74 protein-coding genes, 1 pseudogene and 2 riboswitches (1 of these 77 cut by a window edge) are annotated in these 82,424 nt (G+C 71.4%); of the genes and pseudogenes, 30 read left to right on the forward strand and 45 right to left on the reverse strand.

From position 1 onward, the window contains the following. A protein-coding gene (locus tag FDO69_RS21710) for a DUF427 domain-containing protein (protein ID WP_104781517.1) crosses the window boundary here: on the forward strand, window positions 1-56 show its end. 268 nt of this gene lie to the left of the window's left edge; 56 of the gene's 324 nt are visible here — the last part of the coding sequence; its start codon lies beyond the left edge, outside the window; the stop codon is at window positions 54-56. A gap of 61 nt (window positions 57-117) precedes the next feature. Then, on the forward strand, window positions 118-900 hold the full coding sequence (locus tag FDO69_RS21715) for an alpha/beta fold hydrolase (protein ID WP_104781518.1): 783 nt from the start codon (window positions 118-120) through the stop codon (window positions 898-900). 162 nt (window positions 901-1,062) lie between these two features. Here the strand turns inward: FDO69_RS21715 and mnmA are convergent, their stop codons facing one another. Then, window positions 1,063-2,193, reverse strand: coding sequence for a tRNA 2-thiouridine(34) synthase MnmA (gene mnmA, locus FDO69_RS21720; RefSeq protein ID WP_104781519.1), 1,131 nt, complete (start codon window positions 2,191-2,193; stop codon window positions 1,063-1,065). A 60-nt stretch (window positions 2,194-2,253) separates the two neighbouring features. Between mnmA and FDO69_RS21725 the strand changes: the two genes are divergently transcribed. After that, complete coding sequence (locus FDO69_RS21725; protein WP_104781520.1) at window positions 2,254-2,919, forward strand: N-acetylmuramoyl-L-alanine amidase; 666 nt, start codon at window positions 2,254-2,256, stop codon at window positions 2,917-2,919. Window positions 2,920-3,002: 83 nt separating this feature from the next. Here the strand turns inward: FDO69_RS21725 and FDO69_RS21730 are convergent, their stop codons facing one another. The 3 genes from FDO69_RS21730 to FDO69_RS21740 form a co-directional block, all read right to left on the reverse strand. Further along, window positions 3,003-4,172 (reverse strand): cysteine desulfurase family protein, encoded by a 1,170-nt coding sequence (locus tag FDO69_RS21730; RefSeq protein WP_104781521.1) that lies wholly within the window; start codon window positions 4,170-4,172, stop codon window positions 3,003-3,005. Window positions 4,173-4,312: 140 nt separating this feature from the next. Continuing rightward, window positions 4,313-4,579 (reverse strand): DUF4190 domain-containing protein, encoded by a 267-nt coding sequence (locus tag FDO69_RS21735; RefSeq protein ID WP_104781522.1) that lies wholly within the window; start codon window positions 4,577-4,579, stop codon window positions 4,313-4,315. A gap of 44 nt (window positions 4,580-4,623) precedes the next feature. After that, window positions 4,624-4,788: a hypothetical protein gene (locus FDO69_RS21740; protein WP_031103608.1), complete on the reverse strand. Its 165-nt coding sequence runs from the start codon at window positions 4,786-4,788 to the stop codon at window positions 4,624-4,626. A gap of 116 nt (window positions 4,789-4,904) precedes the next feature. Here FDO69_RS21740 and FDO69_RS21745 point away from each other — a divergent pair, with 116 nt between their 5' ends. Next, on the forward strand, window positions 4,905-5,543 hold the full coding sequence (locus tag FDO69_RS21745; protein WP_104781523.1) for a TetR family transcriptional regulator: 639 nt from the start codon (window positions 4,905-4,907) through the stop codon (window positions 5,541-5,543). Window positions 5,544-5,712: 169 nt separating this feature from the next. Here FDO69_RS21745 and FDO69_RS21750 read toward each other — a convergent pair whose 3' ends face one another. After that, a complete protein-coding gene (locus FDO69_RS21750) occupies window positions 5,713-6,126 on the reverse strand; it encodes a hypothetical protein (protein ID WP_104781524.1) in 414 nt (137 codons plus the stop codon). A 110-nt stretch (window positions 6,127-6,236) separates the two neighbouring features. Continuing rightward, window positions 6,237-7,097, reverse strand: a complete 861-nt coding sequence (locus tag FDO69_RS21755; protein ID WP_104781525.1) for a thioesterase family protein — start codon at window positions 7,095-7,097, stop codon at window positions 6,237-6,239. 169 nt (window positions 7,098-7,266) lie between these two features. Here FDO69_RS21755 and FDO69_RS21760 point away from each other — a divergent pair, with 169 nt between their 5' ends. After that, complete coding sequence (locus FDO69_RS21760) at window positions 7,267-8,502, forward strand: alpha/beta hydrolase (RefSeq protein WP_104781526.1); 1,236 nt, start codon at window positions 7,267-7,269, stop codon at window positions 8,500-8,502. Here the strand turns inward: FDO69_RS21760 and FDO69_RS21765 are convergent. The 9 genes from FDO69_RS21765 to FDO69_RS21805 form a co-directional block, all read right to left on the reverse strand. Beyond that, window positions 8,393-9,067, reverse strand: a complete 675-nt coding sequence (locus FDO69_RS21765) for a trimeric intracellular cation channel family protein (protein WP_104781527.1) — start codon at window positions 9,065-9,067, stop codon at window positions 8,393-8,395. The genes FDO69_RS21760 and FDO69_RS21765 overlap by 110 nt on opposite strands. Before the next feature lie 180 nt (window positions 9,068-9,247). Next, entirely contained in the window at window positions 9,248-10,480 is a 1,233-nt protein-coding gene (locus FDO69_RS21770; protein ID WP_234388025.1) for an ABC transporter ATP-binding protein, read from the reverse strand. Between the two features lie 23 nt (window positions 10,481-10,503). Beyond that, window positions 10,504-11,601 (reverse strand): ABC transporter ATP-binding protein, encoded by a 1,098-nt coding sequence (locus tag FDO69_RS21775; protein WP_104781528.1) that lies wholly within the window; start codon window positions 11,599-11,601, stop codon window positions 10,504-10,506. Then, on the reverse strand, window positions 11,598-12,596 hold the full coding sequence (locus FDO69_RS21780) for an ABC transporter permease (RefSeq protein WP_104781529.1): 999 nt from the start codon (window positions 12,594-12,596) through the stop codon (window positions 11,598-11,600). Before FDO69_RS21780 ends, FDO69_RS21775 begins: the two co-directional genes overlap by 4 nt. Window positions 12,597-12,704: 108 nt before the next feature. After that, window positions 12,705-14,495 (reverse strand): ABC transporter substrate-binding protein, encoded by a 1,791-nt coding sequence (locus tag FDO69_RS21785; RefSeq protein WP_104781530.1) that lies wholly within the window; start codon window positions 14,493-14,495, stop codon window positions 12,705-12,707. 70 nt (window positions 14,496-14,565) lie between these two features. Continuing rightward, complete coding sequence (locus FDO69_RS21790; protein ID WP_104781531.1) at window positions 14,566-15,573, reverse strand: ABC transporter permease; 1,008 nt, start codon at window positions 15,571-15,573, stop codon at window positions 14,566-14,568. A 318-nt stretch (window positions 15,574-15,891) separates the two neighbouring features. After that, a complete protein-coding gene (locus FDO69_RS21795; RefSeq protein ID WP_104781532.1) occupies window positions 15,892-16,692 on the reverse strand; it encodes an enhanced serine sensitivity protein SseB C-terminal domain-containing protein in 801 nt (266 codons plus the stop codon). A 138-nt stretch (window positions 16,693-16,830) separates the two neighbouring features. Continuing rightward, the gene (locus tag FDO69_RS21800) at window positions 16,831-17,619 is read right to left on the reverse strand and encodes an enhanced serine sensitivity protein SseB (RefSeq protein WP_104781533.1); all 789 of its coding nucleotides are present in this window, start codon (window positions 17,617-17,619) and stop codon (window positions 16,831-16,833) included. Between the two features lie 336 nt (window positions 17,620-17,955). Beyond that, complete coding sequence (locus tag FDO69_RS21805) at window positions 17,956-18,621, reverse strand: AAA family ATPase (protein ID WP_104781534.1); 666 nt, start codon at window positions 18,619-18,621, stop codon at window positions 17,956-17,958. 222 nt (window positions 18,622-18,843) lie between these two features. Then, window positions 18,844-18,944, forward strand: a riboswitch (glycine riboswitch). Continuing rightward, window positions 18,945-19,061: riboswitch (glycine riboswitch) on the forward strand. 75 nt (window positions 19,062-19,136) lie between these two features. On the opposite strand from FDO69_RS21805, the gene gcvT reads away from it, so the two are divergent. The 4 genes from gcvT to FDO69_RS21825 all read left to right on the forward strand — a co-directional run bounded on the left by gcvT (window position 19,137) and on the right by FDO69_RS21825 (window position 23,466). Further along, window positions 19,137-20,258, forward strand: a complete 1,122-nt coding sequence (gene gcvT / locus FDO69_RS21810; RefSeq protein WP_104781535.1) for a glycine cleavage system aminomethyltransferase GcvT — start codon at window positions 19,137-19,139, stop codon at window positions 20,256-20,258. Window positions 20,259-20,360: 102 nt separating this feature from the next. After that, window positions 20,361-20,738, forward strand: a complete 378-nt coding sequence (gcvH, locus tag FDO69_RS21815) for a glycine cleavage system protein GcvH (RefSeq protein WP_104781536.1) — start codon at window positions 20,361-20,363, stop codon at window positions 20,736-20,738. A gap of 9 nt (window positions 20,739-20,747) precedes the next feature. Then, window positions 20,748-22,010, forward strand: coding sequence for a serine hydroxymethyltransferase (gene glyA / locus FDO69_RS21820; protein ID WP_104781537.1), 1,263 nt, complete (start codon window positions 20,748-20,750; stop codon window positions 22,008-22,010). Between the two features lie 88 nt (window positions 22,011-22,098). After that, window positions 22,099-23,466 carry an L-serine ammonia-lyase gene (locus FDO69_RS21825; protein ID WP_104781538.1) on the forward strand — a complete coding sequence of 456 codons (1,368 nt, stop codon included), beginning with the start codon at window positions 22,099-22,101 and terminating at the stop codon, window positions 23,464-23,466. A gap of 421 nt (window positions 23,467-23,887) precedes the next feature. Here FDO69_RS21825 and FDO69_RS21830 read toward each other — a convergent pair whose 3' ends face one another. The 5 genes and pseudogenes from FDO69_RS21830 to FDO69_RS21850 all read right to left on the reverse strand — a co-directional run bounded on the left by FDO69_RS21830 (window position 23,888) and on the right by FDO69_RS21850 (window position 26,438). Further along, window positions 23,888-24,661, reverse strand: a complete 774-nt coding sequence (locus tag FDO69_RS21830) for a hypothetical protein (RefSeq protein WP_138430138.1) — start codon at window positions 24,659-24,661, stop codon at window positions 23,888-23,890. After that, a complete protein-coding gene (locus tag FDO69_RS21835) occupies window positions 24,661-24,918 on the reverse strand; it encodes a hypothetical protein (protein ID WP_104781540.1) in 258 nt (85 codons plus the stop codon). Before FDO69_RS21835 ends, FDO69_RS21830 begins: the two co-directional genes overlap by 1 nt. A 75-nt stretch (window positions 24,919-24,993) precedes the next feature. Then, window positions 24,994-25,827: a CU044_5270 family protein gene (locus FDO69_RS21840; protein ID WP_267896248.1), complete on the reverse strand. Its 834-nt coding sequence runs from the start codon at window positions 25,825-25,827 to the stop codon at window positions 24,994-24,996. A gap of 174 nt (window positions 25,828-26,001) precedes the next feature. Beyond that, window positions 26,002-26,094, reverse strand: a pseudogene (locus FDO69_RS42120) (divalent-cation tolerance protein CutA); the annotation flags it as partial. Between the two features lie 47 nt (window positions 26,095-26,141). Further along, complete coding sequence (locus FDO69_RS21850) at window positions 26,142-26,438, reverse strand: GIY-YIG nuclease family protein (RefSeq protein WP_104781541.1); 297 nt, start codon at window positions 26,436-26,438, stop codon at window positions 26,142-26,144. A 117-nt stretch (window positions 26,439-26,555) separates the two neighbouring features. Between FDO69_RS21850 and FDO69_RS21855 the strand changes: the two genes are divergently transcribed. Beyond that, window positions 26,556-26,915: a hypothetical protein gene (locus tag FDO69_RS21855; RefSeq protein WP_104781542.1), complete on the forward strand. Its 360-nt coding sequence runs from the start codon at window positions 26,556-26,558 to the stop codon at window positions 26,913-26,915. A gap of 32 nt (window positions 26,916-26,947) precedes the next feature. After that, a complete protein-coding gene (locus FDO69_RS21860; protein WP_234388026.1) occupies window positions 26,948-27,355 on the forward strand; it encodes a thiamine pyrophosphate-dependent enzyme in 408 nt (135 codons plus the stop codon). 86 nt (window positions 27,356-27,441) lie between these two features. On the opposite strand, the gene FDO69_RS21865 is transcribed toward FDO69_RS21860, so the two are convergent. Next, window positions 27,442-28,203 carry a DeoR/GlpR family DNA-binding transcription regulator gene (locus FDO69_RS21865; protein ID WP_104781590.1) on the reverse strand — a complete coding sequence of 254 codons (762 nt, stop codon included), beginning with the start codon at window positions 28,201-28,203 and terminating at the stop codon, window positions 27,442-27,444. A gap of 90 nt (window positions 28,204-28,293) precedes the next feature. On the opposite strand from FDO69_RS21865, the gene FDO69_RS21870 reads away from it, so the two are divergent. The 5 genes from FDO69_RS21870 to FDO69_RS21890 all read left to right on the forward strand — a co-directional run bounded on the left by FDO69_RS21870 (window position 28,294) and on the right by FDO69_RS21890 (window position 33,528). Beyond that, window positions 28,294-29,502: an MFS transporter gene (locus FDO69_RS21870; RefSeq protein WP_234388027.1), complete on the forward strand. Its 1,209-nt coding sequence runs from the start codon at window positions 28,294-28,296 to the stop codon at window positions 29,500-29,502. 104 nt (window positions 29,503-29,606) lie between these two features. After that, the gene (locus tag FDO69_RS21875; RefSeq protein WP_104781544.1) at window positions 29,607-30,596 is read left to right on the forward strand and encodes an LLM class flavin-dependent oxidoreductase; all 990 of its coding nucleotides are present in this window, start codon (window positions 29,607-29,609) and stop codon (window positions 30,594-30,596) included. A 37-nt stretch (window positions 30,597-30,633) separates the two neighbouring features. Next, window positions 30,634-31,272 carry an HAD family hydrolase gene (locus FDO69_RS21880; protein WP_104781545.1) on the forward strand — a complete coding sequence of 213 codons (639 nt, stop codon included), beginning with the start codon at window positions 30,634-30,636 and terminating at the stop codon, window positions 31,270-31,272. A 109-nt stretch (window positions 31,273-31,381) separates the two neighbouring features. Beyond that, a complete protein-coding gene (locus FDO69_RS21885) occupies window positions 31,382-32,794 on the forward strand; it encodes an MFS transporter (protein WP_104781546.1) in 1,413 nt (470 codons plus the stop codon). 176 nt (window positions 32,795-32,970) lie between these two features. Continuing rightward, window positions 32,971-33,528 (forward strand): glycoside hydrolase family 25 protein, encoded by a 558-nt coding sequence (locus FDO69_RS21890; RefSeq protein WP_104781547.1) that lies wholly within the window; start codon window positions 32,971-32,973, stop codon window positions 33,526-33,528. A gap of 57 nt (window positions 33,529-33,585) precedes the next feature. Here the strand turns inward: FDO69_RS21890 and FDO69_RS21895 are convergent, their stop codons facing one another. The 5 genes from FDO69_RS21895 to FDO69_RS21915 all read right to left on the reverse strand — a co-directional run bounded on the left by FDO69_RS21895 (window position 33,586) and on the right by FDO69_RS21915 (window position 37,658). Next, on the reverse strand, window positions 33,586-34,248 hold the full coding sequence (locus FDO69_RS21895) for an NADPH-dependent F420 reductase (protein WP_104781548.1): 663 nt from the start codon (window positions 34,246-34,248) through the stop codon (window positions 33,586-33,588). 295 nt (window positions 34,249-34,543) lie between these two features. Beyond that, entirely contained in the window at window positions 34,544-34,756 is a 213-nt protein-coding gene (locus FDO69_RS21900; RefSeq protein WP_010041731.1) for an EF-hand domain-containing protein, read from the reverse strand. 111 nt (window positions 34,757-34,867) lie between these two features. Further along, window positions 34,868-35,341, reverse strand: a complete 474-nt coding sequence (locus FDO69_RS21905; protein WP_104781549.1) for a MerR family transcriptional regulator — start codon at window positions 35,339-35,341, stop codon at window positions 34,868-34,870. Window positions 35,342-35,362: 21 nt separating this feature from the next. After that, complete coding sequence (locus FDO69_RS21910; RefSeq protein WP_104781591.1) at window positions 35,363-36,670, reverse strand: MFS transporter; 1,308 nt, start codon at window positions 36,668-36,670, stop codon at window positions 35,363-35,365. A 64-nt stretch (window positions 36,671-36,734) separates the two neighbouring features. Next, on the reverse strand, window positions 36,735-37,658 hold the full coding sequence (locus FDO69_RS21915; protein ID WP_159030636.1) for a ScbA/BarX family gamma-butyrolactone biosynthesis protein: 924 nt from the start codon (window positions 37,656-37,658) through the stop codon (window positions 36,735-36,737). Between the two features lie 188 nt (window positions 37,659-37,846). Between FDO69_RS21915 and FDO69_RS21920 the strand changes: the two genes are divergently transcribed. The 3 genes from FDO69_RS21920 to FDO69_RS21935 all read left to right on the forward strand — a co-directional run bounded on the left by FDO69_RS21920 (window position 37,847) and on the right by FDO69_RS21935 (window position 40,530). Further along, on the forward strand, window positions 37,847-38,473 hold the full coding sequence (locus FDO69_RS21920) for a ScbR family autoregulator-binding transcription factor (RefSeq protein ID WP_104781550.1): 627 nt from the start codon (window positions 37,847-37,849) through the stop codon (window positions 38,471-38,473). After that, entirely contained in the window at window positions 38,470-39,429 is a 960-nt protein-coding gene (locus FDO69_RS21925) for an NAD-dependent epimerase/dehydratase family protein (RefSeq protein WP_104781551.1), read from the forward strand. Before FDO69_RS21920 ends, FDO69_RS21925 begins: the two co-directional genes overlap by 4 nt. 210 nt (window positions 39,430-39,639) lie before the next feature. Continuing rightward, window positions 39,640-40,530, forward strand: coding sequence for a LysR family transcriptional regulator (locus FDO69_RS21935; RefSeq protein WP_104781552.1), 891 nt, complete (start codon window positions 39,640-39,642; stop codon window positions 40,528-40,530). 87 nt (window positions 40,531-40,617) lie between these two features. On the opposite strand, the gene FDO69_RS21940 is transcribed toward FDO69_RS21935, so the two are convergent. From FDO69_RS21940 to FDO69_RS22010, 14 genes are all read right to left on the reverse strand, one after another. Continuing rightward, window positions 40,618-41,457, reverse strand: coding sequence for a TIGR03619 family F420-dependent LLM class oxidoreductase (locus tag FDO69_RS21940; RefSeq protein WP_104781553.1), 840 nt, complete (start codon window positions 41,455-41,457; stop codon window positions 40,618-40,620). 130 nt (window positions 41,458-41,587) lie between these two features. Continuing rightward, window positions 41,588-42,823 carry a serine hydrolase domain-containing protein gene (locus FDO69_RS21945; RefSeq protein ID WP_104781554.1) on the reverse strand — a complete coding sequence of 412 codons (1,236 nt, stop codon included), beginning with the start codon at window positions 42,821-42,823 and terminating at the stop codon, window positions 41,588-41,590. A gap of 52 nt (window positions 42,824-42,875) precedes the next feature. Next, on the reverse strand, window positions 42,876-43,553 hold the full coding sequence (locus tag FDO69_RS21950) for an HAD-IA family hydrolase (RefSeq protein ID WP_104781555.1): 678 nt from the start codon (window positions 43,551-43,553) through the stop codon (window positions 42,876-42,878). Continuing rightward, window positions 43,550-44,533, reverse strand: coding sequence for a sugar phosphate isomerase/epimerase family protein (locus FDO69_RS21955; RefSeq protein WP_159030637.1), 984 nt, complete (start codon window positions 44,531-44,533; stop codon window positions 43,550-43,552). The genes FDO69_RS21950 and FDO69_RS21955 overlap by 4 nt, the downstream gene beginning before the upstream one ends. Continuing rightward, window positions 44,530-45,294 (reverse strand): SDR family NAD(P)-dependent oxidoreductase, encoded by a 765-nt coding sequence (locus FDO69_RS21960; RefSeq protein ID WP_104781557.1) that lies wholly within the window; start codon window positions 45,292-45,294, stop codon window positions 44,530-44,532. The genes FDO69_RS21955 and FDO69_RS21960 overlap by 4 nt, the downstream gene beginning before the upstream one ends. 31 nt (window positions 45,295-45,325) lie before the next feature. Then, window positions 45,326-46,474: an alcohol dehydrogenase catalytic domain-containing protein gene (locus tag FDO69_RS21965; RefSeq protein ID WP_104781558.1), complete on the reverse strand. Its 1,149-nt coding sequence runs from the start codon at window positions 46,472-46,474 to the stop codon at window positions 45,326-45,328. Further along, the gene (locus tag FDO69_RS21970; RefSeq protein ID WP_104781559.1) at window positions 46,471-47,622 is read right to left on the reverse strand and encodes an ROK family protein; all 1,152 of its coding nucleotides are present in this window, start codon (window positions 47,620-47,622) and stop codon (window positions 46,471-46,473) included. The genes FDO69_RS21965 and FDO69_RS21970 overlap by 4 nt, the downstream gene beginning before the upstream one ends. Continuing rightward, complete coding sequence (locus FDO69_RS21975; protein ID WP_234388028.1) at window positions 47,619-48,857, reverse strand: sedoheptulose 7-phosphate cyclase; 1,239 nt, start codon at window positions 48,855-48,857, stop codon at window positions 47,619-47,621. The genes FDO69_RS21970 and FDO69_RS21975 overlap by 4 nt, the downstream gene beginning before the upstream one ends. Window positions 48,858-49,017: 160 nt before the next feature. Continuing rightward, window positions 49,018-50,667, reverse strand: coding sequence for an FAD-binding oxidoreductase (locus FDO69_RS21985; RefSeq protein WP_104781560.1), 1,650 nt, complete (start codon window positions 50,665-50,667; stop codon window positions 49,018-49,020). Window positions 50,668-50,949: 282 nt separating this feature from the next. After that, entirely contained in the window at window positions 50,950-52,128 is a 1,179-nt protein-coding gene (locus tag FDO69_RS21990) for a YncE family protein (RefSeq protein ID WP_104781561.1), read from the reverse strand. Window positions 52,129-52,204: 76 nt separating this feature from the next. Then, window positions 52,205-52,708 carry an ATP-binding protein gene (locus tag FDO69_RS21995; protein WP_104781562.1) on the reverse strand — a complete coding sequence of 168 codons (504 nt, stop codon included), beginning with the start codon at window positions 52,706-52,708 and terminating at the stop codon, window positions 52,205-52,207. Between the two features lie 274 nt (window positions 52,709-52,982). Then, window positions 52,983-53,750: an enoyl-CoA hydratase/isomerase family protein gene (locus tag FDO69_RS22000; RefSeq protein ID WP_104781563.1), complete on the reverse strand. Its 768-nt coding sequence runs from the start codon at window positions 53,748-53,750 to the stop codon at window positions 52,983-52,985. Window positions 53,751-53,893: 143 nt separating this feature from the next. Then, the gene (locus FDO69_RS22005; protein ID WP_170320920.1) at window positions 53,894-55,126 is read right to left on the reverse strand and encodes a L,D-transpeptidase; all 1,233 of its coding nucleotides are present in this window, start codon (window positions 55,124-55,126) and stop codon (window positions 53,894-53,896) included. A 153-nt stretch (window positions 55,127-55,279) separates the two neighbouring features. Beyond that, on the reverse strand, window positions 55,280-56,524 hold the full coding sequence (locus tag FDO69_RS22010) for a L,D-transpeptidase (RefSeq protein WP_104781565.1): 1,245 nt from the start codon (window positions 56,522-56,524) through the stop codon (window positions 55,280-55,282). A gap of 189 nt (window positions 56,525-56,713) precedes the next feature. On the opposite strand from FDO69_RS22010, the gene glgX reads away from it, so the two are divergent. Together glgX and FDO69_RS22020 are read left to right on the forward strand one after the other, a co-directional pair. Next, complete coding sequence (gene glgX / locus FDO69_RS22015; RefSeq protein WP_104781566.1) at window positions 56,714-58,966, forward strand: glycogen debranching protein GlgX; 2,253 nt, start codon at window positions 56,714-56,716, stop codon at window positions 58,964-58,966. A 209-nt stretch (window positions 58,967-59,175) separates the two neighbouring features. Further along, window positions 59,176-60,582 carry a sulfatase family protein gene (locus FDO69_RS22020; RefSeq protein ID WP_104781567.1) on the forward strand — a complete coding sequence of 469 codons (1,407 nt, stop codon included), beginning with the start codon at window positions 59,176-59,178 and terminating at the stop codon, window positions 60,580-60,582. Here the strand turns inward: FDO69_RS22020 and FDO69_RS22025 are convergent. The 4 genes from FDO69_RS22025 to FDO69_RS22040 are packed head-to-tail and all read right to left on the reverse strand — an operon-like array spanning window position 60,579 to window position 64,158. Beyond that, a complete protein-coding gene (locus FDO69_RS22025; RefSeq protein ID WP_104781568.1) occupies window positions 60,579-61,229 on the reverse strand; it encodes a response regulator in 651 nt (216 codons plus the stop codon). The genes FDO69_RS22020 and FDO69_RS22025 overlap by 4 nt on opposite strands. Next, entirely contained in the window at window positions 61,222-62,472 is a 1,251-nt protein-coding gene (locus FDO69_RS22030; protein WP_104781569.1) for a sensor histidine kinase, read from the reverse strand. The genes FDO69_RS22025 and FDO69_RS22030 overlap by 8 nt, the downstream gene beginning before the upstream one ends. A gap of 25 nt (window positions 62,473-62,497) precedes the next feature. Continuing rightward, window positions 62,498-63,247 carry an ABC transporter permease gene (locus FDO69_RS22035; RefSeq protein ID WP_104781570.1) on the reverse strand — a complete coding sequence of 250 codons (750 nt, stop codon included), beginning with the start codon at window positions 63,245-63,247 and terminating at the stop codon, window positions 62,498-62,500. Continuing rightward, window positions 63,244-64,158, reverse strand: coding sequence for an ABC transporter ATP-binding protein (locus FDO69_RS22040; RefSeq protein WP_104781571.1), 915 nt, complete (start codon window positions 64,156-64,158; stop codon window positions 63,244-63,246). Before FDO69_RS22040 ends, FDO69_RS22035 begins: the two co-directional genes overlap by 4 nt. Before the next feature lie 355 nt (window positions 64,159-64,513). Here FDO69_RS22040 and FDO69_RS22045 point away from each other — a divergent pair, with 355 nt between their 5' ends. From FDO69_RS22045 to FDO69_RS22080, 7 genes are all read left to right on the forward strand, one after another. Then, window positions 64,514-66,394 (forward strand): ABC transporter ATP-binding protein, encoded by a 1,881-nt coding sequence (locus FDO69_RS22045; RefSeq protein WP_104781572.1) that lies wholly within the window; start codon window positions 64,514-64,516, stop codon window positions 66,392-66,394. Further along, window positions 66,391-68,265 (forward strand): ABC transporter ATP-binding protein, encoded by a 1,875-nt coding sequence (locus FDO69_RS22050; protein WP_104781573.1) that lies wholly within the window; start codon window positions 66,391-66,393, stop codon window positions 68,263-68,265. Before FDO69_RS22045 ends, FDO69_RS22050 begins: the two co-directional genes overlap by 4 nt. 219 nt (window positions 68,266-68,484) lie before the next feature. Next, window positions 68,485-70,329, forward strand: coding sequence for an ABC transporter transmembrane domain-containing protein (locus tag FDO69_RS22060; RefSeq protein WP_104781574.1), 1,845 nt, complete (start codon window positions 68,485-68,487; stop codon window positions 70,327-70,329). Next, the gene (locus FDO69_RS22065; protein ID WP_104781575.1) at window positions 70,326-72,098 is read left to right on the forward strand and encodes an ABC transporter ATP-binding protein; all 1,773 of its coding nucleotides are present in this window, start codon (window positions 70,326-70,328) and stop codon (window positions 72,096-72,098) included. The genes FDO69_RS22060 and FDO69_RS22065 overlap by 4 nt, the downstream gene beginning before the upstream one ends. 186 nt (window positions 72,099-72,284) lie before the next feature. Beyond that, complete coding sequence (locus FDO69_RS22070) at window positions 72,285-74,345, forward strand: M4 family metallopeptidase (RefSeq protein ID WP_104781576.1); 2,061 nt, start codon at window positions 72,285-72,287, stop codon at window positions 74,343-74,345. A 250-nt stretch (window positions 74,346-74,595) separates the two neighbouring features. Then, window positions 74,596-76,242: a M4 family metallopeptidase gene (locus FDO69_RS22075; RefSeq protein ID WP_104781577.1), complete on the forward strand. Its 1,647-nt coding sequence runs from the start codon at window positions 74,596-74,598 to the stop codon at window positions 76,240-76,242. A 68-nt stretch (window positions 76,243-76,310) separates the two neighbouring features. Next, entirely contained in the window at window positions 76,311-76,841 is a 531-nt protein-coding gene (locus FDO69_RS22080; protein ID WP_389831717.1) for a DUF1990 family protein, read from the forward strand. Between the two features lie 72 nt (window positions 76,842-76,913). Here FDO69_RS22080 and FDO69_RS22085 read toward each other — a convergent pair whose 3' ends face one another. Beyond that, entirely contained in the window at window positions 76,914-79,532 is a 2,619-nt protein-coding gene (locus FDO69_RS22085) for a glycosyltransferase family 1 protein (RefSeq protein ID WP_104781593.1), read from the reverse strand. A gap of 277 nt (window positions 79,533-79,809) precedes the next feature. Here FDO69_RS22085 and FDO69_RS22090 point away from each other — a divergent pair, with 277 nt between their 5' ends. Together FDO69_RS22090 and FDO69_RS22095 are read left to right on the forward strand one after the other, a co-directional pair. After that, window positions 79,810-81,012, forward strand: coding sequence for a S8 family peptidase (locus FDO69_RS22090; protein ID WP_104781579.1), 1,203 nt, complete (start codon window positions 79,810-79,812; stop codon window positions 81,010-81,012). A gap of 214 nt (window positions 81,013-81,226) precedes the next feature. After that, window positions 81,227-82,424: maltotransferase domain-containing protein (locus tag FDO69_RS22095; protein ID WP_138430143.1), on the forward strand; the 1,198-nt coding region annotated here is incomplete at its 3' end.

Below are 82,424 nucleotides of genomic sequence, written 5' to 3' on the forward strand. Positions count from 1 at the left end.
CGGACGTCGCCGAGATCAGGGACCACCTGTGCTTCTACGAAGTGGAAGTGTTCTGATCGGCTGACGCGCCGCTCGCCTCACCGATGAACACCGCGCCGTGCGGCAGTCTGCATGAGCATGGACAAGAAGATCCTTTCGCGTGACGGCACCCGCATCGCCTACGAGAGCACCGGACGCGGCCCCGCGGTCGTCCTGGTGAGTGGCGCGATGTCGACGGGCGGCACTCTGGCGCCGCTGGCCGTGTCGCTCTCGGAGCGTTTCCGGGCCGTGGTGTACGACCGCCGGGGCCGCGGCGCAAGCGGTGACATCACGCCGTACGCCGTGGAGCGTGAGGTCGAGGACCTGGCCGCGGTGATCGAGGCGGTGGGCGGCGAGGCGCTGCTGTACGGCATCTCCTCGGGCGGGGCCCTGGCGCTTCAGGCGGCGGCCGGCGGCCTGCCGGTGCGGCGCGTGGCCGTCTACGAGACGCCGTTCGCGATGTCGGAGGAGGGCGCCAGGGAGCGTGCCGAGTACACCGGGCGGCTGAGGGAGGCGCTCGGCGAGGGGCGGCGCGGGGACGCGGTCGAACTGTTCCTGCGGCTGACGGGGCTGGCCGAGGGCATGATCCAGGGCGCCCGCCAGTCCCCCATGTGGGCCGGGATGGAGGCGATGGCCGCGAGCCTCGCCTACGACGACGCGGTGATGGGCGACGGCACCGTCCCCCGCTCCCGGCTGGGTTCGGTCGGCGTCCCCGTCCTGGCGGTGGCCGGCGACGCGAGCCCCGGGTGGCTGCGCGAGGCGGCCCGGGCGATCGCGGAATCGGTTCCCGAGGGCACGTACCGCGCGCTCCAGGGGCAGACCCACATGGTCGAGCCGAACGTCCTGGCGCCGGTGCTCACGGAGTTCTTCAGCCGGGACTGAGAGGGCGGCAGTACGGGGGCACGCGCGCGTGGAGCACGCCCCGGTTCCCACGGCGGGCTCGCTCCAAGGACGCTCCCGGTTCCCACGGCGGGCTCGCTCCAAGGACGCTCCCGGTTCCCGCGGCGGGATGCCCGGAGCACGCCCCGGGCCCCGCGAGCCGGATCAGGCCACGCCCGCCCTCGCCCGGACCGTCGACGCGATGGTCGCCGAGCCCACCACGCGCGTGCCGTCGTACAGCACGATCGCCTGGCCGGGCGCGACACCGCGGACGGGCTCGGTGAAGGTGACCGTCAGGGAGCCGTCCACGACTTCGGCGCTCACCTCGGTCTCGCCGCCGTGGGCGCGCAGCTGGGCCGTGTAGGTGCCGGGGCCGACGGGGGCGGCGCCGCACCAGCGGGGCTTGACGGCGGTGAGGGCGCCGACGTCCAGGGCGGACGCCGGGCCGACGGTCACGGTGTTGTCGACCGGCGAGATGTCCAGGACGTAGCGCGGCTTGCCGTCGGCGGCGGGGGTGCCGATGCGCAGGCCCTTGCGCTGGCCGATGGTGAAGCCGTACGCGCCCTCGTGGGTGCCGATCTTGGTGCCGGACTCGTCGACGATGTCACCCTCGGAGCGGCCGAGCCGGTTCGCGAGGAAGCCCTGGGTGTCGCCGTCGGCGATGAAGCAGATGTCGTGCGAGTCGGGCTTCTTGGCCACGGCCAAGCCCCTGCGCTCGGCCTCCGCGCGGATCTCGTCCTTGGTGGTGAGGGTGTCGCCGAGCGGGAACATCGCGTGGGCGAGCTGCCGGTCGTCCAGCACGCCGAGGACGTAGGACTGGTCCTTGGCCATGTCGGAGGCGCGGTGCAGCTCGCGGGTGCCGTCCTCGCGGACGATCACCTGGGCGTAGTGGCCCGTGCAGACCGCGTCGAAGCCCAGGGCGAGCGCCTTGTCGAGCAGGGCGGCGAACTTGATCTTCTCGTTGCAGCGCAGGCACGGGTTGGGGGTGCGGCCGGCCTCGTACTCGGCGACGAAGTCCTCGACGACGTCCTCGCGGAAGCGGTCGGCGAGGTCCCACACGTAGAACGGGATGCCGATGACGTCCGCGGCACGGCGGGCGTCGCGGGAGTCTTCGATGGTGCAGCAGCCGCGCGCGCCCGTACGGAAGGATTGGGGGTTGGCGGAGAGCGCGAGGTGGACGCCGGTCACGTCGTGGCCCGCTTCGGCCGCGCGGGCGGCGGCGACGGCGGAGTCGACTCCGCCGGACATGGCGGCCAGGACGCGGAGGGGGCGGGGGCGCTGCGGGGTCTCAGTCATAACCCTTCCAGGGTACGGGGGCGCGGGAACCAGGACCGCCGGGTATCCGTTGACGATCACATGGGACAGCGGAAGGCTTCGAGCGACGGCGACCGGAAGGTCGGCCGCCGCGCGCTGCTGATCGGCGGCACGGTGGCCGCGGCGGGCTCCGCCGTGCTCGCCCGGGACGAGCTGGCGCGTCTGTGGTGGCGGACTCCGGGCGTCGAGAAGCCGCGCAAGGAGGGCGAGGTCGACTACGCGGGCGCGCGCTGGGTCGCGGCGTCGGAGGCGAACTGGCGCCGTGCGGACCGGCCCGACGACTACGGCATAGACATGGTGGTCGTCCATGTCACGCAGGGCAGCTTCGACAGCGCGGTGAAGGCCTTCCAGGATCCGGGCCACAGGGCGGCCGCGCACTACATCGTCCGGCAGGACGGGCATGTGGCGCAGATGATCCGCGAGCTGGACGTGGCCTACCACGCGGGCAACCGCGACTACAACGAACGCAGTGTCGGCATCGAGCACGAGGGTTTCGTGGACCGCCCGCAGGACTTCACGGACGAGATGTACGAGGCCTCGGCCCGGCTCACGGCCCGGATCTGTGCCCGCTACGACATACCCGTCGACCGGGAGCACATCATCGGCCACGTGGAGGTCCCGGGCACGGACCACACGGACCCGGGGCGGCACTGGGACTGGGAGAGGTACATGCGCCTGGTACGCCGGGCGCGGACGAGCCCGGCCTGACGCCAGGGCCGTTCGCAGCCGGCGCTGTGCCAGGGCCCGGGTCGGCAGGCGCCGCCCGCGCGATCGGCCCCGGGCCGAAGGCCCTACGTCAGCCCCGCCGCCCTGGCCCGTTCCACCGCCGGGCCGATGGCCTTCGCCAGGGCCTCGACATCGGCCTCGGTGGAGGTGTGGCCGAGGGAGAAACGCAGGGTGCCGCGGGCCAGGTCGGGGTCGGTGCCGGTGGCGAGGAGGACGTGGCTGGGCTGGGCGACCCCGGCGGTGCAGGCGGAGCCGGTGGAGCACTCGATGCCCTGGGCGTCGAGCAGGAGCAGCAGGGAGTCGCCCTCGCAGCCGGGGAAGGTGAAGTGCGCGTTGGCGGGGAGGCGGCCCTGCGGATCCGGGTCGCCGCCGAGGATCGCGTCCGGCACGGCCGAGCGGACCGCGGCGACGAGGCTGTCGCGCAGGGCGCCGATCTCATGGGCGAACCACTCGCGCTGCTCGGCGGCGAGCCGTGCGGCGACGGCGAAGGAGGCGACGGCGGGCACGTCGAGGGTGCCGGAGCGCACATGCCGCTCCTGACCGCCGCCGTGCAGGACGGGCACGGGGGTGTGTTCGCGGCCGAGGATCAGCGCGCCGATGCCGTAGGGGCCGCCGATCTTGTGGCCCGAGACCGTCATCGCGGCGAGGCCCGAGGCGGCGAAGTCGACGGGGATCTGACCGAAGGCCTGGACGGCGTCCGAGTGCAGCGGGACCCCGAACTCGGCTGCTGCGTCGGCCAGTTCACGGACGGGCAGGATCGTCCCGATCTCGTTGTTCGCCCACATGACGGTGGCGAGGGCCACGTCGTCGGGATTGCGGGCGATCGCCTCGCGCAGGGCGTCGGGGTGGACGCGGCCGTGGCGGTCGACCGGCAGGTACTCGACGGTGGCGCCTTCGTGTTCGCCGAGCCAGTGCACGGCGTCGAGGACCGCGTGGTGCTCGACGGGGCTGGCGAGGACGCGGGTGCGGGCCGGGTCGGCGTCGCGGCGTGACCAGTAAAGGCCCTTGACGGCGAGGTTGTCGGCCTCCGTGCCGCCCGAGGTGAAGACGACCTCGCTGGGGCGGGCGCCGAGGGCTTCGGCGAGGGTCTCGCGGGCCTCCTCGACGGTGCGGCGGGCCTGCCTGCCGGATGCGTGGAGGGAGGACGCGTTGCCGGTGGCACCCAGCTGGGCGGTGAGCGCCTCTGCCGCCTCCGGGAGCATCGGGGTGGTCGCGGCGTGGTCGAGGTAAGCCATGGTGAGCCCGATTCTACGGCTCCCCTTCGTCCGGCCTCAGAGCAAGGCTGGCCGATCGTGAACCGCTTTCCGGCGCGGCGACGGCCCGTCGTCCCCGGGCCCGGCCGCGGCGTACCGGCGGACGGTTGTCCGACGGCGGCTCAGAAGCTCCACGAGATGGTGCTGTCGAACTCCATGAAGGACGCGAGGACGAGCAGGTCGGCGACGCCCAGGCCCAGACCCAGCAACGCGCGGCCGCGGCGCTCGGTGCCGCGCCACAGGGCGACACTCGCCAGCACGATGGCGATCGGGCCGAGGAAGAGGTTGAGCACGAGCAGGCCGAGCAGGCCGAGGATGAAGGACGCGACGGCCATGCCGTCGGTGTCACGGATACCGGTGCGGCGCGAGGCCGGGGCGGTGAGCTGCATGATGATCGACTCCCGAAGTCGGATGGAAGGGCTGGTGGGCGGTGTCAGTGGGCCTGCGTGTGGCGCCGGCGGCCGCGCTCGCGGAGCGCGAAGATGCCGAGCCAGACGGCGATGACGGCGCCGACGGCGACGGAGAAGGTGAGCGGCGCGTGGGCCACGGTGCCCAGGACGACGCCCAGCAGCAGGAGTGCGGCGACGATGAACAGCACGGGAAACAACCCCCAGGGTTTCGGTGAACGGTTGTGGTTACAGTTGTTCACTGACTTCCCAGCCTAACGCCTCCCATGACTTTCCAATTCCAGAGAACAGTTGTTAACTGCATGGTATGAGTCACACCCTCGGCATCCGGCAGGCCCAGAAGCAGAAGACCCGGCAGGCACTCCTCGACGCGGCCCTCGGGCTGCTCGAGGAGCAGAGCCTGAGCAGCCTGGGACTGCGCGAGGTCACCCGCGCCGTCGGTGTCGCCCCGACCGCCTTCTACCGGCACTTCCGCTCCACGGCGGATCTGGGCGTGGCCCTGGTCGAGGAGGCGCTGGGGAGCCTGCACCCGATGATCCGGACGACGGTGTCCACGACGGGCGACCGCGAGGAACGCGTGGTGCGCACCATCGACTTGATCGCCCGTCACGTCGACGGGTACCCCGCCCATGTCCGTTTCATCGCTCGTGAACGACATGGCGGAGTTCAACCGGTTCGGGAGGCGATAAGGGGCCAACTGACCCGGTTCGCCCAGGAGGTCAAGGACGAACTGGCCAAGGACCCGGTCTCGGAGGGCTGGAGCGAGGACGACCTGCTGATGCTCGCGCACCTCTACGTCGACCAGATGCTGAGCACGGCGTCACTGTTCCTGGAGGCCCTGGAAGGGCCGGAGGAGGAACGCCCGGCCCGGACCCGGGAGGTCGCGCAGCTGGCGACCCGCCAGATGCGGCTGATCGGCCTCGGCCGCCACCACTGGCTGGACTGACACCCTCGGCCGCCGTCACCGGCTCGATCGACGCCCTCGGCCGCCGCCACTGGCTGGATCGACACCTCGTTCGCCGGATCGACGCCCTCGTGACAGCACACAGGGGCGGCGCTCCCGTTCGCCGGACGCGCCGCCCCTGTCGCACCCCCGGGCGGACCCGGGCCTACGCCTACTGCTCCTTCTGCGACTGCTGGGGCTGCTGCCCCTGCCCCTGACCGCCCGCGGCCTGACCGTAGCCGCCCGGGCCGCCGCAGCCGCCGCCCTGGCCCCCACCGGGACCGCCCTGGCCGCCCCGGCCGCCATCCGGCGCACCACTGGGCATCCCCGAAGGAGCCCCGGACGGCACGCCCGTGGGCTTGGCACCGGCGGAGGCGGCACCCGAGGGAGCTCCGGAGGGTGCGCCGGACGGAGCACCGGAAGGGGCGCCCGAGGCCGCCCCCGACGGCGCCTGGCAGGCCTGCTGCTGCCCGGCCCCGCCGCCGCTGTTCGAGGACGACGCGGAGTCACCCGACCCGCAGGCCGCCAGGGCCAGGGGCGAGAGCGCCAGCAGGGCCACGGCAGGGAGGAGACGCGCACGCTTCATGAAAGACAGCTCCAGGGAGGGTGAGGAAATCCTTGAGCCGTGAACTCAACCAACCCTGCCTGGGCCCCCCTTTGGGCCGCCCTGTGACCTGCCTGTCAACGAGGCGAAGTTCAGCCCAGCCGGACCCGCGCCAGCTGCCGGGACTGCGCGACCAGCCGGTCCGCGCTGTCCCACACCTCGGCGTCCTCCTCCAGGAAGCCGCCGGCGAGGTTGCGTGTGGTGATCGACACCCGCAGCGGGCCCGGCGCCGGGCGGCACCGGACGTGCACGGTCAGCTCGACGGTCGGCACCCAGCCCTTCAGTCCGAGCTCGAACGCGGTGGGCGGCAAGGCGTCGACCGCGAGCAGCAGGGAGAGCGGGTCGTGATCGCGCCCGTCCTTGAGTCCGAACCAGGCCCGCATCTCACCCTTGCCGGAGGGCTGCCCGAGCGCCCAGCCGAGGGTGGACGGGTCGAGCTTGAGCATCAGGCGCTCGGTGATCGCCGAGCTGCCGTCGACGGGGGCGGGCCCGTCCTCCGGGCCGAAGCAGTGCTCCAGCGGCGGGATCGCGGGCGGCCGGGCCGTGGTGCGGACGTCGTCGGGCAGGGTGTCCAGGTCGCCGTAGGAGGCGAGGACCCGGATGCGTTCGACCTCGCGGCCCTCGTCGTCGTACTGGAAGAGGGAGGCCTGGCCGGTCGACAGGGTACGGCCGGTGCGGACGACGTCCGTGCGGACGACCGCGGGGCCGGGCTGGGACGCCGTCAGGTAGTGCGCCGAGATCGTGAAGGGATCGGCGTGCGGCAGGGTGTCGGCGAGGGCGCGGCCCAGGACGGCCAGCAGGTAGCCGCCGTTGACGGCGCTGATGATCGTCCAGCCGGCGGAGAGGTCGATGTCGTAGACGCCCGGCGCGCGGCGGGTGAGCGCGGTGTCGCGGTCGAACTCGCTGTCGCCGATCGTGGCCCGGGCGGCCGGGGCGGTGGCTGCTTCTGGCATGGCTGAACAGTACAAGAACTAGCTACTAAGCGGTAGCTTTCTGTCGGCGATCCGGGTCGTACGCCTCCCGTGTCGACCGGGGTCACGCCTTGGTGAGACACGGGCAATTCTTCGGTAAGTGTCGGACTCGTCCGTAAACCCGCGTTCGCCTTCCCTCCTCTGTAGGGGCATGAGCCTCACCGGAACACCGTTCCTCTGCACGCTGGTCGTCCTGTCCGTCGCCGCCCTGGTGCTGCCGCTGGTCCTCTGGTCACGCATCCGCGGGCACCGGACCCTGCGTCTCGCGGCCCGGGCGCTGATGCTGCTGTTCGCGCAGGGGACGGCCGTGGCGCTGGTCTTCACCCTGGTCAACAACGCCGACAACCTGTACGACAACTGGGCCGACCTGCTCGGCACCGGCGACCACGTGGAGCAGGCGGCCGATCTGGGCGCCGACGGCACCGGCGGCATCGCCCTCACGCGGCTGCCCAAGGTGCGCCAGACCTTCGAGCCCGCCACCGGACCCGGGATGGGCGCGGCCGGCGGCGTGCGGGTGACCCAGCTCGCGGGCCGGGTGTCGGGGGTGAACGCCGAGGTCTACGTCTGGCTGCCGCCGCAGTACGGCGAACCGGCCTACCGGCACCACCGGTTCCCGGTCGTGGAACTGCTGCCCGGCTACCCCGGCTCGGCGAAGGCGTGGTTCGGCTCGCTCTACGCGCACGAGCAGCTGGAGCCGCTGATGCGCGACGGCCGGGTGGCCCCGTTCATCCTGGTCGCGCCCCGCACCAACCTGCTGGCCGCCGTGGACACCGGCTGCGCCAACGTCCCGGGCACGGTCAACGCCGACACCTGGCTGAGCGTCGACGTACCCAGGATGGTCATGGACAACTTCCGCGCCCGGCCCGCGCCGCAGGGCTGGGCCGTCGCCGGCTACTCGGCCGGGGCGCACTGCGCGACCAGGCTCGCCGTCGCCCATCCCGACCGCTACCGGGCCGCCGTCAGCATGTCCGGCTACAACGACCCGAGCGGCGAACGCGACTCGCTCACCGCGCAGAGCCCAGCCCTGCGCTCCGAGAACAACCCGCTCCTGATGCTGCGCAGGTCGACCGTCCCGCCGCGGATCGCGCTGTACCTCTCCGGCCAGCCGCACGACGGCTACGAGGACGCCGTGGCCATGCAGCGGGCCGCGAAGGCCCCGACGACCGTGCACGTCGTGTACATCCCGAAGAGCGCGGGCGGCCACAACATGGCGCTGTGGCGGCCGCAGGTGGTCCCGGCGTTCCGCTGGCTGACCCAGCAGATGGGCATCGGCCGGGTCACGGCAGGACGGGCTGCTCCTCCTCGCTCACCGTCGACCGCCGGTGCCACGCCCGCGGAGCTCGCCAGTGGTACCGCATCGCGAGCAGGCGCAGTACGAAGGCGGTGATCACCGCGACACCGCTGGTCACCGGGTTCAGGGCGTCGTAGCGGATGCACAGGGCGGCCAGGGCGGAACCGACGATCGCCGGTACCGCGTACAGGTCGCGGTCCCAGCGCAGCAGGGAGGGAACCTCGTTGGCGAGGACGTCGCGCAGCACACCGCCGCCCACGGCGGTGGTCAGCCCCAGACCGGCGGAGGCGGTCAGGCCGAGCCCGTACTCGTACGCCTTGATCGTGCCGGCGACGCAGAACAGGCCGAGGCCGGCCGCGTCGAAGACGTTCACCGCGATCTGGATGCGCTCCACCTGGGGGTGCAGGAAGAAGACGAGGAGAGTGGCGAGCAGCGGGGTGAGGAAGTACCCCAGGTCCGTGAAGGCGGCCGGCGGTACGGCCCCGATGACCAGGTCGCGGAAGAGCCCTCCGCCCAGCGCGGTGACCTCGGCGAGGACGGCCATGCCGAACACGTCGAAGTTCTTGCGCACGGCCAGCAGGGCGCCGGAGATCGCGAAGACGAAGATGCCGATCAGGTCGAGCGTGTGCTGGACGGACGGGCTGAAGAGTTGCTGGAGCACGCGGACATCTTGCCCTGCGGCCGGGCGACGCCTCCTACCGGAGGCAGGTCCTCCGTTCCGACCGGGGAGCTACTGCTGATCCGGTTGAAGCCCGGGGAACGCCGCAGGGCCGGCAGGAGTGTCTGCCGGCCCTGCGGTCGTCGTGGTCGCGGCGCCGCGACAGGCTGGAGAGCCGAGAGCTCAGGCCTTGTCGCCGGTGGCGTCGCCCTTCTCGGCAGAGGAGGTGCCGCCCTCGGAAGGAGCCTCGGCCACGGCCGCGGACGTCTGCGCGGACTCCTCCAGCACCTCGTCCGGAACGAGCTCCGCGGCCTCCTTCGCCGCCGTGAGCAGCACGGTGTCCTGCGGGGCCTGGTCCTCGAAGTTCTCCGGGTGATGACAGGCGACCCGCTGGCCGGGCGTGAGCTCGACGAGCACCGGTTCGGTCGTCTTGCAGATCTCCGTGGCCTTCCAGCACCGGGTGTGGAAGCGGCAGCCGCTCGGCGGCGAGATCGGCGACGGCACGTCGCCCTTGAGCAGGATCCGCTCGCTCTTGGCGTTCTTCCGCCTCGGGTCCGGGATCGGCACCGCCGACATCAGCGCCTTGGTGTACGGGTGCATCGGCGTCTTGTAGAGCAGGTCCCGGTCGGCCAACTCGACGATCTTGCCGAGGTACATCACCGCGATACGGTCCGAGACGTGCCGGACGACCGACAGGTCGTGCGCGATGATCACATACGTCAGACCGAGCTCCTGCTGGAGGTCGTCGAGCAGGTTGACGACCTGGGCCTGGATCGACACGTCGAGCGCGGAGACCGGTTCGTCGGCCACGACCAGCTTCGGATTGAGCGCGAGCGCGCGGGCGATGCCGATGCGCTGGCGCTGACCGCCGGAGAACTCGTGCGGGTAGCGGTTGTAGTGCTCGGGGTTGAGGCCCACGACCTCGAGCAGCCGCTGCACCTCCTTCTTGATGCCGCCCTCGGGCGTGACTCCCTGGAGCTTGAAGGGGGCTCCGACGATCGTGCCGATGGTGTGGCGCGGGTTCAGCGAGGAGTACGGGTCCTGGAAGATCATCTGCACGTCCCGGCGGAGCGGACGCATGCCGCCGACACCGAGGTGCGTGATGTCCTGACCCTCGAACTCGACCTTTCCCGCGGTGGGTTCGAGCAACCGCGTGATCAACCGGCCCATCGTCGACTTGCCGCAGCCCGACTCGCCCACGACGCCGAGGGTTTCACCGGCCCTGACCTCGAAATCTATGCCGTCGACCGCGCGCACCGCACCGGCCTGCCGCTGAAGCAGCCCCTTGCGGATCGGGAAGTGCTTCTGCAGCCCGGTCACCTTCAGCAGGACGTCGCCCGGGGCCGCGTCCTTGGTGAGGGTGGCCGCGCCGGACGCGTTCGCCTCGGTGCCGTCGCTCTCGGCGGGAGTGGTCACAACGGTGTCCTTGGAGTTCTCGCTCACAGCTTCGGCGCAATCTCTTCGATCCAGATCCGCTCCCGCTGCTCCCTGCTCATGTGGCAGGCGGCCCAGTGCCGGCTGCCGGCTTCGGTCAGCTCGGGGCGGACCGTGCGGGTGAGGTTGTCCTTGGGAACGTCGGCGTACGGGCAGCGCGGGTTGAAGGCGCAGCCGGACGGGACGTTGATCAGGGAGGGCGGGGAGCCCTTGACCGGGATGAGGCGCTCCTGCTGCTCACGGTCCAGGCGCGGCATCGAGCCGAGCAGACCCCAGGTGTAGGGGTGGCGGGGCTCGTAGAACACCTGCTCGGCCGGGCCCCGTTCGACGCAGCGGCCGCCGTACATCACGAGGAGATCGTCGGCGAGCTCGGCGACGACCCCCAGGTCGTGGGTGATGATGATGACCGCGGAGCCGAACTCCTTCTGCAGGTCCCGGATCAGGTCGAGGATCTGCGCCTGGACGGTCACGTCGAGGGCGGTCGTCGGCTCGTCCGCGATGAGCAGCTCGGGGTTGTTGACGAGCGACATCGCGATCATCGCCCGCTGGCGCATCCCGCCGGAGAACTCGTGCGGGTAGCTGTCGACGCGCTTGTCCGGCTGCGGGATCCCCACACGGTCGAGCATCTCGACCGCCCGGCGGCGCGCGACCTTCTTGCTGACGTCGTTGTGGATCCGGTACGCCTCCACGATCTGCTGGCCGATCGTGTAGTACGGGTGCAGCGCGGACAGCGGGTCCTGGAAGATCATCGCCATCTGACGACCGCGCAGCTTGCGCACGTGGTCGGGGTCGGCGGACAGCAGCTCGGTGCCGTCCAGCCAGATCTCGCCCGAGAGCCGCGCCTTGCGCTTGCCGTACTGGCCGGCGGTGTGCAGACCCATGATGCCCAGCGAGGTCACCGACTTGCCGGAGCCCGACTCGCCCACGATGCCGAGGGTCTTGCCCTTCTCCAGCTGGAAGCTGAGCCCGTCGACGGACTTGACCAGGCCGTCATCGGTCGGGAAGTGCACCTTCAGGTCGCGCACTTCCAGGAAGGCGGTCGGTGCCTTGGCGTCACTCGTGGGCTCGCCCACGGCTGCTCCGGTCTTGTTGAGTTCGGTCATGCGAGCCTCACTCGGGGGTCGATCACGGCGTACAGGACGTCCACCACGAGGTTGGCGATGAGCACCGCGACGGAGGTGATCAGGGTGACGCCCAGGATGATGGGCAGGTCCTGGTTCTTGATCGCGTTGAGCACGGCCTGGCCCAGGCCGGGCAGGCTGAACGTGGTCTCGGTCAGGATGGCGCCGCCGATCAGGGCGCCGAGGTCCATGCCGAGCATGGTCAGGATGGGTGTCATCGTCGAGCGCATGGCGTGCTTGCGGATGACGACCTGTTCGCGCATGCCCTTGGCACGGGCGGTACGGATGTAGTCCTCGCCGAGGATCTCCAGCATGGTGGCGCGGGTGATGCGGGCGTACATCGCGGCGTACAGGAACGCCAGGGTGACCCACGGGAGGATCATGCCGCCGAGCCAGCCGGTGAAGCTCTCCTCGATGGGCACGTACTCGGCGTTGATCCAGCCCAGCCCGTAGGAGAAGATCGCCAGGCTGAGCAGGCCGGTGAAGTAGATGGGGAGGGAGACACCCGCGAGGGCGATCACCATCGCACCGCGGTCCCACATGCTGCCCCGCTTGAGCGCGGAGAGGACACCCGCCGCAACACCGAACAGCAGCCACAGCACGGCCGCGCCGAGCGCGAGTCCCAGGGTCACCGGGAATCGGTCGGTCAGTACCGGCCAGATGGCCTGTTCACTGCGGAATGAGTAGCCGAAGCACGGTGCGGCGCAGTGGGTGACGTCGCCGCCGGCCGCGTAGGTGCGGCCCGCGAAGATGCCTTTGAAGAACTCCCAGACCTGGACGAAGATCGGGTCGCCCAGACCCAGCTTCTGGCGCACGGCCTCGACGGCCGCCGGGTCGGCCTGCTTGCCCACGAAGCTGGCGGCGATGTCGACACCCGCCCACTTGGGGACGAGGAAGAAGATGCCGAAGACCACCATGATGATGACCGCGAGCATCACTACGGCGGCGAACAGCCGCCTGATCAGGTAAGCGAGCACAGATCTCGGCCCGCTGCGGACCTCGGGCCACCGGAGGTCTTCCGGTGGCCCTGGGTCACGCCGCGCCGGCCTTCACCTGCCTTTCGTGCCGTACGGCGGGTGTGCCGGTTACTTCGCGGACTTCAGGCCGAGGTTGACGAAGTCGTACATGCCGCTGTACGCGTCCGTCGTGTAGACGTTGGCCAGACGGCTGGAACGCCAGTTGATGAACTTCTCGAAGACGAAGGGCAGATAGTAGCCGCCCTCCATGACCTTGTGGTTGATCTCCGTGGCGATCTTGGTCTTGCCCGCGTCGTCCAGCGTGGTGACGTACTTGTCGAACAGACCGTCGATGGCCTTGTCCTTGATCATGGCGAAGTTGTTGTTGCCGCTCTCAAGGATGTAGCTGCTGTCCCACAGCGGCAGACCGTAGCCCTGCACGGACGGGAAGTCCGGGCCCCAGCCCATGATGATGATGCCGTAGCCCTTCTTCTTCACGTTCGAGGGGCTGCCGATGATGCCGGTGCTCTGCGAGCCGTCGTACTGGTCGATGTCGGCGGTGATGCCGACCTTCTTCAGCGAGGCCTGGAGGGACTCGGCCGTGGCCACCTCGGACGGCTTGTTGTTGCGCACCGCGATGGTGGTCTTGAAGCCGTTCGGCTTGCCGCAGGCCTTCAGGGCTTCCTTGGCCTTGGCCGCGTTGCCCTTCTTGTTGGCACCCGCGAGCTCGTACGGGTCGTACTTCTGGCCCTCGGCGCCCGGGACGGCCGGCGGCAGCATGTTGGTGCCGATGTCACCACCGGCGACGGGGCCACCGCGGGCGGTCTGCAGCGACACGTGGTCGGCGCCGTAGATCACGGCCTTGCGGCACTCGATGTTGTCGAACGGCTTCACGGTCTGCGGGAAGACCGCGTAGCGGATGTAGCCGGAGACCGGGTTGTCCAGGTTGCCCTTGTGCTGCTTCAGGGCGGTGGTGCGGCCCTGCGGGGACATACCGGTCTGGTTGATGTCCAGGTCGTAGTCGCCCGCGATCAGGCGCGCGTCCATGTCGTTGGCGTTGGAGAAGAACTTGATGGTGATCTTGTCCGGGTACGCCTTGCGGATCGGGTCCGAGGCCTGCTTCCACTGGGTGTTGCGGACCAGCGTCAGGTCCTTGCCCGGGTTGTACGACTGGAACTTGTACGGGCCCGAGGAGAACGGGTGCAGGCCGTACTTGGACTTGGTGTCCTGGTCCTGGCGGACCGGGGACGCCGAGGTCAGGGCCAGCATCTCCTCGAAGTCGGAGTTGGCCTTCGGCAGCTTGAAGACGATGGTCCGGTCATCGGGCGTCTCGATGGCCTTCAGGCCCAGCTTGTCCGCGGACTTGTCCTTGTAGGGGCCCTGGTACTCGCCCTTGGGGTCGAGCACGTCCTTGAGGTAGACCGGGCCGCCGGACAGCACGTCCTGCGCCCAGACGCGCTCGATGCCGTACTTGATGTCCTTGGAGGTGATCGGCTTGCCGTCCTCCCAGGTCACCCCGTCACGCAGGGTGTACTGGTAGGTCTTGCCGTCGTCCGAGATCTTGGCGAGCCCGGTGGCGAGGTCCGGCGTCAGCTCGGTGCCGGCCTTGCCGGGCTCCGTCTTGCTCGTGACGAGCTGGCGGCTGTAGTAGCGGGAGAAGTTCCACATGAAGCCGTAGTAGCCGCGCGTGGTGTCCCACGAGTCGGCGTCCTGGGCACCCGCGAACTTCAGCGTGCCGCCCTTCTTGGCGAGTGAGGCCTGGGCGACCTTGTTGTTCGCGGCGTCGAAGCCCGCCGCCCCGTCCTTGGAGCCCTCGTCGCCGTTGCCGCCGCCGCACGCCGCCGTGGTCAGCAGTGCGGCGACCACGGCCGCAGCGGCCATGGCCTGCTTGCGCCGCCCTGAGGTGCGTTGGGTAGTCACGATCTCGGATCCTCCGGATTAGATGAGAGACCCCGTGCCAGGTGTCACGGGTCGCTGTTTGTACGGCAGTTCAGCGGGAACCCTTCGGGTCGAGCGCGTCACGCACGCCGTCACCGAAGAGATTGAAGGCAAGGACGGTGATGAAGATCGCCATGCCGGGGACCACCATGTACATGGGGTCCGAGTCGTAGTAGTCGATCGCGCTCGACAGCATCTGCCCCCAGGAGGCCGTGGGGGGCTTGACACCCACACCCAGGAAGCTGAGTGCCGCCTCGGTGAGGATGTTGGTGGGGATCATCATCGTCGTGTACACGATGATGGGCGCGACGAGGTTGGGCAGCAGTTCCTTGAAGAGGATGTAGAACCGCCCGGCGCCGAGCGATCGGGCCGCCTCGACGTACTCCCGCTCGCGCAGCGAGAGCGTCTGGCCGCGTACCACGCGTCCGATGTAGGGCCAGCCGAAGAAGCCGATGACGAGGATCATCACGAACAGGCGCACGCCGGTGCCGGTCAGCCCCAGCATCTCGTTCGGCATGACGGAGACCAGGGCGATGATGAACAGCAGCTGCGGGAAGGCCAGCAGGCCGTCCATCACACGGCTGACGACGGCGTCGACCCAGCCGCCGAAGAAGCCCGCCAGGACACCCAGGACGGTGCCGATCACGACGGCGACGATCGCGGACAGGAAGCCCACGAGGAGTGAGATCCGGGCGCCGTAGATGATGCGGGCGAAGATGTCACGGCCGCTCACCGGCTCGACACCCAGCAGGTGATCACCACTGATGCCGCCCAGCGCTCCCGTGGGGGTGCCGAACAGCGGGTCGATCAGGTCCTCGTGGTGCGACTCGGGGTCCTGGCCCACCAGGCTCGTGATGACCGGTGCGAGGAGGGCGATCGCGATGAGCACGAGCACCATGACGCCACCCGCCAGTGCGAGTTTGTCGCGTTTCAGGCGCTCCCAGGCGATCCGGCCCAGAGAACGGCCCTGTACGGCTTTCACACCGGCGCCGACAACTGCCGCTTCCTCGGCCGCACTCGGAGCCGCTTCCGCGGTCGGCTCGTGCAATGGTGCCGTCATCAGGCAGGGACCCCTCTTCTCAACCGGCGGTGGCCGGCCCGCGCATTCCGCTGTAGCGGCGTGATCAGTCCGTCGTACGCAGGGGCGAAACTCCCCTGGTGCCGGGAGTCTTCAACGCTTCAGCGTTTCGCTGCCAGACTTGACGATGAATGGATGCGCAAACGTGATGCTGTCTGCGGGATTCCGTTATCCGGACAGGGGGCGACGGGGATCGGTCGCAGGCAAACCTGGACATTTGACGCAGGCTAGATGATTTCTCCGCTATCTACGCGCGAAGACGCGCCTCCGTCACACCCGCGGGATGAGGGTGGGCGAAGCTCAGTACCGGCCCTGGGCCGGAGGGTAGCCGTAGCCGGAGGCCGGGGCCTGGACGGGGGCGGTGGCGTGGGCCTCACGGTCGTAGAACGGGCGTGCCTTCTCGCGCAGCCACATCGCGACCGGGTCGTGCTCGTCGGACATGGCGACGGTCGACACGGGCAGCCCGTCCGGCACGGCGCCGAGGGACTGCTGCATCATCGCGCGCACCGAGCCCACGGCCGGCGGCGAGGTGTCGTACACATCCAGTCCGATGGCGAGGTACGGCGCCCCGAGCGCGGGCTGCACCCAGGCGCGGCGCAGCGAGCGGACGGCCGGGGTGCGGTGGGCGTTCTGCGCGAGCAGGGCGTAGAACTGCGGGATCTCGATGGCGGGTTCGGACAGGCGCAGGGGGCCGGCGGGCTGGCGGTCCAGGCCCGTGGCGATCCGGCGCAGGTCGAGCCACGGGATGCCGACACCGCCGCCGGGGGCGTGCGGGTTGAGCCAGAGACCGTAGTGGTCGGGGTAGAGGGCGCGGGCGACGTCGAGTCCGTCGACCACCTCGTACGAGCGGTTCCAGCCGCTGGCGGAGAGCTCCTGGGCGGAGGTCACGCAGGGGGCGTAACCGTGGCCGTCGACGTCCATGTTCCCGTACTGGGCGTCGGGGGAACCGGCCTGGCCGTGCCACAGGAGCATCCAGATCTGGCCGGTGTGCGGGGTCGCGAGTGCGCGCAGGAGTGCCTCGTAGGCGTCGTAACGCCCGGGCGTGACCTGGCGCAGCATGTGCTCGACCTGTCCGGCCGCGGCCGTGCCGCTCGCGCTCACCTTTACCGCCCCTTCGTACAACGCCTCGACGGTGCCCTAGCTTAAGCCCGCCCGGGAGCTCGGTACCTGGTGCCGGTTCGCGGGCGCGGGTCGTGCGTGGCTCGTCGCGCAGTTCCCCGCGCCCCTGAGGTACCTGGCCTACCGTTGGTAGAAGGGCCGGACCCTGCCCCTCATCCACTCCCCCACCGGGTCCTCCGTCACGTCCAGGAGCACCAGGTTGACCGGCCAGGGGGCCGGGACGGCGGTGACGGCACGGGTGAGGGCGTCCAGGGGCAGGGCGCGCAGGTCGCCCTCCCACTGGGAGAGTTCGACGCCGACGAACATCACGGGGTCGGCGGTCTCGATCGCGGCGAGGCAGCGGCGGGCGGTGACGACGACGCCGGTCGCCTCGAACTCGGCGGCCGCGGCGGCGAGGAAGTCCACCGGGTCGTCCTGCCAGTCGGGCTCGAAGAGGCGGACCCGGCCGCCGCTCGCGGGACCGTCCAGCGGGGTCCGGCCGGCCCGGCACAGCTCGGCCACGGCGGGCGGCGGCAGCGGGATGCCCACCACCCCGCCCGGGTTGACGGCTATGCCCGCGTGCGGGGGCAGGCCGCGGGCGAACTCCACGGCGGGCGCGATGGTGTACGACATGTGGGCGCCGACGACCTGGCGGAACTGCTCCTCGGAGCTGAACACCGGCACGAACGCCTGGCCGTCGATCTCGATCCCGGGCAGGTCGAGGGGGCCGCTGTGCGGGCCGCCGCCGTTGGGCAGCGGGATCCACACGAAGCTCCGGCCGAGCACCTCGACGATCCGCCCGCCGGCCGCCGGTCCGGCGCCGAGGGAGGCCGAGAGCACCTCCTCCAGCTCGTTGCCGGGCCAACCGCCGTGCGGGTGGGTCTGCGTCTGCGCCGGGAAGTCCGCGGAGAAGTCCGCCGGGATGTCCATCTGCCTACCGCCTGCCTGGAACCACTGCTGTGGCTCAAAAGGCTAACGGCTGAGGGACGCCGCGCGGCAGGAGGAAGGCCGGCTTGTGGACGACCTCGTCGGATGACGGCTGACGCACGCCGGGCGGCAGCGCGCCGGCCGGCTTGTGGACTCGGCTGACGGCTGACGCACGCCGGGCGGCAGCGCGCCGGCCGGCTTGTGGACGACCTCCTCGGCTGACCGCTGACGCACGCCGGGCAGCAGCGCGCCGGCCGGCTTGTGGACGACCTCCTCGGCTGACGGCTGACGCACGCCGGGCGGCAGCGCGCCGGCCGGCTTGTGGACGACCTCGCGGGCTCAGCCCGTGAAGCCGATTCTGCCCAGGCCGTTCGCCGCGTCCCGGTCGGCCAGGACGGCCGAGGCGCAGCCGGCGGGGAGGTCGCCGCGCTCCACCGCGCGCAGGAGGCGGGTGCTCGCCGCGCGGTGGCGCAGGAACGCGTAGCGCGAGACGCCGCGGCCGCGGTCGCGCTGGCCGGCCAGGGCCTGTTCGGGACTGACGTCGAGCAGGAGGAGGTGCAGGGCGCCGCCGCGGCGGCCGGCCTCGCGGGCGAGCCAGCGGCGGACCCAGGCCTGGGTGCCGCAGTCGTGCACGACGACGCCCTCGCCGGTGCGCAGGGCGCGCCGCAACCCGGCGTAGTGGGAGAGGCGGACGAGCGGGCGGTAGAGCGCGTACGGCAGGGCGCGCGGCATACGGCCGGCCCAGCGGTCGCGGGTGTCCTGGGAGTCGATGCGCCGGCCCGGCACGGTGCGCCGCATCAGCGTGGACTTGCCACTGCCCGGCAGGCCTGTGACCACGACGAGGTCGCGGGGGCCGAACAGCAGTGCGTGCGGGCTCCGGCCGGCACGGTCGCGCAGATCGCGGACGACCGGCGCCGGTGCCGGAGCGCGGACCGCCCGGGCCGATGCGGCCGGCTGCTCGGGCAGCGCGATGCCCGTCGTCGCGTACGCGGTGGTCCTGTTCACCGTGATCGTCCTCCCCTGGGGCCAGGTACGGAGTCCCATCCCCGCCGAGTGTAAAGAGAAGGTAATACCGCAGGCCTCTCATTTACGTGCCCGTCCTGCAACAGGGCTGCTACAGGTCGCTGCGTCCGGCGAGACGGACTCGTGCACTCCCTGTGAAAGGTCCCCCTGCCGCGCCGGAAGGATGCGTGCAATGATGTGCGCGCCAACTGCATACCGGCCGTTTGAATCCGCGCGGGAGAGTCCCCGGCAACAGCAGTCACCGGGGCGCCGAAGGAGCAAGTCCCTCCCTTGAATCTCTCAGGCCCCGTTACCGCGCGGGCGAGGCACATCTGAAAAGCGGGCCGCCCCTCCGTACGGCAGGGGTGGTCCCACCCAAGGTGCAAGTCACGACCCGTGCGGTCATGGCGAACCTCTCAGGTTCCGATGACAGATGGGGAGGAACGACCTCGCCCTCCCCCACGCTCGGCTTCGCTCGCGCGGGAGGGACCCCCATTTGCCCTGGGAGACGACCGACCGTGAGCAGTACAGGAGAACTCCGTCACACCGCGCTCGATGCCCTGCATCGTTCGCTCGGCGCGACGATGACCGACTTCGCCGGCTGGGACATGCCCCTGCGCTACGGCTCCGAGCGCGACGAGCACACCGCCGTGCGCACGAAGGCCGGGCTCTTCGACCTCTCCCACATGGGCGAGATCACCGTCACGGGGCCGCAGGCCGCCGCCCTGCTGGACTTCGCCCTGGTGGGCAACATCGGCGGCGTGAAGCCGGGCCGGGCCCGCTACACCATGATCTGTCGGGCCGACGGCGGCATCCTGGACGACCTGATCGTCTACCGCCTCGGCGAGACCGAATACATGGTCGTCGCCAACGCCTCGAACGCCCAGGTGGTGCTGGACGCGCTGACCGAGCGCGCCGCCGGCTTCGACGCCGAGGTGCGCGACGACCGGGACGCCTACGCGCTGATCGCCGTACAGGGACCGGAGTCGCCCGGGATCCTGAAGTCCCTGACTGACGCCGACCTCGACGGCCTGAAGTACTACGCCGGGCTGCCCGGCACGGTCGCGGGTGTCCCGGCCCTGATCGCCCGGACCGGCTACACCGGCGAGGACGGCTTCGAGCTGTTCGTGAAGCCGGAGCACGCCGTCGAGCTGTGGCAGGCGCTGACCAAGGCCGGCGAGGGCGTGGGCCTGGTCCCGTGCGGGCTGTCCTGCCGCGACACGCTGCGCCTGGAGGCCGGCATGCCGCTGTACGGGCACGAGCTGACCACCTCCCTGACGCCCTTCGACGCCGGGCTCGGCCGGGTGGTGAAGTTCGAGAAGGAGGGCGACTTCGTCGGGCGCGAGGCCCTGCGCGAGGCCGCCGCCCGGGCCGAGTCCCAGCCGCCGCGCGTGCTGGTCGGCCTGGTCGCCGAGGGACGCCGGGTCCCGCGCGCCGGGTACGCGGTCGTCGCCGGCGGCGAGGTGATCGGCGAGGTCACCTCCGGTGCCCCCTCCCCCACCCTCGGCAAGCCGATCGCGATGGCGTACGTCGACGCCGCGCACGCCGCATCCGGCACGACCGGCGTGGGCGTGGACATCCGGGGCAGTCACGAGCCGTACGAGGTCGTGGCGCTGCCGTTCTACAAGCGCCAGAAGTAGACACTGGCCGAGGGGCCGCGGCAGCGACCCCGTGCCCGTCGTCCCAGCTCACCAGCAGTCCCCCTTCCACAGCACTCCCGCGCGTACAGGAGAATCCAGGCCATGAGCAACCCCAACGAGCTGCGCTACAGCAAGGAGCACGAGTGGCTGTCGGCCGCCGAGGACGGCGTGTCGACGGTCGGCATCACGGAGCACGCGGCCAACGCGCTCGGCGATGTCGTGTTCGTCCAGCTTCCCGAGGTGGGTGACACCGTGTCCGCCGGCGAGACCTGCGGCGAGCTGGAGTCGACCAAGTCGGTGTCCGACCTGTACTCCCCCGTCTCCGGTGAGATCACCGAGGTCAACGAGGACGTCGTGAACGACCCGGCGCTGGTGAACTCGGCCCCCTTCGAGGGCGGCTGGCTGTTCAAGGTGCGGGTCACGGACGAGCCGGGCGACCTGCTCTCCGCCGACGAGTACACCGCGTTCTCCGCGGGCTGAGGGAGTCGTATGTCCGTCCTGAACACACCCCTGCACGAGCTCGACCCGGCCGTCGCCGCGGCGGTCGACGCCGAGCTGCACCGCCAGCAGTCCACGCTCGAGATGATCGCCTCGGAGAACTTCGCTCCGGTCGCGGTCATGGAGGCGCAGGGCTCGGTCCTCACCAACAAGTACGCCGAGGGCTACCCGGGCCGCCGCTACTACGGCGGCTGCGAGCACGTCGACGTGGTCGAGCGGATCGCGATCGACCGCGTCAAGGAGCTGTTCGGCGCCGAGCACGCCAACGTTCAGCCGCACTCGGGTGCCCAGGCCAACGCCGCCGCGATGTTCGCGCTGCTCAAGCCGGGCGACACCATCATGGGTCTGAACCTCGCGCACGGCGGGCACCTGACCCACGGCATGAAGATCAACTTCTCCGGCAAGCTCTACGACGTCGTCGCCTACCACGTGGGCGAGGACGGCCGGGTCGACATGACCGAGGTGGAGCGGCTGGCCAAGGAGGCCAGGCCGAAGCTGATCGTCGCCGGCTGGTCGGCGTACCCGCGGCAGTTGGACTTCGCGGAGTTCCGCCGGATCGCGGACGAGGTCGGCGCGTACCTGATGGTCGACATGGCCCACTTCGCCGGGCTGGTCGCGGCCGGGCTGCACCCCAACCCGGTGCCGCACGCGCACGTGGTCACCACCACGACCCACAAGACCCTCGGCGGCCCGCGCGGCGGTGTGATCCTCTCCACGGCCGAACTGGCCAAGAAGATCAACTCCGCCGTCTTCCCCGGTCAGCAGGGCGGCCCGCTGGAGCATGTGATCGCCGCCAAGGCGGTCTCCTTCAAGGTCGCCGCCTCGGAGGACTTCAAGGAGCGTCAGCGCCGTACGCTGGAGGGTGCCCGCATCCTGGCCGAGCGTCTGGTGAAGGACGACGTCCGGGCCGTGGGCGTGGACGTCCTGTCCGGCGGCACGGACGTGCACCTCGTCCTGGTCGACCTGCGCCACTCGGAGCTGGACGGCCGGCAGGCCGAGGACCGCCTCCACGAGGTGGGCATCACCGTCAACCGGAACGCCATCCCGAACGACCCGCGTCCGCCGATGGTGACGTCCGGTCTGCGGATCGGCACACCGGCCCTGGCCACCCGCGGGTTCGGGGCCGAGGACTTCGCGGAGGTCGCGGACGTCATCGCCGAGGCGCTCAAGCCGTCGTACGACACGCAGGCCCTCAAGGCCCGGGTGAAGGCCCTGGCCGACAAGCACCCGCTGTACCCGGGTCTGGACAAGTAAAGAAGAAACCTTTCGGATGCCGTGCCCGCCACAAGCGGGCACGGCACCCAGCCCCTTGGCACCACCCCCGTAGTCAGGAGTTCCCCCCGTGGCCATCTCGGTCTTCGACCTGTTCTCGATCGGCATCGGCCCGTCCAGCTCCCACACCGTCGGCCCGATGCGGGCGGCCCGGATGTTCGCCCGGCGGCTGCGCAACGAGGAGCTGCTGGCCCCGACCGCGAAGGTCCACGCGGAGCTGTACGGCTCGCTCGGCGCGACCGGGCACGGCCACGGCACTCCCAAGGCGGTGCTGCTCGGCCTGGAGGGCGACTCGCCGCGCACGGTCGACGTGTCGAGCGCGGACGAGCGGGTGGAAGCGATCAGGACCGGCGGTCGGCTGAACCTGCTCGGCGAGCACGAGGTCGCGTTCTCCTACGACGACGACATGGTGCTGCACCGCCGCAAGACATTGCCCTACCACGCGAACGGCATGACCCTGTGGGCGTACGACGCCTCGGGCACGGAGCTGCTGACGAAGACGTACTACTCGGTCGGCGGCGGCTTCGTCGTCGACGAGGACGCGGTCGGAGCGGACCGCATCAAACTCGACGACACCGTGCTGAAGTACCCCTTCCGCACAGGTGACGAGCTGCTGCGCCTGACCGAGGAGACCGGCCTGTCCATCTCCGCGCTGATGCTGGAGAACGAGCGGGCCTGGCGCTCCGAGGAGGAGATCCGCGAGGGTCTGCTGGAGATCTGGCAGGTGATGCGGGACTGCGTGGCGCGCGGACTGTCCCAGGAGGGCATCCTGCCGGGCGGTCTCAAGGTGCGCCGCCGGGCCGCGAACACCGCGCGCAAGCTGCGCTCCGAGGGCGAGCCGCTGGCCCTGGCGATGGAGTGGATCACCCTCTACGCCATGGCCGTCAACGAGGAGAACGCCGCCGGCGGCCGGGTCGTGACCGCGCCCACCAACGGCGCCGCCGGCATCATCCCGGCCGTCCTGCACTACTACGTCAACTTCGTGCCCGGGGCCGACGAGGAAGGGGTGGTCCGCTTCCTGCTCGCCGCCGGCGCGATCGGCATGCTCTTCAAGGAGAACGCCTCGATCTCCGGCGCCGAGGTCGGCTGCCAGGGCGAGGTCGGCTCCGCCTGCTCGATGGCCGCGGGCGCCCTCGCCGAGGTCCTCGGCGGCTCGCCCGAGCAGGTCGAGAACGCCGCCGAGATCGGTATGGAGCACAACCTCGGCCTCACCTGCGACCCGGTCGGCGGCCTGGTGCAGATCCCCTGCATCGAACGCAACGGCATGGCGGCGGTCAAGGCCGTCACTGCCGCCCGCATGGCCATGCGCGGCGACGGCTCCCACAAGGTGTCCCTGGACAAGGTCATCAAGACCATGAAGGACACCGGCGCCGACATGTCGGTCAAGTACAAGGAGACGGCCCGGGGCGGGCTGGCGGTGAACATCATCGAGTGCTAGGGACGGGAGACCCACCTGTCAATAACGTCCGTCAGTTTTAGACCTAGGCACTTGCGAGCCCGTCAGCGTTCGCGTCGGACTGCGCTGCGCGATCAGCAGGTCAACTGATCAGAGCTGAGCATGGGCAGGTATCAACCAGCTTGGAGGCGTCGCGCCAGGCCGCGTCACTCCACACCCAACTCATCACCCTCAGCGGGAGCCTGCTTGGCCTAGGGGCGTGCGCGACCACGACTCACGGTCGACCGCTCTGGCGTCCGGGGACGCGTACGGACCCAGGGCGGGGCGGTTGGGGCGGCTGTCCCAGATGGAGGGGTCCCCCGCGGCGCCTCCGGGGGCCTCGCCTGTGCGGCGATGGGACCGTGCTCAGGTTCCTGCCCGGGGTGCAGTCCGGTCTCGTTGTTCAGGTGTCAGGGCCGCAGGGTCAGCACGAGGACGTGGGAACCGCGGTGGCGGGACCCCGGCCGTCGCCGCCGGGGGCGGGCCGGGTGAAGCGGTAGCACTGGTCGACCGCTGGCCCCGAGCTCGATACGACGGCGGAGACGGTCGTCGTATCCCCCTCACGCACCACGCTCTTGACGTCGAAGGAACGCCGGCCGGTGGGGTCGAGGGCCTTATGTACCCCGGCGCGTGTCAAGTCCTCGGCGTACATGTTCGAGATGCGCTGCAGCGCCAGACGGACCATGTAGCCGATCTCAGTGCCCGGACGGCACACGTCGTCGTCCCGCTCGGAGATCCTCGACGTCCAGGCCTGGCCGGGGCGGTAGGTGTAGGTGAAGACGAAGCACCGGGTCACCTCGACGGGCCCGCCACCGGGGAGCAAGAGCCTTTTGTCGTACTGGGCAGTTCTTGCGTCCGTGGCGGTGAACTCGCGACGGGACGCGTCGTAGGCGATCACGGGAGCCTCTGTGTGCCGCCATACCACCTCGGTGAGGGCGTCGGCGTCGGTGGTGCCGCTCGTGCCGAGTGCGCGGGCCGTGTCGTGAGCCGTGGCGCGGGCCTGCTTCCCGATGGAGGCGAAGGCCTTCTCCTCGCGCTCCCTGTTGACGTTCCCGTCGTGCCAGGCCCGGTACCACAGCCAGGAGACGACGATGCCGAGAACGACGATCAAGGCCATCAGGATGGTCAGGCAGCCGGTGGTCACGAGGCCGTTCGCCCGCCTCGTGACCACCGCACCGCCGGTTCTGTCAGGTCCCACTAGCTGCCTTTGTATCCGATATCGGCCAGTGCCTGTTCCATGACCCGGGCGTAGCCCGCGGTGCCGGCATTCTTCGGATGGAAAGACTCGAGACTGGCACAGACGTTCTCCCCAGGCCAGAGCAGGCAGGGGGCCTTGTCGGCCGGGTCGCCGTCGTGGAAGTCGCCGTCACCGTTCGGGCCGGCGACGGCACGGTTGATCCACAGGCTCTGGAGTTGGAGTGCGGTTGTGATCGAGAATGTCGAATTCCCGATCACAACCGTCCGAATGTTCGACCTTGCATGCTCACTGTCATCGATGTACTGCGTTGTGTCGCGGAACCCTTCGGTCCGCTAGAGGCTTTGTCCGGCCTTGTCGACGATGCCGCTGCTGATGACGGCGACGGAGGTGACGACGGTGCCGACCTTGCCCCAGGCGTTGTCCTCCACGAGGACTGTGCGCTCCCCCAGCAGTCGGGCCGTAGTCTTGTCGAAGATCCACTCCGTGCGTTCGCCGTCGTGTGTTCGGGCGACGGCGACCCCCTTTCGGCCTGCCGCGTCGACGGCATCGGGGACGACGTCGACTCCGGGAATGAGGGCAGCGGCGCGATAGAGGGCCGCAGTGGTCTCGGGGGGACTCATCCCGTCACGCAGCAAGTCGCCGATCGTGACGAAGGCTTCCTGGTCCGGTCCCGTCGTGGAGTCGGAACCGGCTCCGTGATTCTTCTCAGCGTCGTCGCGGATCCGCTCCAGCAGAGCGCCGGGGTCGGCCGGCAGGGCAGCCAGGAAGTCGTAGGTCGGTGAGTTCAGATTGCCTCGGCCCGGAGTGCCCGGCAGCAGCTTGTCGTTGCCTTCCTTGCGCTGCAGAGTCTGTCCACTGCCGTCCACCGAGGTCCACTGCTCCATGGCCTCGTTTTCGCGCAGGAGTTCCATCTCGCCAGACTTGGTCTCGGACAGCACCGACGTGTGGCCGACCGTCTTCACGTACGAGTACTGCCCGGCGCGCACCTTAGTCTGAGGCGTCGTAGCTGCGGCCAGAGCCGCTCTCTCCAGCAGTTCGACCGACGCCGCCGAAGCCGGTGGCACGTTGGGCCGAGCGCCAGGGGAGGCGAAGTCGACAGTGAGAACGACGACGGTCGCTCCAGCGGCCACTGCCGCGCCCAGTGCCAGCCCCCACTCGCACCTCACGAGGTAACCCCCTGCTGCAGGCCCGGGACGGGGGTCGTGTGGTGCGGCCGGAATCCCGGTCTACTGTCTCACCGTGTCACCGGGAAGGAGCCCCGCTCCACCCCAGGTGCCCGGTCTCCCGCCGGCTACCACCCGCCGGCCTGCGTCGGACACGTGGATAGGGTCGCGGTACCCGAGCTGGAGACCCGCTGTCAGCTTGCTCTCAACAGCGCCTCTGGCGAGGGCCTTCGCCTGCTCCTCGTCGTCACTGGTCGTCTGCCCGATCACGATCTCTTGGTTATGTGGTTACCGGCCACGACACCACGAGCTCAACCTCAGTAGGTGGCGTTGCACTGCTGGAGGAAGGTCTGCGCCGCCTTGTCGATGGCCTTCACTGGGTCTGCGGTGCGCTGGAAGTTGAACCACTCCCCCGCGATCCGCAGCCGGGTGAACTTCTCGTGGAGGTGGCTCTCCAACGGGAATCCGCCCGGCGACTGCCAGCGCAGCACTATGGGAGACGCTGACCCAATCTGGAGCTGCTTAAGGCGCTTCTGGATGTTCGCGGCAACACCGATCTTTATGGACTTCGGGTCGGCTTCTGTGGACACGGCATAGACCCACCGGGAGTCCATCTCGTTGGTGCTCTCCGCCTCGGGGACACGTGACGCCCGGACCTCTGAGCAGGCCTGACAAACCCCTCTCTGGCCACCGCACGAGCACTGGCCGCAGTCGCCGCAGGGCACGCATGGTTGCTGGTTGACTGGAGGTATCGCCTCGAGGTTCACCGAGAGGACGAGACCCAGGCCGTGGTGCTCACGCTTGTCGATTGCACCGACCGCGGTGAGTTCAGCAAGGACTGGTGGCAGGGCGTTCGAATCGGCCAGGCCCACAACGTGGGCAATGTGGTCCAGATCGAAGGTGTCGCTGTCCTCGTCGACCTGTTGGTCTGCGGCGAGGACGGCGTACGTAAGGCGGGCGGTAGGGCTCAGCTCCTGGTTGAGAAGGGTGACGGCGTCGACCAGGACGGCGTAGGGGTGACGGCGGTAGACGCGGATGATGAGTCTCCTTCGGCGGAGACGGCCCGCAGTGTTTGGGCCGCCATGTTGTGAAGACGCCGGGCACGCGGATCCGTTCCAGACCTGTGGGATCAGCGCCCCGGCCGAGCGTCATCGCCGGCGCACCGGTGATCTTCGTGGTCCAGAACAACGCGGGCTACATGTCGATCCGCGGCGGCCAGCGCAAGCAGACCTCGCGGCACATCGGCACGGAGTTCTCGCACCCCGACGGCTCGCCGTACAGCCCCGACTTCGCGGCCATGGGCCGGTCCTTCGGGGTCGAGTCGTGGAAGGTCGACGACGCCGCTTCCCTGGAGCCGACCCTGCGCAAGGCCGTCCAGTCGGGAGCACCCGCCCTGATCGAGGTACCCACGGACCGCGACGCCGCGGGCCCCTGGGTGCCCGGCTGGTGGGACTTCCCGATCCCGGCGTACATCACCGACGAGCGGCAGGACGAGTACCACCGCACCCGGGCCACCGAGCAGCACCTCTGAGCCGGCCCCGCGCCCTGTGACGCCTACCGCCCGTGCAGCCGAGACAGGCCGCACGGGCGGTAGGGCTTGCGGGAGCAGACGGTCTGTCAGACGGTCCGGACGACGGTGCCGCCGTCCTCGAGTGCGGTGACTTCCTCGGCGGCTGCGGTGGTGTCCGTGACGAGGATGTGCAGCAGGGCGGCGGCACCGACGTGGGCGTAGGCGGTGTGACCGAGTTTGCTGCCGTCGGCGGCGCCGATGACGCGGCGGGCGGAGGCGATGCCCGCCTTCTTCACCGCGGCGTCGTCGAGGTCGTAGGCGGTCAGGCCGTCGGCGGCGGTCAGCCCGCAGCAGCCGATGACGGCGGTGTCGAAGCGCAGGGCGGCCAGGGAGGCGAGGGTGAGGGGGCCGGTGAGGGCTCCTTCACCGGCGCGCGGCTGCCCGCCGGGCACGACCAGTGTGGCCGGGCCGGGTGTCTCGCCGACCAGGTGGATGGCCTGCAGGGACAGGGGCATCACGGTGACGGGCCGCTCGCGCAGGAGGCGGGCGACCTCCAGGCAGGTGGTGCCGCTGTCCAGCAGGACGCTCTCGCCGTCGGCGATGCGTGCGGAGATCTCGGCGGCGATCCGGCGTTTGGCGTCGATCGCCTCGTGGGCGCGCAGCGCGAAGGGGGGTTCCTCGCCCCGGAGCAGCAGGGTGCGTGCCCCTCCGCGGACGCGTTCGAGGACGCCCTGGGCGGCGAGGGTGTCGAGGTCGCGCCTGATGGTCATCTCCGAGGCGCCGGTCAGCTCCGCGAGTTCCTGGACCGTCGCGCCTCCGGCGTCCCTGACGACCTTCGCGATCAGCCCGTGCCGGTCTGCGTTGCTCATACCGCGATTGAACACCACTGTGAAATGAACAACAAATCTGTTCGTTACGCCACTCTTCGAACACCATGAATGTTCGTTACGCTGGGCGGTATGGAACGTTCCCTGCGAGCCGCCCGCGTGGCGACCTATGTCTACTTCGTCCTGTACGGCACCTTGCTGGGCACCTGGGTGGTCAACATCCCCGCGATCGAGGAGCGCGTGGGCATCAGCCACGCCGCGCTCGGCGGCCTGCTGGTAGTGCTCGGGCTCGGAGCCTTCCTGGGCATGCAGGTGGCGGGTCCCCTGACCGACCGGCTCGGCACCCGCGTCGTGGTTCCCGCCGGCGGCGTGCTCTGCGGCGCGACCCTGTTCCTGCCCGGACTCGCCCACGATCCGTGGACGCTGGCCGGCGCGCTGCTGGTCTTCGGGCTCTGCAACGGCTGCCTGGACGTGAGCATGAACGCCCACGCCGTGCACGTGGAGAAGGCCTACGGCCGCCCCGTCATGTCCGGCTTCCACGCCACGTTCTCCGTCGGCGGTGTCCTCGCCGCACTCGCCGGAGCGGGCGCGGCGAGCGCCGGCTGGCACCCGGCCGCGGGCATGGCCGCCATGGGAGCCGTGGGCGTCGTGACCGCCCTGGCCTCGGCACGCGCCCTGCTGCCCGCCGCTCCCGCCGTCGAAGGCCCCGGCCCCGCGGAGGAGACCGGGACATCACCGGCCGCCGAGCGCGGCGGCACCACGGGCCGGGTCTGGCTGCTGGCCCTCCTGGCGCTGATGGTGATGCTGTGCGAGGGCGCCGCCAACGACTGGAGCGCCCTGCACATGAGGGACGTCCTCGGTGCGTCCGCCGGCACGGCTGCCTTCGCGTACGGCACCTTCGCCGCGGCCATGACCGTCGGCCGGCTCCTCGCCGACCGCCTCGCCGCCCGGTTCGGCTCGCCGGCGATCCTGCGCCACGGCGCGGTCATGGCCGCCGTCGGCATCACCCTCGTGGTCCTCGGCCCGTGGCTGTGGGCCGTGTTCACCGGCTGGGCGCTGTTCGGACTGGGCCTGTCCGGCACCGTCCCGCAGCTGTTCAGCGCGGCCGGGCACGCCGATCCCGCCGCCGCCGGGGCCAACGTCTCCCGTGTCGCCGGACTCGGCTACGTCGGCATGCTCGCCGGCCCCGCCGTGATCGGCTGGCTCACGCACGTCGTCGCCCTCAACCACACCTTCGTCCTGTTGGCCCTGCTGTGCGTGACCACCGCCGTGGGCGCCGGCGTCCTGCGCACCGGACCCGACCGCACCCGCGAACGCGAGATGGCGGCCAACACCCCCTGACCGCTTGTGCGGCACGGTCCCTGACAGCCGTGCCGCACAAGCTCTCCTTTCCCCGGTCACCCGAGGCCAGGGAGAACGCCCTCAGCCGACCGAAGGAGCCCCCGATGCCCGAGTCCCCCGCACACCCCGCCCGCGGCCCTGTCGGTGTCATGCTGCCGCTCGATCTCCCCGTCGGCGAGGTGCTGCCCTATGCCCGGCGCGCCGAGGAGCTGGGGTTCGACCAGGTCTGGGTGGTGGAGGACCTCGGCTGGCGCGGCGGTGTCGCCCAGGCCGCCACCGTCCTGGCCGCCACCACGAACCTCACCGTCGGGATCGGCATCATGCCCGCCGGCGCCCGCAACGTGGCCTTCGCCGCGATGGAACTGGCCACCCTCGCCCAGCTCCACCCCGGCCGGCTCATCGCGGGGATCGGCCACGGCATGCCCGGCTGGATGCGCCAGGTCGGGTCCTGGCCCGAGAGCCCCCTGACGCTGATCAAGGAGTACACGAGGGCGCTGCGCCTGCTCATCGCCGGTGAGCCCGGCCCCGGGAACGGCCGGTACGTACGCTGCGAAGGCGTGGTCCTCACCGAGATCCCGGACCTCGTCCCCCCGGTGATCCTGGGTGTCCGCGGCCCCAAGTCGCAGGCGGTCGCGGGCGAGGTCGCCGACGGACTCCTCCTGGCCGAACCCGCCGCACCCGGCTACATCACCGCCTCCCTGCGCAACCTGGGCCCCGCCGCCACGCACTCTCCGCAGATCGTCGTCTACGACGCCGCCGCCGTGGACGACGACGAGGAAGCCGCCCTGACCCGCGTCCGCGCCGCCCTGGAGCCGGTCGGTGAGCCGCAGTGGGCCGCGCACATCGACCCCCTGCCCTTCGCCGAGGAACTGCGCGCACACCGCGCCGCCAGCCCCGACGCCCGGCACTTCGCCCGGACGATGCCCGCGGACTGGGTCCGTGCGCTGAGCATCGCCGGCACCCCCGCCCAGGCCCGCGCGGCGATCGACGCCCGCCACGCCGCCGGCGCGACCAGCGTCGTCCTCGCCCCGGCGGGCCCCGACCGCCTGGCCGCACTGGACTCGCTCGCCCGCGCCCTGCCCCACCGGCACTGACCCGAACGCCCCCGACACCCCAAGGGAACGGATCCCCATGTCCACCGACCGCCGCCGCATCGTGCTCTTCGACCTCTTCGGGGTCATAGCCCGCCACCAACGCCCGGGCGTTCTGGAGAAGATGGCCGCCCGCTGCCACACCTCCACCGAGGACTTCACCACGGCCTACTGGACCCACCGCCCGCCCTACGACGCCGGCCGGCAGACCGCGTCCGCGTACTGGACCGACGTCCTGCACGCGCTGTCCCGCCCCGCGGACGCCGACACGATCGAAGAGCTGCGGCTCACCGACATCGACAGCTGGTCCCGGGTCGACGAGCGCATGGTCACCTACGTACGGGACCTGCGGGAGCGGGCCCGGGTCGCCCTGCTGTCCAACATCCCCGCGGACCACGCGGACGCCTTCCTCGCCGCCCAGCCCTGGCTGCACGACCTCGACCACCTCACCTTCTCCGGAAGGATCGGTGTGGCCAAGCCCGACCCGGCCGCCTTCCAGCACTGCGTCATCGCCCTGCGGGCCGCACCCGCCGACTTCCTCTTCGTCGACGACCGCGAGGAGAACGTCCGCGCGGCACAGGCCGTCGGCATGGACGGGCGCGTCTTCACCGGCCAGGACGAACTGGCGGCCGTCATCGACGCGTGGCTGCCCGGGTTCACGGGCCGGCGCATCGGCTGAGTACCGGAGGACGACCACCGGGTATCTCACCATGCGAGACGCCCATACCGAAAAACAAGACAGCTGACATCGTTGCATTACCCATGTTTCAAACGTGAAAGACCGAGCGATGCCCGCACCAGCCACCGGTTCAGCCCCCACGCCCGCCAACCCGCGGTCCCGCGTGCTCGTCGCCAGCCTCATGGGCACGACGATCGAGTTCTACGACTTCTACATCTACGCGACCGCCGCGGTGCTCGTCTTCCCCCAGCTCTTCTTCCCGAGCAGCGACCCGACCACCGCGCTGCTGTCGTCCTTCGCGGTCTTCGGCGCCGCGATGGTGGCCCGTCCGATCGGTGCCGTCGTCTTCGGGCACCTCGGTGACCGGCTCGGCCGCAAGAAGACACTCGTCGTCTCGCTGCTGACCATGGGCATCGCCACGTTCCTCATCGGGGTGCTGCCCACCTACGCGCAGGCCGGCTGGCTGGCCACCGCGCTGCTCGTACTCATGCGGCTCGCGCAGGGCTTCGCACTCGGCGGCGAGTGGAGCGGCGCCGCCCTGGTCGCGACCGAGAACGCCCCCAGCGGCAAGCGCGCCCTGTACGGCACCTTCCCGCAACTGGGCGCCCCGCTCGGCTTCATCATCGGCAACGGCCTGTTCCTGATCATGGGCGCGCTGCTGCCGTCCGCGGCCGGCGCCGACCCCTCGCAGCCCTCGGACGCCTTCGTCAGCTGGGGCTGGCGCGTCCCGTTCCTGTTCTCCGCGGTGATGGTCGCGATCGGCCTGTGGGTGCGCTCCCGGCTCGTCGAGTCGGCGGTCTTCGCCAGGACCCGCGAGTCCGGCGGGGTGCAGCGGCTGCCGCTCGTCACCGTGGTGCGCAGCCACGGGAAGCAGTTGGTACTGGGCACCTTCATCATGCTGGCGACCTACGTGCTCTTCTACCTGATGACCACGTTCTCGCTGAGCTACGGACGCACCGCCAAGGACGCCGCCGTGCCCGGACTCGGCTACGACTACACCACGTTCGTCCTCATGATGATCTTCGGCGGGCTGTTCTTCGCCGCGTTCACCCTGGCCTCGGGTCCGCTCGCGGACCGGTACGGGCGGCGCACCACCCTGATCTGGATCACCGCCGCGATCGTGGTCTTCGGACTGGTCTGGGTGCCGCTGATCGATCTCGGCACCCTCGGCGTGGTGCTGTGGCTCGTCCTCGGCTTCACCCTGATGGGCATGACGTTCGGACCGATGGGCGCGCTCCTGCCCGAACTGTTCCCGACCAGCGTCCGTTACACCGGCTCCGGCATCTCGTACAACGTCAGCTCGATCCTCGGAGCGGCGGTCGCCCCGTTCATCGCCGTGGCGCTGTGGGAGGCGGGAGACGGCTCGCCGTGGCTGGTCGGCGTCTACCTCTCGGCGATGGCGGTGCTGACGCTGATCGCGCTCCTGCTCGGCAAGGAGACCAAGCACGCCTCTCTGGACGACCGCGAGGCCGCCTCCGCCGACGACGCGACCCGGACCCGGGCGGGCTCCCCCACCTCCTGAAGCCGCCCCCCCCGGACCGGCCCTCGAACCGACCGACCCTCAAACCGACCGGCGCTCACCACCGCCGGGTCGCGAGCCTCCTCGCGCCCGGCGTACGGCCATCGTCGCGGGGCATAACAACAACCCCCCGACCCAAGGGGACTTCAGCCCACCCCACCCGCACCAAGGGAGCCCCCATGCTGCGCGGCATCGACGTGAGCGCCTACCAGTCCTCCTCCTACAGCACCGACGGCCTCTCCTTCGTCTTCGTCAAGGCGACGGAGGGGCGCTCCTACGTCAATCCGAAGCTCGCCGCCCAGACCAAGCGGGCCCGGGACGCCGGGCTGGTCGTCGGCTTCTATCACTTCCTGTGGCCCGGCAACCTCACCGCCCAGGCCGAGTACTTCGTCGGCAAGGCCCCGGACCGGGCGGGCGACATCCTCGCCGTCGACTGGGAGACGACCGGTGAGGGGACGCACGCGAGCAACGCCGAGAAGGACCGGTTCCTGCGGAAGCTGAAGGAACTGCGCCCGCACAACCGGGTCATCCTCTACGCCAACCGCGACTTCTGGCTGAACGTCGACACGACGTCCTACGCGGGCGACGGCCTGTGGATCGCCGACTACGTCTCGGCGGGCAAGCCCCGCATCAAGGCCAGGTGGCGCTTCCACCAGTACACCGACGACCCGCTGGACAAGAACGTGGCCCGCTTCGACAGCAGAGCGGCGCTGCGGGAGTGGGCCGAGGACGCCTGACCCGGTGCCGCGGCGGGCGACGTCAGCACGACGGGGCTGACGTCGCGCGGCGTGGCACTAGCCGCTGAACTCCGGCGTGCGCTTCGGGGACGCCTCCGCCAGGGCCCTCGTGACCGCCTCCACGCCGTCGCGCAGGCCGTAGACCGGGGTGCCGGGCTGCTGGCGCCAGGAGTCGTCGATGCCGCCGGCGTCGACGGTGTCGAAGCCGAGCGCGTCGATCAGCTCCCGTACCTTGCGCTTGGCCGCCTCGTCGTCGCCCGCCACCGGCAGGGCCATGCGGCCGGGGTCGCCGACGGGGAGCGGGCGGTCCAGGATGTCCTGGGCGTAGGTGCCGTTGAAGGCCTTGACGACCGGGTGGCCGATGTGGCGTTCCGTCCAGCGGCTCTCGGTGAGGCCGTCGTCCTCGATCGCGGCGATCCTGCCGTCGCGCTGCTGAGGGTAGTAGTTGCCGGTGTCGATGACCGCGACGCCGTCCGCCGCGCCGTCGAGCAGACCGGAGGGAAGGTCCGGGACGGCCTTCAGCGGAACGGTGACGACGACGATCTCGGCGCCCCGGGCCGCCTCCCCGACCGTCACGGGCGTCGCGCCGGTCTCCTCCGCCAGGGCCGTGAGCGTCTCGGGGCCGCGGGAGTTGGCGACGGACACCTCGTGCCCGAGGGCGGTGAGCCGCCGGGTCAGGTTGCCGCCGATGTTGCCCGCGCCGATGATGCCGATCTTCATGTCCTCGCCTCGCCCTTCCGGGGATGAACAGCGCCTTGGTGGAGTCTCGTGACCGGTCAACCTCCGGGGCACATGGGCTATTCCGGGCCGAGGAAGGGGTCTCCAGCTCCGTGCGCGGGACCTCTGCCGCCCCCTCGGCGCCCCCGTCCGCCGCCACCGGAACGGCACGAGGGCCGCTGGAGCGTGCGCTCGGCATGCCGGGACGTCCGGCCAGGCCCCTGTCCCGGGTACGGCGAGGGGCCCGGTCCGTGATCGTGGACCGGGCCCCTTCACTCGCGGCCGGCGAGCGGTGCGCCTACTTGTTCAGGTAGGCCCAGAACTCGTCGAAGCTCAGCCGCTTGTCGCCGTCGAGGTCGCGGGTCTTGATGACGACCTCGGCGACCGACTCGGTGACGTTCCAGTCACCCGACCGGGCCAGGGCGGTCTTGAACTCGGCAGCGGTGATGAATCCGTCACCGTCCGTATCGATCCGCTCGAACTGCTTGCGTGCTTCCTCGATGTCCGCCACCGATCCGCCCCTCATCTCGTGCTGTGCGTCCTAGTGACGCAGGTCTGACGGAGGTCAGGTTAACCGGCCGTGCCCGCCTCCGGCGCGGCGGCACCGGGCACCCCGGTGGGGTCAGGCGGCCTGCCCACGGTGTGGCAGCCGGGAGGGGGTGTCGCCCGTCGGCCATGTGCTGTCCTTCTTCTCGCCGAGCCGCTGCGGGCAGATCCGGACTCCGGGCTTGCGGGTCCGGTCGTGCAGGTCGCCGAGCCGGTCGAGCAGTTGGGCTCGGACCCGGGTGAGGTCGTCGATGCGCTGCTGGATCACGGCGAGCCGCTGCTCGAACACGGCGATCTTGGCGCCGGGGTCCACACAGCTGTGGTCGCTCAGCAGCTCGTCGCGCAGGCAGCCGTCGATGAGCAGCAGATCGTCCGTGGTCAGCCCGGCGGCCAGAAGCAGCCGGATGTTCTCCACGACCCGCACCGCTTCCGTCCCGTAGGTGCGGTACCCGTTGGAGGAGCGCTCGGGGTGCAGCAGTCCGTGCTCCTCGTAGTACCGCAGTGCCCGGGTGGTGGTGCCGGTCGCGTGCGCGAGTTCCCCGATGCGCATGGTGCTCCTTTCGGTTTCCGGTCAGACGGTGCTCTCGGCCGCCTTCGGCGTCTCCACCGCGGGGCGGGCCGGTTCCTGGTCGGCCGGCTTCTGGTCGGCCGGTTCCTCGCCGGCCGGGTGCTGGTCGGCAACGGGGGTGCGGCGCCGCTCCCCGGCCATCTCGACGAGGGCGAACACCAGGGCGAGCACGGCGACCCCGCCGCCGACCGCGGGCAGCCAGCCCAGTGGGGCACCCGCCGCGATGACCCGGCCGCCGAGCCAGCCGCCCAGCGCCGTACCGAGGTTGAACGCCGAGCTCTGCACGGTCAGGGCCAGCGTGCGGGCCTGCTGCGAGGCGACGTTGAGCAGCCGCGTGTTCACCGCCGGCATGACCGCGTAGTAGGCGGCGCCGAAGAGGAAGAGGAAACCGACCGCCGGCGTCTTGAACGACGTGGTCGCACCCAGGAGGAGCAGGGAGCCGGCCAGCGTGGCCACGCAGACGGACACGGCACCGAGCACCGAACGGTCGGTCAGCCGGCCGCCGATGAGGTTGCCGACCGTGCCGCCGATGCCGAACAGCAGCAGCAGCGGGGTGACCGCCGACTCGCTGAACCCGACGGCGTCGGTGAGCAGGGGCGTGACGTAGGTGTACGCCGTGAAGGAGGCGGCGGCGCACAGCGCGGTGATGCCGGTGACGATCTGCACCCGGCGGTCGCCGAGGACCCGCAGCTCCGCCAGCCGCCCCCGGTCCTCGTCCGCGGAGATGCCGGGGGTGTTGGGCGCGAGCGCAGCGACGGGCACGGTGACCGCGAGGGTGAGCGCGGCGACCGCCCAGAAGGTGGCGCGCCAGCTCAGCCACTGTCCGAGGGCGGTGCCGATGGGCAGTCCCGCGATCATCGCCAGGCTGAAGCCCAGCGAGACCCGGGCCACCGCCATGCCCCGCTTGTGCGGCGGCACGACGTCGGCCGCGATACCGAAGAACAGCGGCATCAGGGCGGAGTGGGCGAGCGCGGCGATGATCCGGCCGATGGCAAGCGGCCAGAAGGAGGTCGCCACGGCGGACACCACGTTGCCGAGGACGTAGGTGATCATCAGCGCGAGCAGCAGGTGGCGGCGGCGCGCCCGGCCGGTGGTCAGGGCGAGGACCGGGCCGCCGATGACCACCGTCATGGCGAAGGAGCTGACGAGGAGGCCGGCGGTGGACAGGGAGACGCCGGCGTCGGCGGCGATGTCGGGCAGCAGGCCCGCGATCATGATCTCGCCGGTGCCGAGGGTGAACGAGCACAGGGTCAGGACGGCCAGGGCCCAGGCGGAGCCCCGTTCGGTGGGGGGATTCGATGAGGTGTGCATGAGTGGCAGCATCAACCTTGACGTCGGGGTGAAGGTCAAGTCGGGGACGGAAGACGAGGAGCGGTCAGCAGGCGCCGCGTGCGCCGCACGGGGTCCTCGCCTCGGACGCCGCCTCGAGGGCGACAAACGCGGTGAAGCAGGGGCGCTCGTACTGGCGGGCCGTGACCAGCAGGTGGTCCGGGTCGGCGGGGTCGGCCTCGGTGTCGATCCAGCAGGGGGCGTCGAACTCGACGTACCGGTGGAACCGGGTGGTCATACCGGTGGCGCGGACCGGACGGGGCCGTGAGGCCGCGTGGGCGGCTTGGCGGGCGGCGTCGAGCAGCAGCATTCCGGGGACGTGGTCGACCGGGTGGTCGAAGTGGACGGGGTGCCCGGTGTCGACGCGCAGCAGATGGCGGCCCGCGACGTTCGTGGGTGACAGGACGACGTCGTCCGGCTCCGGCCGGCCCGCCTCGTGCGCCGGCAGGGCGGCGGGCGGGGCCGGAAGGCGCTCCACGGCGCGGGCGATGTCGGCGTACTCGGCACGTAGCCGCCGGTAGACGGCCGGCGTCTGGATGGTGAAGCGCGTGACCGCGGTGCCTATGAGGACGTCGCCGTGCAGGGCGCGTATGTGCAGGGTGACGGCACTCGCCCGGGTGCCGCGGCGGGTGACGTCGGTGCAGTCGGCCATCAGCAAAAGCTCGCGGGGCGCCGTGCCCGGGTGGGCGGCGGCAGGCTCGTCGGGCCGACCGGCGGCGAGGGAGAAGTCGTAGGTCTCCCAGAGCAGATGGTGGCCGAGGGGGACGTCGTAGGCGGCGTGCGACAGCATGGGGAGGCACTGCCGGACCGTCTCGCTGAACAGCAGCGGGTCGATGTCTCCTTCGGTGGCGTAGAAGGAGTGGGCCCCGGGCCAGCGGGCCTTGATCAGGAAGCTGTCGGTGCCGGTGCGTTGCCAGGACGTGAGTAAGGTCTCGTCGGCGTTGTGCTTGTGGACGTGGCCCTGTGGCACGGAAGCCCACGGTGACGATGTCAGATCCTGGGCGGGCCGGATCACGGTGGTACCTCTTCTCTGGCAGGACGAACCGCATGGGGGATGTCCGGTGGTGCAGCGCTCGTCTCGGCACTGGATGTCGCTACTATAAATGCGATCGTTCTGTTTTTTGTTCCTGTCACATTTCAACCCTGTGGAGCTGCCCGATGACACGGCCCAAGCAGGAACGCGCCGTCCGCACCCGTGAGGCCATCCTGATGGCGGCGGCGGAGGTGTTCGACGAGTACGGCTACTCGGCCGCCGGCGTCAGCAAGATCCTGCAGCGGGCCGGCGTCACCCAGGGCGCGATGTACTTCCACTTCAAGTCCAAGGAAGACCTGGGCCGCGCGGTCCTCGTGGAGCAGGCCTCCACGCTCGCGCTGCCCGCCGAGCCGGCCGGGCTGCAGCAGTTGATCGACCTGACCCTGTACCTCGGCCTGGAGCTGCAACGCAACGTGCTGCTGCGGGCCGGGGTGCGGCTGGCTGTCGAACAGGGGGAGGCGGGGCTGCAGGACTTCACCGTCTACCGCTGGTGGATCGACCGGTTCCGCGCCGAGTTGGAGGTGGCCGGGCGGCGTGGCGATCTGCTGCCCCAGGTGGACGCCCTGGAGTTCGCCCGGGTCCTGGTCGCGTCCTTCACCGGCACCCAGTTGATGTCCCACCTGGAGTCGGGGCGGGAGAGCCTGCCCTCCGAGATCTCCGTGCTGTGGGGCTACCTGCTGCCGGGCATCGCCACGCCCGGGGCCCTGGCACGGCTGACGGTGGACGTGGAACGCGCGAAGGCGATGCTGTGAGCGGCCCGCGCATCCTGCTGACCGGCGCCACGGGGTTCATCGGCTCCGCGGTGCTGCGCACGTTGTCGCGGGCCGTGGCGGACGAGGGCGCGGACCTGACGGTGCGGGCCGTCGTGCGCGCGGCGCCCGCCGGACAGGAGTCGCTGCCCGGTGTGGAGTGGGCCCGCGCGGACCTCACGGACCCGGCTTCGCTGCGCGGCCTGGGCTCCGGGTGCGACGTCCTGCTGCACCTCGCCGCGCGCGTCGGCGGCGACGCGGACGCCTGCACGGCCGTGAACGTGGGCGGCACCTCGGCACTGGTCCGGGAGGCACGCCGGGCGGGCATCGCGCGGGTCCTGCTGCTGTCCACGGCCGCCGTGTACGGTGCCGGACCGCACAGCGGCATCCCCGTGGACGGGGTCGAGCCGGCTCCGGTCTCCGCCGCCAGCGCCACCCGGCTGGCCGCCGAGCGGCTGGTCAGGGAGGCCGGCGGCACGGTACTGCGGCCGGGGCTGGTCCTGGGCCGCGGAGACCGCTGGGTGGTGCCCGCCCTGGCCGAACTCGCCGCGCGCGTGCCGGCCCGCTGGAACGGTGGGCGGGGCCGGCTGTCCCTGGTGGACGTGCGCGATCTCGCCCGGCTGATCGCCGCGCTGGCCCGCGCCGGACGGCTGCCGGGCGGGGTGCACCACGCCAGTCACCCGGAGCCGGTACGGATCGCCGACCTGCTCGCGCGGCTCGCCGAGCACGGCGTGCTGCCCGAGGTGGCCGAGCGGGACTGGCCGCTGGACCGCTGCCTCGCGGAGCTGGCCCGTACCCCGGGGCGGGCCGGCGAGAGGCAGTTCCGGCTGCTGGCCGAAGACCACTGGTACGAGAGCCGGGAGATCTGGCGGCTCGCCAACTGCCCGCCCGGTCCCGGGCCCCTGGCCGGACTGGCGGACACGGCGGGCTGGTACCGCTCCCTGCTCGCCGGGCGCTGACCCGGCCTCGGCGGCAGGACGCAGCACGCAGCACGCAGCACGCAGCACGCAGCACGCAGCACGCAGCACGCAGCACAAGGTAAAGGATTTGTTTTGCCATCGTCTCCGTCTGACCAAGACGATTCACAAAACGATCGTTCTGTTTGTAATTTTGAGCCCGTGATCAGTGACCCTCTCCCCGCGGCCGACTTCAGAGGAGGACACGGGACCGTGCGCGGAATATCGCCCCACCAGGCGGCCATAGCCGACATCGGGATACGCCACCTGCGTGCGTTCCTCGTGCTCGCCGAGCAGCTGAGCTTCACTCAGGCCGCTGCCTCGCTGCACACGACCCAGCCGTCCCTGACGCGCTCCATCCACCGGCTCGAAGAGGCCCTCGGCGCCCGGCTCTTCCACCGGACCACCCGCAGCGTGCGGTTGAGCGAGTCCGGGGCACTGCTGCGGGAGGAACTGGAGGAACTGCTCCCCCGCCTGGAGTCGGCGCTGGCGCCGCAGTACGACATCCGGACACTGCGGATCGGCTTCAACTGGCTGTTCCCCGACGAGCTCCTGCAGGACACCATCGCCGGCTTCGAGCGGGCGTACGGCGTCGCCGTGGACCTGGTGCGCCGCGACGAGCGGTGCGCCGGACTGGAGGAGGGCGCCGTCCAGCTGGCGGTGCTGCGCGGCAGACAGGTCGCCCGGGGGCTCACCATCGTGCGGCTCACCCAGGAGGAGCGGGTCGCCGCCGTCGCCCGCCGATCGCCGCTCGCGCACCGGGGCGGCATCGCCTGGACCGAGCTCGCCGAGCACCCGGTACTGATCAACACGGTGAGCGGCGCCACCCAGCTGCGTGACTGGCCGGAGGAGGCCCGGCCCGGCAAGGTCACCCTGTGCGCGGGCTTCACCGAGTGGCTGGAGCTGATCGCCGCCGGTCACGGCGTCGGGGTCGCGCCCCACCTGGTGCAGCACCGCAACCCGCATCCCGGGGTCCGGTTCATCCCGCTCACCGGAGCCCCGCCCATGCCCCTCTGGCTGGCCCGCCCTGCCGCGGGCGCCCACCCGCTCGCCCTGCGCTTCATCGAACGCGCGGCCACCGTGGTCCAGGCGGCAGCCGCGTAGACCTGCCCGGCGGACGCGGCACGAGGACGTTCCGTGCGCGCCAGAGGATGCGCGAGGCCGAGTCGGATCGGCCCGGGCCCAGGGCCGTCACTCGCCCCGCCACGCGGCGATCGCCAGTTCGTAGCGCTCCAGGTAGCGCTCGACGACGCTGCGGCCGGCTGCGGGGAGCAGCGTCAGGACCCGGGTGACGCCCGCCTGCTCGCAGAGGTCCAGGATCCGCGGGTCGTGCGGTACGCCGGCCAGCACCACCGGGATCGGGCCGCGCCCGGCGTCCTCGGCACGGCGCTGCAACTCCGGGACGCGCCGCAAAGTCTGGGCGAGGGTGTCCTCGTTCGCGAAGTCGGGCAACCACGCGTCACCGTACGCCAGGACCCGTTCCAGCACCCGCGGGCCCATGCCGCCCACCATGACGGGCGGGTGCGGCCACTGCACCGGCTTGGGCCAGGACCAGACGCCCTCGAAGGTGACGTGCTTCCCGGCGTACGAGGCCTCGCGCTCGGTCCAGAGGGCCCGTACCGCCTGCACGTGCTCCTTCATCCGCGCGAAACGGCGGTCCGGATCCACACCGTGGTGCCGCATCTCGTCCGCCGCCCAGCCCGCGCCGATGCCGAAGTCGACCCGGCCGCCGGAGAGATGGTCGACGCTGGCGACGGTCTTGGCCAGCACCAGCGGATCGTGCTGGGCCACCAGGCAGATGGCGCTGCCCACGCGCAGCGAGCGGGTCGCGCAGGCGGCGGCCGTGGCCGCCACGAACGGATCCAGCGTCTCCCGGAACTTGTGCGGCATCCGCGCCGCCTGGGCGCCCGCCACGGCGTGCGTGTGCTCGGCGAAGTACAGGGCGGAGTGGCCGCGTTCCTCCATCATCCGGGCCAGTGGGCCGGGCGGCATGGTGGCGGGGGTGGCGAACACGGAGGCGCCGGTCTGCATGAGAAATCCTCCGGAGGAAGAAGGGGGATCGGTCGAGCGTACGGAACCGGCGGGCGTCCGGGGCTTGTGGCCCGGACGCCCGCCGGTGGAGCCGTCGCCGGGGCCGTTCGGACCCGCGGCGACGGTCTCGTCACGCGCCGAGTCGGGATACCGACCGCGCGAGAGCCTTCAGGAGAGAGGAAGCCCGCTTGTCGTCAGGGCCCACCGCGATGAGCCGGTTGGTGATGTAGGAGACGCCTACTCCCGCGCCGGGCCAGGCCAGATGGGCCGAACCGCCCCCGCCGTCGTGCCCGAACGAGTCGCCGTCCACGCCGTCGCGCGGCGTGGACCGCAGCCGGAAGCCGGCGCCGCCGTACACCATGCGGATGTCGATCAGCGGGTCCGTCTTGCGCACGTACTCGCGCCGCGCGTCGTCGAGCACCGCACGCGACAGCAGCAGGGGCTCCTCACCCGGCGCCCGCGTCGCGTCGGCGGCCAGGATGGAGTACAGCCGCGAGATGGCCCGTGCGGTGCCGATGACGTTGGCCGCGGGGATCAGCGAGGTGCGCCGCTCCGGGCGGTTCCAGACCATCTCCTCGTGCGGGAAGGGGATGGGGTTCTGCCAGATCCGCTGGGTCATCGGGGCGTCACTGGTGAAGAACCCGGTGTACTGCTCCAGGAAGTGCGCCCCGTACTCCAGCCGCGCGACCTCCCCGGCCCGCTCGGCGGGTATGCCGTACGACATGTCGAGGTCGTGGGGCGCGGCGACCTCCTCGGCGAAGAACCGGTCGATGGTGCGCCCGTCCACCCGGCGGATCACCTCACCGGCGACCCAGCCCGCGGTGAACGGCCCGTACAGGATGCCCCCGGCCCGCTCGTCCTCCTCCGGAGCCTGGTCGGCGATCAGCCGGGCCATCTCCAGCGGGTCGGTGATGTCGTCCTGGCCCAGCGGCACGCGCACTCCGGGCAGCGCCGCGGTGTACGTCATCACCTGTCGCAGGGTGATGCGGTCCTTGCCGTGCCGGCCGAACTCGGGCCAGTAGTGGGCGACCGGGGTGTCGAAGTCGATCAGCCCGCGCTCGACGGCCACGAGCAGCGTGATCGCCACGATGCCCTTGCTGCCGGAGAACATCAGGGACTTGGTGCCGGGGTCCCACGGGCGGCCGGTGGTGGAGTCGGCCGCGCCGCCCCAGATGTCCACCACCTTGGCGCCGCGCCACCAGGCGCAGAAGGCGCCGCCTAGTTCGTCGCGCTCGCGCAGGTTGCGGTCGAACTCCTCGCGCACCTCCTCGAATCCCTCGGCGACGTACCCCTCGGCGACGAGACCGTGGTCGGCGGGACCGGCGATCCGGACGTCGGGGACAGCGGTGTCGGGCAGGGTAGTCATGAGTAGCAACGCTCCATCAAGTGCTGTGCGGACAAGGGGAGAAGCAGGTGTGTCAGCCGCGGACCGGCTCGGGGTGCCCGAGGCTGACGCGCAGCACACCGTGGGCGGCACCGGTCACCGTCACCTCGCTCAGGTCGCGGACCCGGGGGCACCCCTCGGCGGCCGGACCCCGGTAGGTGCCGACGACCACAGCGGTGGCGTGGGCCGCGGCCGCCGCGCGCAGCCCGGCCTCCGCGTCCTCGAAGACGACCGCGGAGGCCGGGTGGACGTCCAGGGCCGCCGCGGCGGCCAGATAGCCCTCCGGGCTGGGCTTGCCCTCGCGTACGTCGTCGGCGCTGACCAGCAGCGGCGGCAGCGGCAGACCGGCCGCCGCCATCCGGCGGTGCGTCACCTCCCGGCCGGCGGACGTGACCACCGCCCAACGGCCCAAGGACAGGCAGGCCAGCAGCTCCGCCGCGCCGGGCACGGGCACGATCCCGTCGACGTCCTCGACCTCCTCCGCGACGAGCCGCGCGGTCTCGGCAGCCACGTCGACGCCGGCCGGAGCGTACCGGGCGACCGTCTCGCCGGTACGGCGGCCGTGCGCGGTGTGGAGAATGCGCTCCGCGTCCAGTCCGTGCCGCCGGGCGAAGCGGCGCCAGGTGCGCTCGACGACGACGGTGGAGTCCACCAGCGTGCCGTCCATGTCGAAGAGCAGGGCCTCGGGGGCGAGAGCGGTGCGGGACGTCATCCGGCTGCCTCTTTCTGCTGCGTGGGGGCCTGGCGCGTGGAGGCCTCGTACGTGGGGGCTTCGTACGTGGGGGCCTTGTACATGCGGGCTCTGTGCGTGGGGGCCTGGTGCGTGGGGGCTTGGTGCGTGGGGGCCTGGTGCGTGGGGGCGGGGAACGGTGCGGGCCGTGCGGCGCGGGCCCGCGCCCAGGCGAGATCCCGGAGCGGGAGAGCGGTGTCGCCGTCGCGGTAGTCGTTCTCCAGGACCAGCGCGCGCGGGGCGGGGCCGTGGACGGCCAGGGCGGCGATCACGTCGTCCAGCAGGCCGTCGCCGGTGCCGAGCGCAACGCTCGCGCCCGCGGCGGCGCTGCCCGGGGCGCCGTCCTTGAGGTGGATCTGGTCGGCCAGGAAGGCACCGAGGCCGGTCACCCACCGCACCGGGTCGCGGCCGGCCACGCGCAGGTTGCAGGGGTCCAGCAGCAGCCGGAAGGCCGGTGAGGCGACCCCGTCGACCAGGGCTCCGGCGTCCTGCGCGTCCAGGTCGTTCTCGCTGGCCAGGAGCAGCCCGCGGGCGGCGGCCTCCCCGGCTGCCCAGGCCAGGATCCGGACGGTGCGCCGCAGGTCGTCCGGGGTGTCGATGGCGCTGCGCCGGAAGCTGGGCACGAACACCAGCGGTACGCCGTATGCCTGTGCCGCGTCGAGCAGCCGTACGATCACGGCCCGGGCCCGGGTGCCGTCGGCGCTGCCCGGCAGGGCGGTGAGCCCGATGTCGTTCAGGGTGTTGGCGGTCAGCCCGAGCAGCTCGACGCCGGTCCCGGCACTCGCCCGGTGCACGGCCCGGACCGTCCCCGGGGCGTCGGCCCACGGGCCACGGCCCGGCCCGCCCAGGTCCAGCTGCACCCCGTCCGCCCCGAGCCGCGCCGCGCAGCGCACCGCCTCCTCGGCACCGGTCACCGGCAACCGCCAGGAGGCGAGGGCGACGAGGGCGTTCGACCCGCTCATGCCGGGACTCCGCGGCTCTGGGAGACGGGGCGCGTGTCGCGGACGGAGCGCCATCGGCCGCCCTCGTCCACGACCAGGCTGTCACCGTGATGCCCGCCGGCATCCGTGGTGACCAGCGCGTGGGCCAGCGCACCGAAGTGCTCGGGGCGCATGTAGGAGTCGTAGTCGAAGTCGGTGGGCCTGCGGCGCCGGATGCCGGGGGTGTCGACCATGCCGGCCGGGAGCGCCTGCACGACACGGACGCCGTCCGGGCCCTCCTCCTGGGCGACCGAGTCGAGCAGCGCGCTGCCCGCGGCCTTGGTCGCCGCGTAACCGGAGCGCCCCGGCCCGGCGTTGTAGACCACCTCGGAGGAGATTCCCAGGAACAGCCCGGCCGGCTCGCCGCGCAGCACGGGGAGCGTGGCCGCCAGGGTCAGCCACAGGCCGTGCAGGTTGACGTCCACCTGTCGGCGCCACTCGGCCTCCTCGACCTCGCCGAAGGGCGCTCGCCGGGTGCCGTACGACACGGCCGAGTAGCAGACGGCGTGCAAGGGTCCGGCCGCCGCGTCGGCGAGCGTGGCGCGGGCCGCCTCGGCGTCGGTGAGGTCCAGCGGAAACCAACGCAGCAGGTCGGCGCCTTCACCGGCGGGCTTGTTGCGGCTGAGCACCAGGACATCGAGTCCGGCCCGCGCCCAGGCGGCGGCGACCCCGCGTCCGATGCCGGTCGAGCCACCGACGACCAGGGCGCGGCGGGCGGCCGGCGATTGCTGGGGGAGGGTCATCCGTTCTCCTTGGTCAGACTTCGAGAGGCGGTCATGCGGGGGCGGCGGTGGGGGCGGCACGGTCCGCGGCGACGCGCACCGCGAGCTTGATCAGGCGGCGGCCCTGCCAGGTGCGGTCGCGGTGGATCACGAGATGCCGCATGATGCGGGCGGCCTCATCGAGACCGGCCACATGGGTGACCAGGTCCCGGTAGCGCTCGGGCGCGGCAGTCAACTCGGCCGCCGCCTCCCGCAGGTGACGGTCCGCCACTCCACGATGGCCGAACAGCCGCACCGGGGTTCCGGCGTCGGTGACGGCGCGCTCGACGTGGGGCACGGCGGGCAGGCCGCCGCAGTTGGCGGCGCGGACGGCGGCGAGTCGCACACCCGGCAGCGCTGGGCTGGCGGCGTCTGCGGGCAGCCCGCCGAGCAGGTCGACGACGAGATCTCCGGGCAGGGCGCGCAGCGCCGTCTCGAGACAGCGCAGGGTCGCGTCGCGCGGGGTGGCGAGGACGACGGCGACCGGCCCGTCGCCGACCGCTGCGCGCAGGGCCTTCGGACCGTCGGCCGCGGTGAGCAGGACGTCGGCCCGGTGCGCGCACTCGGCGCTCCAGGCTCGCCCTGCGTCCGTGTGGTGCACGTGCACGGTCCGCACGCCGGGTGGGAGCATGCGGCCTGCCGCCCGGACGGCCAGATGACCGACCGTGCCGTCACCGAAGACGAGCAGCGTGCGGACGTCGACCGTCTCCAGTACGGAGTACGCGTACCGCACGGTCGCGAGCGGCTCCAGCAGGGCGGCCAGGTCGTCCCGCGCGAGCGGCTCGGGCAGCGGGGTCACCAGCCCCGCGGCGACCGCACTCGCCGGGATGAGTGTGCGCTCCTGGAGCAGGCCGTCGACGTGGTGGCCCAGCAGGAAGGACGGGTCACCGGGGTGCGTCGGGTTGACCACGACACGGGTGCCCGGCGCGAGGCCGGGGTCCACGTCGGGGCCGACCGCGGCGACCAGGGCCGATCCCTCGTGCCCGATCACGGGCGCGGGGTCCCCGCGCAGCCCGCGCAGCATCTGCAGATCCGTGCCGCACAACCCCGCCGTCTGCGGGGCGATGAGGATCTCGCCGGACACCGGACGGGGCGTCGGCCGTGGCTCGACCCGGACCCGGCCGCCCTCGCGGACGATCGCGCGGTGGAACACGGCGCTCATCGCGTGGCTCCTGTCGGCTGCGGGTCGGAGAAGTGGGTGAGGCCGGTGACGGCCGGGGCACCGCCCGTACCGTGCCGAGCGGCCAGTGCGGCACCGATCAGCGGGTCGGCCTCGCCGGGCCGGGCCGTGGTGACCCGCCGCTCGGCCCAGCCGGGGCAGCGGTCACCGGTGAGGTAGAGGCCGGTGCGGGCCAGATGGGCCAGCAGCGCTCGGCGGACGTGGCCGCCGAGGCCGTACACCACCCCGCCCGTGAGGACGATCTCGTCGAGCTCCGGGTCCAGGCACAGGGCGGTGCGCAGCACGTCCGCGAGGGGCTCGACCGCCGCCGACAGCAACTCCCCTGCGACCGCGTCGCCTTCGTCGAGTGCCGCCCGCAGCGCACGCTCGAAGCCGGCCTCCTCCTCGGTCCGCCCGAGCGCCGACTCCGCCCAGCGCTTCGCGTCCCGCACCCGCATCGACTCGGCGAGCCGCCGGAGCCCGGGTCCCGAGGAGTACGCGGCGACATGCCCGGGGGTGCCGCAGTCACAGACGGGGACCGGGGCATGGGCCGGCACCGCCGACGCGGTCCGCGGGGCCAAGGCCGTGGGCACGGCCGCCGGCAGGTGGCCTATTTCTCCCTGCAGCCCGCAGTCGTCCACCGCGACGGTGTCCGTGCGCAGATCCAGGATGCGACAGGCGATGCCGGTGCTGACGGTGACCAGGAGCAGTTTGCGCAGGCTGCGCCGGTGGGGCGCGGCAGCCGCGTGGAGCAGGGCCGCGGTCACGTCGTTGACGACGTGCCACGCGACCTCCGGCCGGGCCGCGCGCAGGGCGCCGTGCAGGTCGAAGGGCTCGGTGTGCGGGCCCCACAGCGGGGCCGAGGCGTACACCGTCCCGGTGCGGTGGTCCAGGGCCGCGCCGAAGGACACCCCCGCGCGGGCCACCCCGGCCGGGACCGCCGTGCACAGCGCGTCGACCATCCGCTGCCGCAACTCGGGCACGGGCAGCCCGGGCAGGGTGCGCATGCTCGGCGAAGGCCTCTCGACCAGGTCCCGCAGCCCGCCCTCGGGCGACCAGAGGGCTCGGCGCAGCCGCGTGCCGCCGACGTCGACGACCGCGATGTCCCCGGCCGAAGGTGTCCCCTCGACGCGGTCACTCGTCCCGGTCACGAGGCCACGGCCAGCAGCTCGGCGTCCTCCCGCCCACCCAGCGCTGCCGCACGCACCTGGACGAACTCCAGGGCTCCGGCCAGCTCCTCGCGGGTGAGGTCGTTGACGAACCGCACCTGCCCGATGCCCTCGGTCAGCGGCATCCGCTGGCGGCCGTCCCGGTGCTTGACGGCGTCGCGCAGTGCTTCTTCCAGCAACTCGGCGGTGAACACGGGGTGGGCGAGCGGGAGGCCCGCGGTGTGCATCAGGCGCAGCGCGCGGTCGGCGTCCTCGGCGGACAGCAGGCCCCGCCGGTGGGCCAGGGCCACGCAGATCGCCATGTCGACGGCGACGGCCTCACCGTGCAACAGCGGGGGGTCGGCCCGCAGTTCGAGGGAGGGGCTGAAGGTGTGGCCGTAGTCGACGGACCGCTCCAGCACCTGCTCCCACAGGTTGGGCTCCAGTTCGTCGAGCATCCCGGCGATGGCCCGGGAGATCACCTCGGTGGCGACGGGCCCGCCCGCGGCGAGGCTCTGCGGGCCGGTTCCCGCCACGGTCGCCTCCAGGAGCTCGAACAGCGCCGCGTCCTTGACCAGGGCCATCTTGATGATCTCGGCCAGGCCGTTGACGATGTGCCGCGGGTCGACGGTGGTGAGGAACTCCGGGTCGATCAGGGCGGTCTCGGGTGCGTAGTACGTGCCCAGGCGGTTCTTGTGGGTGCCGTGGTTGACGCCGGTCTTGACGCCGATGCCCGCGTCGATCTGTCCCAGCAGGGTGGTGGGGACCCGGACGTAGGGGACGCCACGGCGGTACAGACTGGCGGCGAACCCGGCCACGTCGAGGACGACGCCACCGCCGATGGCGACGATCTTCTCGGTGCGGCGCAGCAGGCCCATCGCCGTCATCGCCTCGGTCACCTCGACGGCGCTCTCCAGCTCCTTCGCCTCCTCATCGCCGGGGAGCACCTTCCAGAAGGACTCGACGTGCCAGGCCTCCAGGTAGGCGCGGACGCGCTCGCCGTACAGCGCCTGCACCTTGTCGTCGACGACGACCAGGCAGCGGGTCGGGTGCTGTCCGTCGGCACCGCAGGCACGGGCGAGGGCCGGGTTGGCCGGGTCCAGCAGACCGCGGACGATGTTCACGTCGTAGCCGACCGGCTCACGGGACTGCACCCGCCAGGTGAGGCCCGGCGGCTTGGGGAGGTCGACGGGCATGACGAACGCGGGAGCCTGGGGGGCGGTGGTGGACGGAGACATGGTGCATCCTCGTTCCTGACGGGCCGGGCGCCCGGCAGGGCGCGCGTCCCGTCGATCGGGAAGGGGCGGCAGGTCGATGGGCGTACCCGTGGCCCGGGGTGGGGGCCGGGTGGGGCCCGGGTGGGACCGGGCTGGGGCCCGGGGGACCCGGGGGGAGAGATCAGGCCCGCACGGACTGGCGGTGCCGGAAGACGTCGTTCGGGTCCCAGCGCCGCTTGACCTCCTGCAGGCGCCGGTAGTTGCCCTTGAAGTACAGGTCGTGCCAGGGAACGGAAGACCGGTTGTACCGGGGGTCGCCGATGTCCGAGTCGGGGTAGTTCACGTAGCAGCCGTCGGTGCGCTCGCCGGGCACCGGTACACCGCCGGTGGCGGCGTACACGTCGCCGTAGACACCGCGCACCCACGCGATGTTGGCCGCGTCGTCGCTCTCGTCGTACCAGTACGTCTCGTACGTGACCTTCATGATCGAGTCACGCTGGGCCACGGCCGTCGCGGCCGGGTCCACCTCGGCGATGCGCCCGCCCGTCGAGGGGATGACGAGCCCGGCGATCCGCGCGCTCTGCGGTGAGCGGGTCAGGTGCTCGTAGATCGTCTCGATCTGCTGCCGGGTGAAGCCCCTGCGGTGGTACGCGGACTTGTGCTTGCCGCGCATGTTGGGGTCGGTCTGGGTGGGGCTGGACGTGCCCACGTACCGGGTGGCGCGCAGCCAGGGCAGCCGCTGCGTGGTGGCGTACGTCGACCGGTGGGTTGCGCCGGTCGCCTCCGGCACGCCCGGGGTGTCGCTGACGCCGAGGGCCCGGTTGAGGCCGGCGAGGAAGTCGGTCAGCAGCCGCGGTGCGTCCGGGAGGGTGGCGTCCAGCTGGGCGATCAGGGCGATGTCGCCGGTCGACTGGTGGTTCGGCATCAGCCAGACGCACATGTCCCGGTACGGGGAGGTGACGTCCTTGTGCCGCTCCAGCCAGGAGCCGTAGAACTCGAGCAGGGCGGTGAAGCCCGCCTTGCTGACGTCCTCCCAGGGCCAGGACACCATCGTCACGAACACCTCGGCGGGCGGTGTGGGCAACAGCGCGCCCGGAGCGGAGCCGGTCGTGCCCGGGGTGCGGAACCAGTACTTCGTGATCACGCCGAAGTTGCCGCCGCCGGCGCCGGTGTGCGCCCAGAACAGGTCGTGGTTCGGGTCGTCGGGATCACGGCCGGCCACGACGCTGCGGGCTCTGCCGGAGGCGTCGACGACCACCACCTCCACGGCGTCGAGGTGGTCGACGGTCAGGCCGTGGGTGCGCGAGAGCATCCCGTAGCCTCCGCCGCTCACATGACCGCCCACGCCGACGGAATAGCACGCGCCACCGGGAATGGTGACGCCCCAGCCCTCATAAAGGGTTTCGTAGACGTTGAGCAGGGTGGCCCCGCCCTCCACGGCGAATGCCTGGCGTTCCGGGTCGAAATGGATCCGGTTCATGCGGGACATGTTGATGACGACCTCGACTTCTGAATTGAAGACGAAGTCCTCGAAGCAATGTCCGCCGCCTTGGATGCTGATGCGCTTGTCACGGTTCACCGCGTCCTGCACCAGCTCGACGACCTGACGCGTCGTCGTGGGCAGCACGATCCGCTCCGGAGCGGCGACCCACCGCTGATTCAGGCCGGATATCAGGTCGGCGTAGCGGGCATCGTCCGGTTTCACGGAGACCGGGCCCGGCCCGGCGGCCGCGGCCTCGCGGGCCGCCGCGGCAGGCCCCGGCAGCAGTCCGGCACCTGCGGCCGCACCGGCCGTCGAGAGCAGTGCCCGGCGGCGACTGAAGGAACTCATGCGAGAAATACCCCCGTTCGCTTGCAGATCTCGCTGGGTGATTCCCGAGGAACTTAGAACAGCGTCGCCGGCGGGACAAATACCGGATCCGTCCTGCCGATACGACTCTCGTATCACTCGTTTCACTCATACGCGAAATGCAAGAATCCGGTGGTGTTCAGCGGGGAATTCGGGGTACGGCTTTCACGTTCGGTGTCCGGGCGGCGCCCATTGATGCATCCCGGGAAAGAGACTCCGTGCGGCCGGCGACGCGCCGGTCCCGACGGTGGCGGCGGACGCCGCTCACCGGAAGACGCCCGTGTGGCCGAGCGAGTAGCGGCCGGGCTGGGGGTAGACCGCGAGGCCGTGCGGACCGCTGCCGACCGGGATGCGGGCGAGCTCGGCGCCGGTGCGGGTGTCGACGGCGTACACCTCGGCGTCGTAGCGGCCGGACAGCCACAGCACCTTGCCGTCGGCGGAGACACCGCCCATGTCGGGGCTGCCGCCGTCGGGCAGCTGCCATTTCTTGGTCAGCTTTCCCTGGGTGAAGTCGAAGATCGAGATCGTGCCCTCGCCGCGGTTGGTCACGTACATCTCGCGCGAGTCGCGGCTGACGTAGAGGCCGTGGCAGCCCTTGCCGGTGGGCATCAGGGTGGGCTCGGTGAACCGGTCGCCGTCCAGGACCCACATGCCGTGGGCCATCATGTCGGCGATGTAGAACCTCTTGCCGTCGGGTGAGACCTTCACGTCCTGCGGCATGGCACCCTCGAACGGCAGCCGCTGCTGCCCGACGACCTCCATCTTCTCGGTGTCGACCTTGAGCAGTTCGCCGCTGAACTCGCAGGAGACGATGAAGTAGCGCCCGTCGAGGGAGAAGTCGGCGTGGTTGACGCCGTAGCAGGAGACCGGGACGGTCTTCCTGATCTCCATGGTGTGCGGGTCGCGGAAGACCAGTTCGCGGTCGAGGGAGGCCATGACGACGGCGTATCTGCCGTTGGGCGTGAAGTACAGGTTGTACGGGTCGTGGACCTGGACGTCCTTGCCCGCCTTGCCGGTCTTCGGGTCGATCGGGGTGAGGGTGTGGCCGCGGTTGTTGTTGACCCAGAGCGTCTTCAGGTCCCAGGAGGGCACGACGTGCTGGGGCTGCCGGCCCACCCGGATCGTCTCGGTGATCTCGTACGTCTTCGGGTCGATGACGGTGACCGTGTCGGACTCGGTGTTGGGGACGTAGACCCGGGACGGGAAGTCCTTGACCACCGGGGACAGCTTGTTCGGGCGGTCGGCCGCGTACACGTCCTCGGGGTCCAGGACGGGCGGCATGCCGGGCAGGCCTTTCACGGGCTTCTTCTCGGGCGGGAGGGGCACGGCTGCCTCGGTGCCGTGCGCCTCGGAGTGCCGTTCCCCGCTTCCGGTGCCACAGGCGGCGAGGACGGCGAGTGCGGCACCCGCGACCAGGGTGCTCTTGACGAGATGGGGGCGCATTGCACCATTTAATGGGCGCCCCGGAGGGAAACGCGTGATTCGTCCGTCCGGCGACCGGGTGAGGCATCGGCCGTGCTCAGCGGTCGGCGACCCGCATCTCGAACCAGGTGGTCTTGCCCCGGGGCAGGAGGTCGACCCCCCAGCGGTCGGCCAGCTTGTCGACGAGGAACAGACCACGGCCGCTGATGTCCATCTCCTGGACCGGCATCAGGCACGGCAGCCCCCGGGAGGGATCGCGGACCTCCACGCGGATCCAGCCGCGGCGCCGGTGCAGACGCAGCCCGAAGACACGGGCGCCGGTGTGGCGTACGGCGTTGCCGACCAGTTCGGAGACCAGGAGCACCGCGTCCTCGGTGGTCTTGGGGGTGAGGCCCCAGTGGCGCAGGATCACGACCTGGGTGAGCCGTCTCGCGGTGGCCGCGGACTCGGGGCGGGACGGCAGTGGAACCTCTGCCTCCGTCGGGTTGCCGTACAACTCCAGCACTTTGAGCGCGTGTTCGTCCTCGACGGTCGGCGACCAGCGCGCCGCGGCCGCATGTGCGTGTCCCCGCGGCTGTTCCATACCCTCCAGCCCCGCCATGCCCCCATCATGGCCGTCCGCAGCGCCCGACGGGGCCGTTCCCGGGGAATACGCCCCGGGGAACGGGCGGCGAACCGGCGATCATCCGTCATATGCCGCAGGCATTTCGAAGCCACCGACACCCCGCCCGACCTGCTGGAACGATGCATTCCGGGGTAATCGCCGGACTCTCCCGTTCCGGCACGCTTAAGGTTGCCTTAAGGCTCCCATAAACCGCCCCATCGAGGGACCCCGGGTCAGACACCGCGTCAATGGCAAGCCCCTGGAGGGATGTTCAGAGGAACTTCGCCTTGCCCGGCCCCTCCTCGACGAAGCTGCGCATCCCGCGCTCACGGTCCTCGGTGGCGAACAGACCCGCGAACCAGTTCCGTTCGATCGCGAGGCCCGTGTCGATGTCCGTCTCCAGACCCGTGTCGATCGACTCCTTCGCGGCCCTCAGCGCGAGGGCCGGGCCCTGAGCCAGCTTCGCGGCCCAGGCGTGCGCCTGGGCGTACACCTCGTCGGCGGGGACGACCCGGTCCACCAGGCCCATCTCGCGGGCCTCCTCGGCCTTCACCATCCGGCCCGTAAAAATGAGGCCCTTGGCCTTGGAGGGGCCGACCAGGCGGGCCAGGCGCTGGGTGCCGCCGGCGCCAGGGATCAGGCCGAGCAGGATCTCCGGCTGGCCGAGCTTGGCGTTCTCGCCGGCGATGCGGAAGTCCGCGCACAAGGCGAGTTCGCAGCCGCCGCCCAGCGCGTAGCCCGTCACGGCCGCGACGACCGGCTTGGGGATCCTGGCCACCGCCGTGAACGAGTCCTGCAGGGCACGGGAGCGCAGCACCATCGCGGTGTGGTCCATCGCCTGCATCTCCTTGATGTCCGCGCCGGCCGCGAACACCTTCTCCCCGCCGTAGAGCACCACCGCCCGGACGTCCTCGCGGCGGGCGGCCTCCTCGGCGAGTTCCTTCAGCCGGTCCTGCGTGGCGATGTCCAGCGCGTTCATGGGCGGGCGGTCGAGACGGATCGTGCCGACACCTTCAGCGACTTCGAGAGAGACGGTCATAGGCAGCAGGTTAACGGCGACTAACGCCAAAAGGGCCGGTGCGGTGGGTCACACCGGCCGGGGGTCCGGGAGTCGCCCCCGGGGCCGACGCCCGGGGCCCCGGTGCGGTCGGTCGCACCGGGGCCCCTCAGGTCGGCTGTGGGCTACTTCTTCCACTTCTCCCAGGACATGTTCCAGCCGTTGAGCCCGTTGTCCGGGTCGACGATCCGGTCCTCGGAGTTCTTGACGACCACCACGTCGCCGATCATCGAGTGGTTGAAGAACCACGCGGCCGGCACCTTCTTGTCCCAGCCGCCGCGCACGTCGCGCAGGCCGATGCAGCCGTGGCTGGCGTTGTAGTTGCCGAAGGCGCCGCTCGCCCAGTAGTTGCCGTGCAGGAACGTGCCGGAGGTGGTCAGGCGGACGGCGTGCGGAACGTCCTTGATGTCGTACTCACCGCCGTAGCCGACCGTCTCGCCGTTCATCCGGGTGACCGTGAGCATCTCGCTGATGACCATCTGGCCGTTCCAGGTCTCCATGCCGGGCTGGCCGGTGGTGACGGGGATGGTCTTGACGGTCTTGCCGTCCTGCGTGACCTTCATCGTGAGCTTCTTGGCATCGACCACGGAGACCTGGTTGCGGCCGATGGTGAACTTCACCGTCTTGTCCTGCTCGCCGTAGACGCCGGAGCGGCCCTCGACGCCGTCGAGGTTGAGGTCGACGGTCACCTTGGTGCCGGGCTTCCAGTACTTCTCCGGGCGGAAGTCGAGGCGGTCGTTGCCGAACCAGTGGCCCTCGACGTCGACGGCCGGCTCCGTCTTGATGCGGATGGCCTTCTCGACGTCCTCCGGTGCGGTGATGCCCCGGGAGAAGCGGATGGAGAACGGCATCCCGACACCGACCTTGGACCCGTCCTCGGGGGTGAAGGTGCCGGTGAAGGTGTTCTCCGGGGTCAGCGTGGTGAAGCCCGCGTCCTCGGCGGCCGTGCGGCCCTCGGAGTCCTTGGCCACCGCGTGGACCGTGTACTTGGTGGCGCCGGCCAGATGGGTGGACGGCGTCCAGCCGGCGCCGTCCCCGGATATCTCGCCGTCGACCTTCCTGCCCTCGGCGTCCTTGACCTCGACCTCGGTCAGCTTCCCCTTCGTCGCGCTGACCTTCAGCGCACCGCTCGTGTCGACGGACTTCGCCCCGTCCTTGGGGGTGATGCCGACGACCGCCTCGGACTGCTTGCTCTGTGCGCTGCCCGAGTCCTTTCCCTTGTTGCCGCCCTCGCCGGAACCGGAGCCGCTTCCACCGCCGCCGCACGCCGTGACGGCGAGAAGCAGCACGCCGATCGCCGACGCGAGCACTCCGTTCCTGCGCCCAACCGACGCCCCCGATATCGGTCGCCCGTTCACGTGGTTCTCCCCTCCCAGGGCCTGGTCAGGCCCGCACCCCGCGCGTCCCCCGCGCGTCGGCGCATAGTAACCACAAGGCACCGGGCACCGGCGGCCCGCGATTGTCACCGTTCGGTCCCAACGGATCACCGGTCAACCGGCCCCCCTGTCCGGTTACTTCACCGCACTGCCCGCCTTCCATGCATTCCAGCCCATATTCCATCCTCCGAGCCCGTTGTCGGGAGAGACCTTTTTGTCATTGCTGTTGACGACCTCCACCACGTCCCCGACGAGGCTGCGGTCGAAGAACCAGCCGGCCGGGGTGTCCGAGCTGCCGCCCTTCACGTCGCGCAGTCCGATGCAGCCGTGGCTGACGTTGGTGCGGCCGAACACGGAGCGGTGCGCCCAGTAGTTGCCGTGCAGGAAGGTGCCGGAGTCGGTCAGGCGCATGGCGTGCGGGACGTCGGGGATGTCGTACTCGCCCTTGCCGTCGCGCTTCTTGAAACCGACCGTGGCGCCGTTCATCCGGGTGACGTCGAGCATCTCCGTGACCACCATCTTGCCGTTGTACGTGGTGTTCCCGGGCTCGCCGGCCGTGACCGGCACGGTGGCCAGGGGCTCGCCGTCGCGCCGGACCTCCATGGAATGGGCGGCGGCGTCGACCACGGAGACCTGGCTGCGGCCGACGGTGAACGAGAACGTCTTGTGCTGCAGGCCGTAGACGCCGGGCGCACCCTCGACGTCGCGCAGCCGCAGGGCGACGGTGACCTGCGTGCCGGGTTTCCAGTAGTCCGCGGGGCGGAAGTCGAGGCGGGTCCCGCCGAACCAGTGCGGGCGGATCTCGACGGCCGGACGGGCGGTGACCCGGATCGCGCGTTCGACGGCGGCGCGGTCGGTGATCTCGCGGCTGAACTCCAGCGAGACGATCATGCCGGTGCCGACCGTGGCGCGGTTCTCCGGGGCGACGTAGCCGATGAAGCGTTCCTCGGGGACGTAGGTGGTGAAGGTGGTGTGCCGGGCCGAGCGGCGCCCGTCGCCGTCCACGGCCACCGCGTCGATCGTGTACTTGGCGGCCAGCGCGAGCTGCTGCTCGTCGGGTTCCCAGGTCAGGCCGTCGGCGGAGAGGTGCCCGGGCACCGGGGACTCCTGGGCGTCCTGCGAGCTGACGACCTTCACCTTCTCCAGCCGGCCGTCGGGCACGCGCACCCGCAGCCTCCTGTCGGGGCGCACACCCCTGCTGCCGTCGTCGGGCGAGACCTTGATGACGTCCTCGGGCGCCGGGGGCGCGCCGAACGCCCCGGTGATCCCGCCCGCGTCGTCCGAGGTACACCCCGTGGCCCCGGCCAGGAGCCCTGCCCATGTCACTACGGCGGCCAGCGCGGCCCTCGCGCGCCGCGCGCGCCCTTGTACGTGCCTCACGCGGTGCCCAACGACCGGCCGCGTCCCCGGGAAACGACCATGACCGCCCCCAGGGAAACGTGAGTGCGACCCACGCTCTGGGCAGAACAGTGGGGAGGACGACGCGCAGGGGAGCCGCGACCCGGGCCGCAGCACAGGGCCGCACCCTTCTGTCCCCCGTCGTCCCACGAGTCGGTGGGAGGCTGACAGGTGTCCAGCGCAGCCGAGCAGGAGGCGGTGGCCGGTCATCGGGCCACCGGGAACGGGCGCCAGGCCGCCGCCGTGAACGGCGCACGGAGGGCCGCGCCGCCGCCCACCGTGCCCGCGTGGCCGGGCGCGCCGACCCCGCTGGGCGCCCGGTTCCGGGTCGGCCCGGACGGGGTGGCGGGCACCAACTTCGCGTTGTGGGCGGGCGGGGCCGAGGGCGTCGAGTTGTGCCTGTTCGACGAGACGGGCAGGGAGTCGCGGGTCCGGCTCGCCGAGCTGACCCATGAGATCTGGCACGGCTTCGTCCCGGGCGTGCTGCTCGGGCAGCGCTACGGCTACCGGGTGCACGGCCGCTGGGACCCGTGGACGGGTGCCCGCTGGAACCCGGCGAAGCTGCTGCTCGACCCGTACGCCCGCGCCGTGGACGGGGACTTCGGTCTGCCGCCGGAGGTGTACGGGCACGTCCGCGACTGGCCGCAGCAGCACGTCGCCGACACCGTGCGCGACGACCGGGACTCGGCGCCGTACGTGCCGAAGGGCGTCGTCGTCCACGATGACGACGACTGGGCCGACGACCGCCGTCCGAAGACACCGTGGGCCGACTCGGTGATCTACGAGCTGCACGTCAAGGGCTTCACGCAGCTGCACCCCGGCATACCCGAGGAGTTGCGCGGCACCTACGCCGGTCTCGCGCACCCGGCGGCGATCGAGCACCTGGTGAAGCTGGGCGTGACGGCGGTGGAGCTGCTGCCGGTGCACCAGTTCGCGCACGAGGACCACCTGCTGCGCAGAGGTCTCAGGAACTACTGGGGCTACAACTCCATCGGCTACTTCGCCCCGCACGCGGGCTACGCGGCCTCCGGGACGGCCGGGCAGCAGGTCGGCGAGTTCAAGCGGATGGTGCGCGCCCTGCACGCGGCCGGGATCGAGGTCATCCTCGACGTCGTCTACAACCACACCGCGGAGGCGGGCGAGCTGGGTCCGACGCTGTCCCTGAAGGGCATCGACAACCGGGGTTACTACCGCCTCCAGGACGACCCCCGGCGCTACGCCGACTACACCGGCTGCGGCAACACCCTGCACGTGGTCCAGCCGCACGTCCTGCGCCTGATCACGGACTCGCTGCGCTACTGGGTCACCGAGATGGGAGTGGACGGCTTCCGCTTCGACCTTGCGGCGGCGCTGGCCCGCTCCATGCACGACGTCGACATGCTGTCCCCGTTCCTCGCGGTCATCGCCCAGGACCCGGTGCTGCGCCGGGTGAAACTGATCGCCGAGCCGTGGGACGTGGGGTCGGGCGGCTACCAGGTGGGGGCGTTCCCTCCGCTGTGGACGGAGTGGAACGACCGCTACCGCAACGCCGTACGGGACTTCTGGCGGCACGCGCTGCCGGACGTGCGCGAGATGGGGTACCGCCTGTCGGGCTCCAGCGATCTGTACGCCTGGGGCGGGCGCAGGCCGTACGCGTCCGTCAACTTCGTCACCGCGCACGACGGCTTCACCCTGCGCGACCTGGTGTCCTACGAGCACAAGCACAACGAGGCCAACGGCGAGGGCAACCGGGACGGCACGGACGACAACCGGGCCTGGAACTGCGGCGCCGAGGGCGAGAGCGACGACGAGGGTGTACGGGCGCTCAGGCGGCGCCAGCTCAGGAACCTCCTGACCACGCTGCTGCTGTCGACGGGCGTGCCGATGCTGGTCGCGGGCGACGAGCTGGGCCGCACCCAGCGCGGCAGCAACAACGCCTACTGCCAGGACAACGAGATCAGCTGGCTGGACTGGGAGCTGCTGGAGGATCCCGGCTGGCAGGCCCTGTTCGCGCTGACCTCCCGGCTGATCGCGCTGCGCCACCGCCACCCGGTGCTCAGGCGCCGGGCGTTCTTCTCGGGCCGGGCGCAGACCGCGGACGGGCTGCGCGACCTGGCCTGGTTCACGTCCCGGGGCACGGAGATGACGGAGCAGGACTGGTACGCGCCGGCGGCCACGCTCGGCATGTACCTGTCCGGCCGGGACATTCCGGGCCGCGACGAGCGCGGGGAGCAGATCCTCGACGACAGCTTCCTGGCCGTCCTGCACGCGGGCGAGGGTCCGGTGAACTTCGCGCTGCCGGGGCCCCCGTGGGCCGAACGGTACGAGGTCGTCGTGGACACGAGCCTGGAGGAGCAGGGGGAGGCACCGGGCGTGGAGCACCGCGCGGGAACGGAGATCACGATGCCGGCACGGGCGGTGCTGCTGCTGCGGGTGACGGGCTGAGGCATCGGCACGGGATGGTCGAAGGCGAGCGTGCTCGGCAGCATCGTTTCGGCGGTCGGCCGGGAGGGCGGCGTCGGCGGTGTTGCGGCTCGTTGCAGGTCCGTGAACGCGGCCGGGATCTCCTTGACCCCTCCGCCGTACCGCTGGCAGCGTCGCTGCCGAGCCTCGGCTCCCCCCACTCCTCCCCTCGGACCCTCCAGGACCTCCGCATGCCCGAAATATCCCGTCGTGCCCTCGGTGCTCTCGTCGGCGGTGGTGCCGTGGGCGCCGTGGCCGGTACGGCCGGTGCCGCCGAGGCGGTTCCCGCCGAACGCCCCTTCCGAGCCCGCCCCGGCGCCGCCTCCGGACAGCGCCCCAACATCCTGGTCATCCTCGGCGACGACCTCGGCTGGGCCGATCTGTCCTCCTACGGCGCCCCGCACATCAGCACGCCGAACCTGGACCGGCTGGCCCGCCAGGGGGTGCGCTTCACGGACGCCTACTCGGGCTCCTCGACCTGCTCCCCGACCCGGTTCAGCCTGTACACGGGGCGCTATCCGGGGCGTACGAAGGGCGGGCTCGCCGAGCCGATCGCCAACAGGGCCCAAGGACTCGACCCGAACCACCCGACCCTCGCCTCGCTGTTGAAGAAGGCCGGTTACGCCACCGCTCTCATCGGCAAGTGGCACTGCGGCTGGCTTCCCGACTACAGCCCCACCAAGTCCGGTTGGGACGAGTTCTTCGGCAACCGCGGGGGTGTGCTGGAGTACTTCTCCAAGCTGGGGCAGCTCGGCGAACACGACCTCTACGAGGGCGACGCCGAGTACAAGGACCTTCGGTACTACACGAACGTCCTGACCGAACGGGCCGTGGAGTACGTGAGCCGCGACCACGACCAGCCGTGGCTGCTCAACCTCAACTTCACCACCCCGCACTGGCCGTGGCTCGCGGAGGGCGACGAGGAGACCGGCGCCGAGATCGCGGAGAAGATCCGGAACGCGAAGAGCCAGGCGGAGGTGTCGGCCGCGCTCAACCACTACGACGGCGGCTCGGTCGCCAAGTACACCGAGATGGTGCAGAGCCTGGACGCGGCCGTCGGCGAGGTGCTCACGGCGCTGCGCCACTCCGGGCAGGAGGAGCACACGCTGGTGTACTTCGCCAGCGACAACGGCGGTGAGCGCTGGTCGTACCTGTGGCCGCTCAGCGGCGAGAAGTTCGTGCTGCAGGAGGGCGGCATCCGGGTGCCGACGATCGTCCGCTGGCCGCACCGGATCGACGGCAACCAGGTCAGTCACGCGCCCAACCTCTCTCCCGACTGGACCGCGACCTTCCTGGAGGTGGCCGGCGCACGACCCGATCCGGCCTACCCGCTGGACGGTGCGAGCCTGGCCGGATACCTGCTGCGGGGCGAGCAGCCGCCGGAGCACGACCTGTTCTGGCGCGTGCGGGCCAACCGGGCGCTGCGGCGCGGGAACTGGAAGTACTACCGGGACGCCGCCGGCAAGGACCACCTGTACGACCTGGCCGAGGACCTGCGGGAGCAGGCCGATCTCGCCCCGGACCGACCGGAGCTGCTCGCCGAGCTCAAGGCCGCCTGGGAGAAGACCGACCGAACCCTGCTGCCCTACCCGGCCTAGCCGAGGATCCCCCGCTGGTACGCCGCCGCGACCGCTGCCGCGCGGTCGTTGACGCCCAGCTTGGCGTACAGGTGGGTGAGGTGGGTCTTGACCGTCGCCTCGCTGATGAACAGTTCGCGGGCGATCTCCCGGTTGGACGTGCCTCTGGCGACCAGCGCGAGCACCTCGCGCTCGCGGGTGGACAGGGGCTCGTTGCCGGGCGCCCGCACCGCGGAGACCAGGCGCGAGGCGACCGCGGGGGACAGGACCGTACGGCCCTCCGCCGCCGCCCGCACCCCCGTGAACAGCTCGTCGCGCGGGGCGTCCTTCAGCAGATAGCCCGTCGCGCCCGCCTCGATCGCGGGCAGGGTGTCGGAGTCGGTGTCGTACGTGGTGAGGACGAGGACCTTGGCGCGGGCGCCGGTCCGGGTCAGTTCACGGATGGCGTCCACTCCCCCGCCGCCCGGCATGCGCAGATCCATCAGGATCACGTCCGGGTCGAGGGCCGCGGCGAGCGAGACCGCCTCGACGCCGTTCGGCGCTTCCCCGAGGACCCGGAAGCCCGGCGCGGACTCGAACATGCCGCGCAGGCCGTCCCGGACGACGGGGTGGTCGTCGACGATCAGCAGGGTGATCGGGGCGGCCCCCGTCGCGGCATGGTCAGTCATGGCGGACCAACGGTACGCGAGCGGAGACCGCCGTACCGTGGCCCGGCTCGGATTCGACGGCGAGGGAGCCGGCGATGCGTTCGGCGCGGGCACCCATGCCGGGCAGGCCGAAACCGCCGGTGCGCGTGCGTGCCGGGACGGCGAGCGGGTCGAAGCCGCTGCCGTCGTCGCGGATGTCGAGGATGACCTCGTCGCCGAGGAAGGACAGGGTGACGCCGGCGCGGCTCGCGCCCGCGTGCCGTGCGATGTTGGAGAGGGCCTCCTGGACGATCCGCAACAGCGTGGCCGCGACCTCCTCGTGGAGTTGCTCGGCGGTACCGGTGAGCCTGAAGTCGGCGCGCACACCGGTCCGCTCACCCCATTCGGCGACCGTCTTCTTCAGGGCTTCCGGCAGTCCGGCGTCGGCCAGCGCCACCGGGGCGAGGTTGTGCACGGAGCGGCGGGCCTCGCCGAGGCTGTGCCGGGCCAGGTCCGAGGCGCGTTCGAGGTGGGTGCGGGCCGTGGTCGGGTCGGGGGTGTTGGTGACGACCTGGAGCTGGGCGATGATGCCGGTCAGGCCCTGGGCGATGGTGTCGTGGATCTCGGCGGCCAGCCGCCGGCGCTCGTCGGCGACGCCCGCCTCCCGTGCCTGCACGAGCAACTGGGCGTGCAGGGCGGCGTTCTCGTCGAGGGCCTGCTGCAAGGCCGTGTTGGTGCGTTCCAGTTCGGTGATGGTGACGGCCCGCTCGCGGGAACGCTGCTCCTCCTGCTGGGCGATGTGGCCGACCACCGCCAGCAGGCCGAAGTTCGTGACCAGCAGCACGCCGAACAGCAGCCACTGGACCAGGCCGTCGATCGGCATCCCGCCGGACTGCGAGCCCGCCACCACGACGACGGTGGCGAGCAGACCGAGCCACTGCCGGCGCCGTCCGGCGATCAGTTCGTCGCTGTCGAAGTAACCGGCGGACGCGTAGAAGCCGAAGAAGGGGTTCAGCCAGGTGAGGGCGAAGGAGAGCGCCCAGCGCAGGACGTAGTAGGCGGTCCCGCGCGGGGACGGGGTGCGGCGGCCGCGGCGGGGGCCGTGCCAGAGCTGGAGCAGCACCGCGGCGACCAGCAGCGCCCCGCCCGTGTACCACTCGGCCGGGCGCACCATCAGGTCGTGCGAGGCCACCGAGAGGAGGGCGGAGACGGCGAGCAGCCCGTAGACACCCCAGGTGTGGAACTGGTTCTGCCGGTGCTCGATCTGCTCGTCCGCCGGGGTCATCGCGCCATTGTGCACCGTTTTCCGCCTACTCCCAGCGGAACCAGCGCGCGGCCCCGGCCGTCAGCAGCAGGGTCCAGGCCACCAGCACCCCGAGGTGGCCCCAGCCGGGCCAGTCCCCCGCCGCGGCCTGGTTCAGGGCCTCGGCCGCCGCGCCGAAGGGCGTGTAGCCGACGGACCGGGCCAGGACGTCCGGCATCGTCTGCACCGGCATCCACACGCCCGCGCAGAACATGGCGGGGAAGAAGACGGCCGAGCCGATGGCACCGGCGATCTTCGTCGACCGGGACAGCGCGGAGATCACCGCACCCAGCGCGAGGGCGGCGAGCACGGCCAGGAGCAGGGCGAGGGCGTATCCGAAGCCCTGGCGCGGCAGCCGGACGGCGAAGGCGAGCCGGCCGGTCGTGAGGGCGAGCAGCGCCGAGACCAGGGCGGCCCCGCCGAAGAGCAGCATCTGCGCGGACAGCAGGGCGGCGGGCCTGACGGGCGTGGTGGACATCCGGCGCAGGATGCCGCGCTCGCGGTAGCCGGTGAGGGTCTGCGGCATGGCCTGGACCCCGGCCATGATCAGCCCGAGCAGCACGCTCACCGGGACGTAGCCGTCGACCGGGCGCAGCCCGCCGAAGTCCGGGTCGGCCTCCCGGAAGGAGGGGATGGAGCCGAGGATCACCAGGAGCAGGGTGGGGAACGCCAGGATCCAGAAGAGAGCGCCGGGCTCCCGGCGGAAGAGGCGGATCTCGCTCTTCAGTACGGCGGTGTCGACGAGGGCGGTGCTCATGCCGCCGCCTCCTTCGTGAGGTCGAGGAACGCGTCGTCCAGGGTGGCGTCGGTGACCCGGAGCTGGTGGGCGGTGACACGGGTGCGGGCGAGCAGGGTGATGACGGCGTTGACGGTCTCGTCGGTGCCGGACAGGATGACGCGGCCGTCCTTGTGCTGGACCGACGCGAGCGCGGGGAGCGCGCCGAGCTCACGCTCGTCCAGGGGCGCGGACGGGGTGAAGCTAATGACGGTGGCGCCCGCCGAGCGGCGGATCAGCCCGGCGGGGGTGTCCAGGGCGGCCACCCGGCCCTTGTCGATCACGGCGATCCGGTCGCACAGCCGCTGCGCCTCCTCCATGAAGTGGGTGACGAGCAGCACGGTCACCCCGTTCGCGCGGATGTCCTCGATGAGTTCCCAGGTGTCGCGGCGGGCGCGCGGGTCGAGTCCGGTGGTCAACTCGTCCAGGACGACGGCTCTCGGGTTGCCCACCAGGGCGAGCGCGATGAACAGCCGTTGCTTCTGGCCGCCGGAGAGTTTGGCGAACCGGGTGTCGAGCTTGGCGGTCAGGCCGAGGCGTTCGGCGAGGGGCCGCCAGTCGAGCGGGCTCGGGTAGAAGGCGCTGTACAGCTCCAGCGCCTCGCGGACGGTGAGCTTGGCCTGGAGTTCGCTCTCCTGGAGCTGCGCGCCGAGCACCCGGCGGGTGGCCTCGTGCTCGGTGACGGGGTCGAGCCCGGCGACCCGGACGCGGCCGGAGTCGGGCACGCGCAGCCCCTCGACACACTCCACGGTGGTGGTCTTCCCGGCGCCGTTGGGGCCGAGGATCCCGAAGATCTCGCCCTCCTCCACGGCGAAGGAGACACCGTCGACGGCGTGGCGGCCGGCGTAGCTCTTGCGCAGTTCGGTGACTTCGATGACAGGTGCGGTCGGCATACGAAGAGGGTCCCGGTGAGGCGGGGCCCGGCACATCGGCCGTCACGCTCGAACGGACATCGGCCGATCGGCTGATGTCGCCGTACGACCCGGCGGGCGCAATCGCACGGTCCGGCGGGCGCAGCCGTGCAGCCGGGCGGGTGCAGCCGGGCGGGTGCAGCCGTGCAGCCGGGCGGGTGCAGCTGTGCAGCCGGGCGGGTGCAGCTGTGCAGCCGGGCGGGTGCAGCCCTGCGGCCCGGCGGGTGCAGCCGTGCGGCCCGCCGAACGTTCCCCCAGGTCGTAGGACCAAGGACCGAGCCGGGTCCGGCGGAAACTCGGTGGGCAGTGTCAGTGGCGATCCGTAGGCTCGCTGCTGATGGCCACGACACCCGCCTCCGCCCAGGACCGTTCCGCCGTGCGCTCGTTGCTGCGCCTGTGGCCGTACGTGCGGCCCGCGCGGGTGCGGCTGTTCAGCGCCGCGTTCGTCGCGATACTCGCCTCCTGCGTGGGCCTGGTGATCCCGCTCGTCCTGAAGTGGATGGTCGACGGGCCGATCGCCGGGCGGGACCCGGCCGGGGTGTGGCTCGGCGCGCTGTACCTGCTGCTGCTCGGTCTCGCGGAGGCCCTGCTGTTCGGGCTGCGGCGATGGCTGGTGGCCCGTCCGCTCACCCATGTCGAGGCGTCCATGCGGGCGGGACTGTACCGGCATCTCCAGCGGCTGCCGGTGGCCTTCCACGACCGGTGGGCCTCCGGGCAGTTGCTGTCCCGCGGCACCACCGATCTGATGCTGCTGCGCCAGTTCCTCGCCTTCCCCCTGACGTTCCTGCTGGTCAACGGGGTGACGATCGTCGTGGGCGTCGTCATCATGCTGCTCCAGGACTGGACGCTGGGGCTGGTCGTCCTCGTACCCGCCGTGCCCGTCATGGTCACCTGCCTGGTCTTCGAGAAGCGGTACGCGCAGGTGGCCCGGCGGGCCCAGGACCAGGTCGGCGACCTGACGACGGTCGTCGAGGAGAGCGTGCTCGGCGTCCGCATCATCAAGGGCTTCGGCCGCCACCGGAGCCAGGCCCGGGCGTTCCGGGACCTGTCGCGGACGCTGCGCGGCACGGAACTGCGCAAGGCTCGGCTGCTGGCGACGATCTGGGGCGTCATCGTGACGCTGCCGGAGGTGGCGATCGGGGCGGCGCTGGTGGTGGGGGCCGTCCGGGTGGCCGACGGTGCCCTGTCGGCGGGGACGCTGGTGGCGTTCCTATCGACGGCACTGGCGTTGCGGTGGCCGGTGGAGTCGATCGGGTTCCTGCTGGCGATGAGCCAGGAGGCGGCGACGGCTACGGAGCGGTTCTTCGAGGTGATGGACGAGGAGGTCGAACACCGCACCTCAGAGCACACCGCCTCCGGGCGTCCCACCTCCGAGCGCACAGCCTCCGAGCACACCGCCTCGGGGCGCACCTCCGAGCACACCGCCTCCGGTGCGCGGGCCGGCGCGAAGGACCCGCAGGACACGGGTCTTCGCTTCCACCACGTCCGGTTCCGCTACCCGGACGCCCCGCCCGGTTCCCCTCCCGTCCTCGAGGACATCGACCTGCACATCCGCCCCGGCGAGTCCATGGCCCTGGTCGGGGCCACCGGCAGCGGCAAGACCACCCTCACCGCGCTCGTCCCCCGCCTCTACGAACTGACCTCGGGCCGCATCACCCTCGACGGCAAGGACATCACTGAGCTGTCGAGACAAGCGCTGCGCGCCAAGGTCGCCGTGGCCTTCGAGGAGCCCACGCTGTTCTCGGCCGCGGTCCGCGACAACGTTCTCATGGGGGCGAAGGACACCGCCGGCACAGCCGATCTGGAGCGTGCCCTCGCCGTCGCCCAGGCCGAGTTCGTGCATGCCCTGCCCCAGGGGACGGACACCCAGGTGGGCGAGCAGGGCCTCAGCCTCTCCGGTGGCCAGCGCCAGCGCCTCGCGCTCGCCCGGGCCGTCGTCGGGCAGCCGGAGTTCCTCGTCCTGGACGACCCGCTGTCGGCCCTGGACGTGCACACCGAGGCCGCCGTGGAGGCCGCCCTGCGGCAGGTGCTGGCGGACACCACCGCCCTGATCGTCGCGCACCGGCCGTCCACCGTGCTGCTCGCCGACCGCGTCGCGCTGCTGTCCGGCGGCCGGATCGCCGCGGTCGGCACCCACCACGAACTGCTGCGTACGAACGCCGAGTACGCGCATCTGATGTCAGGGGAAATGTCAGGGGAAGAGGAGGGCGCACGATGACGGCGGCCACCGGCGCACCGGCCGGCAACAAACCCGGCGAACGACCCGGCGACCGACCCGGCAAAAGTCCCGCCGCCACCGGCGACCCCTTCGACCAGGACGTCCTGCCCACCCCACCGGGCGCCACCGGGGCCCTGCTGCGCTCCCTGCTCGCGCCCCTGAGGGCCCGGGTCACGGTCACGACGCTCCTGCTGCTGCTCCAGCAGGCGGTCGTGCAGGCGGGCCCGCTGCTCGTGGCGTACGCCATCGACCGCGGAGTGCCGGCGTTCCGCGCCCAGGACCACGGGCCGCTGATCGCGGTGGGCGTCGGGTATCTGGCGTGCGCGCTGGCCGCGGGCGGGCTGCAGTTCGCGTTCGTCGCCGCCGCGGCCCGGGTCAGCCAGGACGTGCTGCTCGACCTGCGCGGCCGGATCTTCCGCCATGCGCAGGCGCTGAGCGTCGACTTCCACGAGCGCTACACCTCGGGCCGGCTCATCTCCCGCTCCACGACCGATGTGGAGTCGCTGCGCGAACTGCTGGACGAGGGACTCCAGGAGCTCGTGACGGTGATCCTGTCCTTCGTCTACATCTCGGCGATGCTGCTCTGGCTCGACCTGGGTCTCGGGGGCGTGGCGGTGGCGTCCCTGGTGCCGCTGTACGCGCTCGTGCGGTGGTACCAGCGGCGGGCCGGGCGGGTGTACCGGGCGCGGTCGACCGCCATCGCGGCCGTGATCGTCAAGTTCGTCGAGACGATGAACGGCATCCGCCCGGTGCGCGCCTTCCGTCGCGAGTCCGCCAACGACGCGGACTTCGGCGAGCTCAACCGGCGGCACGAACGGGTCAACGGCGACGCGCTGCTGGAGATGGCCCGCTACGTCACCGGCTCCCGCCTGGTCGCCAACACGGCGGTCGCGGCGATCGTCCTGTGGGGCGCCCATCGGGTCGCGGACGGCACGCTGGCCCTCGGTGTGCTGGCGGCGGCCGTGCTGTACCTGCGGCGGCTGTACGACCCCATCGACCGGCTCGGGATGTTCCTGAACTCCTACCAGTCCGCGGCGGCCTCGCTGGAGAAGATCGCCGGCCTGCTCGCGCAGACCCCGTCGGTCCCCGAGCCGGCCACCCCCCGGCAGCTCCCGCCGCTCGAGAGCGAGCACCCCGGCCGCGAAGTGGTCTTCGACGACGTCCGCTTCGGCTACCGCACCGGCGGTGAGGTGCTGCCCGCCTTCGACCTCACCCTGCCCGCGGGGCAGACGGTCGCGGTCGTGGGGTCCACGGGCGCCGGCAAGTCGACGCTGGCCAAGCTGCTGGCCCGGTTCTACGACCCCTCCGGCGGCAGGGTGCTGCTGGACGGCGTCGACCTGCGCGACCTTGCCGTGCCGGAACTGCGGCGCGGGGTGGTCATGGTGACGCAGGAGGCGTTCCTGTTCTCCGGCACGGTCGCCGACAACATCGCGATCGGCCGCCCCGACGCCACCCGCGAGGAGATGGAGCAGGCGGCGAAGGAGATCGGCGCGCACGACTTCATCACCTCCTTGCCCGACGGCTACGACACCGACGTGCGCAAGCGGGGTGGCCGGATCTCCGCCGGGCAGCGGCAACTGGTCGCGTTCGCCCGGGCGTTGCTGGCCGACCCGGCGGTCCTGATCCTCGACGAGGCGACCAGCTCGCTGGACATCCCCGGGGAGCGTGCGGTGCAGCGGGCCATGACGACGGTGCTGAAGGGCCGCACGGCCGTGGTCATCGCGCACCGGCTGTCGACCGTGGAGATCGCGGACCGTGTCCTGGTGATGGAGCACGGCCGGATCGTGGAGGACGGCGAACCGGCCGAACTCATCGCGGGAACGGGCAGGTTCGCGGATCTGCATCGGGCGTGGCGGGACAGTCTGGCCTAGGTCGTGTCCGCAGAGTCCCGCCTGGCACGCTCCCCCGAGCTCTTCGAGCAGGGGGTACCCCCACTCGCCGCACCGGACGAAGCCCCAAGTACGTCCAGTACGAGGGACTCCGCCCGGCACGCCGAGAGCACGCACCGGACGCCGCGGGGCCCGCCCTCCGGGCGAACGACGGGACTTTGCGGACACGACCCAGGACGGCGGCAGCGGAGGGCACGGCGGATGATCGACGCGTACGAGGACCCCGGCACACCCGATCACCGCGGCGGCGCCCGGTACCTGTGGTGGCTGGTCATGCGGCAGCCCGGGCGGTGTGCCGCCGGGGCGATGTTCGGCAGTGTGTGGATGGTGCTGCTGGCGGCCACGCCCTATCTGATGTCCCGGGCGATCGACGACGGCCTGGAGCCGGGCGACATGAGCGCGCTGGTGCTCTGGAGCGGCGCGCTGTTCGCGGTGGGGGCATTCAACGCCTGGCTGAGCATCATGCGGCACCGCACCATGACCCGGGTCCGTATGGACGCCAACTTCCGCACGGTGAAGGTCGTCGTCGGCCAGGCGGTCCGGCTCGGGTCGGCCCTGTCCCGGCAGATGGGCGCGGGTGAGGTCGTCACGATCGGCGTGGGTGACGTCCAGACGATCAGCCAGTCCCTCACGGTCGTCGGCCCCGGCGTCGGCGCTGTCGTGGCCTATCTGGTCGTGGCCCTCCTGCTGATCTCGGTCTCTCCCCTCCTCGCCGCGGTCGTCCTGCTCGGCATTCCGGTCCTCGTGCTGCTGGTCGGCCCGCTGCTCGGCCGGCTGCAGGGCTCGGAAGCGGAGTACCGCGAACGCCAGGGCGTCCTGACGGCCCGCATCGGCGACCTCGCCGGTGGCCTGCGGGTCCTCGCCGGCCTCGGCGGCAAGGACCTGATCTCGGACGCCTTCCGCCGGGACTCCGGGCGGCTGCGCGAACAGGGCTACCGCGTCGGCGCGGTGACCAGCTGGGTCCAGGCCCTGGGCATCGGCCTGCCGACCCTGTTCCTTGCGGTGGTGACCTGGCTCGCGGCGCGTCTGGCCGCGCAGGGCCACATCACCGTGGGCGAGCTGGTGTCGGTCTACGGCTATGTGGCGGTCCTGGTCGGCCCGGTGTCCTTCTGGGTGGAGTGCGGCTACCAGATCAGCCGCGGCCTGGTGTGTGCCCGGCGGGTCGTACGGTTCCTGCGCCTGGAGCCGGTGCCCGACACCGGCACCCGGGACGCCCCGTCCGAACCCTCGGTGCTGTACGACCCCGAGTCGGGCGTGCGCATCCGGCCGGGCCGCCTCACGGCGCTGGTGGCGGAGCACCCCGCGGACGCCACGGCCGTCCTGGACCGCCTGGCCCGCTATGCCCCGTCGAACGCCATGTGGGGCGACACTCGCCTGGACGACATCGCCCTGGCCCAGGTCAGAACCCGCATCCTGCTGGCGGACCACGAGGCGGACCTGTTCGCCGGAACACTCCAGGAGATGATCGCCCCTTCCCCGAGGGGCGCGGGGAACCACGCGAGCCACCGCGACGAACCCGCGGACGCCGCACGACAGAACCCGGCAACCCGGAAGGCGCTCCACTCCGCCGCGGCCGAGGACATCGTCCAAGGCCTCCCCGAGGGCCTGAACTCTCCGATGACCGCACAGGCCCGCAACCTCAGCGGCGGCCAACGCCAGCGCGTCCGTCTGGCAAGAGCCCTTCTGGCCGACCCGGAGATCCTCCTCGCCGTCGAACCCACCTCGGCCCTGGACGCCCACACGGAAGCCACGGTCGCTTCCCGGCTCGGCGCGGCACGACAGGGCCGGACCACGGTCGTCACCACCACCTCCCCCCTGGTCCTCGACCACGCGGACACCGTCCGCTTCCTGAAGGACGGCAAGGTCGCGGCGACCGGCACCCACCACGAACTCCTGGAATCCACCCCGGACTACCGAGCCGTCGTCGCAAGGGACACCGAGGCACGGGACACCGAGGCCCGGGACACCGAGGCACGGGACGCCGAGGCACGGGACACCGAAGAACCAGCCATGGGGGCACAGGCCACCGAGGAGGCCCTGGGATGACCGGCGCCCATCTCCCCGTCGCCGCACGGCAGGATGTCCGGCGCGCGATGCTGGACCTCGTCCGGGCGGACACCCGGGTCTTCTGCGCGGTCCTCGTTCTGAACGCCCTGGCCGCCCTCGCCGGTCTCGCGGGGCCGTGGCTGCTCGGCCGGATGATCGACGACGTACGGGCGGGCCACGGAGCCGGAGCCGTGGACCGGCTCGCCCTCGCCCTGCTCCTGTGCGCCCTCGCCCAGTTGCTCCTGGCCCGCTGGGCCCGCTACGTGGGTCACCGCTTCGGCGAACGGACACTGGCCCGCGTACGAGAGCGGTTCGTGGACCGCGCCCTCGCCCTGCCCGCCTCGGTGGTCGAGAGAGCCGGCACCGGCGACCTCACCGCCCGCGGCACCTCCGACGTCACCACCGTCGGCAACACCCTGCGCGACGCCGGCCCGGTCCTGCTCGTCAACCTCGTCCAGTGCCTGTTCCTGATCGGCGCGGTGTTCCTCCTGGACCCCCTGCTCGGCGCCCTCGGCGTGCTCGGACTCGCACCGATCCAGGCGGCGTTGCGCTGGTACCTGCGCCGGGCGCGGGACGGTTATCTCGCCGAGGGCGCGGCCACCTCGGACGTCGCGGAGATCCTCGCGGCGACCGCGTCCGGCGCCCGCACGGTCGAGGCGTTCCGCCTGGAGAGGCAGCGCACGGCCGCGAGCCGGGACGCCCTGGAGACCTCCCGCCGCACCCGCTTCCACACGCTCCACCTGCGCAGCGTGTTCTTCCCGGCGGTGGAGGTGTCGTACGTCCTGCCCGTGGCCGGTGTGCTGGTGATCGGGGGCCTGCTGCACTCCTCGGGCGCGATGAGTCTCGGGGCGGTGGTGGCGGCGGCCCTGTATCTGCACCAGCTGAGCAACCCGCTGGACGAGATCCTGGTCCGGGTCGAGCAACTGCAGAGCAGCGGCGCCTCGTTCGCCCGGGTGGAAGGGCTCGCCCGGGCACCGCGGGCCGACGGGGAGGGCGACTGCCCGGATCCCGACGGTGACCGGATCGACGTCGTCGGGGTGCGCTACGCGTACGACGGGGGCGTCGAGGTGCTGCGCGGTGTCGATCTGACGGTGCGGCCCGGTGAGCGGCTCGCCATGGTCGGGCCGTCCGGGGCCGGCAAGACCACGCTGAGCCGGCTGATGGCGGGCATCGACGCGCCGACCGCGGGCTCGGTGACGGTCGGCGGCGTGCCGGTCGTCGGGCTGGGCCCGGAGCGGCTGCGCCGTCAGGTCGTCCTGGTCACCCAGGAGCATCACGTGTTCCTCGGCTCGGTCCGCGACAACCTGCGGATCGCCGAACCGGCCGCGGACGACGAGCGGTTGTGGGACGCGCTGGCCGTGGTCGGCGCCGACGCGTGGGTGCGAAACCTGCCGCAGGGGCTGGACACCCCGCTGGGCCAGGGCGGTCACCGTACCGACGGCTCGCAGGCGCAGCAACTCGCCCTGGCCCGTGTGGTGCTGGCGGACCCGCACACGCTGATCCTCGACGAGGCGACCGCGCTGCTCGACCCGACGACCGCCCGGCACACCGAGCGGGCCCTGGCCGCCGTCCTCGAGGGGCGCACCGTCATCGCCGTCGCGCACCGGCTGCACACCGCGCACGACGCCGACCGGGTGGCGGTGATGGAGGACGGCCGGCTGACCGAACTGGGCACGCACGACGAGCTGGTGGCGGCCGGCGGTGCCTACGCGGCGCTGTGGCACTCCTGGCACGGGGATCTGCCCGAGGACGGTGAAGCGCCCGTGTAGCGACGCGTCCGTATAGCGAACATGAACTTCCGGACAACGAACCGTTTCCGGCCATACTTTTGACGCGGTCCTGACAGAAAGCGCACTCCCCTGCCACGCTTCCCACGACTGCTCCACAGGAACCCCACAGCAACACCTCCACCTCCCCAGGCCGGGCGACCCCCGGTCCCGCAGAAGGAGTCAGTGTTGAGAAGCAGTTCCTCACGAAGAGGCACCTCCCACAGACGCACTCCCCACACCCCCCGCCGCACCGCGGCGGTGGCCCTCGTCGGCGTCGCCGCGCTGATGGCCGCCGCCGTCCAGAGCGGCACGGCCCTCGCGGCCCCCGAGAAGACACCGCCGGCCGCGAGCAAGGCGATACCCGGCTCGGAATCGGTCAAGCTCAGCCCCGCCCAGCGCGCCGAGCTGATCCGCAAGGCCGAGGCCCGCAAGGCGCAGACGGCCCGGGACCTGGGTCTCGGCGCCAAGGAGAAGCTGGTCGTCCGTGACGTCGTGAAGGACGCCGACGGCACGGTCCACACCCGCTACGAGCGCACCTACGACGGCCTGCCCGTCCTCGGCGGCGACCTCGTCGTCAAGGCCGCCAAGTCCGGTGCGACCAAGGCGGTCGTCAAGGCGACCCGCGCCGCCATCAAGCCGGCCACCACCACCGCCGCCGTCTCCGCCGCCAAGGCGCAGAAGCAGGCGCTGGCCGCCGCCAAGGCGGACGACGCCAAGAGCGCCGACGTCGACAAGGCGCCGCGCAAGGTGATCTGGGCGGCGAACGGCAAGCCGGTCCTCGCCTACGAGACCGTCGTCGGCGGCCTCCAGAAGGACGGCACCCCGAACGAGCTGCACGTCGTCACCGACGCCGCCACGGGCGCCAAGCTCTACGAGTACCAGGGCATCGAGACCGGCACCGGCAACACGATGTACAGCGGCACGGTGACGCTCGGCACCACGCAGTCCGGGTCGACGTACAACCTCACGGACGGCGCGCGCGGCGGCCACAAGACGTACAACCTCAACCGCGGCACCTCCGGCACCGGCACGCTGTTCTCCGGCCCGGACGACGTGTGGGGCAACGGCAGCCCGTCCAACGCGGAGACCGCGGGCGCGGACGCGCACTACGGCGCCGCGCTGACGTGGGACTACTACAAGAACGTGCACGGGCGTTCGGGCATCAAGGGCGACGGTGTCGGCGCCTACTCCCGGGTCCACTACGGCAACAACTACGTCAACGCCTTCTGGTCCGACAGCTGCTTCTGCATGACCTACGGCGACGGGTCGGGCAACACGCACCCGCTGACGTCGATCGACGTGGCCGGTCACGAGATGACCCACGGCGTCACGTCCAACACCGCGGGCCTCCTCTACAGCGGCGAGTCCGGCGGCCTGAACGAGGCCACCTCCGACATCTTCGGATCGACGGTCGAGTTCTACGCGAACAACTCCTCCGACGTCGGTGACTACCTCATCGGCGAGGAGATCGACATCAACGGCGACGGCTCGCCGCTGCGCTACATGGACAAGCCCAGCAAGGACGGCGCGTCCAAGGACAGTTGGTACTCGGGCATCGGCTCGGTCGACGTGCACTACTCGTCGGGCCCCGCGAACCACTTCTTCTACCTGCTCTCCGAGGGCAGCGGCACCAAGACCATCAACGGTGTCACGTACAACTCGGCCACCTCGGACGGCCTTCCGGTCACGGGCATCGGCCGGGACAAGGCGGAGAAGATCTGGTTCCGCGCGCTGACCACGAAGTTCACCTCGAACACCAACTACGCGGGGGCCCGCACCGGCACCCTCGCGGCCACCGGTGAGCTCTACGGCACGGACAGCGCCGAGTACAAGGCGGTCCAGGACGCGTGGGCGGGCGTCAACGTCGGCACCCGCTCCGGCGGCGGAGGCGGCGGCGGCACGTCCTTCGAGAACACCGCCGACGTGGCGATCCCGGACCGGGGGGCGGCGGTCAACTCGCCGGTCACCGTCTCCGGCCGCACGGGCAACGCGCCGTCCAACCTCCAGGTCTCGGTGGACATCGTCCACACCTACATCGGTGACCTCAAGGTGGACCTGGTCGCCCCCGACGGCACCGTGTACGCGCTGAAGGGGTACGGCACCGGCGGAAGCGCCGACAACATCAACACCACCTACACGGTGAACGCCTCCTCCGAGGTGGCCAACGGCGTCTGGAACCTGCGGGTCCAGGACAACGCGGCCATCGACACCGGCTACATCAACAGCTGGAAGCTGACGTTCCCGTAGGTCCGTAGGCCGGGAGGCCCACAGACCCGGAGGTACGCAGGCCTGTAGGCCCTCGAAGTCGGGGCGCCGCCCCGGTGGGTTCGAATCCCCCGGGGCGGCGTCCGTTTCACGTGTCCTCGCGTACATCTGGCCGTCGACTTCCGGCCAACATCACGTCGACTCATGACATGTACGCGTCCGTAGTGCCACTCTTCCCCCACCCGCACAGCACCACCGCAGCACAGCACTTCCCCCACATCGAGGAGCTTGTGTGTCCACCTCTTTCTACGCGCGTCAAAAGCGCGCCACGCTCGCCATCGCCACCGCCGTCGCCGCAGGTGCCCTGCTCACCACCGGCCTGAGCTCGGGCATGAGCGTCGCCGCGGACTCCGCGAGCAAGCCGGCCCTCCCCGCCGCCCCCGTCCTGCTCTCCGCGCAGGCCCGCACCGCGCTCGTCCAGGAGCAGCAGGCCGACGCCACGCGGACCGCCGACGCGATAGGCCTCGGCGCCGAGGAGAAGCTGGTCGTCCGTGACGTCGTGAAGGACGCCGACGGCACGGTCCACACCCGCTACGAGCGCACCTACGCGGGCCTGCCGGTCCTCGGCGGCGACCTCGTGGTGCACGAGTCGAAGTCCGGCGGGGCCTTGGGCGTCACCAGAGCCACCGAGGCGACCCTGAAGGTCGCCTCGCTCAAGCCCGCGGTCACCGCCGCCAAGGCCGAGAAGCAGGCCGTGACCCTCGCCAAGGCGGCCGGGTCGGCCAAGACCGAGGCGGACTCCGCTCCCCGCAAGGTGGTCTGGGCGGCGAACGGCAAGCCGGTCCTCGCCTACGAGACCGTCGTCGGCGGCCTCCAGGAGGACGGCACCCCGAACGAGCTGCACGTCATCACCGACGCCGCCACCGGCAAGAAGCTCTACGAGTACCAGGGCATCGAGACCGGCACCGGCAACACCACCTACAGCGGCGCCGTCACCCTCAGCACCACCAAGTCAGGGTCGACGTACAACCTCACGGACGGCACCCGCGGCGGCCACAAGACGTACAACCTCAACCGCGGCACCTCCGGCACCGGCACCCTCTTCTCCGGCTCCGACGACGTCTGGGGCACCGGCAACCCGTCCAACGCCGAGACCGCCGCCGCCGACGCCCACTACGGCGCCCAGATCACCTGGGACTTCTACAAGAGCACCTTCGGCCGCAACGGCATCCGCAACGACGGCAAGGGCGCCTACTCCCGCGTCCACTACGGAAACAGCTACGTCAACGCCTTCTGGTCCGACAGCTGCTTCTGCATGACCTACGGCGACGGCTCGGGCAACACCCACCCGCTGACCTCGCTGGACGTGGCCGCGCACGAGATGAGCCACGGCCTGACGTCGGCCACGGCGGGCCTGAACTACAGCGGCGAGTCCGGCGGCCTGAACGAGGCCACCAGCGACATCTTCGGCGCCGGCGCCGAGTTCTTCGCGAACAACTCCTCCGACAAGGGTGACTACCTCATCGGCGAGGAGATCGACATCAACGGCGACGGCTCGCCGCTGCGCTACATGGACAAGCCCAGCAAGGACGGCGCGTCCAAGGACAGCTGGTCCTCCAGCCTCGGCAGCGTGGACGTCCACTACTCCTCCGGCCCCGCCAACCACTTCTTCTACCTGCTGTCCGAGGGCAGCGGCTCGAAGACGATCAACGGCGTGACCTACAACTCGCCCACCTCCAACGGCTCCACGGTCACCGGCATCGGCCGGACCAAGGCGCTGCAGATCTGGTACAAGGCGCTGACGACGTACATGACGTCGACGACCAAGTACGCCCAGGCCCGTACGGCGACCCTGAACGCCGCCTCGGCGCTGTACGGCGCGTCCAGCACCGAGTACAAGGCGGTCGCGTCCGCCTGGTCGGCCGTCAACGTCGGCTGACCGAAGCACGACCACGGGCGGTACCCGGACCCGAGGCGGGTCCGGGTACCGCTTTACTCTTGGGAACCGTGTCTTCTACGGATCCGCAGGACTTCACCTACGCCGATGTCGGCGCCACCCGTGACCAGGGTTTCTGCCCGCCGGGCTTCCGTCCCATGAACGTACGCACCCGTCTCGGAGAGGGCGAGGAGGTCTTCCGCCGGGCCGCGGAGGCCGTCCTCACCTGGGAGATGCACCGCGCGATGGGCGTCGGCCTCGACGCGAGCGCGGACCGTGCCGCTCCCGGCGTGGACGTCACCGTCACCCTCGCCGGCATGATCAAGGCCCCCTGCCGCGTGGTCTGGACCGTCGAGGAACCCCGCCGGGCGGGCTGGGCCTACGGCACGTTGCCGGGCCACCCGGAGACCGGCGAGGAGTCCTTCGTGGTCGACCGCACGGGAGACGGCACGGTGTGGCTGACGGTGAACGCGTTCAGCCGGGCCGCCAAGTGGTACGCCAAGGCGGGCGGCCCGGCGACCAGGGGCTTCCAGCACGCGTACGCCCGCAGGTGCGGCACCGTCCTCAGGAACTTGTCGACGCAGGCCGGCGAGCCCACGTAGGGGCGCGGGGTTGTATCGACTGCGGCTCCGCCGCGTGGGCGCCACCAGCCCCCACGCACCGGCGGCCGGCACTCAACGCATCAACAGCCCCGCAGCCGCCACCAGCTCCTCGGAAGGCCCGGCCACAAGCCCCAGCTCCGCACTCGAAGCCATGAGCCGATGTGCGGGAAGGATCCGCACCGTGTACCCAAAAGGCCCGGTGCGATCCAGCGACAAGGGCCCTTCGTAGACCCAGCGCCCGTCCTGGTCGAAAGACCCCACCGGCTTCAGGGGAACAACCGTCGCGTCCCCGATGCGGTCCTCCTCGTCCACCCGCCCGGAGACGACCTGCACCTCCACGTCGTCCGGACCGAGCTCACCGAGACCGACCCGCACCCGAAGCCCCAGCGTCGTACCGAGCTCCGCCAGCACCTCCGACGCCGATGTCTCCACATGGTCGACGGTGACGCCCGGCCACGCCGCCCGCACCCTCGTCTTCCACTCGGCGAGATCACGCGCCGCGTCCGGGCCCACGGCCCGGTGGGAGAGCGCAGCCGGCGCGTAGAGCCGCTCCACGTACTCGCGGACCATCCGCCCCGCCAGAACCTTCGGCCCGAGCAGGCTCAGCGTGTGCCGGACCATCTCGATCCAGCGGTCGGGCAGCCCGCTGCGCCCCCGCTCGTAGAAGCGGGGCGTCACCCGCTGCTCCAGCAGGTCGTACAGCGCCGCGGCCTCTATGTCGTCACGGTGGTCCTGGTCGGTACCGACACCGTCCGCCGTGGGGATGGCCCAGCCGAAGTCGGGCTGGAACCACTCGTCCCACCAGCCGTCGAGGACCGACAGGTTGAGACAGCCGTTGAGCGCGGCCTTCATGCCGGACGTGCCGCAGGCCTCCAGCGGCCGGAGAGGGTTGTTCAGCCAGATGTCGCAGCCGGGATACAGCTTCTGCGCCATCGCCATGCCGTAGTCGGGCAGGAAGACGATCCGGTGCCGTACCCGCGGGTCGTCCGCGAACCGCACCAGCTCCTGCACCAGCCGCTTGCCGCCGTCGTCCGCGGGGTGGGCCTTGCCCGCGACGACGATCTGGACCGGCCGCTCGGGATGCAGCAGCAGATCCATCAGCCGGTCCCGGTCGCGCAGCATCAGCGTCAGGCGCTTGTACGAGGGGACGCGCCGGGCGAAACCGATCGTCAGGACGTCCGGGTCGAGCACGTCGTCGATCCAGCCCAGCTCGGCGGTATGGGCGCCGCGCTGCCGCCAGGACGCCCGCAGCCGCTCCCGCACCTCCTCGACGAGCTGCTCGCGCAGCACCCGCCGCAGGTCGAAGATGTCCTGGTCGGGGATGTCGGCGACCGCGTCCCAGCGGTCCGAGCCGCCGACGGTCAGCGCGTCCTCGGCGCGCTGGGCACCGATCTGCTTCGCCCCGAGCCGGAACACCTCGGGGGCGACCCAGGTGGGCGCGTGCACTCCGTTGGTCACGGACGTGATCGGCACCTCGTCGGCGTCGAAGCCGGGCCACAGGCCGGAGAACATCTCGCGGCTGACGTTGCCGTGCAGCAGCGACACGCCGTTGGCGCGCTGGGCGAGGCGCAGGCCCATCACGGCCATGTTGAAGAGGTTGGGCTCCCCGCCGGGGTAGCTCTCCATGCCGAGCCGCAGGATGCGGTCGACGTCGATGCGGGGCAGCTCGGCGTCGGGGCCGAAGTGGCGGGCGACCAGCTCGCGGTCGAACCGGTCGATGCCGGCCGGTACGGGGGTGTGGGTGGTGAAGACGGTCCCGGCGCGGACCGACTCCAGCGCCGAATCGAAGTCGAGTCCGTCCGCGCAGAGTTCCGCGATGCGCTCCAGGCCGAGGAACCCGGCGTGGCCCTCGTTGGTGTGGAAGACCTCCGGCGCGGGATGGCCGGTCAGCCGGCAGTACGTCCGCACCGCCCGGACTCCTCCTATGCCGAGGAGCATCTCCTGGAGCAGCCGGTGCTCGCTGCCGCCGCCGTAGAGCCGGTCGGTCACGCCGCGCTCGCCGAGGTCGTTCTCCTCGACGTCGGAGTCCAGCATCAGCAGCGGGACCCGGCCGACCTGCGCCAGCCAGATGCGGGCGTGCAGCTGTTTGCCGCCGGGCAGGGCGAGAGCGACCTGGGCGGGGGTGCCGTCGGGCTCCTCCAGCTGGACGACGGGCAGCTCGTTCGGGTCGAGGACCGGGTAGTGCTCCTGCTGCCAGCCGTCCCGGGACAGGGTCTGGCGGAAGTAGCCGTGCCGGTAGAGCAGGCCGACGCCGATCAGCGGGACGCCGAGGTCGCTGGCCGCCTTGAGGTGGTCGCCGGCCAGGATGCCGAGGCCGCCGGAGTACTGGGGCAGGGCGGCCGTGATGCCGAACTCGGGTGAGAAGTAGGCGATCGCGGCGGGCAGTTCCTCGGGCTGGGTCTGGTACCAGCGGTCGCCGGTGGTGTAGTCGTGCAGATCGCCGGCGACCGCGCTCAGGCGGCGCAGGAAGGGGCGGTCCCCGGCCAGTTCCGCCAGCCGGGCGGGCGGCACGCTGCCGAGCAGCCGGACGGGGTCGCCGCCCGAGGCCGCCCACCGCTCGGGGTCGACGGACCGGAACAGGTCACGGGTCTCCGCGTGCCATGACCAGCGCAGGTTGCGGGCCAGGTCGCTGAGCGGCCGGAGGGGTTCGGGGAGAACGGGTCGGACGGTGAATCGACGGATCGCCTTCACGGGTTCCACCTCGGCGCGTTCGCTGGATTTCGCAGGGCTTCGACGACGTCTCCTACGACAGTACCCACGTCGGCGCCCCCGCCGCTGAGGCTCCGCCACCCGACCCCCGATCGGCCTGAACAGCACCATCCGCGGATATGGCCGATTCCACCCCCATAGGCGTCCTTGTGGTGCTTCATACGCCACGAGAGGCTGCCCCTGGCGTACCGGGCCGTGCCCCGCCGCACGCGGCGCCGCGCGACCGCCGTACGCCGAGTCGAGGAGGGGACATCGGACCATGGCTCGCACGCGCGAGCGGCGTCTGCGCCGGACGGGGGGCCTGGCCGCGGCGATCTGTGCCGCGGCGTTTTCGGCCACTACCCTGCCCGCGCACGCCGTACCGGAGGGGCGGATACTCGGCGCCGGATCGCCCGGCTCCGTGCACGGAAGTTACCTGGTGACGCTGAAGGAGGGCACGGCAGCCCGGTCGGCGGCCGGAAAGGGCCTCGCCGGAAAGTACGGGGTGGAGATCAGCCACACCTACGGCACGGTCCTGAACGGCTACGCGGTCCGCGCGGACGAGAGACAGGCCGGGCGACTGGCCGCCGACCCCCGTGTCGCCTCGGTCGTCCAGGACACCCGCGTGCGCCTGGACGGCGTGCAGAAGGGGCCCCCGTCCTGGGGGCTGGACCGCGTCGACCAGCCGCGGCTGCCTCTGGACCGGAGCTATGTCTGGCCCCGGTCGGCCGGTGCCGGGGTGACGGTGTACGTGATCGACACCGGCGTCCGGATCACCCACCGGGACTTCGCCGGCCGGGCTAGCCACGGCTGGGACTTCGTGGGGAACGACCGGGTCGCCTTGGACACGGGCGGCCACGGCACGCACGTCGCCGGCACGGTCGCAGGGACGACCCACGGCGTCGCCAGGAAGGCCCGGATCGTCTCCGTGCGTGTCCTGGACGCCGCGGGCAGGGGCACCACGGCCCGGGTGATCGCCGGGATCGACTGGGTGACCCGGCACGCGCGCAAGCCCGCGGTCGCCAATCTCAGTCTGGGCGGACCGCGCAACGAACGGCTGGACGCCGCCGTCCGCGCCTCCATCGCCTCCGGTGTCACCTACACGGTCGCCGCGGGCAACGACGGCAGGCCGGCCGGTCTGTACTCCCCGGGGAGCGTGAAACAGGCCCTCACGGTCGGCGCGACCGACCGGGAGGATAGAAAACCGGCCTTCTCCAACGACGGTCCGGCCCTCGATCTGTTCGCACCGGGCGTCGGCATCACCTCCGCGTCCGCCGCGAGCGACACCGCGTGGGCAACCTTTTCGGGTACCTCGATGGCGTCCCCGCACGCCGCCGGAGCGGCCGCGCTCTATCTGGCCGATCATCCGAAAGCCACTCCGGCGCAGGTCGAAGGGGCCCTGACCGCCACAGCGGCGACCGGGAAGGTCTCCGGCCGGGGCATCGGTTCGCCGGACAAATTACTGCGGGTGCCGCGCGCGTAGGGCGATGGAGCAGCCACGTCAGGGGCCGGCCTCGTCCGTCGCGGACGAGGCTGGTCTTGTGTGTCGACATACGCGTGAGTAGTTAACAAAGTGCCGGATTGCTCACCCGAATAGGGTGGGAAGGCTCCTGCGGGTACCCCTCTCAGGAGCACCATGCAGGACCCACCTCCCCACAGACATCCGCCTACCCACGTTGACGCGGACAGGAGCGGTCATGCCCGCCAAGCACCACTCGCCAGCACCCCCCAGCCGCCGCACCACCGGGGCGCGCGCACCCGGCGGCGAAACACGCCCCGCACGCCCGGCCGAGGCCGGTCCACCGGCCGCGCCACCACCCGCCGTGAGCGACGCGACCGCCATCGGGCGCATACCCGTCCTGGATGTCCGTCCGGCGGTCCAGCAGGGACGCCGGCCGGCCAAGGCCGTCACCGGCGAGACCTTCGAGATCTCGGCGACCGTGTTCCGGGAGGGGCACGACGCGGTGGCCGCCAATGTCGTCCTGAAGGACCCCGAAGGCCGCCCCGGCCCGTTCGCGCCTCTGCGGGAGCTGGCCCCGGGGACGGACCGGTGGGGTGCCACGGTCACCGCGGGAGAGCCGGGACTGTGGACGTTCACCGTCGAGGCTTGGGGGGACCCGGTCAGTACCTGGCGCCATCATGCCGAGATCAAGATCCCGGCGGGCATGGACACGGACGTCGTCCTGGAGGAGGGCGCGCGTCTGTACGAGCGGGCAGCGGCCGGTGTGCCCGAGGAGGAGGGACTGCGCGCAGTGATCCTCACCGCCGTCGACGCCCTGCGGGACGAGGACCGCCCTGCGGCGGCTCGTCTGGCGGCGGCGCTGACGCCGGAGGTGGACGCGGTCCTGGCCCGGTATCCGCTGCGGGACCTGGTCACCAGCAGCGAGCCGCTGCCCCTGCTCGTGGAGCGGGAGCGGGCCCTGTACGGCTCGTGGTACGAGTTCTTCCCCCGCTCGGAAGGCACCCCCCAGCAGCCCCACGGCACCTTCCGCACCGCCGCGCGCAGACTGCCGGCGATCGCCGCGATGGGCTTCGACGTGGTCTACCTGCCGCCGATCCACCCCATCGGCACCACCTTCCGCAAGGGGAAGAACAACACCCTCTCCCCCGGTCCGGAGGATGTCGGTGTGCCCTGGGCGATCGGCTCGCCCGAGGGCGGGCACGACGCCGTCCACCCGGATCTGGGCACGCTGGAGGACTTCACCTGGTTCGTCCGGCAGACCAGGGAGCTGGGCATGGAGGTGGCGCTGGACTTCGCCCTGCAGTGCTCCCCGGACCACCCTTGGGTGCACAAGCACCCGGAGTGGTTCCACCACCGCCCCGACGGCACCATCGCCTATGCGGAGAACCCGCCGAAGAAGTACCAGGACATCTACCCCATCGCCTTCGACGCCG

Source organism: Streptomyces tibetensis, assembly GCF_007655005.1.
Lineage (GTDB): Bacteria > Actinomycetota > Actinomycetes > Streptomycetales > Streptomycetaceae > Streptomyces > Streptomyces tibetensis.

Coding starts and splice junctions, on each gene's coding strand:
- FDO69_RS21715 (WP_104781518.1), top strand. CDS start 118: ATGGACAAGAAGATCCTTTCGCGTGACGGCACCCGCATCGCCTACGAG.
- mnmA (WP_104781519.1), bottom strand. CDS start 2,193: ATGACTGAGACCCCGCAGCGCCCCCGCCCCCTCCGCGTCCTGGCCGCC.
- FDO69_RS21725 (WP_104781520.1), top strand. CDS start 2,254: ATGGGACAGCGGAAGGCTTCGAGCGACGGCGACCGGAAGGTCGGCCGC.
- FDO69_RS21730 (WP_104781521.1), bottom strand. CDS start 4,172: ATGGCTTACCTCGACCACGCCGCGACCACCCCGATGCTCCCGGAGGCG.
- FDO69_RS21735 (WP_104781522.1), bottom strand. CDS start 4,579: ATGCAGCTCACCGCCCCGGCCTCGCGCCGCACCGGTATCCGTGACACC.
- FDO69_RS21745 (WP_104781523.1), top strand. CDS start 4,905: ATGAGTCACACCCTCGGCATCCGGCAGGCCCAGAAGCAGAAGACCCGG.
- FDO69_RS21750 (WP_104781524.1), bottom strand. CDS start 6,126: ATGAAGCGTGCGCGTCTCCTCCCTGCCGTGGCCCTGCTGGCGCTCTCG.
- FDO69_RS21755 (WP_104781525.1), bottom strand. CDS start 7,097: ATGCCAGAAGCAGCCACCGCCCCGGCCGCCCGGGCCACGATCGGCGAC.
- FDO69_RS21760 (WP_104781526.1), top strand. CDS start 7,267: ATGAGCCTCACCGGAACACCGTTCCTCTGCACGCTGGTCGTCCTGTCC.
- FDO69_RS21775 (WP_104781528.1), bottom strand. CDS start 11,601: ATGACCGAACTCAACAAGACCGGAGCAGCCGTGGGCGAGCCCACGAGT.
- FDO69_RS21790 (WP_104781531.1), bottom strand. CDS start 15,573: ATGACGGCACCATTGCACGAGCCGACCGCGGAAGCGGCTCCGAGTGCG.
- FDO69_RS21800 (WP_104781533.1), bottom strand. CDS start 17,619: ATGGACATCCCGGCGGACTTCTCCGCGGACTTCCCGGCGCAGACGCAG.
- gcvH (WP_104781536.1), top strand. CDS start 20,361: ATGAGCAACCCCAACGAGCTGCGCTACAGCAAGGAGCACGAGTGGCTG.
- glyA (WP_104781537.1), top strand. CDS start 20,748: ATGTCCGTCCTGAACACACCCCTGCACGAGCTCGACCCGGCCGTCGCC.
- FDO69_RS21850 (WP_104781541.1), bottom strand. CDS start 26,438: ATGGACTCCCGGTGGGTCTATGCCGTGTCCACAGAAGCCGACCCGAAG.
- FDO69_RS21865 (WP_104781590.1), bottom strand. CDS start 28,203: ATGAGCAACGCAGACCGGCACGGGCTGATCGCGAAGGTCGTCAGGGAC.
- FDO69_RS21870 (WP_234388027.1), top strand. CDS start 28,294: ATGGAACGTTCCCTGCGAGCCGCCCGCGTGGCGACCTATGTCTACTTC.
- FDO69_RS21875 (WP_104781544.1), top strand. CDS start 29,607: ATGCCCGAGTCCCCCGCACACCCCGCCCGCGGCCCTGTCGGTGTCATG.
- FDO69_RS21880 (WP_104781545.1), top strand. CDS start 30,634: ATGTCCACCGACCGCCGCCGCATCGTGCTCTTCGACCTCTTCGGGGTC.
- FDO69_RS21885 (WP_104781546.1), top strand. CDS start 31,382: ATGCCCGCACCAGCCACCGGTTCAGCCCCCACGCCCGCCAACCCGCGG.
- FDO69_RS21890 (WP_104781547.1), top strand. CDS start 32,971: ATGCTGCGCGGCATCGACGTGAGCGCCTACCAGTCCTCCTCCTACAGC.
- FDO69_RS21895 (WP_104781548.1), bottom strand. CDS start 34,248: ATGAAGATCGGCATCATCGGCGCGGGCAACATCGGCGGCAACCTGACC.
- FDO69_RS21905 (WP_104781549.1), bottom strand. CDS start 35,341: ATGCGCATCGGGGAACTCGCGCACGCGACCGGCACCACCACCCGGGCA.
- FDO69_RS21910 (WP_104781591.1), bottom strand. CDS start 36,670: ATGCACACCTCATCGAATCCCCCCACCGAACGGGGCTCCGCCTGGGCC.
- FDO69_RS21920 (WP_104781550.1), top strand. CDS start 37,847: ATGACACGGCCCAAGCAGGAACGCGCCGTCCGCACCCGTGAGGCCATC.
- FDO69_RS21940 (WP_104781553.1), bottom strand. CDS start 41,457: ATGCAGACCGGCGCCTCCGTGTTCGCCACCCCCGCCACCATGCCGCCC.
- FDO69_RS21945 (WP_104781554.1), bottom strand. CDS start 42,823: ATGACTACCCTGCCCGACACCGCTGTCCCCGACGTCCGGATCGCCGGT.
- FDO69_RS21950 (WP_104781555.1), bottom strand. CDS start 43,553: ATGACGTCCCGCACCGCTCTCGCCCCCGAGGCCCTGCTCTTCGACATG.
- FDO69_RS21955 (WP_159030637.1), bottom strand. CDS start 44,533: ATGAGCGGGTCGAACGCCCTCGTCGCCCTCGCCTCCTGGCGGTTGCCG.
- FDO69_RS21960 (WP_104781557.1), bottom strand. CDS start 45,294: ATGACCCTCCCCCAGCAATCGCCGGCCGCCCGCCGCGCCCTGGTCGTC.
- FDO69_RS21965 (WP_104781558.1), bottom strand. CDS start 46,474: ATGAGCGCCGTGTTCCACCGCGCGATCGTCCGCGAGGGCGGCCGGGTC.
- FDO69_RS21975 (WP_234388028.1), bottom strand. CDS start 48,857: ATGTCTCCGTCCACCACCGCCCCCCAGGCTCCCGCGTTCGTCATGCCC.
- FDO69_RS21985 (WP_104781560.1), bottom strand. CDS start 50,667: ATGAGTTCCTTCAGTCGCCGCCGGGCACTGCTCTCGACGGCCGGTGCG.
- FDO69_RS21990 (WP_104781561.1), bottom strand. CDS start 52,128: ATGCGCCCCCATCTCGTCAAGAGCACCCTGGTCGCGGGTGCCGCACTC.
- FDO69_RS21995 (WP_104781562.1), bottom strand. CDS start 52,708: ATGGCGGGGCTGGAGGGTATGGAACAGCCGCGGGGACACGCACATGCG.
- FDO69_RS22000 (WP_104781563.1), bottom strand. CDS start 53,750: ATGACCGTCTCTCTCGAAGTCGCTGAAGGTGTCGGCACGATCCGTCTC.
- FDO69_RS22020 (WP_104781567.1), top strand. CDS start 59,176: ATGCCCGAAATATCCCGTCGTGCCCTCGGTGCTCTCGTCGGCGGTGGT.
- FDO69_RS22025 (WP_104781568.1), bottom strand. CDS start 61,229: ATGACTGACCATGCCGCGACGGGGGCCGCCCCGATCACCCTGCTGATC.
- FDO69_RS22030 (WP_104781569.1), bottom strand. CDS start 62,472: ATGACCCCGGCGGACGAGCAGATCGAGCACCGGCAGAACCAGTTCCAC.
- FDO69_RS22035 (WP_104781570.1), bottom strand. CDS start 63,247: ATGAGCACCGCCCTCGTCGACACCGCCGTACTGAAGAGCGAGATCCGC.
- FDO69_RS22040 (WP_104781571.1), bottom strand. CDS start 64,158: ATGCCGACCGCACCTGTCATCGAAGTCACCGAACTGCGCAAGAGCTAC.
- FDO69_RS22045 (WP_104781572.1), top strand. CDS start 64,514: ATGGCCACGACACCCGCCTCCGCCCAGGACCGTTCCGCCGTGCGCTCG.
- FDO69_RS22050 (WP_104781573.1), top strand. CDS start 66,391: ATGACGGCGGCCACCGGCGCACCGGCCGGCAACAAACCCGGCGAACGA.
- FDO69_RS22060 (WP_104781574.1), top strand. CDS start 68,485: ATGATCGACGCGTACGAGGACCCCGGCACACCCGATCACCGCGGCGGC.
- FDO69_RS22065 (WP_104781575.1), top strand. CDS start 70,326: ATGACCGGCGCCCATCTCCCCGTCGCCGCACGGCAGGATGTCCGGCGC.
- FDO69_RS22090 (WP_104781579.1), top strand. CDS start 79,810: ATGGCTCGCACGCGCGAGCGGCGTCTGCGCCGGACGGGGGGCCTGGCC.